The following is a 115343-nucleotide window of genomic DNA, read 5'->3' on the forward strand; positions in this document are numbered from 1 at the left end:
CTGGCGGCAATAGCGAAGTGGAACCACCTGATCCATTCCGAACTCAGTAGTGAAACGCTTCAGCGCCGATGGTAGTGTGGGGCTTCCCCATGTGAGAGTAGGACACCGCCAGGCTTTAATTATCGAAAAGCCCTCAGCAACGCTGGGGGCTTTTTTTTGTGCCCGCCTTTTTATAGCTAATGATGGAGAACCCAGCATTTTAAGAGTTTTGCTAAGTTCTTGATGTTGCATTTACTGTTCGCTCATTCCCTAAAGCTACTCGCTGGTTTAGAATGCCTTTATGACAAAGATTCATAAGTTCGTCTCTTTAAAAGACCTGCATACATTTAAATTACCTTATCAGGCAGATGCTGTGGTTGAATTAACTGCGGCAGAGGATCTGCCGTCGCTTGCTGATGACTACTATGTACTTGGTGAAGGCAGTAATACTATTTTCACGACCGACTTTAGCCGAACGGTATTGAAGGTTGGGATCAAAGGCTACGAATGCTCGGAAACGGAAAACAGTTTCGAGCTTAGGGTTGGCGCAGGCGAAAACTGGCATGATTTAGTGAGAAAAACCTTAGATGCAGACATGCCAGGGCTGGAAAATCTTGCGTTGATACCGGGGAGTGTTGGCGCAGCACCGGTGCAGAATATTGGCGCTTATGGGGTCGAGGTGTCGGAGTTTATCCGCACAGTGGAGGCCTGGGATAGGGAACAACACGAGTTTGTTCTGTTCAGCCAGAAGCAGTGCTGTTTTGCGTATCGTGATAGTTTGTTTAAACAGCATGCGGGACGTTATGTGATTACGCATGTCAACTTTTCGCTTAGTAAAAACTGGCGCGCTCAGCTTAGCTACGGAGCTTTATCCAGCGTGCCTGGTGATGCCTCGGCGAAGACGATCATGAAGGCAGTGGTGGCCATACGGAACAGTAAACTACCAAACCCCAAAGTATTACCAAACGCTGGCAGCTTTTTTAAAAATCCCGTTATCCCCCGGCAGCAGTTACAGGGATTGCTGGAGCGGTTCCCGGACATGCCGTATTACCCAGTAGATGATATGCAGGTTAAAGTCGCAGCTGGCTGGTTGATCGATCAGCTGGGCCTGAAAGGTTTCAGTTGCGGCGGTGTCTCGGTTCACGATAAGCAAGCTTTGGTGTTGGTTAATAAAGGTGAGGCTTCAGGTGAGGAGCTGCTTACCCTGGCAAAGGAAATCACAAGCCGGGTCAAGACGAGGTTTGCCATCGAATTGGAAATTGAGGTCAGGATCATGGGTGAAAAGGAACTTATCAACGCATGAGTAAACGCAATGAACGGGTGATAAAAGTGATCGAATTACTCGCCGACGGCGAGTTCCATTCCGGTCAGACCATTGGCGATGAGATTGGTGTTACCCGTACCGCCATCAGCCAATACATAAAAGATATTCAGGGGTTAGGTGTCGATGTGTTCCGGGTGACCGGCAAAGGCTACCGACTGGCGAAGGCTGTAGAGCTTTTGGATGAAGACATTATCACCCGGGAACTCAAAGCTCCTGTGGCGAACATAGAAGTGGAACGTGTGGTCACGTCCAGCAATGATGTCTTGCGTGAGCGCTTACGGGAAAACAAGGAACTGAATGCGGGTTACGCTGTACTGGCAGAAGCGCAAACGGCTGGTCGGGGACGACGCGGTAAAGCTTGGTACTCGCCCTTTGCTTCTAACCTTTATTTGAGTATGTACTGGCCCCTTGAGCATGGCATGTCCGGTGCAATGGGCCTTAGCGTTGCTATTGGTACCGCTTTAGCTGAAACTCTTGCCGAAGATGGTATGGAAGGGGTGCAACTGAAGTGGCCCAATGACATCCTGGTTGGCGGTAAGAAAATAGCTGGCATCCTGATCGAGCTTGAAGGGCAGGCGACAGATTCAGCGCATGCGATTATTGGTATAGGTATTAATCTGCGCATGCCGGATTGGCTTGATGCCCCGATTGACCAGCCCTGGACGGATGTCGAAACTGAGCTAAATGGCCGGGTGGAGCGTAATCAACTGGTAGCTAAACTGCTGAATAAGCTGCGCACTGCTTTGCAGGCTTATGATGTCGAGGGACTTGCCCCTTTTATCGAACGTTGGAGCAGCTTCGATAAACTACAGGAGCGCGCGGTGCGCATCCAGTTTGGCGAAAAATACATTTCAGGAGTGGCCAAGGGCATCTCAGAAGATGGCGCCTTGCTGGTCGAAGTCGCCGGTGAAGTAAAGCGTTTTCACGCGGGAGAAGTAAGTTTACGCTATGAATCCTAATAAATTACTGATTGATGCAGGGAATACCCGAGTCAAAGCGGCGCAAATGGACGCCGACGGCCATTTAGAGCCGCTTTTTAATCTCTCCTACGAAGAGCTTCGTGAGACCCATCTGCAGGCTCCTGTGGCTTCCGTATGGCTTGCTCTGGTCGGCGGTGCGGCGCAGCAATCGTTGCTGAACGAATGGATGAAGTCACAATGCGGACAGGCGCAAGTTTATCCAGTAACTTCTGAGGCGCATAAGTTTGGTGTTTCTAACGCCTACAGTGAACCTACGCATCTTGGTGTAGATCGCTGGCTCGCTCTGCTGGGAGCGTACAATGAAAATAAAAAGCCGACGTTAATCATCGACGCAGGTACCGCCATTACCGTTGACTGGATTGATGACCAAGGCCAGCACTTAGGCGGCTGGATCGCGCCTGGCGTAGATATGATGCAAAAGGCGGTTACCGACCGAGCGCCCCGTGTATTCACTGATACTCAGAAAATATGGGGCCGAGTGAATCAGCTTGGCACGAGCACCCCTGACGGTTTGCTGGACGGCTGCGTAAATATGTTTGCCGGTATTGTTCGGCAGGCCTTGCACGTAACTGAAACCGAGCTGGACTGGTTTGATTACCGGCTGCTCTTTAGTGGCGGTTCGACACCGTTACTGCCTGTCGAGTTGAAGCGTAAAGGCGAACTGCGCAGTGAATTAGTACTGCAAGGTCTGGCGTTGTACGCGCGGGAGCAGTCAGGAATTTAACGTCAGGGATTGGCGGTAAGCTGAAGGACCTGTGATGCTTGTGCATCACAGGTACTGATGAATAAATTAAAGCCTAAGCCTCAGGACAAGCGTGAGCGAAAGTCCTCGTAGGTGAAGCTGCGCACCAGATCAAAGTTACCATCCCGGCGCAGAATACCTATGTGCGGGTGCTCAACACCGTTGAAGAATGTCGTTTTGACCATGGTGTAATGCATCATATCTTCGAAAATAATGCGGCTACCCGGACGCAGCGGTTCGTCAAAACTGTACAAACCAATGACATCTCCGGCAAGACACGAGTTCCCACCAAGCTTGTAGGTGTGCTTGAGAACACCAGGTTCGCGGGCACCGGTGATTGCCGGGCGATAGGGCATCTCCAGCACGTCAGGCATATGTGCTGTAGCGGAGATATCCAGGATCGCGATTGGACCATCATTCTCTACAATATCAATGACCTCGGCGATAAGAGGACCGGTTTGCCAAGCTACGGCAGAACCAGGTTCAAGAATCACATCAAGGTCATACGTCTCGCGCAAACGCTTAAGTTGTTTGATCAAATGGTCGACATCATAGCCAGCGCGGGTCATCAGATGACCGCCGCCCAGATTCAACCATTTCATCTTATGCAGCAGGTCACCAAACTTTTCTTCAACAGCTTTAAGCGTACGCTCCAGGGCGAAAGAGTCGCACTCGCACAAGTTATGGACGTGCAAGCCCTCGATTCCTTCCAGATCGGCTCCTTGCAGGTCAGCCGCACGGATCCCTAAGCGTGAGCCGGGAGCACTGGGATCGTACAACTCAGTCTCTGCTTCCTGATGTTCCGGATTCACCCGTAATCCCGGGGAAACGCCCGCTTCGAGAACCTGATCTTTAAAGGTTTGCCACTGGTTCAAACTATTAAATGAGATATGGTTGACCAGCGGTAACAAGGCGTCCATTTCAGACGTTTTGTAACCTGGTGCGTAAGCGTGGACTTCGCGGCCAAACTCCTCAGCGGCGAGTTTTGCTTCCCACACTGAACTGGCGGTACATCCCACCAGGTACTTGCGGATCAAAGGGAAGGTACTCCACATTGAAAAACCTTTTAAGGCAAGAATGATGTGTGCACCACTTTCGCGCTGCACCCGCTCCATTAATTGCAGGTTCTGTTCCAGCAGCGCCTCGTTACAGACGTAACAAGGCGATGGGATAGCGTCAGATAAATAGGATTCTGTCATCATATTAGCGCTTAAATGGTGATTCACATTCGACCACCTGCCATGGCAGACCGTACTTGTTCAGACGCTCCATGAACTCATCCGGGTCAAATTGTTCCATGTTCCAGACTCCAGGTTTCATCCAGTGCTCTTGCAGCATCATGGAAGCACCGATCATCGCTGGTACACCAGTGGTGTAGGATACGGCTTGCGCACCTACTTCTGCGTTACAGGCGGCGTGGTCACAGTTATTGAAAATGAAGATAGTTTTCTCTTCACCATCTTTGATGCCAGTGACATAAGTACCGATACAGGTGCGTCCAGTGTAACCTTCGGCTAACGAGCCTGGGTTTGGCAATACTGCTTTCAAAAACTCCAGAGGTACAATTTTCTGTCCCTGAAACTCAACTGGCTCAATCGAGGTCATACCGACATTTTCCAATACCCGTAAATGCGTCAGGTACTGATCACCAAAGGTCATCCAGAATCGCGCGCGTTTGAGACTTGGGAAATGTTTTACCAGTGACTCCAGCTCTTCATGGAACAACAAATAAGAAGCGCGGACACCGACACCCGGATAGTCGAGATCTTCGCGCACACTGATCGGGTCAGTCTCAAGCCACTCCCCGTTTTCCCAGTATTTACCTCGTTGGGTAATCTCGCGAATATTAATTTCCGGATTGAAGTTGGTCGCAAAGGCCTGACCATGGTCTCCGCCATTACAATCGACAATATCCAGATAATGAATTTCATCAAAATAATGTTTTGCAGCGTATGCAGTAAACACGTTGGTCACGCCTGGATCAAAGCCGGCGCCAAGTAGTGCCATGATGCCTTTCTCTTTGAAACGCTCATGGTAGGCCCACTGCCAGGAGTATTCGAATTTGGCTTCGTCTTTAGGTTCGTAGTTGGCCGTATCCAGGTAGTGAACGCCTGTTTCTAAACAAGCATCCATGATTGGCAGGTCCTGATAAGGAAGAGCAACATTAATTACCAGCGCTGGCTCAACCTCACGGATTAGTTTTGCCACCTCACCAGCATTGTCGGCATCAACCTGGTAAACACCGACCACGCGATCTTTACCCACTTCCTGTTGCAAGGCTTCGCATTTCGAAACGGTACGACTGGCCAGGTGAATTTCAGAAAAATACTCTGGTAGCATTGCACATTTTTTGACAACGACTCCGGCTACACCGCCGGCGCCAATAACTAATACTCGTGACATGTAGAGACCCTTTCTTTGGTTCCATTTACGGGTGACTTAAAGGCTGAAAGATAGCATATTTTTGCAAAAACAGCATCCCGACTTAACCTTTGGTGGGGCCGTAGTGCAGATACTGACCAACGATTTCTCGTAGCTGATTCTCAAATTCGGCGCGGCTGTTAGCGTGGTTGATTTGCGTCAACGCCGCATTATCAATAGCCGGGTCAAATAGCGCCCGGGGTTGGGCTGCCAGAACTGAATGTGCAGCTTGCTGCCGCAGTATATACCACCAGGCAAAGCGCGCGTTCGACAGCGGTAAGTATCCTTGCGCAAAACCACGCAGAATGGGCACAACGGTAGTGTCGATATTAAGGTTTAGCGGCACAGTTTGGCCGCGCTGCCAGCCAACTTCAGCTTCCTGTAATTGCTGTAACGCTTTGATCAGCGAACAACTTGCCGTGGTCAGCCCCTGCGCCCAGATTGCACTGACCGCGCCACTGGCCATATTCTTTTTCTGGCCACGGCGGATTTCCACCAGCCCTGATGTTTGCCAAAAAGCTTCAACTGCCGGCGTGATGCCAAAACTGGTGCCCAATGCATCTATGTTCTGTGTCTGTGCATGCTGGTGGAGCGCAGCAAGCATGCGCCGGCCAATCCCCTGGCGGCGCAATTCGGGGTGCGTGGCAATGCGGACAATGCGCAGCCAGCGCCACGCAAGACAGTCGGGTTGTTGTCGGTAAAATCCTATCGCTTGCGGCAGAAGCTGTCCCTTAAGCCGACGCTCACCGCGCAAAACAGGCTGTTGTAGCTCCAATTCGATAGGGCCTTCCTGCGCCACCCAGCAGACACCTATAACCAGCTCATCTGCCAGTAATAAACCGAGGTGCTGAGCGGGGTCATCGAGTAATAACCGCAGATCGTTTGGACTGCTTTGATAATGCGCTTCAAGGAGTAGCGTCATCACCTGTTGTAGGAGTGCATTGCTAAGCTCACTGGCATGAACATAATGCCAGCGGACTTGGCCTGATGTTGCTTGCGGTTTTTTTAAGGGCGCGAGTTTGAGCATCAGCACTTGGTTGAGCCAGGCTTCTACTGCGTCAGCAGTGCTCCAACGGAGCGGCTCGGTGAGCTGGTGTTGCTGACACTCGCAGCTTTGTTTGAGCCAGGTTAGAAACCGCAGGGCAAAGCCTTTACCACAGCCTTCATAACCGTCGACGGTAGTCGCGATGGCCCAGACACGGAAATGCTGCTGCAGTTGCTTGAGAATATGTAACGGAATAGCCGCGGCTTCATCGATAACGAGCTCGGCGCCGAACTCAGAACTATCTTTAAGTAGTCGATCCCATGCCCGAAACCTTGCCCCGCCGGCAGCATGTTTTAAGAGTGTAGCCGCAGCCTGTGGCTGCGGCGCGGTCACCAGAATCGGCTTTGCTGAGCTATAACCCGCTGCTTTAATCGCCAGGCCCAAAGTCGTACTTTTGCCGCGCCCACGGTCGGCGAGCAAGAGATGTGTCGCTAATTTGTATTCGGTCATTTGACTAATGACCTGAGCCTGACTGGCAGAGGGTAAGTCTGGTGCAGCAGACGCAGGCAGGTGCGTCTGAGTAACGGCAGCGAGATGATCAGGCAGGTGTTGCCAGTGGCCGACGTGTCGAACCAGACCGATGTCTTCGGCAGATTGTAACAGCCGCTGTTTAAATGCTGATGAGCCCGCCGGTAAAATCACCCACAAAATACCGCCACCCCTGATGGTGCCGGTGACTGCCGCAAGGGCATCAGCATGAATAAGCTGCTGGTAGTCAAGCAGCACTGCGTCATAAGTCTGACCCAGTACATCGCGGTAACGGTGAATGGCTTTAGTGTCAGCTGTTGTATCACTGAAGTGCAGGGCGTTGGGAGTGAGTTCCAGCAGCTTATCACGAAGCTGTGCACGCTCATGATCATGGTCTGGGCTAAAAATGAAAACAGCACGTTGCCGTGCTGTTTTCAAATGGTGTCTGACGAGTGCTAATGAAGCTTGCAGTGACATGTCGTGATGACGTGTAAGCAGCTTACAACAAAGCCACACCAAAGAACTTCGCTGCTACCGTATTGGCAAATACGAGAGCGAGAATTAACGGGATAAAGGTACCGATCGCAAAGTTGACATATTTGTGCAGAAAGCTGGTTGCGTAGTTACTGTTACCTTCGCCAAGTTCAGCCGCGAAGTTCTCACGCTTCCAGCGGAAGCGGACAAATAGACAAATCAACAGACCGTTTAATGGCAAGATGGTTTCGTAAAAGACGTCGACAATGACATCGAACAGTGACTTGTCTATCCCGGCGTAGGTGATCACGTGGCTCACCCAGGGCACCAGACCAAAGGATGTGGCTGCCAGTAAGGTCAGAATAGTGATGGCAATGCCCATAACCAATAGCGCCGTACTACGTGACACGTTGCGCTTCTCCATAAAGGATGAGGTCGGCACCTCGATAATAGACACTAATGAAGTGATAGCAGCAACAAAGGCGAGCAAAAAGAAGACGGAAGCTGCGACTGTGGCAAAACCGTAACCTATAATGTCTGACAACTGCATGAAAATTTGCGGGAAGAACGAGAAAATCATTGATACCGATGAGTCACTTAAGGACTCTGGGTTAGTATCTGGATAGATGGCAAAAATTGCAGGTAATGTCATTAAGCCGGCGGTAAAAGCTACTGCCGTGTCGGTAATAGCGACCAGCTTACCAGAGGTCACGATATCGTCATTGCGGCGGAAATAGGAGCCATAGGTAATGAGAATCCCCATACCTAACGACAACGAGAAGAATGCTTGGGCGAGGGCACCGTTAATCACACTACCATCAATTTTGCTGAAATCAGGAACCAGATAGAATTCGACCCCTGCCATGGCGTTATCCAATGTCAGTACGAAGATGACCAGTAAGATGAGCATTAAAAACAACGTTGGCATCAGAATTTTGGATGCGCGTTCAATACCCTTACGGACACCACCTACCAGAATAAAGTTGATGATCAGGGTGACGGCGATTAAGTAACCGACAAACGAATAGTCGTTAACGAAATGTCCAAAGTACTCGGGTTGCGCTATGACTTCCAAATTACCCGACAAGGTCTGAAACAGATAACCGAAGATCCACACGGTAATGACCATATAGAAGACTGCAATCATAAACGGCGTTATGGTTGCGAACCACCCGGCGAGACGCCACTGAATAGCATTCTTACCAAGTTCGGCGTAAGCGCTATAAGGGCTATGCTGAGTGCGGCGGCCCAGTCCCATTTCCGCGAGCATGATTGGCAGACAAATAAAAGCGACAAAAAGTGCATAGATGATAAGAAATGCACCGCCGCCGTTTTTCGTTGCTGCAACTGGGAAACCAACGAGGTTGCCAATACCTACGGCAGAACCTGCCGCAGCCAGTATGAAGCCAATTTTCGAGCTAAAATGCTCGCGAGATGTACTCATAGGGGGACCTTTATTTATAGTTATTATAGACATAGCTTAGCGAGGCATAAGGAAACCTCGACGAACATTCGCTCAATCCTAGCGTATGCCGTAGAATGCGGCAAGCACCAGCAACACATAGATACGATGCAACACGATTTATTCTCGACAAACGGAAGCCCTGAGATCATTTCTCTTGGTGAGCAGAGCGCGCTGTTACGCGGCTATGCCTTACCCTGGGAAAGGCATCTGCTTAAGGCAATTGATACTATAACGAGCCAAGCCTTTTGGCGTCGCCTGCAGACGCCTGGTGGACGAGCGATGTCGGTGCAAACCACAAATAGCGGAAGCTGGGGGTGGCATAGTGATAAGCAGGGATACCGTTACGTAGGGACAGATCCTTTGACGGAAAAGCCTTGGCCAGAGTTACCTGCTGAGGTGATTGGATTAGCGAAAAATGCCGCTGCACACGTGGGCTTTTCTGAGTTTATTGCTGACGCTTGCCTGATCAATCGTTACCAGCCAGGCACGCAGATGGGACTTCATCAAGACCGTGATGAATACTCCTTTGAGCATCCCATAGTATCGGTGTCACTTGGTTTACCGGCGCGTTTTTTATGGGGAGGTTTGCAACGTTCGGATCGTCCGTCTCGTATCGAGCTGCGGCATGGTGACGTAGTGGTCTGGGGTGGTGTTGATCGCTTGCGCTATCATGGAATTGCCAAAGTAGCGGATGGCTACCATCCGCAGCTTGGCGCGCAGCGCATAAACCTTACGCTGCGCCGAGCCGGCCCTTAATACATCATGCTATAGAGTAAACGGCGGTAACGGGCGGCCAAAGGATCGCCTTTTGGTAGGCCATTGAGCATATCCAGCGCTTGTTGTCTGGCTTCTGGAAAGTTGAAATCTCGTTTGAGTACGGAAAAGCAAACCTCCAACGCCTCTTCCATACGCTTCGCCTGATATAAGCTGGTCGCTAATTCCAGTGCCAGTTCGAGATTATCCGGTTGTTCCTTTACCTGCTGCTGCAGGGCTCGCAGCTCCGGACTGTCCGCCGCTTGCTTTGCCAGCTGTAATTTACTCTGTACCTGCTGGAAATAGCTGTCCTGATCAGCGAGTCGAATGCCATCTAGCAATGACTCCGTTTGCTCGATTCGGCCAAGGCTGCAGGCTGCATCAGCTAAAGTCAGTTGCGCCTGGGTATCTTCTGGCTGCAGGTCATAGGCCTGTTTGGCAAGCGCATAAGCCTCGTCAAATTGTTCTTGCTCGAGTAACTCCCGGGCATGCTTTAGTAAGTCCTCGCCAGGGCCAGGTATATGTTGTTCAATCCGCGCACGGATAGCACTTTCGGGCTCAACACCGGCAAAGCCATCCACGGGCTGACCCTCTTTGAAAAACGCGACGGTCGGCAAGCTGCGAATGCCAAATTGGGCGGCAAGTTGCTGCTGTTCGTCACAATCGATTTTAACCAAAGTGACACGGTCACTGTATTCGGCGGCAAGTTTTTCCAATACCGGCATGAGCTGCTTACACGGCTCACACCAGTCAGCCCAAAAATCGACAATAATCAGTTTGGATTGAGAGCCCTCCAGAATCACTTGTTGGAAGTTCTCGAGCGTTACCGTGATACCTGTGTTTGCCACACTTATTCCTTCTTACTCATTAAGTTTGTATGTTGAACTAACTAAACCAGCGTAAAAGCTTTTGCTTAAACGAAGTATAGGGAGGATACCGGAAATTCGGATCGAACCAAAATGGCCGTTGCATTACCGATTTCTGATGGCTAAAGGTATCAAATCCAAATTTGCCATGATAGCGACCCATGCCACTAGGACCTACGCCGCCGAAGGGAAGCTTCGGATTCAGCATAAACATCAGCGTGTCATTATTGCATTGGTTCCCCGCGTGGGTTTGCTCCGTTAACTGCTGTAGGCTGCGGGTCGAGCCGCTGAAACCATAAAGTGCCAGTGGCTTATCACGATCACGAATAAATTCGATGGCACTGGCAAGGTTTGGTACCGTCAGCACCGGGAGTAGCGGGCCGAAAATCTCCTCCTGCATGACGGGGCTGTCGGTGGCAACCTCGGTCATTATGGTGGGTTCAATGTAACGCGCCTGACGGTCAAACTCACCGCCATAATAAAGCGTACCCTGGTCAAGGTAATCGACCAGTCGTTGCCAGTGTTGCTCATTGACAATCATTCCATAGTCGTCAGCATCTGCTGCATCGTCCCCAAAAAAGGACTCAATGGCTTCTCGTAGCGCCTCAAGAAAAGGTTCTTTGACGCTTTCATCGACCAGCACATAATCTGGAGCGATACAGGTTTGTCCTGCGTTCAGCCACTTTCCCCAGGCAATACGGCGGGCCGCTGTTTTGATATCAGCATCCGCCAGCACCACCGCCGGGCTCTTTCCTCCCAACTCCAGCGTTACTGGTGTTAAATGTTCGGCGGCGGCTTTCATGACAATACGTCCGACTCGACCACCCCCGGTGTACATGATGTGGTCAAAACGCTGCTGCAAAAGCGCTTGCGCAGTGTCAGCACCGCCATTAACCACCTGAACCGCTTCATTAGCTAAATAGTCGGGCAACAATCGCGCCATGAGTGACGCCGTCGCTGGGGCAAGTTCTGACGGTTTCAGCACGACACAATTACCGGCTGCCAGAGCAGCAATCAATGGGCTTAGCAGCAATTGTAGCGGGTAATTCCAGGCACCTATGATAAGCACCACCCCCAGCGGCTCGGGCTGCAAAAAGCTTTTGCCCGGCCAGGCCATCAGTGGCTGACTTACGCGGGTTGGTTGCATCCACTTCCGTAGCCGCTTGCAGGTATGTTCAATATCACTGGTCAAATAACCCAGCTCCGTCAGCCAGCCTTCTGCCTGGCTTTTACCCAGATCAGAATGTAACGCCTCGAGAAGCTCAGCTCCATGTGTTTCCAGCATTAACGCGAGCTGTTTCAGCTGCGTCATACGCCACGCGTGAGAACGCGTCAGTCCGCTCACATAGGTATGGCGCAGGCGTTGCATTAAGCTGCTAAGCTCCATTTGTTCTGACACAGGTCGTACTCCTTAAGCAAAACCACCTAAAGTAAGGGTTTTGGTTTCTTGGTATTCGGCGAGGCCGTAACGCGAGCCTTCGCGACCAATACCTGACTCTTTAACACCACCGAAGGCGTTATACGCGTGCGAGATGGCGCCGGCATTTATGCCGAGCATGCCACACTCCAGTTCACTACTGACCCGCTCGATACGGCGATAGTCTTCGGCACAAAAGTAGCCCGCCAGACCAAAGGGCGTGGCATTGGCTTTGCGGATGCCTTCTTCTTCGGTGTCGAAGGTCTGAACTGCAACCACGGGGCCAAATATCTCTTCCTGAGCGATGTCCATGGTTGAGGTCACTCCGGTTAACAGGGTAGGGGCGTAGAATAACTCGCCAACCTCGTCCAGAACCTTGCCACCGGTTAAACATTCAGCACCTTGCTCTCTGGCATCGGCAACCAGTCGTTTGACCTTATCGATGGCATCCTGGTCAATCAGCGGGCCATAATCGACTTCATCTGCAGTACCTGGGGCAACTTTGAGCTTTTCCATTTCGGATTTCAGGGTGTTGACGAATTTATCTAAGACTTTCTCCTGTACCAGAATACGGTTGGCACTGATACAGGTCTGGCCTGCGTTACGGAATTTGCAGATTAAAAGTTGCTCGACTGCAAGCTCAATGTCGGCATCGTCAAATACGATAAACGGAGCATTGCCACCGAGCTCAAAAGATACTTTCTTCACGGTGCTGGCGCATTGCTGCATCAGTTTCTTACCGACCGCCGTTGAGCCAGTGAAACTAAACTTACGCACGTCTGGATGTTCGGTGAGAACTCCGCCAATCGATTTGGCGTCAGTGCTAGGTACGATATTGATGACGCCGTCAGGGATCCCCACCTCGCTGGCGAGCTGCGCGATAGCCAGTGCGGAAAGTGGTGTTAATTGTGGTGGTTTTACCACCATAGTGCAGCCAGCTGCCAGCGCTGGCGCGACTTTTCGGGTGATCATGGCGTTTGGAAAGTTCCAGGGAGTTATCGCGGCACAGACGCCTACCCCTTGTTTGGTGATCCAAACGCGCTTATCCGGGCTCTGCAGTGGGAGCACGTCGCCGTAACTGCGCTCAGCTTCAGCCGCAAACCACTCAACAAAGCTGGCGCCGTATTCAATTTCAGCTGCGGCTTCCGCGACGGGCTTGCCTTGCTCGGCGCACATTAACTCGGCCAGGGCTTGTTTGTTACTTAGCATCGAGTTAAACCACCGACGCAATAATTCGGCACGCTCGTGGGGCGTCTTCTTGCGCCAGCCGGGCAGGGCATTTTTGGCTGCCTCAACGGCCCGTTCAGCCAGCGTTGCATCAGCATCAGCAACTTCAGCAACGACTTCACCAGTGGCCGGGTTGGTAACGGCAAAACGTTGTTCCACAGGCACCCAGTGGCCATCGATGAATGCATTGGTCTTCGTAAGTGAACGCATGCTGTGGGATGTCATAACTTTCCCCTTGTTGTTGGCAAGTAGTAAAAACTTATAACTCTCTTATGAGTATGTTGCCTAAGTGGTTCACATGCAATGCTAGTTTAGCTTGTAATTAGGTAGCGATTCACGTATAGTCCGCAGCCTCAGGGTCATTACCGCTAATGATGGGAGCGGCTCAACCCCTGACTACGCTGGGGTTCAGCGCCTAATCTTCCTGCCAGAGTGTTCATCGTGTTCTGTAGCTGGGCGTACCTATACCCCCTTTATGCTTTACAGAAATGATGTGAGATACAAATGTCTGATTTAATGACTGGCCAATCGTTCAGCGATTTTGGCCTACCAAGTGCTGTGCTTAAACAAGTCGAAAGCATGGGCTTTACAACACCAACTCCTATTCAAATTCAAGCCATTCCAGCCTTACTTGAAGGTAAGAATGTTTTAGGCGAAGCGCAGACCGGTACCGGTAAAACTGCGGCCTTTGGCTTGCCTGGCTTGACTTTAGTCGATCCAAAAGTACGTCAAACCCAAATGTTGGTTGTTGCACCAACTCGCGAATTGGCGATTCAGGTAGCAGAAGCTATTACCGAATTTGGCAAACAAATGCGAGGTCTTGAAGTCGCAACTGTCTACGGTGGCGCTGCATTTGGACCACAGATCAAAGCGCTACGTACTGGCGCGCAAGTGATCGTCGGTACTCCGGGTCGTTTGCTCGATATGCTGAAAAAAGGCGTATTGAAATTAGACGCACTGCGTATGGCCGTTTTGGATGAAGCAGACGAAATGCTAAACATGGGCTTCATCGATGATATCGAAGCCATCATGGGTGCTGTGCCAAATACATCGCAACGGACCTTGTTCTCAGCGACGATGCCGAATGCAATCCGTAAGCTTGCAAAAACCTTCCTGGTGACCAGCGAAGGCGAACAACCTGTTTCGATTAAAATTGAAGCTAAAAACGTGGCGAAATCTAAGATTCGTCAACGTGCATGGCAAGTTCGTGGTATCACCAAGATGATGGCACTGACACGCCTGCTTGAAACCATGGATTATCAACGCGTGTTGATTTTCGTCCGCACTCGTAATGATACGATGGAAGTTACTGAGCAGTTGCAGGCTGCCGGCTTCAAAGCATCGCCATTGAGCGGCGATCTTAATCAGGCGCAACGTGAGCAGACTGTGAATCAGTTGCGTAGTGGTCGTATTGAAATTCTCGTCGCTACCGACGTTGTTGCGCGTGGACTAGACGTCCCAGAAATCACCCACGTGGTGAATTATGACTTACCTGGTGACACTGAGTCTTATGTCCACCGCATCGGCCGTACCGGCCGTGCCGGTCGCAGTGGCGAGGCAATCTTGTTTTTCCGCCCGCGCGAGAAACATTTGTTGCGCCATTATGAGCGGTTAACGAGCAGCACCATTGAGTTTTTCGAAGTGCCAAGTGCAAGCGATTTGAGTGCTCATCGCCAAGCTTCTTTGCAGCAGAAAATCGTTGCACAGGTTGAAAAAGGCGGCATGGATGAACTGACTGCGATCATCGAAAAGATGCAAGAACAGACAGAATTAACGGCAAGCCAAATCGCAGTAGCGTTGTTAGCACAGCAACAACAGCAGCGTCCGTTGATTGTCTCAGCTGATCCGGCGCCGAAGAAATTCGCCGAGCGTCCTGAGCGCGCTGACCGCAATGACCGTGGTGACCGTAAGCGTCCAGAGAAACGCGCAAATACTCGTGACCGTCGCGATGCAAACGTTGAATTTGATACTTATCGGATTCAGGTCGGCCGTGATCACGGTGCTCGTCCACAAGATATCGTGGGTGCTATTGCCAACGAAGCGGAAATGGACAGCAAGTATATTGGGCAAATCCAATTATTCGAAAACCACAGTCTGGTTGAGTTACCGAAAGGCTTGCCAACAGGCGTGTTACGCATTCTGCAGCGCGCCCGTGTCCGTCAGCAACAGATGGGTATGGAGTTAGCTGCCGATCAGGCTATCGCGCCTCGTGCGCACAAGCCTGGTGGACGTCCAGCACCGAAAAGTTTTGCCCGCAACGAACGCCAGCCCCGTGGTGAACGTCGCAGCCGTCGCTTTCAATAAGCCGGTATAATAAGCACTAGCCAAAAAGGGAGCTCCAGTAGCTCCCTTTTTTAATCTTGTTGCGGCGAATTTCCCAGGTTTGCCAGAAAGCTCTCCGCCTGCTCTCGAATCTCCTTCTTTTCGCTCTCGTCTCTTTTTCGCCACTGACTTAAAATCAAAGCCATTCGTGAATTATTGGCAAAGCGCTGCTGATGACGGTCAATAAAATGCCAGTACAAGAGATTAAAAGGGCAAGCGCCGTCACCAACCTTGGTCTGCACATCGTAATGACAGGACTTACAATAGTTGGACATCTTATTAATGTAACTGCCACTGGACACATAAGGTTTGGTTGCTAACTTACCCCCGTCTGCAAATTGACTCATCGCCCGCGTATTGGGAAGCTCGACCCACTCAATCGCATCAATGTAGACCCCCAGATACCAGGCATCCACAGCATCTGGAGCGCAACCGGCCAGCAGTGCGAAATTGCCGGTGACCATGAGCCGCTGAATATGGTGCGCGTACGCATAGTCTAGTGACTGAGTGATGCTATGCTGCAGGCAGTTCATTTGGGTTTTCCCAGTCCAGTAGAAGTCAGGCAGGGGACGCTCATGCTCCAGAAAGTTACTGTCTGCATAAGCCGGCATAAAGTGCCAGTAAATTGCGCGCACAAACTCACGCCAACCAATGATTTGCCGGATAAACCCTTCAATCTGATTCAGTGAAATGTCATCGGGGTTCGCTTGCCAGGCAGATAACGCGGCTTCCACAACTTGCTTAGGGCTGAGCATTTTGGTGTTCAGCGCAAAGGAGATGCGGGCATGGTAAAGAGCCCAGTGCCCCTCAAGCATAGCGTCTTGATAATCCCCGAAGCGCGACAGCAGGTGTTCAGTAAAGTAACTCAATAGCTGCTTAGCTTCGCTGCGTTGGACCGGCCAGATGAAGTTGTTAGGGTCAATATGACCAAAGGTATCAACACCTTCTTGCTCAAGTAGCTCAACAAGTGCGCTGACATCGTGCGCGAACAGCAACGGCTCGGGCAGTTCTGCCGATGCTTTGAGGGATTTGCGGTTTTCTTTGTCGTAGTTCCATTTGCCACCGACAGGTTTGCCGTCTTCCATAAGGTAACCGGTTTGCTTGCGGACGCGGCGGTAGAAATGTTCCATGAGATAGTTGTCTTTGTCACCAAACCATTGATTCAGGACGTTCCGCTCAGTAAGGAAGTGCTCACTGTCGTGCCAGGTTAATGAGCACGAGTCTGGCGCTTGCCATTCATCGAACTGCTTATCCAGACGGTATTCATCCGGCTGTTGCAGTAAAATTTCCTTGCTGTTGCAGTGCTTAGCGACCGCGGCAAGATTATCCGTCAGGGATTGTTTGTTATCGCTGTGGTCCAAAGTGAGATAGAGCACGTTGTGACCCGCTTTTGCCAAGGCGCTGGCAAAGTTTCGCATCGCAGCAAAAAAGCCCACCACTTTTTGAATATGGTGGCGACAGTAGTCGGTTTCCTGGCGCATTTCGAACATAACAAACAAGCGTCGTTTAGATTTCTGGTGGTACCAGCTGTGACTGGCATTAAGCTGATCGCCAAGGATTAACGCAATTTCTGCATAGTCATTGGTGGGTAGCTTGGACAAACTGGTGAAGCAATTCGAATGAAGTTGAGTCATGGCGTCCCGGGTGGTTCGATGTGTACTAAGCTTAGCCAAGAACTACGCAGCAGATTCAGGAAAAGATCGGGTTTTATAACGCGAAATATAGCCACCGCATGCAGAATTTGGCATTATGCGCACATTCATAAGCGAGTCTTACAGGCAGGGATAAGAATGCAGCCAGTTAACGTTATTTGTATCAAATGGGGCCAAAAATACGGCGCTGATTACGTCAATACACTTTACTCAATGGTAAGCCGTAATTTATCGCGGCCGTTCCGCTTTGTCTGTTTGACCGACGATGCCGATGGTATTCGTGACGAAGTCGAAGTTAAACCCATCCCTGAGGTAGGTTTTGAAGATTTTGACCAGCGCAAACCCTGGACCTTTGGTCATGGATGGTTGAAGTTAACTTGCTTTGCCAAACCGCTGTATGATCTCGAAGGGCAGACACTATTTCTCGATCTGGATATCGTGATTGTTGGCAGTCTGGACGAATTCTTTGAGCCGGAGGGGGAATTTCTGGTCATCAAAGAATGGGATAAGTCCGATGCAACAGGCAATACCTCGGTGTTTCGCTTCAACATAGGCGCTCATGTCGACGCTCTTGAACATTTAAAGAATGATCCGGTTGGATCGCGTAAGAATGTCCGGAATGAGCAAGAGTTTATTACTCAGTTTGTTGACCGTCAGGGTAAGCTCAAATACTGGCCAGCCGAGTGGTGCCGCAGTTTCAAACGTCATTGCTTGCGGCCCTTCCCGCTAAGTTTCTTCCAACAGCCGCGCATCCCTGAAGGGGCGAAAGTGATTATTTTCCACGGCCGTCCGCATCCGGACGATGCAGTGGCAGGGCGTAGCGGTAAGTGGTACCGCAAGGTTCTTCCAACGACCTGGATTAAAGAATACTGGCGTTAAATGCGATGACGGTTTCTTATCGTCTGCTCATACGCCTCAGTCTGCCACTGATTTTTATTTATCTGTGGCTACGCGGCCGCAAAGCTCCGGCTTATCGTCAACGCTGGAGCGAGCGCCTGGCTTTACAGTCTATTCCCGCGAATGCGCGGCAGGGAATTCTGATCCACTGCGTATCTGTAGGGGAAACGGTGGCAGCTCGCCAGCTGATCGAACAAGTTCTGCATAGCTACCCCCACCTTCCGGTAACTTTATCGTCGATGACGCCAACCGCCGCCGCGCTGGCGCAGTCTGCCTTTGGTGACCGTGTTCACCACCTTTATCTTCCGATCGATACCCCCGGTGCGATGCGCCGCCTGTTTACCAAGTTGGTACCAAGAGCTGTGTTGCTGCTGGAAACGGAAGTCTGGCCGTGCTTTTTACAACGCGCGAAGCAGCACAAGGTTCCGGTGGTTTTACTCAATGCCCGTATGTCGGCAAAATCGCAACGCTCCTACCATAAATACAGTTGGCTGATTGGTCCTGTCTGGCAGCAGTTAAGCTGGATTGCGGCGCAGAACCAAAGTAGCGCGGAGCGCTTCGTAAATCTTGGGGTGGCAGCGGATCGCATTGCGGTGCGCGGAAACCTGAAGTTTGATAGCCAGGTATCGGCTAATTTGTTGGCAGAGGCTACTTTATTAAAGCAACAGCTTGAGCGGCCTGTGTTATTGGCAGCCAGCACGCACAATGGTGAAGACGAGCTGGTGTTGCAGGCATTTAAAAAAGTTTTAGCGAAAATCCCTGCAGCCTTGCTAATTTTGGTCCCGCGCCACCCTGAGCGTTTTGACGCAGTCGCGGAACAGATTGCAGCGGCTGAATTGTCGCTGGTTCGGCGCAGTGCTGGTGACCAACCAGACTCAGCGACACAGGTCTGGCTGGGGGATAGTATGGGTGAGTTGATGCTATGGTACGCAACCGCCGATGTTGCATTTGTCGGAGGAAGTTTGATCACTCGTGGCGGACACAATCCTCTGGAGCCGATTGCCACCCATACGCCCATTGTTTCCGGGCCTCATGTATTTAATTTCCAGGATATATTCGATCGCCTGAACGCGGCTGAAGGCGTGTGCTGGGCCGCCGATGATCTGCAGCTGGCGCGGCAATGGCTGAACTTACTCAATGATGCGAACTTACGCTTTACCATGCAACGAGCTGCTGCTCGGGAGTTTGCTCAGGATCAGGGCGCTACAGCAGCCATGCTCAATGATATTCACGCTATCTTTAAACATCAGTCACCACCTATCAAGCGGCCTTCAGAAACTGATGCTATGGAGTTCACCAGTATGAAAACTATCACTACCTTAAAACCCTCCGACAAGTTGGAGATCTGGTTTGATAACTCTGTTTTTAAAACCTTCTCAGATGAGTTTTTCAGTGCGGAATACTGGCAACAGCAGCATAAGATAAAAGGCGCTGCGACGGGCCGAAGTACAGCCTGGTTTATTGAGTTTGGCGAACCAGGCATGTTACTTCGTCATTATTACCGCGGCGGCTTAGTGGGCAAAGTGAACAAAGACCGTTTTGCTCGCGAGCCCATTGCTAAAAGCCGCGCGATGGCTGAATTTGAACTATTGCAACGCCTGCGGGAAGCTGGTCTGCCGGTGCCAAAACCGCTGGCGGCGCGCTATGAAAGGGCGCCATTGTGGGGATATCGGGCAGACATTTTAGTCGAGATTATTCCCCAGGCACAGGACGTCTTTAAAGTGCTTGGCGAGCGTCCGCTAAACCATGATGAATGGCACAGCATAGGTGCTGTTATTCGCCGCTTTCATGAGGCTGGTGTTTACCACTCTGATCTGAACTGTCACAACATCATGCTCGATGCTGACGACAAAGTATGGCTGGTTGATTTTGATAAGTGTGGTTTTCGTGAGGCAGGGGAATGGCAACAAGCCAATCTGGCGCGATTACTACGCAGTCTGCTGAAAGAGGCAGGTAAAGCAAAAGAGGCCAATCGCGACTTCCATTGGCAGGAAGAACGCGACTGGCCCCTTCTCATTACGGGTTATGAGGCTAAACCCGATACATAAGGTCGCTTTTAGTCACGAATTTGACCGGTACCTGTCACCACAAACTTTTCTGTCGTAAGCGCTTGCAGTCCCATAGGACCGTATGCGTGAAGCTTACTGGTGGAAATACCAATCTCAGCGCCTAAGCCTAACTGACCACCGTCACTGAATCGTGATGACGCATTCCACATGGTTACCGCAGAGTCGACTTCACGAATGAAACGTTGCGCAGTAACTTCGTTTTCGGTCGCGATGACTTCTGTGTGGCCGCTGCCAAAATTCTGAATATGCTCGATGGCGCCATCATAATCGGCGACCGTACGCACTGCGATTTCTAACGCCAGGTACTCTTCACCAAAAGCATCATCAGCGATGACGTCGGCATCAGCAAAGTACTCAGCAGAGGCTTTGTCACTATGGATCTTCACGCCTTTATCTTGCAGCGCCTGCGCTACTTTTGGCAGGAATTCAGCAGCGATGTCGTTATGGACTAACAGACCTTCAAGCGCATTACAGACGCCAGTTCGTTGAGTTTTACCGTTCAATAACAGCGCTAAAGCTTTGTCCAGATCCGCGTCTTTATCGACGTAGAGATGGCAAACACCCTTGTAGTGCTGGATGACCGGAATTTTGCTGTTATCGCTGACAAAGTGAATCAAGCCTTCGCCGCCGCGTGGAATGACGAGATCAATGTAGTCGTCTTGCTGCAACAGCTGCAGCATCAGGTCGCGGTCAGGCGTCGGTACCACAGTGATCACATCTTCTGGCAGGCCATTCGCACGCAGCGCTTCATGCAAGGCGTCAGCAATGGCTTTACTGCTTTCGATTGCTTCGCGTCCACAACGCAGAATGACGGCGTTACCTGACTTGAAGCAAAGAGCTCCAGCGTCAGCGGTAACGTTTGGCCGAGCTTCGTAAATCATACAAATCACGCCAAGCGGGATGCGCATTTTTTCAACAACAATACCATTAGGGCGGGTATTGAACGGCTTGCGTTCGCCTACCGGGTCCTGCAACTGAATAATCTCTTCGATTGCCGTTGCCATCCCCTCGATACGCTCTGGGTTCAATTGCAACCGGTCCAGCATTGAATCAGAAAGCTGCTTGTCGCGGCCGGCCTGCATGTCTTTCTCGTTGACGGCAAGGATCTTGTCCTGATGCTGGCGAATGCTATCAGCCATGCTCTGCAGAACCTTGTTCTTTTCTGCTTCACTTAGCGTTGCGACTGCGCGCGCTGCGACGGCAGCGCGTTTAGAAATATCTCGTGCTACGGAGTTACTCATTCATCCTCCAGAATCATTAAGTCGTTACTTTGGATAACTTCGGTGATGGGGCTGTACCCGTATTGTTTTGCGATGTCGCTGACTTCCTGGCCTTTGATATGGATCAGTTCGTGCGAGCTGTACTGACAAATACCTTTGGCAACAGCTTCGGCATTATCACCGCTACGGATGACTACCGCATCGCCACGGTTGAAATCGCCCTGAATATCAACAATTCCCATGGTGGTAAGGGACTGACCTTCAACCACGCTTTTCGCTGTTTCAGCATCGACCACAATCTCTCCCTGAGAAACCAGGGTGTGACGCAACCAGTGTTTCTTGTTGGTCATTGGATCCTGTTGCCGGCTAAACAAGGTACCTGGATTTTCGCCCTGCAACAGGCGTTCAAAGGTATCCCCTTTGCGGCCGTTGACAATATAGGTATCGATGCCGTGCGAGGTCGCTTTTTCAGCAGCCTCAATCTTAGTGCGCATACCGCCGGTGGCAATCTTATTTGTGGTTCCACCTGCCAGCGCAAAAATTTCTTCGGTGATCGTATCGACCACTGGAATTTTTTTCGCATCAGGCTTAACCCGCGGATCAGCATCGAATAAGCCGTCGATGTCAGAGCAAATAAATAACGCATCCGCATCCACCAATGTTGCCACCATTGCGGCGAGATTGTCGTTGTCACCGACTTTCATTTCATCGGTCGCCAAGGCATCGTTTTCGTTCACAATCGGCAATACATCGTGTTCTAACAATGTGTGCAAGGTGTTGCGGATGCTCACGTAACGCGCTCGATCGCGCAGGTCACCATGGGTCATCAACACCTGAGCACAGGGGAAGTCAAAAAAGCGTGACCAGTTTGCCATCATGTCGGTTTGACCGACGGCTGCCATTGCTTTTTTAACTGTGACGGGAATCGTCTCGCCGTCAAAGGTAATGTGCTTACGTCCAGCAGCAGCACTGCCGGATGATACCAAGACAACTTCTTGCCCGCGTTCATGACATTCAATAATAAAACGGGCAATGGCTAATAAATATTTACTGCTCGTTCCTGTATCGTCTGGCGCAATCAAAGCACTGCCTACTTTCACAACAGCACGCTGCCAGGAAGGCATTTTCATAGTGGCTCCCTCTTGAAAAATTCGTTCGTAGTCTAACAGAATCGTTAGGGTTTCTCTAGCTTCGTACTATAACTGCTGCCTATGTTGATCATAGTTTAGTAAAATTTGAGAAATAGCGCTCAAAAAACGCTCAGAAAGGTGGAGGGCGGGTAAAAAAAAGCCCCAAAAGTATGGGGCTAGCAAGGAATTTATTGGCCGGGCGGGGTATAACCTTCAATTTCGATGTCTTGCCCCTCAAAAAGAAAGGCTTTCATCTGTTCCTCAAGAAAGTTACGTGAGTCCGGATCCATCAGATTCAGGCGTTTCTCATTAATCAGCATAGTTTGCTTTTTCTGCCACTCAGCCCAAGCTTCTTTGGAGATGTTTTCGAAAATTTTCTGCCCCAATTCACCGGGGTACATTTGAAAATCCAAGCCTTCCGCTTCTTTTTTCAAATATTGGCAATATACAGTACGACTCATGATTACCTCGCTCGATTTCAGATAGTACTAATAGTACGCACTATTCTAATTTCTGACAAACTTCTCTGCGATCCAGTTTCTGCAAATAGTTGCGGATGGGGGCGGGTAATCCGAGTTGGTCGATCGCGTCAAGAGCAACTCTTTGTTGGCGCAATTGGTCAGGGGCAGGCTGCCACCAGATGGAGGCCTCAAGCTTGTAATGGCTAAACGTATGTTTAAAGTGCCCAAAGGCGTCGCCGCTTGGCATTGCGGCCAGTTCCGGGAGACACCAGAGATTAGGCCAGACACTGCTGTCGTCACGTTTCTGCAGCAGCACGCCGGCTTCTGTTACATCCAGTACAAAATGTCCGGCGCGTGTCGGGGTGGCTTTCTTTGTTTCGCGCTTAGGGTAATCATCGACCAGGTCTAGGGCCAGACTATGACAGACGGATTGCAGCGGACAGGCGGCACAGAGCGGCTGTTTCGGCTTACAGATGGTGGCTCCGAGGTCGAGCAGCCCCTGCGCGAAGCGCCGGTTCTCCTGCGTTGGCGTATACTCTTCAGCGAGCGCCCAGAAGTAACGGTCGTGGCTGCTCTTGTTCACCAGAAACGGCAGGGCAAACAGTCTGGCGAACAGACGTTTCACGTTGCCATCGACAATTGCTGCAGGGGCATCGTAAGCGAAAGCACGAATCGCGCCAACCGTGTAGGGCCCAATGCCCGGGATCTCACGCAGCTCTGTTGCCGTTGTCGGGATCTCACCGTTGTGATTGTTGACGACGGTCCGGGCTGCAGCCTGCAGGTTTCGCGCGCGCCGGTAATAACCAAGTCCCTGCCACAGTTGCATAACGTCGTCCTCAGATGCTGCAGCAAGGGTTTCAACATCCGGGAAGCGAGCCAGCCACCTGGAAAAGTAGGGAATGACCGTCTTGACCTGAGTCTGCTGTAACATCAGCTCACTGACCAGCACATGGTAGGGGTTGGCTTCACGCTGCCAGGGCAAATCATTGCGGCCATGTGTTTGTTGCCAGTCGATAACCGTCCGGGAAAAGTTAGCCGGCGCAATCGTCTGCTTCGCTGTACGTACATAATAATCAATAGATTGCATGAATCCTCAACGATTTGTTTGACGACAAATCAACACTTAGTAAAGGTTTTGTAAAGCCCAAAGAATTTGCTGAAAAGTGAGCAAAATTTGCTTATTTCGTATATAGTAAAGGGAAATTAAAATCCATTCATTGAGAAATTTAAAGGAGCATCTCGTGAATCGTATCGCCGCAGTTTCATTTGCTGTAATAGCAGGCTTATCAGTGACGGGTACAGCGTTCGCGCAAACCAGTTCTGAAGAAGGCCAATGGTATATCGGTCCGCGTCTTGGACCACTAGGTACTGACTCTGATCGTGTCGCAATTGACAACAATCAGTTACGTACTTTCAAGGGCGGATTCGACAGTGCATTCTACGGCCTGGAGGCCGGTTTCCAATTTACTCCAGAGTGGGGTTATCGGGTGTATTATGACTATCTGCGTGGCGATCTGCATAATGCAGACTCTGCAGATGGTTCTATTTATGGTGTTGACCTGATGTATAACTTCACCGACAGCGTCTACGGTAGCATCGGTATTAACAATACAGACCTGGGTGACGTATCCAATCGTTTCCTGCGTGTTGGTGCCGGTTACCGCGAGCAGCTTAACAATAACTGGCAGCTTTTCGTTGAAGGTGGCGTACAGCAGAGCGACGGCGACTTAACAGAGTTCCTGTTAATGACGGGTCTGCGTTACTACTTCGGTGAGTCGGCAAGCCCTGCACCTGCACCGGCTCCAGCGCCACAGCAAGCCGCACCAGTTGATTCAGATGGTGATGGTGTGATGGACGCCAACGATCGTTGCCCGAACACTCAGCCAACTTACAAAGTGGATCAGTATGGTTGTGTGATGTATAGCAACGAAACAATCACGCATGAGTTAATGATCAACTTTGCCTTTGATTCTGCAGTCATTCCTGCAGGTGAAAAAGTTGAAATCAAGGAAACTGCAGACTTCCTGAAAGAGTTCCCGCAGCTTGATATCCGCATTGAAGGTCATACTGATAGCATTGGTACCGTTGAATACAACCAAGGCTTATCAGAGCGCCGTGCGAAGTCAGTAGGTCAAAGCTTAATTTCTGACTTTGGTATCGAGCAGGAGCGCGTTAGCACTGTAGGTTTCAGTGAGAACCGCCCGTTAGTGCCGAACACTTCGCCTGAGAACCGTGCGAAGAACCGCCGGATCGAAGCGAAAATGTCGATCACTAAAGAAGTGCCGGTAAAAGAAGACAACTAAGTTTTAGTTGCTCTTTAAAAGAGGCGCACCGAGCCCAGCTTGGTTGCGCCTTTTTTGTCTTAAATTGAGATAGTTAACACTACTATGAACGATAAAGAATCCACTCAAAAGAATCTCAGTGAAGCGCAGGAACAAGGGCGTTATATTCGCCGGATCCGCAGTTTTGTAAAGCGTGAAGGTCGTCTGACCAAAGGCCAGGCATCAGCTTTAGAGCGCAGCTGGCCGACGATGGGGCTGAAACATGAAGATGGCCTGCTTGATTTAGGAAAAGTATTTGGCCGTGAAGCAGACACCATAGTTGAAATCGGATTTGGTATGGGCCATTCGTTAGTCGAGATGGCTGCCGCTGCTCCGGAAAAGAATTTCATTGGTATTGAAGTACATCGGCCGGGTGTCGGCGCCTGTCTTATGGAAGCTGAAGAACAGGGCGTGACCAATTTACGCGTTTTTGAGCACGATGCAGTAGAAGTATTGCAGGATTGTATCGCCGATGAAGCTTTGGCCGGGGTGCAAGTCTTTTTCCCTGACCCATGGCATAAAAAGCGCCACCATAAGCGCCGTTTGATCCAGCCTGAGTTTGTCGAACAACTGCGGCGCAAATTACGTATAGGTGGTGTTTTACACCTGGCTACGGACTGGGAAAACTATGCAGAACACATGCTTGAAGTGATGCAGAATGCGTCCAAGTGGCAAAATCTGTCCGCTACCAATGATTATATCCCACGCCCGGAGGAGCGCCCGCTGACGAAATTTGAAAAGCGCGGTGCACGACTTGGTCACGGGGTGTGGGATTTGAAATTTAGCCGTGTGGAATAATTCTCTAGACCATTTCGTCGAGGATTGAATTAAGAAAACGGCGTCCCAGTGACGTCGTTTCCCATTGTTCGTCACTGCCAGTTAGCAGTCCTTGCGCTATGGCTGGGGCAAGCGCCTGTTCGGCAATAGCCACAGATAACCCCGTGCGCGCGCTGAACAACGATTTTGGCATAGGTTCATTGAGTCGCAATAGGTTCATAAAGAACTCAAAAGGTAATTCTTCCTCGCTCACCTGCCATAACTTGTACCGAAGTGGACGAGTAAGATCTAAATAGCCCTGTGGATGTTTTATTTTCTCGCAGCGTAAAATCTTACCCTCTGCAGGTAACGTGATTTTGCTGTGCGCTCCGCAGCCAATCCCCAGGTAATCACCAAATTGCCAGTAATTGCGATTGTGCTGGCTCTGATGCCCAGGCTTGGCATATGCACTGACCTCATAATGCTGATACCCCGCAGCGGCCAGTTTTTCATGCCCACGTTGATAGATCTCCCATAGAACCTCATCATCCGGCAACTTGGGTGGTCGGCTGGCGAAGGATGTATTAGGTTCGATGGTGAGCTGATACCAGGAAATATGGGGTGGATTAAGGGCAATAATTCCGTCAAGGTCCGCCATCGCCTGTGCCAGGCTTTGCTCCGGTAAACCATGCATCAGATCGAGATTGTAGCTGTTTAACTGGAGCTGGCTGGCATGCTCAGCGGCCGCACATGCCTGCTGTGGGTCATGGATCCGGCCAAGGCCTTTGAGCTGCTCGGCATCGAGGCTTTGCACGCCAATTGACAAGCGATTCACACCGGCTTCTACAAACCCCTGAAAACGTTCTTTTTCAAAGGTTCCCGGATTAGCTTCCAGGGTGACCTCGCAGTCTTCCGTCAATTCTACCAGGCTTGCAATGCCGGCGAGCAAGCGCTTTACTGCTGCCGCGGTCAACAAGCTTGGTGTGCCGCCACCAATGAAAATGCTGCTCAATTGACGTCCCTGAACCCATGCCAGATCGGCGCGCAAATCATCGAGTAAACGATTCACATAAGCATCTTCAGGGACGCCGCCTTTTAGTGCGTGGGAGTTAAAGTCGCAATAGGGGCACTTTTGTACACACCAGGGGATGTGCACATATAACGAAAGTGGAGGTAGCCTCATGAGGGTGTCTGCAACTGTTTAAGTAGCTGTTGCAACGCCTGACCTCTGTGGCTTAGTTGTTGTTTTTGACTCTTTTCGAGCTCTGCGGCAGTACAGCCTTCGTTGGCGACATAAAATACCGGGTCATAACCAAAACCTCCTGCACCGCTTGGTTGCAGAGCGATCTCGCCGTGCCAGACGCCGTGACAAACTATTGGAGTTGGGTCAGTGGCATGGCGCATGAAGGCAAGCACACAGTGAAAGCTTGCCTGACGTTGCCCGGCCGGTACATTGGCCAAGTCCGATAATAGCTTATCAACGTTTGCCTGATCCGAAGCCTGAGCGCCGGCATAGCGGGCAGAGTAAATGCCCGGTGCTCCGGCCAGCGCGTCGACGGCCAGACCAGAGTCATCGGCCAGCGCCGGCAGTCCGGTCTGCGCCGCAGCATGGCGGGCTTTTAAAAGCGCGTTTTCAATAAAGCTGAGGCCAGTTTCTTCTACTTCTTCAAACTGCCATTCTCCCTGTGCGCGCACCTGCCAGTCCAGCGCTTGCAGGAGCGCCTGCAGTTCGCGAATTTTTCCTTGGTTACCAGTAGCTAATACGAGTTGTTGCATGACAGATGATTTTGGTTTGGGCACAATAGGAGTAGTATAAAGCATAGGGTGTACTGACCAAAGGGGAAATCATTGGCAGATCTAAACGGTATTATGCTGCTTATGGGCTCGCTGCTATTAGTGAGCATTCTGGCAGCGGTCGTATCCTCCCGGCTGGGAGCGCCATTGCTACTGGTGTTTCTGGTTGTGGGCATGCTGGCAGGCGAAGAAGGCTTGCTGGGCATTGGCTTCGATCAGCCTGAAATTGCGTTCCTCATAGGCTCACTGGCGTTAGTCATCATCATCTTCGACGGCGGCATGCGCACCAAGCGTGAGCGCTTCCGTGTAGCGCTGTGGCCGGCAATAAGCCTGGCCACCCTTGGGGTTGCCTTAACTTCAACATTAACCGCCCTGGGCATCGTTTGGCTGTTTGATTTGTCCTGGCCGATAGCTTTACTGATTGGCGCCATTCTCAGCTCAACGGATGCCGCTGCGGTGTTTGGCATTTTTCAGTCGCAGAACCTAAAGATTAAGCAACGCGTCGCCTCAACGTTGGAAATTGAGTCGGGAACCAACGACCCTATGGCGGTCATTCTCACCATGACCATGACCACGTTAATAGCTTCAGGAGAAGCCTTCTCGTTTACGGTGGTCGGGCTGGAGGTTGCACAGCAGCTGACTATTGGCTTTATTGCTGGCTGGTTCGGCGGCCGGCTGTTTGTCCTGATGGCGGAAAAAATTACTGCACAGTTCGCATTTTTCCCACTATTAGCAGCAGCCAGTGCTGTCGTGGTGTTTGCCTTGACCTCAAGTATTGGCGGTAGTGGCTTCCTCGCGGTTTACCTGATGGGCTACAAGATTGGCAATGCCAGATTACCGCAGCTGATGCATATCTTACAGGTTCAGGATGGGCTGGCCTGGCTAAGCCAAATCATGATGTTTTTGATTTTGGGCTTGTTGGTCACTCCTTCGCACTTGATTGAGAACCTGGGACTGTCTCTTAGTATTGCAGGATTGATGATTTTTATCGTGCGGCCTTTGGCTGTCGTAGTGAGTCTGGCGCCTTTCTCGTTTCCCATACGCGAGCAGTTTTTCATAAGCTGGGTCGGATTAAGAGGCGCGGTACCTATTATTCTTGCTCTGTACCCCTGGCTAAGCGGCTTGCCGGGGCAAGAACTGTTTTTTGATGTCGCCTTTGTCGTGGTCCTGGTTTCGCTGATTTTACAAGGCTGGACTCTTGCACCGCTGGCACGCTGGCTGAAGTTAGAAGTTCCGCTTGAGGCTGAGCCGGATCGGCGCATGGCGCTGGATCAAGTGGGTAGTAATGATCCGTTAGAATTATGGTCTTACGAGATTAGTGAACGCTCACCAGCCTGCGACCATTATTGGTATGAGCTGCGTTGGTCCGTACCCTTAGAGTTTGTCGGCCTGATTCGGGATGGTGAGTGGTTACAACCTTCAGAGCGACCTAAATTACTTGAAGATGATCATGTGCTGGTGGTGGCAAAAGTTCAGCATATTGATGAAATCAGCCGTGTCTTAGCAGCCGGTGGCAAAGCCCGCTCTCTGAACAGCAGCGACTTCTTCGGCGACTTCACCTTGAACGGCGAGTTATCGCTTGCTGATGTCGCCAGCTTTTACCCCCTCGGTCATCTCAATCCGCAAGAGCTGACAATGAGCCTACATGCCTTTTTCTCGCAGAAGTTCCATCGTCGCATGGTGGTGGGGGATCAACTGACGTTGGGTAATGTTCAGCTCACTATTCGTGAGCTGAACGAAGAAAATCGTATTACCAAAGTCGGGGTGAAGCTGCTGGACGGCAGCGATTCGAAGTCGGGTTAATTGCGCCAGAACTCTTCAGAGAATCGTAACTCCTGAACTTCGTCGCCCTTTTGAATAGTGATAAAAAAGCGTAGTCTTTCCAGGTTCGTAAATGAGGTCTGTGCCAGATAGTAAACTGCATCGCCTTCTACTACTTCGCGAAAGTCCAGCGGTTGTTGCATGCTGAGTGCATTCATCGCATAGCCTTCGACCGTCACTTGTTGTGCTGGTTTACCAGGCTTTTCAGCGGCCAGTACCGCGATGTTTAAGGTGGCCAGAGTACTGGAGCGTTCCAGCTGATACTGGCGCGCCATCTCCGGTCGGAGCAAGGTCGAATTGAAAGCGTTGTAGTGGACCTCCCAGGGGCCTAGTCGTTTACTTTGTTCAGCTGCCGCAGGCGCTGTAAATACAGCACCTGCAAGCAAAGCGAGCCCGAACCACCAGTAGCTAAACTTGTGCATGAGGTTAAACTCCAATCAGTATGCGTAGTGCCTGAATACCAATCACTAACACCAGGACGGACAAATCTAACCCACCGATAGGGGGGATAATGCGTCGAATAGGTGCCAGGAAAGGTTCAGTCAGTTGCACCAGTATGGCTTGCATAGGGTTGTAACCTTGGGCAAACCAGCTCAATAGAGCGCGGATGATCACAATCCAAAACAATAACTGCAGGAATTGACTGATCGCGCTAAGCACACCCACCAGCAGAATGTCGGCCCAGATCATCGGATAGCCAAGCACTGCGTAAAGAGCAATAAACTTACCGATACTGACCAGCAAGGCGAGAACTATAGTGGCTAGATCCCAAACACCCACCATGGGGATGACTTTACGTAGTGGTAACACCAAAGGGTTGGTCGCTTTTACCACAAACTGGCTGACCGGGTTATAAAAGTCAGCACGGGCGGCTTGTAACCAAACCCGCAAAATGACCACCATCAAAAACAGCTCGAACAGGATGGTGATGAGAAATTGCATAAGTTCCATAATTGGTCGCCTTTAAAAAAGTTTAGCCATTTCCTGGTTGCGCTTGACCGCAGCTTTGACCGCAGCATCAGAGATTTTATCAATATCGTGCGCTTGATACTGTTCAATTCCCTTCGCTGTAGAGCCACCTTTACTGGTGACTTGCTTGCGTAACTCTTCCAGCTCAAGCTCGCTGGCAATCGCCATTTCAGCTGCGCCCAGCGCGGTTTGCTGAACCATTTTACGGGCTTTATCCCGGTCAAAACCAAGTTCTACTGCAGCTTTTTGTAAACTTGCCATAAACTCGAAAAAGTATGCAGGACCACTGCCTGCGACTGCGCCCAAAATATCGAGCTCATCTTCGTTTGCCACCCATAGCGTTGCACCTACGCCATCGAAAGCTTCGGTAATGTAGTTTTTATCATCGTCACTGACACGATCATCAGCAACCAGCCCGGACATGCCCTTACCGACAAGGGACGGCGTATTGGGCATGACGCGAATCATGCGAATACTCTCTCCCAGGTATTGACGATACTTTTCAATCCGAATGCCAGCAGCGATGGTGACAATAAGTTTATCACTTAAATTACTGACCTGCTTGGTCAGGGCGGCGCAGACATCGGCCATAAGTTGAGGTTTAACCGCAAGAACGATGACATCGGCAGCGTTGGCGACTTCTGCATTATCCTGACTGGTGTGGACATGCAACGAGTTGGCCATTTTTTCAAGTTTGCCGACGCTTGGATTACTGACGTAAATTTTATCGTTGGGGTAGCCACTTGAAACCATACCGCCGACGATACTTTGGGTCATATTTCCAGCGCCGATAAAGGCAATTTTGCGCACTTGCGTTGTCATTCTTTACTCCTTGTTTGTGTCGCGGGCGCCGAATAATGCGGTGCCAATGCGGACCATAGTTGAGCCTGCTGCAATAGCGGTCTCAAGGTCATTACTCATACCCATAGAAAGTGTATCCACAGTTGGATATTGGGACTTTAACTCAGAAAACAACCGCTGCATGGCCGTCAGACTCTGTCGTTGCTGCTCAGCAGTTGGGTTTGCCGCTGGCAAAGTCATTAAGCCACGCAACTTCAGCTGCGGGAACTGTTGCAGTTCAGCGGCAAACTCCGCCAATTGGTCAGGGGCAATGCCAGCTTTACTCTGTTCGTCGTCGATATTGACCTGAATCAGAATATTGAGAGGCGGCATGTGTTGTTCCCGTTGCTCGTTGAGGCGGCGTGCGATTTTCAACCGATCGATACTTTGCACCCAGGTAAAATGAGTTGCAATGTCACGCGTCTTATTGGATTGAATCGGACCTATAAAATGCCAGACAATGTCGCTCAGGTCGGTAAGCTGCAACTGTTTTTGCAGTGCCTCCTGCAGGTAATTTTCTCCAAAGTGACGTTGCCCGGCTTGGTACAGTTGGCGTATCTTATCGGCTGGCTTGGTTTTGCTTACTGCTAACAATTGCACCGATTCTGGACTACGATTGCTCTGTAGACATGCGGATTCAATGCTGCTGCGGACTTCTTTTAAGCGGTCAATTATGCTATTCATCATGTAACGGCTCACCGATAACAATAAGAGAACTGGTATGGACATAACAGAGTTACTAGGCTTCGCCGTCAAACATAACTCTTCAGATTTGCATCTTTCGGCAGATTCGCCCCCTATGATACGGGTTGATGGTGATATTCGTAAAATTAATATACCTGCGCTGACGCACAAGCAAGTGCAGGAATTGGTTTACGACATCATGAATGACCGCCAACGTAAAGAGTACGAGCAAAACCTGGAATGCGACTTCTCTTTCGAAGTTCCTGATCTGGCGCGCTTTCGTGTCAACGTATTTATGCAAAACCGTGGCTGCGGTGCTGTTCTGCGGACCATCCCCAGCGAAGTCCTGACGCTTGAACAATTGGGCTGCCCAGACATTTTTAAAACCATCGCTGATCAACCCAGAGGACTGGTGTTAGTCACCGGCCCGACCGGTTCGGGTAAATCCACCACCCTGGCGGCGATGGTGGATTTCATCAACGAAAGTAAACACCACCATATTCTGACCATCGAAGATCCAATTGAGTTTGTGCACAAAAACAAGCTAAGCCTGGTCAACCAGCGTGAAGTGCATCGTGACACTCATAACTTTAGTGCCGCATTGCGCTCAGCGTTGCGCGAAGATCCCGACGTTATTCTGGTCGGTGAGATGCGCGATCTGGAAACTATTCGGCTGGCGATGACTGCGGCTGAAACCGGTCACCTGGTGTTTGGCACCTTGCATACCACATCAGCTCCGAAGACCATTGACCGGATCATTGATGTGTTCCCTGGGGATGAAAAACCTATGGTGCGCTCGATGCTATCCGAGTCACTGCGTGCGGTTATCTCCCAGACATTGTTGAAGCGGGTGGGCGGTGGCCGTATTGCAGCCCATGAAATTATGATCGCCACATCGGCAATTAAGAACCTGATTCGTGAAGACAAAGTTGCCCAGATGTACTCGTCAATCCAGACGGGAGCATCCCATGGTATGCAGACACTGGACCAAGGCCTGCTTAACCTGCTGAATCAAGGTTTGGTTGCCCGTGTCGAGGCAAGAGCCAAGGCCGCTAATAAAGAGGCGTTTAAATAAGCCATGGCGAGTGAGCAGAAGCGAGGAAGCACTATGTTGCTAGATAAATTACTCAAAGTCATGATCGAAAAAGAGGCTTCGGACCTTTTTATTTCCGCAAACTTGCCGCCGAGTGCGAAGATAAATGGCGAGTTGCGCCATTTAAGTGAGCAAAAGCTTTCCAATGAAGGTGCGCTGGATTTGGTTAAAGAGGCTCTTGGTGAAAAGCATCAGGACGAATTTTTTAAAGAGTTCGAAGCTAACTTTGCTATTTTCCGCGAAGGCATTGGGCGTTTTCGGGTCAGTGCATTCTGGCAACGGCAGCGCGCAGGCATGGTTATTCGCCGCATTGTTACCGAGATCCCAACGGTTGATGAGCTGAAGCTACCTGAAACGCTAACTAAATTGATTATGGCGAAGCGTGGCCTGATGCTGGTAGTCGGTGGAACAGGTACGGGTAAGTCCACCAGCCTGGCGGCCTTAATTGGCTATCGGAATCAACACTCGCGTGGTCATATCCTTACTATTGAAGACCCGGTGGAATTCGTGCATGAACACGGTAAGTCAATGGTTACCCAGCGCGAAGTAGGCACCGATACAGAGAGCTTCGAGTCAGCGCTGAAAAGCTCGCTGCGACAGGCTCCTGATGTCATTCTGGTCGGTGAAATCCGCTCCCAGGAAGTCATGGAGTACGCATTGACCTTTGCTGAAACGGGTCACCTTTGCGTCGCCACCCTACACGCCAACAACGCCAACCAGGCGATTGAACGTATTATGCATATGGTGCCAAAGGAAAAGATTGGTAAACTTATGTTTGATTTGTCGCTCAACCTGCGCGGCATTGTCGCTCAGCAACTTGTGCCCACCAGTGATGGTGGCCGTGTGGCGGCGTTCGAAGTGCTCTTGAACAGTCCTATCGTGGCAGAAAAAATTGCCAAAAATGACATGGGCGAAGTCAAAGAAATCATGGGCAAGTCACGCGAGCTGGGCATGCAAACCTTCGATCAGGCGCTGTTTGATTTGTATAAAGCACGGAAAATATCTTTCGAGGAAGCACTGCGCCATGCTGATGCGCCAAACGATTTGCGCTTACGCATTAAACTAAGTGGTGAGTCTGGTGCTGGCGACGAGGGCGCAATGAAAGGTGTGACTGTCGATCTTGAGTAACTTCGAGTAAACTACCGCTCTCAAGTTGTTAGCGGTAGTAAACGAGGTTAAGCATGCGCGTTTTAGGTATCGAGACATCCTGTGATGAGACAGGAATAGCGATTTACGATACAGAGAAAGGTCTGTTAGCACATCAGCTCTATTCGCAGGTGAAACTTCATGCGGACTATGGCGGTGTGGTGCCGGAACTTGCCTCGCGTGATCATGTCCGTAAAACCCTGCCGTTAATTCAAGCTGCGCTTAAAGAAGCAAAGTTAAACTCCGCTGATATCGATGGCGTCGCCTATACGGCTGGTCCTGGCCTGGTCGGTGCATTATTGGTCGGTGCCTGTATCGGCCGCAGTTTAGCCCTAGGCTGGCAGGTCCCCGCAATAGCAGTGCACCACATGGAAGGCCATCTGCTGGCGCCGATGCTGGAAGATGTGTCGCCGGAATTTCCTTTTATCGCCTTACTGGTCTCCGGTGGACACACTCAGCTCGTCCGCGTTGATGGTATTGGTCGCTATCAGCTACTTGGCGAATCCGTTGACGACGCCGCTGGAGAAGCCTTCGACAAAACGGCTAAACTCATGGGCCTGGACTATCCTGGCGGGCCGCGCTTGGCGGCTTTGGCAGAGCAAGGTGAGACGGGGCACTATCAGTTCCCGCGGCCGATGACGGATCGCCCTGGGCTTGATTTCAGTTTTAGCGGTTTGAAAACCTTTGCTGCGAACACCATCGCCGCAGCTGCCGATGATCAGCAAACCCGGGCAAACATTGCCCGCGCTTTTCAAGAGGCTGTGGTCGACACTCTGGTCATCAAATGTCGTCGTGCTTTAAAGGCAACAGGGCTGAAACGTCTGGTCGTGGCCGGAGGGGTCAGTGCGAACAAAGAGTTGCGACGCCAACTACACGAATTTGCAGAAAAAATTGGCGGTGAGGTGTTCTTTCCCGGGCCGCAGTTCTGTACTGATAACGGAGCCATGATCGCTTACGCTGGGGCGCAACGTCTGGCCGCAGGTGAGTCAGTGGATAATGTCGTAAAAACTTTCCCGCGCTGGCCGCTGGAGCAGCTCGACGCACCCATGGTAAAAGCTTAAGAGCGTCTTCGGGTGCGCTCTTCGTTACCGTGGCGAAGCCGTGAGATGTTGGCTTGATGGCGCCAGATGATCAGAATTGAGATCATGATGGTCGGCACCGTGTACTGGGGCTTGATCCAATAGGCGTAGAAAGGGGCCAGGGTTACCGTAATCAGTGCGGCTATGGAAGAAACCTTGCTGACCCGGAACACCAGCAGCCAGGTGGCAATCAATAGTAGCGCCATTTCCCAGGCGACCGGAAACATCGTACCTAAAGCCGTTGCTACCGCCTTGCCACCGCGAAACTGGAAGTACAGAGGGAAAATGTGGCCCAGGCATGCGGCAACGGCAACGACCCCAAGAAATAGTGGCGGAATACCGAGAAAATATGACCCCCACACAGGTAACATACCTTTAAGAACATCAAAGGTTAAGGTTAGCAATGCTGGGATTTTGCCGCCGATTCGGTAAACATTCGTGGCGCCCGGGTTGTTGGAGCCGTTAAAGCGAGGATCAGGTAAGCGGAACAGCTTGCAGATGATGACTGCACTGCTAAGTGATCCGAATAAGTAGGCCACGATAATGGCCAGTACAATTATTGCACCCATATGGTTTATTTTCCGGCGCGCTTTCCGTTACTATGCGAAGCCTTAAGCATAAGCGCTTCTGGAAAAAAATTCTATGCTGATAATGAGAGTAGTATTCGATGGATAAAGTGTTTGTTAAAGGTCTGCGCACTGATGCCTACATTGGCGTGTACGAATGGGAGCATGAACAGCCACAACCCTTGCTCTTCGATTTGACTATGGCCTGGGATCAGACTGCCGCGGCTGCAAGCGATGATCTGCAGCATGCACTTGATTATGATGCCTTGAGTAAGGCCGTGATTAAGCTGGTTGAAGCGCGCCCCAGACAGCTGATCGAAACCGTTGCTGAAGAAGTGGCAGAACTGATCCTGACAGACTTTAAGGTGTCCAGGGTCACGGTCTGCGTGAGCAAGCCTAACGCGGTGCCTGCCGCCGATACTGTCGGTGTAGAAATTACCCGAGGCAAGAACTGATATGGCGTTGGCGCAGGTGTTTTTAGGGCTTGGCAGTAATCGCCGCCGCTATCATCACATTGCTGCGGGGTTGCGCGCTCTACATCAGGAGTTCGCTAGTGCAGGAAAGCCGCTAAGGGTTGCGCGGGTTTACGAAAGTGAGGCAATAGGATTCGCTGGTAATGACTTTTTAAATACCGTCGTGCAGCTGCAGACGGAGCTTTCTATTGGTGATCTCAGTAAAGCCTGCAAAGCTATCGAACGTGCTCATGGCCATCCCTCAAGTGCAGCCAAGTATAGCCCGCGAACGCTGGATATTGATGTGCTGTTGTACAACCAGGAAGTCTGCGAAACTCCGGTGCAGCTGCCACGCGCTGAAATATTGCATAATGCTTTTGTGCTGCGCCCATTAGCGGAGCTTGCGGCTGAGCTCGAGCACCCTGTAGCAGGGAAATCTTTTGCGCAACTTTGGCAAAATTATCGTAGTGAGCAGCGTCTGCACGCGGTAGACTTTAAATTTGAAGATTTACCTTACTTCATCACCCCCACCGATAACAAGGACAGCTAGTTTGAGCACGTTTGAAGCCATAATCCTGGCGCTTATTCAAGGTCTTACAGAGTTTTTACCCATCTCAAGTTCGGCTCATTTAATTTTACCCTCACAGGTACTCGGCTGGCAGGATCAAGGACTGGCATTCGATGTTGCGGTGCACGTGGGAACCCTCGCTGCGGTGGTATTTTATTATCGTAAAGAAGTAGTTGAGTTGCTCACGGGGTGGTTCCAAAGCCTGCGGGGACACCACTCAAGTCATAGCCGCTTAGCCTGGTTTATTATCTGGGCCACTGTTCCTGCTGGAGTTGCCGGGTTGTTAGGCAACGATTTATTGGAAAACTATGGCCGCTCCGCGTTAGTCATTGCTACCACCACTATCGGCTTTGGTTTGTTGCTTTGGTACGCTGACGCCCGCGCCAGTGAACGTTCTTCGCTACAAGCGCTTACTCTGCGACAAGCTTTGCTGATCGGTGTGGCGCAGGCTGTAGCATTGATCCCGGGGACCTCGCGTTCAGGTATCACGATTACGGCCGGGCTGCTGTTAGGGCTGACACGCACTGATGCCGCCCGTTTCTCATTTTTGCTCTCAATTCCGGTCATTTTGCTGGCTGGAAGCTACAAAGGTCTGCAACTGGCACAACAAACTGAACCGGTGTCCTGGGCCGTAGTTCTGCTTGGTATGAGCGTTGCTTTTGTTGCTGCTTATGTCTGTATCACGCTGTTTTTGAAAGCCATCGAGCGAATCGGTATGCTGCCATTCGTCATCTATCGCCTGGCTCTGGGTGCGCTGCTGCTCGTTTTATTTATTTAACACCGAGCGCAGCTGAGCATTGCGGGCTTGCTGCAATGCTTTGCCTATCTGTGGACCTGCCAGGGTCTCGCCCCGAGCTTCTGCTTGCTGTATTAATGCAGCCGCGGACAGCTTACGGGCGCTATCAAACGCATGCTGCAGCAGGGTCTGATGGTCGGCACTCAGACCTTGTCTGCTCCAAATAGCAAGTAACTTCTCAAATCGTTCCTGACGGCGCCAGACGTCACTCTGCTGCAGACAATCAATAACATTGTCTGCGCTGGTTAGATCGTATCGCTGGGCATGCCATTGGCTGGCAAGTTTACCCAGTTGATGCCATTCGGTCGGCACGCGCAGACGCCTTGCCAGAGCATCTACTTCGCTAACTGGATGTTCCCCCATCCACAGGGCGAAGGTCAGCTCTGCGCTGGCGGAGTTGACCTGTGCCAAACGTTGAACTACATCTGCAAATCTACCGCGCTGCGCAAGCTCGGGGAACCAGGGCAGTAAGGCTTCTACCTGCTCAAGTACCTGAAAATAAACTTCCGGACGGGGCGTGGTAAGCGCTTTAATGGTTTCGTGCCAGACACGCTCATTAGCGAGCGTCGCCAATTCGTCAGCAGCGCTAATTTCACGCATTAGTTGCAAGGTGTCCGGCGCAACAGTAAAACCATCATCGGCAAAGCGGGCAGCAAAGCGGGCGGCTCGCAGAACTCGGAGAGGGTCTTCCACAAAGGCAGGAGAAACATGGCGGATGCGCCGGGCTTCGAGGTCCGGCACGCCACCATAAGGGTCAATCAAGCTGCCGTCAGCGTCCTCAGCGATGGCGTTGATGGTCAAATCACGGCGTTGCAGGTCCTGTTCCAGGGTGACTTCCGGGTCAGCAGCTATAGTAAAGCCGGTATAACCTGGCCCCGATTTTCGCTCAGTGCGCGCCAGCGCGTACTCCTCTCCGGTCGCCGGGTGCAGGAATACCGGAAAGTCTTTGCCGACCTGACGAAAGCCCTGCGCCAGCATCTCTGCCGGGGTCGAACCGACGACGACATAGTCACGTTCATGCACGGGTTTACCCAGTAACTTATCGCGGACAGCGCCACCAACGAGATAGACTTTCACATTGCACTCCTATTTATTTTTTCTGATGATGGCGAATGACTAGCTCTGATGCAAGTCAGTCGTTACACTGAAGATTGTTTAACGTTGGCAAATGAACCCAAACTATGTATCTGAATTACTTTGGCTTACAAGCAGAACCCTTCTCAATTGCGCCGGATCCAAACTTCCTTTACCTGAGTGAACGGCATCAGGAAGCACTCGCGCATCTGAGCTACGGCCTGCAGGGCAGTGGTGGTTTTATACTCCTCACCGGCGAAGTCGGCACGGGTAAAACCACAGTGTCCAGAGCATTACTCGAGCAACTGCCCGAGCAGACCCGTACGGCGTTTATTCTTAATCCTATGCTCAACGAAACAGAATTGCTTGCGACCTTATGCGATGAGTTCGGGATCCGTTACGCCAAGCGTAACATCACCAACAAGCGACTGACCGATAAACTCTCCGAGTTTCTGCTGCAAGCGCACGCCGAAGGCGAGCAATGTGTGGTACTGATTGATGAAGCGCAGCATCTGCGACCCCAAGTGCTGGAACAGTTGCGCTTACTGACCAATCTGGAGACCAACCAAAGTAAGCTGTTGCGGGTGATTTTGATTGGTCAGCCGGAATTACAGGATTTATTGCGCCGCCGCGAGCTGCGCCAGCTCGCGCAGCGGATCACCGCTCGTTACCACTTGTTACCGCTGCAGGAAAGCGACACCGAACGTTACATCAATTACCGTCTGCAAGTTGCTGGCGCCCAACGCGCGCTGTTTGATAAATCCGCTTTGCGGCTTGTTCATCACTACAGTGGAGGTATTCCGCGGCGCTTAAACTTGCTCTGTGACCGAGCGCTGTTAGCTGCCTACAACGATCAGGTACAGGTGGTGGGAAGGGCGCAAATCCGGCATGCGGCAAAGGAACTCGACGCTGATGCAGGCAACCGGCACCCCCGCTTTCATCCATTAGGTGCGGCCGCAGTGGCGTTATTGGTCCTGGTTTTGAGCGCGGCGGCAAGTTTCTGGTATCAACACAGCTCACCTGCGCAGGAAGCCGCCGCAGTGCCGGCGGAAACAAGCAAACAAGCAGGTGTGCGCCAGTTGCTGCGCGCCTGGCAACTGCCGCAGCCGGCGGCCGATCGCGCACTTTGTGATTGGGTTACGGACTATCAGCTCGGTTGCATTAAAGGGCGTTTGCGCTTTGATCGTATTGTGGCGCTGAATTTACCTGTAGTGCTAGAACTGCAAGGGGATGAGTGGCAGTGGGTCGAGGATCCTCAGACTCTCCCGGATGAGCGCTGGACAGGTGAATTCCTGGCTTTCTATCCACATCCGCCCGGTTACACGCTTGCTGATGCAACCACCTATCAGAACTGGCTACAACGCCAGCTTCAGAGTTATGCCGCTGCGCCTGGACAAGAGCTCAGCAGTCTGACGCAGGCGCTACAGCAACAGCATGGTCTGCCAGTGACCGCGGAACTTGACGCCCTGACCTTGGCCTGGCTGGCCAGCCACCACACCGGTATGGGCCCGCGTATGCAGCGTCCCGCCAACGGGGAGGCGAACTAATGTCATCAGTTTTAAAAGCCTTACGCCAGCAACAATCCAAACTAGTGCCGGCGCAACCGGCAATTTATCTTGAGCCAGCGCACAAGCAACAACGCTCATTTATGGGCCTGATCTGGTTGCTAATACCGATAGCGGCGTTAGTCGGGTGGTGGCTGGTGCACTGGTGGACGACCGCACCGGCTGAGCAGCCTGCGGCGCCTGTCGCATCGTCGCCACAGTGGGAGATCGGCGCGCCACAACCGGTGCGGGTGGTTGAGCTCCCCGAAGAAAATGCGGTGGTGACAACGCCCCCTGAGCCAGCTGTTGAAGCCACGCAACCGACCCGTTCCAGCTTTGCTCAACCGGAAGCTCTCGCACAAAACCAGACCGTGGATTTAAATGAGGTTCCAGCTGATCTACTCTCTGCATTTGAGGAAGCGCTGACTGCGACAGGAGGCAGCAGCGGTCAGCAAAACTCGGTGTTGCCCCGTATCAGCGAATTAAATTCTTCGTTACAAGGACGCATTCCTGACTTCAGTTACGATGCCCACCAGTACTCTTCGCGGGTGAGTGATCGGTTTATTGAACTGGCCGGTCAACGCCTCCGGCAGGGTGATAATTGGCAGGGTATTCAGGTCCTTAGTATCGCCCCGAATCATGTCGTGCTGGCCCTGGGGAATGATGCTTTTCAGCAACCCGCCTTAGAAGACTGGACAAGCGCGCGCTAAGTTGATATTAAAACACCTGTTTAAATTCATTGTTTGATTTTATTGAGGTGTCGTATGGCGGATTATCGAGCTCCACGGGATGACATGCAGTTTTTACTGCAAGACGTGTTTCAGGTTGATCAGGACTGGGGCCGTTTTCCAGCTCTGTCCGAAGTTGATATGGAAATGGCGACAGCCATCATTGACGAGGCTGCCAAGCTAGCCGAAACCATCATCGCACCGAACGCGCGCGCGGCCGATGAAGAAGGTGTCGTCTTCGATAACGGAGTCGTCACCACACCTGCCAATTACAAAGAAAATTTCCAGCAACTTGCTGCAGGAGGCTGGGTAGGCGTTACCGCTAATCCGGACTTTGGCGGTATGGGACTGCCTAAAGTTGTTTCCGCACAGTACGAAGAAATCCTCTGTGCTGCAGATATTTCATTCTCACTCTATCCGGGCTTAACTGCCGGCGCCATCATCACCATCGATGCTTATGCCAGCGATGAATTGAAGAATCTTTACTTACCACGTATGACCGCCGGTGAATGGACCGGCACCATGTGTCTGACAGAACCTCACGCTGGAACAGATTTGGGGATTATCCGGACCAAAGCTGAACCATTGGATGACGGTAGCTTTGCGGTCACTGGTACGAAGATATTTATTACCGGTGGTGAGCACGATTTAACTGAAAATATCGTCCACCTGGTTTTAGCTAAATTGCCTGACGCTCCAGCTGGCAGCAAAGGTATTAGTCTGTTTATCGTACCTAAATATCTGCCGGATACAGACGGTAATGTGGGTGAGCGTAACACTGTGCAGTGCGGTTCGATTGAGCACAAAATGGGCATCCATGCATCCGCAACCTGTGTAATGAACTTTGATGGCGCCAAGGGCTGGCTGGTTGGAGCTCCGCATCAAGGACTGCCAGCGATGTTTACGATGATGAATTACGAGCGTCTGGGGGTTGGTATTCAGGGGCTTGGTGCTGCAGCACGTTCCTATCAGAATGCGCTGGAATACGCTCAGGAGCGCATTCAAGGGCGAGGCGCTCAGGCCAACCGTAATTTTGATAAAGAAGCCGATCCGCTGATTGTCCACGGTGACGTCCGTCGTATGTTACTTACCATGAAAGCTTTTGTTGAAGGCGGGCGCGCGTTTTCGACCTATGTTGGACAGCAACTGGACACCGCCAAATTTAGTGCCGATGCGGCAGAAAAAGCGCGTGCAGATAAACTTGTCGCTTTACTGACTCCGATTGCCAAAGCCTTTATTACCGATACCGGTTTTGAAACCACGGTGGTGGGACAGCAGGTTTTCGGTGGGCACGGTTATGTCCGCGAATGGGGACAGGAGCAACTGGTGCGGGACTGCCGCATTGCGCAAATTTACGAGGGTACCAATGGTATTCAGGCGCTGGATTTGCTGGGTCGCAAAGTCGCCGGCTCACGAGGTGAACTATTACAGCCGTTGGTTGAGGATATTCAGGCGTTGCTGGCAGATCCTGTAGCAGAATTAGAAGCTGAATATGAGCAGCTGGCGCAAGCGCTCAAACGTGCTGATGCAGTAACAAAAAGGGTACTGGCGCAGGTAGGTGATGACGAAAACATTATCAACAGTGTGGCGGTTGAGTATCTGCATCTTCTGGGGTATCTGATCTACGGCTATTTATGGCTACGTATGGCCAAAGCTGCGTTACCACTTGTCGCTGAGCGCCCCTACCTGTCGAGCAAAGTGAAAACGGCGAAGTTCTTTATGGCGCGATTGTTGCCTCGCTTTGAAAGTCTGGCTGCCGCCGTCGATGACGGCAGCCAGTCATTGTACCTGCATGAACTGGGCGAGTTTTAATCGCCCAGTGATAGCAAGGTCGCGTTGCCACCAACAGCAGTAATGTTGTTGCTGCGCGTTTTTTCGGTGATAAAGCGGGTGAGGTAATGGGGTCCACCTGCTTTTGGACCTGTACCTGACATACCCCGCCCACCGAACGGTTGCACCCCAACTACTGCGCCGACCTGGTTACGGTTGATGTAAACGTTACCGACGTCAATACGACGGGCGACATCAGCGGCAAAAGTTTCGTTACGGCTATGAATGCCGAAGGTTAAACCGAAACCTGTGGCATTGATACTCTTGATTACCTCGTCGAGGTTATCGGTCGAGTAGCGAATCACGTGCAGAATCGGACCAAAGTTTTCTTTAACCAACTGATTGATACTGTCAATTTCAATGGCTGTAGGAGCCATGAAGGTTCCGCCATTGGTATAATCAGGCATCGGTGCACGAGCAATCAGACGGCCGGCCTGAGAAATATCACTGACATGCTGCTCCAGGTTACTCTTGGCAACGCCATCAATAACCGGACCCACATCAGTTTCATGCAGCATGGGATCGCCTACTTCCAGTTCGGCCATCGCACCTTTTAATAGCTCAATCACACGGTCGGCAATATCATCCTGAACGAACAGCACGCGTAATGCTGAGCAGCGCTGTCCCGCACTCGTAAAGGCGCTGTCAACGATGTCGGTGACCGCTTGCTCAGGTAACGCGGTCGAATCGATGAGCATCGCGTTCTGACCACCTGTTTCAGCGATGAGCGGCACAATGGGGCCGGTGCGTGCGGCAAGCGCACGATTAATAGACTGGGCGGTGTAGGTTGAACCAGTGAAGCATACCCCACCGATATCTTCCTGGCTGACCAGGAATGAGCCGACTTCAGCACCACTGCCAGGCATGAAATGCACCACATCGCCAGGGATGCCAGCTTCAAGTAGCAGCTGCACGGCTCGGAATGCGATTAAGCCGGTTTGTTCCGCTGGTTTAGCTATGACACAGTTGCCAGCAACCAGCGCTGCCACCACTTGGCCGGTGAAAATAGCTAAGGGGAAATTCCAGGGGCTGATACAGACAAAGGTACCACGGCCTTCAACAATGAGTTCGTTGGATTCGCCTGTGGGACCTGGTAAGGTTTTCGGCTCGCCCATCAGTTTACGGCCTTCAACGGCGTAATAGCGACAAAAATCAACGGCTTCACGGACTTCATCGATACCGTCCTGTAAGCTTTTGCCCCCTTCAAGAGAGCATAAGGCAATCAGTTCGTCACGATTGGCTTCCATCAGGTCGGCAAACTTTTCTAAAGCGCTCGCCCGCACTTCAACATCGGTATCGCGCCAGCGACGGTAAGCGGCATTGGCGCTGTTCAGGGCTTTCTCGGCAAGCGCTTTGTCGCCCCAACAGATACTGCCGATTTGCCGCTGAGTTTCCTGCGGACTGGTGATACTGACACGGTGGTGCGCATCGATGACATCGCCATTAACGATCGGGCCACCTTGCCATTGCTTGTCACGGTATTGCTGCACCGCAGCAATAAAATCATCTGCTTGCGAATGAATATTCATGTTCAATCCTAACGAGTTTTTGCGATCGCTGAAAATCTGCGTCGGTAATGGAATTTTGGTGTTTGCCAGGCGCTCGTACTTGTTGATAGTGCGCATCGGGTGCTTAATCAGCTCATCCACAGGCGTTGCCGGATCGACCAGCTTATGGACAAATGAGGTGTTGGCACCATTTTCTAACAGACGCCTTACCAGGTAGGGTAAAAGATCTTTGTGGGCACCTACCGGGGCATAAATACGTACGGTTATTTCCGGGTCATCCTGCAGTAGCGTATCGTACAGGTCATCACCCATACCATGCAGGCGTTGGAACTCAATACGTCGTTTATAGGTCTCATTCATCTGCCGGATGGCTACCACACTCTGGGCATTATGCGTCGCGAACTGCGGATAAATCGCACCATCCGTCGCTTCACTCAGTAAGTAACGCGAGCAGGCCAGATAGCTGACATCGGTATTGGCCTTGCGCGTGAACACCGGGTAGCCGGTGAGACCATTCATCTGACAGAGTTTGATCTCAGTATCCCAGTAAGCCCCTTTTACCAGGCGCACCGGTATTTCATCACCACACTCTTTCGCCAGTGCAGTCAACCAGCACAGGGTCGGTAATGCGCGCTTCGAATAGGCTTGCACCACCAGACCAAACCGCGGCCAGCCTTTACAGACGCCGCTACGATAGACTTTCTCGAAAAGTTCGAGGGAAAGCTCGTGACGATCCGCTTCTTCGGCATCAATGGTAACCCCAACGTCAGCTTCTTTTGCGAGCTTGACCAGCTCGGTCAGACTCTGGGCCAACTCCGTCAGTACCCGACCCTGATTGCCAGCTTCGTAACGTGGGTGTAACGCTGACAATTTAATTGAGATGGTAGGGCGTGGCGCCTTCGGATTGTTAAAGTTCTCCTTCGCCACAACCTCTATCGAATTCACGTATTCGGCATGGTAACGGCGAGCATCGGCCATGGTTAGAGCGGCCTCACCGAGCATGTCATAGGCGTGGGTATAGCCGATTTCACGATTGGCCCGGCTATTTTTTAAGGCTTCTTCGATGTCGCGACCCAGGACAAACTGTTTGCCCATAATTCGCATCGCGGTGTAAGTCGCCTTACGCACGATAGGCATACCTAACCGGCGAGTGAGCCGGCGAAATACCCCGCGAGGGGTTTCCATCGGTTGGCCGGTCGGATTGATGACCGCATTGGTCAGTGCCAACCCCCAACTCCCGGAGTTCACCAACCAGGATGCGCTTGCGCCCATATGCTTCTGCCAGTCACCGCCAGACAGGCGGTCCTGAATCAGAGCATCTGCGGTGCGCGCATCCGGAACCCGCAACAAGGCCTCGGCCAGGCACATCAAAATAATGCCTTCTTTGGTATCAAGACTGTATTCCTGAAGAAAGGCATCAATGCCACCGCCTTGCGCACGATCGCGCACGGTGTTTACTAATTTAGCCGAACTGTCAGTCACTGTATCAAGGGTTGCCTCGTCACTCGGAACCAGTTGCATAAGTTCCTGCATGTACGCGTCTTCATCGATTAAATAGCTGTCGGTGATGGCGCGCTGCAAACTGCCGAGGTCGGCGCTTGTATACTGAGCCTGAAGTACTTCACTGGCTTTGAACATAGCATCTCCTGTAAGACTCAGCCAAAGGCTTGAGAGGGCATATTTTGCGCGCAAGTATATGTCTTTTTCTGCGCGCGTAAAGCCCATACAATCAGTTTTTTACAACTTTTATTCGCTGTCCACGGTGCAATTTTTGTACTGCGCTGTCAAGCCCATTTCAGTTGACCCGCTTGCGGCCTGCGAGTACCGTAGATAACTAAGTTTAGCCGAGGCACGTGAGAGTTTTTGTGAGTCAGGAAATTGAAATCAAACTATTAGTCGATGGTGCTACCCGCGAGCAGGTGCTGGCGTTATGCCAAAACCTGGCAAAAGACGCAGAAATGGCCGAGTTAGAGTTAAGTAACCGCTATTTTGACACCGAAGATCTGCGTTTACGGCAGCATGATATCGGTTTGCGTATTCGCCAGCGCGGTGATGAGCTTGAGCAAACTGTGAAACTTGCCGGAGAAGTTCTGGGCGGCGTACATAGCCGGCCAGAGTACAATACCGTCATTACCTCTGAGGTACCGGACCTGACCTTATTTGAGGAAGATATCTGGCCCGATGATTTTGCGCTGTTCGATATCAACCGTGAACTTGAAGAAATTTTCCGGACGGATTTCACCCGTTACCGTTGGCGCTTGCCAAGTGGCGATGGTCGCATTGAGCTGGTTTACGATGAGGGCTCGATTAAAGTTGGCGATGACGAGCGGCCGCTGGCGGAAATTGAAATTGAAGTTCAACAAGGCGATATCGCCGACGCCTATCGTTTGGCGCGCCGTTTCATTACCCGTCTGAATGCGCGACTGGGAAGCCTCAGCAAGGCAGCTCGCGGCTACATGCTGGCGGGCAAGACCGTGCTTGAACCTTTTACCCATGCGCATTTCGTACCGCAGCAACCCAATGATGACGTAGGCGCCGGACTCTACCGTGCGCTCACCTATGCGCTGCAGTACTGGCAACATAACGATGCCTGTCTGACGGAAGTCCCCAGTGTGCGGGCTGTGGCAGGTATCACAGATGGTATCCGTCTAAGTAAGGTTGTGTTGCAACAGTTGGCCACCCTGGAGGTGGATGTCGGCGATCATATTTTACGTCTGGAACAGATGCTGGGTCATCTGGGCTGGTTAAGTCGTTACGACGGGCTCACTGAGCTGACCGCGGAGGACGGTGCCTACCATCGCGCACTGAAACAACATCCGAAACTCTTTGAGATCATCCAGGAGCAACAGCAACATTCGGTGCAGCTGGAGCTGGTGCAAAGTCTGAGTGTTCGTGATGACTATCAACTCACCTTGCTCGAGTTAGGGGCCCTGTGCCATGAGCAACCTCGACATGAGCAGATTTCTCAATTACCGCTGCGGCAGTGGGCAAGCCAGCGCTTGCGGGAAGACTGGCAAAGCGTCATTGATGCGTTTGCCAAAGAGGGCGATCTCAAACCCGAGTATTACCTGAAACAACTGCCGCTGCTGCTAAGCTCTTTGCAGCTGGGCTATTGTGTTGGCTACCTGTTTGACGAAGAAGATCGTGAGCAGTTTCGGGCGCCCTGGCAGGACATGGTCCGCGGCATTCGCGAAATTATGGCATTGAAGCTGCTCCGGGATGCTATTAAAGATAATGACGACAGTCAGCCTGAGCGCCTGCTCAACTGGCAAACCGTGCAACTGGAGTCGCTGCTGTACGCGCTGGAACACTCGCGCAAAGCTGCATTGAAGCAAGAACCCTACTGGCTGGGCTAAAGCATGAGTAAAGACAGACAACAGCGGGAATACTGGTGTTCGATTAGTGAGTTTATTGCCAGAGTCTGGCACAACGATGCTGATGCAATAACCATCGATGCTGCCGGCAAAGTCACTTTACCTGCTACTGACGATTATCTGCCGCAATTGCAGCGCGCGCTGACTGAGGCCAATGATGAGAGCGACGCGCAGCAGGTGCTGCGTCGCTATCGGCAACGCTGGTTTGCCAGTATTGCCGCTGCAGATCTTGACCAGCAACTTGAGCTAAGAGAAACCCTGAATCATATTTCTGCGGCCGCCGACGCATTTATTATTGCTGCGCGTGACTGGGCTTATGTTCAATTGTGTGAGCGTCATGGCACGCCCCGTGATGAGCAAGGTCAGGCGCAGCCCTTGCTGATCATCGGCATGGGCAAGCTTGGCGGTAAAGAGCTGAACTTCTCATCGGATATTGATCTGATTTTTTGCTATCCAGAACAAAGTGAGACGGACCATCCAAAGAAGCCAATTGAGACCAATGTTTTCTTTACCAAACTGGTGCAGGCGCTGGTGGGTTTGCTGGATACGATGACCGGCGACGGTCGGGTTTTTCGTGTCGATCTGCGCTTACGCCCCTTTGGCCAGTCGGGTCCTGTGGTTACCAGCCTGGCTGCACTGGAATACTACTACCAGGAGCAGGGGCGCGACTGGGAACGTTACGCCATGGTGAAAGCACGCTTGATTGGCGCTTCTGCAGATTACGAACAGCAGTTACGGCAGTTGCTGCGGCCTTTTGTTTATCGTCGTTACATTGATTTTTCAGCCATCGATGCGCTGCGCAAGATGAAAACCCTGATCACTCAGGAAACGCGGCGCCAGGGTGTGCAGAATAATATAAAGCTGGGTCCTGGTGGTATTCGTGAGGTGGAGTTTATCGCCCAGACGTTCCAGTTGATCCGGGGTGGGCAGCAGCGACAATTGCAGACCCAGTCGCTCTACGCGGCTTACCACGCCATTGACGAGCTTGGCCTGATGTCTTCGACGGCGGTCAGGGAGTTACTCGAGTGCTATGAATTTCTGCGTAAAGTTGAGCATGTTTTGCAGCAGCTCAATGACGAGCAAACGCAAAGCTTACCGGCAGAGCCCGAGCGTCAGCAGCGGGTGGCGAAAGCTTTTTCCTGCAGCTGGGAAGAGCTCTCTGAACAGATCCGTGCAACTATGGCAAAGGTGCACGCGCACTTTCAGCATGTCATCGGCGATAACGAAGCGGATGATGAGGATGCCGGCGCATTGCAATTGCTCTGGCAGGATATGATCGAAGACGACACCGCGCTCGATGTGCTGCATGATGCAGGCCTGAATAAGCAACGTGCACAGCAGGTGTGGGCGGCGGTCAGCGATTTACGTCTGGAAGTCCGTAAACGCGGTAGCGGCCCCCGCGGGCGCAAGGCGATGGCCAGACTGGTACCCTTATTATTGCAGCGAAGTTTGCAGTTGGCGGACGCCGAGATCGTGCTGGAGCGGGTGTTTACGGTACTTCGGCGAATTATGAGTCGGACCGCTTATGTCGAGTTACTGGTAGAAAACGCTGGCGCCCGTGAGCAGTTGATCAAACTTTGCCGGGCCAGCTCCTGGATTACCCAGCATCTGGCTAACTTTCCGATTCTGCTCGATGAACTGATTGATCCACAGCATCTGTATGAGCTGCCAGAACTCAGCGAATACCCTGCCATAATCAACGACTACATGGTACGCATTCCTGAGCAGGAAGACGATCTTGAAGCGCAGATGAACGCGCTGCGTCAGGCGCGGCAATCATGTCAGTTGAAAATCGCGGCAGCGGACATCAGTGGCGCATTGCCGTTGATGAAAGTAAGTGACCACTTAAGTTACCTGGCCGAGGCGATTATCGGGCATGTGGTCGGTCTGGCCTGGCAGCATCTGGTCGCACGCCATGGTTGTCCACCCGGACGTTCGATTGAGGATACCGGATTCGCTGTTATTGCCTACGGTAAACTCGGTGGGCTTGAGCTTAGCTACAGTTCTGATCTCGATTTAGTGTTTGTCACAGACAGTGACTATCAGGGTGAGACAGATGGTGTAAAACCTCTCGAAACCCAACAGTTTTATTTACGTTTAGCGCAGCGGATCCTGCACCTGTTTACCACACGCACTATGATTGGAACTCTTTATGAGGTGGATATGCGGCTGCGGCCTTCAGGCAAATCCGGTCTGTTGGTAAGCCGGCTGGATACCTATGCTGGCTATTTAGCCGAGGATGCCTGGACCTGGGAGCTGCAGGCTTTGGTGCGGGCGCGCCCGGTGTTTGGCAGTTCGCAATTGCGCGATGCCTTTAACCAGCTGCGCCGGCAGCAGCTCGCACAGCAACGAGACGGTCAGGAACTGGCTGAAACTGTGGTTAACATGCGCGAAAAGATGCGCGCGCATAAAGAACTTCGTGACTCCAGTTCCAAGGCTAGTTTTGCCTTTGATCTCAAGCAAGGCGTCGGTGGCATTACCGACATCGAATTCCTGGTGCAGTATCTGGTGTTGCGTTACAGCCATGAGTACCCGGAACTGACCCGTCATTCGGACAATGTACGTATCATCGAAGCGGCGGGAGAATTGGGGATTTTAGAAGCGGAGCGGGCGCAGGCGCTGATCGAGGTGTATATACGTGAGCGCGAATGGCTGCACCAACTGGCTTTAGATGAGCATGGCTCGCTGACACACCTACCCGTAGATAAAGAACGGGAAGTGGTGCAGCAAGCCTGGCAACATTGGTTTAAAGAGGTTATTGATAAAGACTAGGATCGTCTTCGTTGGGTCGGGTTTTAAAGCGGCGGTGAACCCAGAGGTACTGTTCCGGACACTGAGATACCGCAAACTCGACCATTTTGTTGACGCGCGTCACGTCCGCCACAGGGTCGTCCGTAGGGAAGTTGGCAAACTCCGGGTAAAAGGTCACATCATAGCCGCTGCCATCCGCGCGGCGAAAGCACGTGGTGCTGAGCACAGCACACTTTTTACTGGCGGCAAATAATAAAGTGCCGGTGGTGGTACTGGTCTTCTCAACCGCAAAGAAAGGAGCGAAAACCGTACGTCTGCGACCATAATCCTGGTCTGGCAGGTAGCCCGCGATCTCACCCTGGTCAATCGCCTGTTTCATACTACGAACGTCAGTGCGGGGGATCATGTATTTATTCGAGCGGCCGCGGCCCCGGGTTTGCAAAAACTCCATCAAAGCATTGTTGTGCGGCCGGTAAAGACCTACCGCCGGCTGAATAAAGCCATGCAATCGGGCATGCACTTCCAGGCTTAAAAAGTGGAACAGTAGCAAGAGTACGCCTTTGCCTTCGCGAAGGGGGGCGTGAAGATGCTCGACACCATGGACATGGAGCTTGCGACGAATGCGCCAATCCGGCCACCACCAGGCCATGCCCGTTTCAAAAAAAGCAATGCCGGTATTTTCCATATTGGTACGCACCAGCTGCTCTATTTCATCTGCTGACTTATCAGGAAAGCACAGCTCAAGGTTGCGCCGGGCAACGGCTGCACGTTTTGGAACAAATCGATAGAAAAGCCGGCCCAGACCACGGCCCATGGCGAGTTGCCACTTGTAAGGAAGCCAGGAAATAAAATAAAGAAGGCCGACCCCTAACCAGGTCAGCCAATACTTAGGAAGTAAAAACCGTGCTTCAAATTTAGGTTTTTCAATTATTTTCATTAATGAGACTTGCGTTAATTGCCATCAGATCTTGTTCACTGATCTTACCTGAAGCCTGTTGTAGTGTCAGTGATTGCCGGATGTAATTATAACGCGCAGTCGACAAGTTGCGACGAGCATTAAACAGATTACGGGTACTGTCGAGCACGTCAACAATGGTGCGCGTGCCTACTTCGAAGCCGGTCTGAGTTGCTTTCAGCGCGCTTTCAGCAGAGATAACAGCTTGTTCCAGTGCACGAATGGTGGCGATAGCTGCGACCACATCGTAGTAAGAGCTGCGCACTTCACGTTCAACATTACGACGAGTAAATTCAAGCTGTTGGCTGCTGGCCACATAGTTCGCCCGAGCCTGGTCGGCCTGCGAGGAAGTACGGAAACCACTGAACAGGGGCACATTCAGGCTAACGCCAATTGATGAACTGTCCATGCGCGGCGGGTTTGAGGTACGGCCTAAAACTTCACTCTCACTGTCTTGCGTTGAAAAGCTGCCTGACAAGGAGACTCGGGGGTAGTGACCGGCGAGCGCTAAATCGATACGTTGATCTGAGATCTCAACAGCTACGCGCTGCACCAGCAACTGCAGGTTTTTATCTTCAGCAGTCGTGACCCAGTTGTCGGCGTTTTCTGGATTAGGTGCACTCGGAGAGAAGTTTTCTGTGTCGAGTTCAGCGATGTCCTGATGGTAACGGCCGGTGATCTCCCGCAGACCTTCCTGAGCGATCTCGACAGCGTTTTGTGCCTGAATTTCCCGCGCTACAGCGTTATCAAACTGAGCTTGGGCTTCATGTACGTCGGTGATGGCGGTCAACCCCACAGAAAAACGTTGTTTGGTTTGTTCCAACTGACGCTCAATGGCACGTTTCTCTGCTTGGGCAAACTCCAGGTCGTCTTTCCGCTCAAGCACAGTAAAGTAAGCGTTGACCACGCGGATCATGAGTTGCTGGCGTTCGCTGAGGTAACTGACTTCAGCTTGATAGGCTTGTTTTTCGGCAATCGCGGTTTGTTCCCAAACGCTCTTACTGAAGAGTGTTTGACTTAGGTTGACGCCAGCGCTCCAGCCAGAGGAGGTAATGTCATACATGAAAATATTACCAGAGCTATCGAAGTTCTGGGTTTCACGGGTACTGCGCGAGTAACCGGCTTCAAAGCCAACCTGTGGCCACCAGTCCGCCTGAGCAATATCAACGCCTTGACGCGCGGCGTCACGCTGCGCCTGAGCTTGCTTTAGGGTTGGGTCGTTTTGTAAAGCGAGTTGAAAAATTTGTGCGAGGTCGTCAGCATAAGTGGCTGAACTTCCCGTGGCAAAAGTAAGTCCGATTAGAGCTGAAAGAATCTTTTTATTCATGAGTTCAGTTGTCCTGATAGGTTTATCTGGCTCAGATGACCGTTGCTAATTGTTCGGTATTTTACATACACATTTGAATGATTACTAGCATACACCCGATAGTTCGTCGGTTTCATGCTTTCAGTTGCAACAGGACGTGCTTAAATGTAACTAATTATGAGATGTGTGCACGAAAACATACACTTTTTCGTAGTCACCAGTTGAATCAATTCAATCCATTACAGACGTACTCCCAAGGTAAAAGGTTTACTGTGCAAAAATTTAATCACGATGATTATGAAGTTATCGAGAAAAAGTCGATTCGCGAGGGGTTTCTGAGCCTCTTTAATTACCGTATCCGACATAAGCTTTTCAGCGGGGGCTGGTCTAAGGTCTTCGATCGGGAAATTATGGATCGAGGCCACGCAGTGGTGGTGTTGCCCTACGATGCCGAGCGCGACACGCTGGTGTTGCTCGAGCAGTTTCGAATTGGCGCGTTGGAGCAGGAAGACTCACCCTGGTTGCTCGAGTTTGTCGCGGGCATGATCGATGATCCGGATGAGAACCCTGAACAAGTCGCGCACCGTGAACTCGAAGAAGAGGCCGGCTTGCAAACGGAACAACTGGATTATGCTCTGACTTATTTATCAACACCCGGGGGCTGCACCGAGAAGATCTCCGTCTATGTGGCCCGGGTCGATAGCAGTCAAGCTTCGAAACAAGGCGGCGTAGCCAGTGAGAATGAAGATATCCGGGTGCACGTTTTGCCACGTACCGAAGTCGTGCAACTGCTGGAACAGGGAAAAATTAACAATGCCGCCAGTGTGATTGGGCTACAATGGTTACAACTTCACTTGCAACATGTGCGGGATAATTAAACAGAAACTATGATTAGCGACGTCAAACGAAAGCGTTACCAGTTTGATCTGGCTGCATTGCAACGGCTTGCTGCAGTCAATTACGCCACCTTGATGAAACTGGTGGCACACATCAAGCAGGGCCGCGAGCAGCTCATCAAGGTGGGGTCTCACCTGCATTTTCGGGTGGCCGTTACTCAGCGTGCGCCTTATACCACCGATGTTCGTATCAAGCAGCATGCCTTGCAGGCCAAGCTACCGGGTCTGATTGAAACGGAGCTTGAAGTTCGGCTCTATCATGATGCGCAGCTGGCTGAAGTCACCCGCAGCCAAAATGTTACGCGCCTGCAGGCCGTCTATGAACAACCCAATCGCGCCATGCACCAGAGCAACGAAAAATTCCAGGTAAACCGATTTTTGCAGGAATGGCTGGAACTTATTCGTGAACAGGGGCTGGCGACCGAATACTAGCTTGAGTTTCCGCTCATCCTGTAACAGTATATGAGCATCCTATAACAACAATTCTTGTCACCAAAAAGAAGAGCGCATGTCAGATTACAAAGCAGATGCGATTGAGGTCCTCAATGGCCTTGAACCCGTGCGTCGCCGCCCGGGCATGTATACCGATACCACTCGCCCTAATCATCTTGGCCAAGAAGTCATCGATAATAGTGTGGATGAAGCTCTGGCCGGCCATGCTCGCGAAATGGTGGTCATTCTGCACCCCGACCAGTCCCTCGAAGTTCAGGATGATGGTCGTGGGATGCCAGTGGATGTGCATCCGGAAGAGGGTGTGCCTGGCGTAGAGCTGATCATGACCAAGCTGCACGCGGGCGGTAAGTTTTCGAATAAAAGCTACAACTTTTCCGGCGGTCTGCATGGCGTCGGCATTTCCGTGGTGAACGCACTCTCGACACGAGTCGATGTGACCGTAAAACGTGACGGCCAGGTTTTCGAAATGGCCTTTGAAAACGGTGATAAAGTCAGTGAACTTACAGTCACGGGAACCGTCGGCAAACGCAATACGGGCACCCATTTACGCTTTTGGCCAGATCCGAAATATTTCGATTCCGCGAAATTTTCCGTACTGAAGATGACCCACCTGTTGCGGGCCAAAGCTGTACTTTGTCCGGGGCTGAAAATCACCTTTCGTAACCTGCTTGATGATAATGAACAGACCTGGCAATACGAAGATGGTCTCAGGGACTATCTGGTTGAAGCCGTAGAAGAGTTACCCACACTGCCGGAAGAACCTTTTATCGGCAGTTTCAGCAGTAACCAGGAAGCCGTCGACTGGGCGGTGACATGGTTGCCGGAAGGCGGCGAGGGCGTGGCCGAGAGTTATGTGAACCTGATCCCGACTCCGCAAGGTGGTACCCATGTGAATGGCTTACGCCAGGGCTTACTTGAAGCCATGCGTGAGTTCTGTGAGTTCCGTAATCTGATGCCGCGCGGGGTGCGCTTAACCCCGGAAGATATCTGGGAGCGTTGCACTTATATCCTTTCGGTCAAGATGCAGGATCCGCAGTTTGCCGGACAAACCAAAGAGCGTTTGTCGTCACGGCAGTGTTCGGCATTTGTTTCGGGGGTCGTCAAAGATGCCTTCAGCTTGTGGCTAAACGAGCATACCGAACAAGCGGAACTGCTTGCTGATCTTTGTATCAACAATGCCCAACGGCGCATGCGTGCCAGTAAGAAAGTGGTGCGCAAAAAGGTCACTCAGGGACCGCCGTTACCGGGCAAACTGACGGATTGTGCCACTCAGGACCCAGCGCGCGGAGAACTCTTTTTAGTCGAGGGTGACTCTGCCGGCGGCTCAGCTAAACAAGCCCGGGATCGTGACTTCCAGGCGGTGATGCCGTTACGCGGTAAAATTCTGAATACCTGGGAAGTTGAGTCGGATCAAATTCTGGGCTCTCAGGAAATTCATGATATTTCCGTCGCTCTGGGGGTGGATCCGGACTCAGTCGATTTAGAGAAATTAAGGTACGGTAAAATCTGCATCCTGGCCGATGCGGATTCCGATGGTCTGCACATTGCTACCTTGTTGTGCGCGCTCTTTGTGCGTCATTTCCGGGCACTTGTTGACAATGGCCATGTGTACGTGGCCATGCCGCCATTGTACCGGGTCGATGTCGGCAAAGAGGTCTTTTACGCCCTCGATGAAGATGAGAAACAAGGCATCCTGGATCGCATTGATGCGGAAAAGCGCAAGGGAAAGGTGAACGTTCAGCGGTTTAAAGGCCTGGGTGAGATGAATCCGTTACAACTGCGGGAAACCACCATGGATCCCAACACCCGACGTTTAGTGCAGTTAACTGTTGACGATGACAGCGCCACTGAAGAAATGATGGATATGTTGTTGGCGAAAAAGCGTGCCAGTGACCGTCGTGACTGGTTGGAAAGCAAGGGCAACCTGGTCGATCTGGCTGAGCTTTAAGGAGAACAAAAAGAATGTCGATGGACACAGTAGAACAAATTCCGTTACGCCGATTTACCGAAGACGCTTATTTGAATTACTCCATGTACGTCATCATGGATCGCGCCTTGCCGCATATTGGCGATGGCCTCAAACCGGTACAGCGACGCATCGTTTATGCCATGTCAGAACTTGGCTTGTCGGCGCTGGCCAAATATAAGAAATCCGCGCGTACCGTCGGTGATGTTCTCGGTAAGTTTCATCCGCATGGCGACAGTGCCTGTTACGAAGCTATGGTCCTTATGGCGCAACCCTTCTCCTATCGTTATCCACTGGTGGATGGGCAGGGCAACTGGGGCTCGCAGGATGATCCAAAATCTTTCGCGGCGATGCGTTACACAGAAGCGAAACTTTCCCGCTTTAGCGAGCTGCTACTAAGTGAGTTAGGGCAAGGCACCGTTGACTGGACGCCAAACTTTGATGGCACCATGAAAGAGCCACGGATGCTGCCGGCACGGTTACCGCATATTCTGCTCAATGGTGTCACCGGTATTGCCGTCGGTATGGCAACAGATATCCCGCCGCACAATGCCCGTGAAGTTGCCCATGCCTGCGCTTTGCTGTTAGAAAAACCATCGGCAGATTTAGCTGAGGTCATGGAACATTTACGTGGTCCTGATTATCCCACCGACGCGGAGATCATCACCCCAGCGGACGAGATTGTAAAACTCTATGAGTCTGGACGTGGCAGCATCAGAATGCGCGCTAAATACCAACTTGAAGATGGCGAAGTAGTTATCCACGCGCTCCCGCATCAGGCGTCAGGCTCTAAAGTTTTGGAGCAAATCGCCGGACAGATGCAGGCGAAGAAGTTGCCGATGGTTTCCGATCTGCGCGATGAGTCGGATCACGAAAATCCGACGCGTCTGGTGATTGTGCCGCGCTCCAACCGCGTTGACGTTGAGCAGATGATGCAACATCTGTTTGCGACGACGGACCTGGAAAAGCAATATCGGGTCAATCTTAATATGTTGGGCTTAGACGGACGTCCGCAGGTTAAGCCGATACTGACGGTACTAAAGGAATGGCTGACGTTCCGGCAAACCACAGTAACCCGCCGCTTGCAGCATCGTCTGGACAAGGTGATGGCGCGCCTGCATATCCTTGAAGGCTTGTTGGTCGCTTACCTGAACCTGGATGAAGTCATTGCCATTATCCGCTACGAAGACGAACCGAAAGCGGAACTGATCAAGCGCTTTAAGCTCACTGAAACACAGGCTGAAGCTATCCTTGAGTTGAAACTCCGTCATTTAGCCAAGCTTGAGGAAATGAAGCTGAAGGGTGAGCAGGATGAACTTGAGAAAGAACGTAAGCAACTTGAATTACTGCTCAGTTCTGACCGTCGCTTAAAAACCCTTATCCGCAAGGAAATATTGGCAGACGCTGAAAAGTATGGCGACGACCGCCGTTCGCCATTAGTGGAACGCCAAGAAGCCAAAGCACTGAGTGAACGTGACCTGACGCCGGCCGAAGCCGTGACCGTGGTGCTGTCTAAGAAAGGCTGGGTACGTGCGGCCAAAGGCCATGACGTCGATGGTAGCAGCTTGGCGTACAAGTCGGGAGATAGCTTCCTGGCGCGAGCTCAGGGTAAGAGTAATCAGCAAGTTGTCTTCCTTGACAGCTCTGGACGCAGCTTCTCCTGTGAAGCACATTTATTGCCCTCTGCGAGAACTCAGGGTGAACCTTTAACCGGACGTTTCAGCATGGTGGCCGGCGAAATTGTAGAACAGGTGCTGATGGCCAAGGATGAACAGCGTTATCTGTTAGCTTCTGATGCCGGTTATGGTTTTGTTTGCAAGTTTGCAGATCTGGTGAGCCGCAATAAGAACGGTAAGGCTGTTCTGAACCTTCCTGCAGGGGCGAAAATACTCCCGCCAAACCCTGTCAGTGAGGTCGAAACTGATCAGGTGGTGGTCGTCTCTAACGAAGGACGCATGCTGATCTTCCCGGTATCTGAGCTACCTGAACTGTCAAAAGGGAAGGGCAATAAGATGATCAGTATTCCGACGTTGCGGGCACAATCGCGGGAAGAGTATGTAGTTGCTACCAATGTGGTGCCACAAGATGCGGCAATCACGCTGCTGGCCGGCAAGCGAAAACTGACACTGAAGCCTGCTGATCTTGAACATTATCGCGGTGAGCGGGGCCGTCGAGGCAATAAGCTGCCCCGCGGTTTGCAACGCGTCGATGCGATAACTGTCGATAGTCAGGGCTGATGGGACGTTTTTTTTCGCTGAAACAGGTATACTAGCGGGCAGCAAAAAGAGGAGATGGCATGCTCGCTGTTGTACGACTTATTTTACTTGGCTTTTTTGTAGTCCTGTCTGGGGTGTTTGGCCTGCTGTTTTGTCTGGCCCGGCCGTTTCACCCCAACAATACTCCTATCTTCGCTCATTTATATGGCAGCATGCATCGGTTGCTGGGAGTGAAGCTGGAGATACGTGTTCCTGATGGGCTGACTGAAGGCGGGCCTTATGTGTACATTGCCAACCATCAGAATACCTATGATATCTTCACCCTGAGTCGCGCGATGCCACCGCGGTCAGTGAGTATCGGCAAAAAGAGCCTAAAGTGGATACCGTTTTTTGGACAGTTATATTGGCTGGCCGGAAATATTTTGATTGATCGCAAAAATACGGGCCGTGCCCGTGGCACCATCGATCAGGCCGCGCAGGCGATAACAGAACGGCAGATCTCTGTGCTGCTCTTTCCAGAAGGTACACGCAGCTATGGCCGCGGTTTACTGCCCTTCAAGACCGGTGCGTTTCGCACCGCACTGCAGGCCAACGTGCCGATCGTGCCTATTTGCGTCTCAAACCTGCATGGCCGGATTAAACTGAATCGTTGGAACAACGGTAAGGTGTTGATTGAAATGTTGCCTCCTATCAAGGTTAGCGACTACTCAGCCGATAATGTTCGGGCGCTGGTCGCTCATTGTCATCAGCAAATGCAATTAAAAATCAGTGCGCTCGATCATGAGCTTGCCGAACAAGCGAACCGCTAAGAGGAATTCTTATGAGCGTAGATAAACAGGCTATCCGCGAACAAACCGGCGAAACAATAGCAGCCTTATTAGCCGATGGTGCACCAGAAGATGAGATCTATACCATTGAGCATCATCTGGCGAGCCCGGATTTCACCAAGCTGGAAAAGGCTGCTGTGGAATTGGTTAAGGTCGGCTATCACGTTGACGATGCCGATGAGTTTGAGCTGGATGATGGCAGCCGCTGGTACGCGTTTGCGGCGGTCAGCGAGCTACCGCTGCAACAGGAAAAAATTGAAGCTCAGGCCATCGAAGTGGCTGAACTGGCTGCTCAAACAGGGGTCGAGTATGACGGCTGGGGCACCTACTTTGGCGATGACGAAGAAGAGTAATAGCGCTGGCGGCATCAGCCGCCAGCTCCACGCCGCCTTATAGGGCGGCGATTTTTTCTCGTTGATAGCGTAATTGTTGCAAGGTCTCTTCGGCGTTTAGCAGCTTTTCACGTTCCTTCGTAATGACCTCAGCAGGGGCTTTACTGACAAAGTTGTCATTGCTGAGTTTACGCGAGAACATAGCCACTTCTTTCTCGGCTTTCTCGATGGCTTTATCCAGCCGCGCCAACTCTGCCGCGGTGTCGATAAGTCCAGCCATCGGAATATGCAGTTCCATCCGGCCTACCAATGCCGTTGCGCTTGCTGGCGCCTCGTCAGCAGAATCGATAAACTCAACTGTCTCCAGTTTCGCCAGCGCGCTCAGGAAGCTGGCATTATGCTTCAAGCGTGCGCGCGCCTGCGTATCCGCGTTGGCGATTAACACTGGCAAAGGTGTGTTAGGTGACAGGTTCATTTCGCCACGAATATTGCGGATGGCGACAATCACTTGCTTGAGCCATTCCATGTCATCGCGGGCACTGGCAAAGCGCTCTGCCTGAACTTGCGGGTAGGCTTGCAACATAATGGTATCGCCTCGCTCACCGGCCAGTGGCGCTGCACGAAGCCAAATCTCTTCGGTGATAAATGGCAACAGTGGATGTAACAAGCGCAACAATTGCTCGAGTACCGTCACCAGCGTGTTGCGGGTGCCACGCAGTTCAGCTTCGTTGCCATTGAATAACACCGGTTTGGTTAATTCCAGGTACCAGTCACAGAACTGGTTCCAGGTAAATTCGTAAGCAATGGCGGCAGCCTGGTCAAAGCGGTAATTGTCGAGCGCGCTACGGAACTGCTTAACCGTGTCATTGAAGCACTCAATAATCCACTGATCGGCAAGGGACAAGGTCAGTTCGCCACCTTTGAGACCGCAATCATGTTCTTCGGTATTCATCAGCACATAACGGCTGGCGTTCCATAACTTGTTGCAGAAGTTACGGTAACCTTCCAGGCGTTTCATGTCCCAGTTGATATCCCGACCTGTTGACGCCAAAGCTGCCAAAGTGAAGCGCAGAGCATCGGTGCCATGGGCGCTAATACCTTCTGGAAATTGTTTTTCCGTACGCTTTTTGATCTTTGCTTCAAGCTGCGGCTGCATCATATTTGCAGTACGCTTTGCGACCAACTTCTCGCGCTCAATACCATCGATCATGTCCAGAGGGTCAAGTACATTACCTTTTGACTTTGACATTTTCTGGCCTTCCTCATCGCGAATAAGGCCAGTGACGTAAACGGTTTTAAAGGGCACTTGTGGTTTGCCATGCTCATCTTTCAGGAAGTGCATGGTCATCATAATCATGCGTGCCACCCAGAAGAAAATGATGTCAAAGCCAGTCACCAGTACATCCGTAGGATGGAAGGTCTTCAGGTCTTCCGTTGATTCAGGCCAACCGAGCGTAGAGAAACTCCAAAGCGCTGAAGAGAACCAGGTATCCAGCACGTCTTCATCCTGTTGTAAGCGCACATCGTCGCTCAGGTTGTGCTCCTGACGCACTTCTGCTTCGTCACGACCCACGTACACGTTACCTTGCTCGTCATACCAGGCTGGAATGCGGTGTCCCCACCAAAGCTGACGGGAAATACACCAATCCTGAATATCGCGCATCCAGGCAAAGTACATATTCTCGTACTGTTTAGGAACGAATTGAATTTCGCCGTCTTCAACCGCGCGCGTAGCGACTTCCGCCATAGGCGCAACGCGCACATACCATTGGTCGGTCAGGTGCGGTTCTATTGGCACGCCACCACGATCGCCATAAGGAACTTTGTTGGTATGTTGCTCGACTTTATCGAGCAGACCTGCGGCATCAAAATCGGCAATAATCTGTTTCCGTGCAGCAAAGCGCTCCATGCCCTGGTAGGCGCTTGGCAAAGTGCCATCAAAGCCATCGATAGTGTCGATTGCCTCGCCGGTTGCTGTGTATAAACCTGCACGCTCGCGCACATGGGCGTGGTCATCGAGTACTGCAATCATCGCCAGCTTGTTGCGCTTGCCAATGTCATAGTCATTGAAGTCGTGGGCGGGGGTGATTTTCACACAACCGGTACCGAAGTCCTGATCCACATAGCTGTCGGCAATAATAGGAATACGGCGCTGCACCAGCGGTAAATCAATAAACTTGCCTACCAGTGCCTGATAGCGTTCATCGTCTGGGTGCACAGCAACACAGACGTCGCCGAGCATAGTTTCGGGACGGGTTGTGGCCACCACCAGGTGATCTTTGCCGTCTGCTGTTTTAGCGCCATCCGCCAGTGGATAGCGCAAGTGCCAGATGTGGCCTTGTTGTTCTTTATTTTCCACCTCCAGATCAGAGATGGCCGTTTGCAACTTAGGATCCCAGTTCACCAGGCGCTTGCCACGGTAAATCAGGTTTTCCTTATGCAGGCGTACGAAGACCTCTTTGACAGCGTTGGACAGACCTTCGTCCATGGTGAAACGCTCACGGTCCCAGTCAACCGAGTCGCCAAGGCGACGCATTTGCTGAGTGATGGTGCCACCGGATTGCTCTTTCCATTCCCAGATCTTGTCAATAAAGGCATCGCGGCCAAGCTCCTGACGACTGGTGCCTTGCGCAGCTAACTGCCGTTCAACTACCATCTGCGTGGCAATGCCGGCATGGTCGGAGCCAACCTGCCAGAGGGTGTTGAAACCGTCCATGCGCTTATAACGCGTCAGCGTATCCATAATGGTGTGCTGGAATGCGTGGCCCATGTGCAGACTACCCGTCACATTGGGGGGCGGGATCATAATGCAGTAACTACTGCCCTGGCCGGAGGGTTTGAAATAACCTGCCTGCTCCCATTTTTGGTAGAGCGCTTGCTCGATAGCATTGGGCGAATACGTTTTATCCATGAGTAACCTTCACGACAATAATTTAATTTGAATGTGTTGCGGTCTCAGCGACATTAACGGTGCTGAGATTCACGCCTTGTTGGCGATACCATTTAAACCGCTCGCGCGCTTCCTGGCGTTGCTCAGGCGCGCTCGGCACCTGGTCAACAATCAGTTGAGCGCCGGCGAACTGCGGTGCTGTTGGCATAAAATTGACACTGACTTTGCAGCGGCGCTGACTGACCGCCGCTGTTGGCCAGCAAAGCTCGACTGGCGCACCATAGGGCGGGCCCTCGCCAACCAGATTATGTGGTACGAAGGCGTCAGCGGGCTGCTGCCATAGGGCTTCATCCAGCATTTCTGCGTGCTGTTGATCACGACACCAGACGCGAACGCTACCAAACTCACGCCAGCGTTCACAGATGGTTTGACAGAAGAACTGCAACTGCTGCTCTTCGCTCAATCCATCGAGTACGTAGAAAATGCCCTGCACCATACTAATCCTGTTGTCCTGCAGCTGTTCGGTTCAAAAGGAACTGGGTCAGCAACGGCACAGGTCGTCCGGTTGCGCCCTTTTTGGCGCCACTGCGCCAGGCTGTACCGGCAATATCCAGATGCGCCCAGTGATACTTCTTGGTAAAGCGGGATAAGAAGCAACCGGCGCCAATGGAGCCTGCATCGCGACCACCAAGATTCGCCATATCAGCGAAGGGGCTATCCAGGGCGTCCTGATATTCATCCCATAAAGGCAGTCGCCAAGCTCGATCACCACTTTGTTCAGAGGCATTCAGCAACTCGTGCGCAAGTGGATTATGGGTGCTCATCAGGCCACTGGCATGATGACCCAAGGCAATGATACAGGCACCGGTCAGAGTGGCCACATCAATGACCGTATCTGGCGAGAAGCGTTCGACATAGGTCAGCGTATCGCATAGCACCAGGCGGCCCTCAGCATCAGTGTTCAAGACTTCAACGGTCTGCCCACTCATGGTGGTTAACACATCACCGGGACGGTAAGCTTTACCATCGGGCATATTCTCACAGCCGGCCACAGCGCCGATCACATTGATCGGCAGTTGCAGTTCTGCCAGAGCTTGCATAGCACCTAGCACCGACGCTGCGCCGCCCATGTCGTATTTCATTTCGTCCATATTGGCGGACGGCTTGATAGAAATACCACCCGCGTCAAAGGTAAGACCTTTGCCAACCAGAACGATAGGTGGGACATCGTCAGCTGCACCTTTGTAATGAAGTAGTGACAGCACCGACTCATTTTCAGAGCCACGGCCAACCGCCAGATAGGCATTCATGCCCAGCTCGGCCATTTCTGCTTCTTCAACAGTGCTGAAACTGAGGTTGTCGTAATTACCGGCCATTGCTTCGGCCTGCTCAGCAAGGTAGCGTGGTGTGCAAATGTTCGGGGGCATATTGGCCACGTCACGACAGATGAGCATGCCTTTACTCACGGCCAGGCCATGCTGAATGGCGCGCTCACCTAAAGGTAGCTCACGTCGCGTGGGCACATTAAAAACCAGTTTCCGCAAGGGGCGGCGCGGCTCTTCTTTACGGGTTTTGAGCTGGTTAAAAGTATACAAACCGGCTTGCGCGGCTTCGACAGCCTGACGGACTTTCCAATAGGTGTCGCGACCTTTAACATGGAGCTCACTGAGGAAGCAGACAGCTTCCATTGAACCTGTTTCATTCAAAGTATGAATGGTTTTTTCGATAATTTGTTTATACTGACGTTCATCAAGCTCTCGTTCTTTCCCGCAACCAACGAGAAGAACGCGTTCACTTAAAATATTTGGCACATGGTGCAATAGCAACACTTGACCGGCTTTACCTTCGAGGTCACCGCGGCGAAGCAAGTTACTGAGGTAGCCTTCGCTGACCTGGTCCAGCTGCTCAGCAACGCCTGATAAACGGCGAGGTTCGAAGACTCCGACCACGATACAGGCTGAACGTTGCTTCTCCGGACTGCCACTTTTGACGCTAAACTCCATACTAACTCCCGTTTTCGGCGGTTGACAGGGTAGGGCTGTCATAGAATAATTCTTGTTAAAACGACAAGTTTACTGAAAAATTGCGTATTTTCCAGCAAAAAGCAAAGTTAAGAGTGGTCACCAGTGCGTATATTCCGCTATTTAATGCGAGAAACATTTAAATCTCAGATCGCCGTTTTAACGGTGTTGATGACCATTTTTATCAGCCAAAAGTTCGTTCGGGTGCTTGCGGACGCTTCTGCGGGTGAAATCCCCGGCGATCTCGTCATAAAACTGCTCGGTTTGAACCTTCCTGCACTTGCTGCCTTAATTCTACCACTAAGTTTGTTCCTGGGTATCCTTCTCGCTCATGGTCGCATTTATGCCGACAACGAGATGACGGTTTTGCATGCCTGTGGCGTGAGTGAATGGTACGTTACCCGCGTGACTCTGGTGTTGGCAACTTTGCTGGCCCTGGCGACGGCTTCGTTGACGTTATGGCTGGTGCCCTGGTCGCTGGAGCAAGAGCGTCAGGTGGAAGAGCGTGCACGCAGCGATACCGGATTGTCGGTGATTATGCCAGGTCGTTTCCAACAGGCCAGTAACCAAAAAGCGGTGATTTTCGTGCAGGGGCTGACCGAAACTGGCGAACTGGACGAGGTTTTCGTGGCCCAGTCGCTGCGTGATGAAGAAAACCAGGTGATCGGCGGTAGTGTGGTGATGGCTGACACGGGCAATGTTATTGCCAATGAGAGTGGCTCTCAGCAACTGGTGCTGAAAGATGGTACCAGGTACGCCCGCAACTCAGGAGAGGGCGACTATCAGGTGATGGAATTCGGCAGTTACCAGTTACAAATTAAAGAACAGGAAGCGACCGAATATATCCGTAAGCTGGAAGCCTATAAAACCACCGAGCTCTGGGGCGAAAATAACCCTGAAGCGGCGGCTGAATGGCAGTGGCGCGTAGCTATTCCTTTGGCGATGCCATTATTAACCCTCATTGCGGTCCCTTTGAGTCGGGTCAATCCTCGGCAAGGCAAGTTTGCGCGTATGGCGCCGGCATTGCTGATTTATCTTGGCTACTTCCTGTTATTGATGGCCGCCCGTTCCGCTGTCGCAGATGGGGTGATCCCGGCTGTTATCGGGCTATGGTGGATTCATGTACTGCTATTGATTTTTGGCGTAATACTAGTAGGTAAAGGACGCCCGTTTGGCTTGCGTGTGTTGGCGCGGCTGCGGAGGAATCCAGCATGATGCAGTTTAGTATTCTCGATCGCTACATTGCGCGCTCGGTACTGATGACATCCTTACTAAGCCTGGCCGTACTCAGCGGCTTGTCCTCGCTGATCCGTTTTGTCGAACAGTTAAAATCGGTGGGCAAAGGCACTTATTCGGTCGCAGATGCCGGACTTTTTGTGTTGTACAGCCTGCCGCGCGATATTGAAGTGTTCTTCCCCATGGCGGCATTACTCGGCGGTCTGATCGGGATGGGCATGCTCGCCAGCAACTCCGAATTAGTGGTCATGCTTGCTGCCGGGCGCTCAAGGCTGAACATTGTTGGCTCAGTCATGAAAGCTGCAATCATCATGATGCTTGCGGTAATGGCTATGGGCGAGTGGGTGGCTCCGCAACTGGAAGCGCAGGGACGTGAATTGCGCGCTTCAGCGATTTCTGGTGGTAGTTTGATTTCCGCCCAGCAAGGCGTATGGGCAAAAGACGGGGCCCACTTTGTTAATATTTCCGAAGTGGAAGATACCGGTCGGCTGCGCGATCTGACGGTCTATCGTTTTAGTCAAAACCGCCAGCTGGAATCCGTCGTACAAGGTGGTAGTGCGACCTATCAGGGTGACCAATGGGTACTGAATAACGTTACCATTACTGAGCATGAAGTTGAGCAAATCACCGAGCGAAAGTTACCGCGCTGGGTCTGGGAGTCTTCTCTGACCCCCGATAAACTGGGTGTTGTGACAGTGAAGCCAGAGGCGCTGTCGATTAGTGGGCTACTTGATTATCTGGATTACCTGAGTGCTAACCAACAAGCAACGGAGCGCTACGAATTAGCCCTTTGGCGGAAAATCTTTGCGCCTGTTACCGTTGCGGTAATGTTGTTGGTTGCGCTGTCCTTTATCTTCGGTCCGTTGCGTTCGACCACCATGGGAGCGAGGATTTTACTCGGGGTGATCACAGGTTTTGGTTTTCATGTCAGTAATGAAATCTTCGGGCCCCTGGCCCAGGTGTATCAATTACCACCATTACTGGGCGCTTTGTTACCAAGTCTGCTGTTTGCCGGCACGGCACTGTGGTTAATGCAGCGGCGCAGCGGTTAATGCAGCGCCGCAGTGGCTAAAGCGCTGCAGGGCATTTAGAGGTCGCGCCAGTAGTACAACTGATTCGCTTCTTTTGAAAGGGTAACCAATTCAGTTCCAGCAGCGTAATCATGCCAGGCTCTGCGGTTTTTAAAATCAACCAGAACCCACAAATTACCCAGTCCGAAACAGCAGGTAATCACTCTAATCAGAGCCTGTTTTTTAGTAAGCAGAGAGCCATCGCGCTGCTGTACTTTCAGACGCCATGCACGCATGCCCAGGGTTTGTCCGCTGCGGCGCCAGAACCAGCCAAAGAAAAAACCGAGTACGCTTAGCAGGTAGATAGCATAGAGTGGCGAGCTGTTGAGCCAGCCCGCATGGTCCATGCCTTCGGGCAGCTGCAACCAACCGGAACTGGTAAGAATTGCCGCAAAGGCCAGCGCTAGTGCCGAAGACAACATAATCACAGCAACCGCAACCAGCACATCATAAATCCAGGCTGCGAGACGGCGCCCAAATCCGGCGCTGGGAAACGACGCATGCAGGGTATGGGAGGGGCTGGCTGCTGACATTTGGGATCCTTTCATCTAAAGCTCATGACGATAGTGGTGATCCGGGCAGGCATCACCGAAATGGAGATTATCATGTCCTGGCAGCGGATTAGCAAGGCAGCTGATGAAAAAGCCGGTGTTGCTCATGTTTTAGGCGAACGCTTCGTTTCTGTAATAATTTTCTTGATTGCAAAATTGCCTTGCGTATAATGCCTCGCACTACCGACAATCAAGTCAAATCTTCTATGCCGAAGTGGCGGAATTGGTAGACGCAGCGGATTCAAAATCCGCCGCTGGTAACAGCGTGGGGGTTCAAGTCCCCCCTTCGGCACCATCTTATTTATCTGCAGTTCGAATCCTTGAACCTTGTCTGCTGTCGCAGCCGAAAATCCAGCTGATGTTTGGCTCTTTAGGGTTGTCCTTGTCGCTTATGTTCGACCGTAACTGGTGGCAGTGATCGCAGATAAGCAATCAGCGCGCTCATATCCGCAGGACTCATTTCCGCATAAAAGGCTGCTGGCATCATCTCATGCAGCTTGCTGCCATCAGGCAGTTCTCCCGTGCGAAGGACATGCTCCAGTTGCTGATCAGAATAGCCACCGACGGGACCTGCCGGCGTGATATTCTTCGAATAGATGTAGATATTTTCTGCTACGGGCAATGGATTTCCGCCGGCGCCTATAAGTTCCTGCGCGTGCCACGGCGTATGACAGGCAAAACAGTGGGCCTGGGTGGCAACATAGTCACCTCGTACCATAGGATCTGAATAGTCAATAGCTGCAACAGTAGTCACCATTGGCTGGCGCGACTTGTCCACTCGTTGTAAAAAACCATCAGGATAGTCGGACGCTGGCGTCGCTCGCTCAATAGGCGGGCGGCTTAGCAGGTAGGCGGCAATCGCCTTGGCGTCGTCATCTGATAGATTTTTGTACATTTCAATCGGCATAGGTATTCCGATGACACTACCATCAGGTCGCCGGCCGTTACGCAGAGCATGGATAATGTCATCATGGGACCAATGGCCAATTCCGGTGGCTTTGTGTGGCGTGATATTGGGCACATAGACGTTGCCGAAATCTTCAGGGATGACCGTGCCGCCCGCCAGGTCTTTGCCGTGGCAATGGCCACAGGCCATGACGTGATTGACGAGGTAATCGCCATGTTTAATGAGTTCTTTGCTCTCATCAGCGGCAACGGGCATTGAAAACAAAGTGGTGAGACTACAAATAAAAATGGCCTTGATAGCGTGAAGTTTGCCCATGACCAGAGCTCCTTAAATAGGTTGAAATTTAACGGACTAGTGGTCTCTGTCATGGACCTGGAAGGTTAAATATGGTTATTTTTTGTCCACAGCAGGCAGAGTGAAAAGCCTAGCAGAGGACTGGGAAACTGCAAAAATGTGCTCGTGCTGGCGTCGATTCACGGGCGATGACCTTGTGCGTAGGCGCGTACACTATTTACGACGTTGTGTCTGAAATCTGCTATAGTAAGAGCAACTTAGACAAGCGTCCGATTCACAAAATTTTGAGGTGATATGAGTCACAAGAACGAACAAAATTCGTCCTCAGCTCCAGAGTATGAAGTAGAAATTCCGTCGCGCGAGGACCTGCTCGAGGCCATTGAAGCTCGCCTGAAGCCCACGACGTTTGAAGAGATCGTTGAGCGTTTTAAGCTGGACGATGAGCGTCAGCATATCGGCCTGAAACGACGGTTACGCGCGATGGAGCGCGATGGGCAACTCATTTACACCAAAGCCAATGCTTATGGTCTGCCGTCCCGGATGAACCTGATTAAAGGTCGCATTATCGGCCACCGCGATGGGTTTGGCTTCTGCCACCCTGACGACGGTGGCGGTGATTTATTCATTCCGCCAAGCCAGATGTACAGTGTGCTGCATGGTGATCGGGTGTTGGTGCAAGAGCAGGGGAGCGATAGTAAAGGCCGCCGCGAAGGCCGTATCGTCCGGGTTATCGAGCCGCGCCAGGGCGGTATCGTGGGTCGCTTCTTTGTCGATCACGACTTAGGTATTGTGGTGCCCGATGACAGCCGGCTGAATCAGGATATTCTGATCCCGGATGACGCTCGCAATGGTGCCCGGCATGGCCAGATTGTGGTGGTTGAAATTACCCGGCGGCCGAACCGCCGCACCAGCCCCATTGGGGAAATTACCGAAATTCTTGGTGAACATATGGCACCAGGAATGGAGATCGAAGTTGCCATCCGCGAACACGATATTCCCACGGAGTGGAGTGCGGCAACGCTAAAAGAAATTGAACAGTTTGGCGAAACCGTGCCGCAGGACGCTTATGAAGATCGGGTGGATCTGCGTGAATTACCTCTGGTCACCATTGATGGTGAAGACTCCCGCGACTTTGATGATGCTGTCTGTGCCGAACCTGATGGGGACGGTTGGCGCCTGTGGGTAGCGATTGCAGATGTCAGTTACTATGTGCGCCCAAACACAGCGTTAGACAAAGATGCCCTGGAACGTGGTAACTCCGTCTACTTTCCAAATTTTGTCGTGCCGATGTTACCGGAAAAACTTTCGAACGGGCTATGTTCACTCAATCCGGACGTTGACCGTTTGTGTATGGTCGCCGAGATGCGCATCAATGCTAAAGGAAAACTACGCGACTCGAAGTTTTACCCGGCAGTGATGAAGTCGCACGCGCGCCTGACCTACAATAAAGTCGCCGATATTCTTGATGGCGATCCTAAATTACGTCAGGATTATCAACACGTACTGGCGCAAATTGATCACCTGAATGAATTGTTTAAGGTGTTAAAGTCGGCTCGTCAGCAACGCTCAGCAATTGAGTTTGAAACCCTTGAAACGCGCTTTATTTTCAATGCTCAGCGCAAGATTGAAAGCATTGAGCCAGTGCGGCGTAATGTTGCCCATACCATTATCGAAGAATGCATGATTATGGCGAACGTGGCGACTGCCCGGTTAATTGAGGGACATGATGAAGCTGGTGCTTTATTCCGGGTGCATGAGCCTCCCTCCTCCGAGCGCTTAACCAACTTCCGCAGTTTTTTAGCTGAGCTTGGCTTAACCATGAAGGGTGGCGATGAGCCCAACCCGGCGGATTACGCCGCAGTGCTGGAACAGGTGCGTGAGCGTGCCGATGCCGAGCTCATTCAGACCATGCTGCTGCGATCGATGCAGCAAGCAGTGTATAGCCCTGACAATGCCGGCCACTTTGGCCTGGCGCTGGACGAGTATGCACACTTTACATCGCCCATCCGGCGCTATCCGGATCTGGTGTTGCACCGGGCAATTAAAGCCTTACTGAAAAAGCAACAAGGTCCGAATAAAGCCCTGGCTGGCGCATGGATGTACCCAGATGAGCAACTCGACGAGCTGGGTGAACAATGTTCCATGACCGAGCGCCGCGCAGATGACGCGACGCGGCAGGTGGCCGATTGGCTGAAGTGCGAATACATGCAGGATCATGTTGGTGGCGAGTTCACTGGTGTGATTGCTTCAGTAACCAACTTTGGTTTGTTTATTCGCATAGATGACCTTTCTATTGATGGCCTGGTGCATGTCAGCAACCTGGATAATGACTACTATCGTTTCGATAACGAACGTCATCTCCTGATTGGTGAAAACAGTCGCCGCGTTTATCGGCTTGGCGATAAAGTTAAGGTCAAAGTCCGCAGTGTGAATCTCGATGAACGTAAAATCGATCTCACCTTGCTGGCCGCGGAAAGTCCGACGGGCAAAGATCGCATGCCGGGAGCTGATGCTGCCGCGGGCGATGAAAAACCTGCACGCAAGCCGCGAAAAAAATCATCGAATAAAGGTAAGCGCGGCAAAAGCGGCGCCAAAAGCAGCTCAAAAACTAAGGGTAGCCGCAAAAAATGAGTAAGAAAGTTTCCGTCTTTGGTTTGCATGCTGTACGAGCATTGCTTGAACGTCACCCGGAACGGGTTATCGAAATTTTTGCATTGCGCGAGCGACAGGATCAGGCGTTACAGAGTTTGGTGCAAAGCGCTCAGAAAATGGGGATTCGACCACAGTTTGTGCCTAAGCATACGCTGGAAAAAAAAGCTGAGGGCGGCAATCATCAGGGCGTAGTGGTGACGGCTCAGGAAGCACCGCTATTAAGTGATAACGATCTGCCTGACCTGGTAGAGAAAAGTGCCGGTAAGGCTTTATTTCTGGTGCTTGACGGTATCACTGACCCGCATAATCTGGGGGCCTGTTTACGCACCGCCGATGCCGCAGGCGTCACCGCTGTGATTGTGCCAAAAGACAAGTCAGCTTCACTCAATCCGACCGTCCGCAAAGTTGCCAGCGGCGCAGCAGAAACTGTGCCGTTAGTGCAAGTTACCAATCTTGCCCGCGCGCTCAAACAATTGCAGGACTTGCAAGTCTGGGTAATGGGCACCGCAGGCGAGGCCGAACAATCGGTCTATGCTGTCGATCTGAAAAATTCGGTCGCCGTGGTGATGGGGGCAGAGGGTGATGGCATGCGTCGTTTGACCCGTGAAACCTGTGATGAACTGATTAAAATTCCACTGCAGGGAACCGTCTCCAGTCTTAACGTATCCGTCGCGACTGGCGTTTGTTTGTTCGAAGCCGTGCGCCAGCGGCAGGGTAACTGAGATGCCTAAGGTACCTTTTTTACGCATGCGCCCGGTGGTGCTTTCAATCGTGGTGATGGTGCTGCTGGCCCTGGCTTGGTTGCCTACCGGCAATTTCCTGCCGGGCGAACGTACCAATAAACCGCAGTTGCACGTCAGCTACCGTGCTCAGGACGATGTCCCGAGGGCGGAGGATATTATCTATGACTTGCAGCAACGCATTGGCCAACGTCATGAGTGGCTGCTCACCGAAACAAGCGAAGCTTATGCGTGGGATCTTGATATAGAGGTCAGTCAATCCTCCGGACAGGTGGTGATTCACGGTGTACTGACACAACCGGGTCCTGATGCCAGCTCAGCGCAAGAGCAACGCTTTAAAATTCAGGGGCCTGTTGATGCTGTCGGTGCGCTGCCTGAGCAATTCGTGAAAGTCTTGATTGATTTAGTCGAAAACGCAGAAAACTACGGCTCGAGCTTGTGATCTGGGTGAAATTCGGCTACACTCCCGCCGCTTAAATCAGTCTGAAGTATTACCAAAACTATCAAAAGCGTTCCTTGCTGCTGAGGTGTGACTGAGCCTAACAGTGGCTATGAACCATAAGGAGCAGAAATGCGTCATTATGAAATCGTATTCATGGTCCATCCGGACCAGAGCGAGCAAGTATCTGGTATGATCGAGCGCTACAGCGACACGATCACACAAGGTAACGGCACCATCCATCGTTTGGAAGACTGGGGCCGTCGTCAACTGGCTTACCCAATCAACAAGTTGCACAAAGCGCACTACGTATTGATGAACATCGAAGCATCGAACGAAGTTATCGAAGAGTTGGAAACAGCTTTCCGTTACAACGACGCGGTGTTACGCAACATGATCATGCGTAAGAAAGAAGCCGTCACTGAACCTTCTCCTTTGACTAAAAAGGAAGAGCGTAAAGGTGATAGCCGCAACGAAGAACAAGGCGACAGCGAAGCAGCGTAAGCTGATTTGTGACGTCTAACCATTGTGGAACTAAGCAATCAATTGAATTTAGGTGGCAGCGTAAGCAAACCACCAAAATTAACCACCAGTCCAGCAGGCATTAAGCACTTACGCTTCGTATTTGATCATCAATCGGAGCAGCAGGAAGCAGGACTACCACGACGCAGTTTCGTCAGAATCTTAGTCGTGTTAAGTGGCAGTGAAGCACCACAGTGGGCAAATGAATTGACCGTTGGGACGCAATTGCAAGTAACTGGTTTTTTGAATCGTATTGAAGATAAAAACGGAGTTGGAAAACTTGTACTGCATGCCCGGCAACTTGTGAAGATTTGAGGAGACCATCATGGCTCGTTTTTTCCGTCGCCGTAAATTCTGCCGTTTTAAGGCTGAAGGCGTTAAAGAAATTGATTATAAAGATATCGCTACTCTGAAAAACTACATCACTGAGAGTGGCAAAATCGTTCCTAGCCGCATCACTGGCACTTCAGCGAAGTACCAGCGTCAGTTGGCGCGTGCCATCAAACGTGCACGTTATTTGTCGTTGCTGCCTTATACTGATTCACATCAGTAAGCCGGCATCGCGAACGATCTCAGAAACTCAGAGGTAGCGAACAATGGAAATCATTCTATTAGACAAAATTGCCAACTTAGGTGGCTTGGGTGACCAAGTATCTGTTAAGTCTGGCTATGCACGTAACTTTTTGTTCCCGCAAGGTAAAGCAGTTCCTGCAACTCAGGCGAACGTTAAAGTATTTGAAGAGCGCCGCGCTGAATTAGAAGCTAAAATTGCTTCTGAGCTGGCTGCTGCTGAAGAACGTGCAGCAAAAATTAATGCTCTTGATCCAATCGTAATCAGTTCAAAAGCTGGAGACGAAGGTAAATTGTTTGGCTCGATCGGTACTAAAGACATCGCTGACGCAGTTACTGCGGCCGGTGTTGAAGTGCAGAAGAGCGAAGTATTGTTGCCAAACGGCACTTTACGTGAAACTGGCGAGTACGACATCGAGCTGCACTTGCACGCCGACGTATTTGCTAACATCAAGCTGCAAGTTGTTGCGACAGATTAATCTGCGTCAGTAACTTTAGCTACTAAGCAATTTAGCTTTCAAAAACCGCATCCTGCTGAGCAGGGTGCGGTTTTTTTTTGCTTTTTTTCCAAGCCGTGTAAACCTTTACTTCGGTCGTTGCGACCAAGTTAGTAAGCAAATTCACCCAAGCTGTATCTGTAGGATGAAAAGGGATAACCAGTGACAGTACAACTTAACCGCGAGAGCGCCATAGAAGATCCCGATCGTGGGCTGGTGCGGCAGGCAACGCAAGGCAGCATACAGGCTTTTCAGCAGCTTTTTGAAAGGCACCACCGGCGCGTCTATGGACTTGTCTGGCGGCTGGCTGGTAATAGCGAGATGGCCCAGGATCTGACTCAGGAAGTGTTTATCAAGCTATGGGGTAATCTTGCCAGCTTTCGTGGTGAAAGTAAGTTTAGTACCTGGTTACACACTGTAGCGACACGGGTTGCCCTTACCGAGCTACGCAAGAATAAGCGCTGGCAACAGGTGCGGCTAACGGGCGAGGCCGGTTATGCAGATACCCTGGAGTATCAGGAGAGTGCGGATCTGAGTGAGTTGGATCAATTGATCCGGCGCTTACCTGCGCAGACGCGGTGGGCTTTTGTCTTGCATTGTATTGAAGGTTTACGCCACGAAGAAGTTGCCGCGGAAATGGGGATTGCCGTGGGGACGAGTAAAGCGCAAGTGCATCGGGCACGCATGATGTTAGAGGAGTGGTTGAGCGATGACGACAGCGAATGAAAAACTAGCACGCCTGATAAGTGAAGCTGCTGACGGTAAAGATACGCCGCAGCCAGGTCATGACTTGTGGCGCGGCATTGAGCATAGCATCTCACGTTCGGGCCGACGCCGTGGGCGTTGGTTGAACTGGGCTTGGGCGAGTGCCGCTTGCGCGGTGCTGGCTGTTGGCCTGGTGACCTTTAATAGTATGCAGTCTTCACCAGGTACCGCTACACCGCAGAGCGAACTGCTGCTGACAGTTTTGAATCAGCAACATGAGCAACAGCGACAGATGTTGCTCAGTCATTATCAGACAGTGGGTTGGGACGGCAAAAGTGGGTATGTACAGCAGGAATTGGAACAAATTCGCGCCAGTATTCATGAAGTCAGCGAACAGCTGATCGAAGAACCGAATAACCGCCAGTTGTGGCAATTGTTGCAATGGCTGTACAGCAAGGAACTTGAGCTGCTGGAGTCGCAATTTAAAGTGAATGAACAATTACAACAGGTCTAATCAAAAGAGGGAAAAATGATGAAAAAGCTAATGAATCTGCTCTTCAGTGTCTCTGTGGCCGCTGTTCTGTACGCGGCCCCTACCGCGGCCTTTGCTGCCCAGGAGAGCGTCGACAAACGCCTGGATGTGCCGGCGAATGTTGTGGTAACCATTGAAAATATGCGTGGCGAGGTCGAGATTATCGGTACCGAGGAAACCTATGCACAGGTCAGAGGTAAACTCGATGAGTATGCCACTGGAATGACGTTTGAACTCGCTGACAATAATCTGACGATTCGGGTGGAAATGCCAGCACGCGGTAATTTCTCGGGCAACCATGGTTCAGAGTTAGAAATTCATCTGCCCTCGAGTGCTGAACTGAATATCAGCGGTGTTTCCAGCGATTTTGTGGTCAGGGATTTTAGCAGTGATGTGCAGCTGAACACTGTCAGTGGCGATATTCATGCTCATAGCTTGCGCGGTAAGCTCAACCTCACCAGCGTCAGTGGAGACATTCAGAGCGAGAAACTGACCGGCCGGGTGACGCTTAAATCCGTAAGCGGTGACATTGACGACCGGGACGGCGCGGGTTCCAATGCCAGCTATTCGTCCACCAGTGGTGACATCGACGTGAGGACGTCCGTCAGTGATATTTCTGCCGAGAGCGTTTCAGGCGATGTAATGCTGGATTTGCAGTCGGTTTCAAATTTGCGTTTGAAATCAGTTAGTGGTGATGTAAAAGCGACTCTGGCCCTGACCAGGAACGGACGTATCTCAGCGAACTCAGTAAGCGGCGATGTCGAACTGTTGTTCTCAGGCGCCGTCGATGCCAACCTTGAAGCGAACGTCAGTGGCGGTGGCAGTATTGTCAACGACGTCAATGACGCCCAGGTTGAGGAGTCAAAATGGGGTGTAGGTGCCAATCTGGAAACTCGTCTGGGCAGTGGCTCAGGTACTATCGAGTTGACCACCATGAGCGGTGATATCATCCTTCGTAAAAAATAACCGATAAGAGGCGGATCCGAGCGGATCCGCTTCCCTCCATCCTCAGGTTTTTGTATAGTCGTACCCATTGTTCTGATTCACCTGAGAGAGATATGGCAAACCGCCCCGATAAACACCGCAACGACGCTAAACTCGCCGCAATTAAAACGCCACCGCATTCAATTGAAGCAGAGCAGTCGGTATTGGGCGGGCTCATGCTTGATAATCAGGCGTGGGACGCGATTTCCGGTGACATCATCAGTGATGACTTCTATCACCGCGGACATCGCCTTATTTTCCGTGCGATGCATCGCTTATCTGAACAAAACCAACCGATAGATTTGATTACTGTCTCTGAAACTCTTGAGGCCGCCGGTGAGCTTAAGGATGTGGGTGGTTTTGCTTATCTTGGCGAGATTGCCAAAAACACTCCGAGTGCAGCCAACATCCGGGCTTATGCGCAAATTGTCCGTGAACGCGCGATCCTGCGGGAAATGATTGCCGCATCAAATGAAATTGCCGAGTCCTGTTTCGATACTCAGAATCGTAGCAGTGCTGAGCTGCTGGACATTGCGGAGAGTAAGGTATTTCATATTGCGGAAAAGCGCACGACGGCAAACGAAGGACCGCAGGCCATTGCCCCTATTCTGCAGCGCACCGTGGATCGTATTGATGAACTCAGTCGCAGTAAGAACCCTAATGGTGTCACTGGCCGTTCCACCGGCTTTACGGATCTGGATCGTATGACTGCGGGGCTACAGTCCTCGGACTTAATCATTGTCGCCGCACGACCCTCCATGGGTAAAACCACGTTCGCCATGAACTTATGTGAAAATATTGCCCTTAAAGAAGACAAACCGGTATTGGTTTTTAGCCTGGAGATGCCGTCCGAGCAGATCATGATGCGGATGATGGCGTCACTTAGTCATGTCGACCAAACCCGCATCCGCAACGGTCAGTTAAAAGAAGAGGACTGGAGCCGGGTCGCTTCGACGATTTCTATTTTGAAAGACCGTAACAATATCTATATCGACGATTCCTCAGGACTGACACCTACCGAGGTGCGGTCGCGCGCGCGCCGCGTATTCCGTGAGCATGGCGGGCTGTCGGTGATTATGGTCGATTACCTGCAATTAATGACGGTTCCGGGCATGTCAGAAAACCGGACACTCGAAATCGCTGAAATTTCCCGCTCACTGAAAGCCCTGGCGAAAGAGCTGGAAGTTCCTGTCGTGGCGTTGTCACAGTTGAACCGGTCACTTGAGCAGCGCTCTAATCGTCGCCCGGTGAACTCAGATTTACGTGAATCCGGCTCGATTGAGCAGGATGCCGACGTCATCATGTTCATCTACCGTGATGAAGTTTATCATCCGGAAAGTGAAGAAAAGGGGATTGCTGAAGTGATTTTGGGGAAACAGCGGAACGGACCTATCGGCACCATAAAACTCAAATTCCAGGGGCAGTACTCACGCTTTGATAATCTTGCCCAGCATGAGATCCCTGACGGGCCTGGTTACTAAGCGCAGTCGCGGCAGAGCCCGTGGGCTTCAATAGATTGGCTGACGACCTGAAAGCCCTGGTCTTCGGCCTGCTTACGCAGCGCGTTATAAACCCCTTCTGACTGGATTTCCTGCACTGAACCACAGCTTTCGCAAATCAGCATCTGCACCGGGTGCTGATGATCGAAATGACTGCACAGGACATAGCTGTTTGACGAAGTGATTTTATGCACAAAGCCTTGTTCCTGGAGAAAGTCCAGGGCGCGGTAGATGGTCGGCGGCTTGGCATTGGGTACTGCTGAGCGCAGCTTATCCAACAAGTCATAGGCGCCAATCGCACCGGTTTCAGCAGCGAGGATCTCGAACACTTCACGGCGCGCAGGGGTTAACCGCGCTCCACGTTGTTCGCATAATTTTTCCGCTTTAGTGATCAGTCGAGCAGTTTCTTTTGTCATCATGTCGCAAAGTTTACCACGCCCGCATACGATGGGATAGACTGAGCTTATCGATTAACCCGAACGAGGAAACCGCAATGACAACAGGCATAAATCAAGCAGGGAGCCGGCGCTGGCAGTACCTTTTATTCAGTGTGGCGAGCCTTGCTCTGCTGTGGCAAAGCCAGACACTGGGGGCAACGGAGTTTGACTACCAGGAAGCACAGGTCGACGAACTGCAGGAGGCCATGACGGTCGGCACCTTGAGTGCGGAAGATGTGGTGCGTCATTATTATCAGCAAATCGCACGGCACAACCGCCGAGGTGCTGATTTGCGCGCAGTCAATCAGTTGTTACCGCTGGCGGATGCCCTTGCGCTGGCGCGCACACTCGACGCTGAGCGCGAGCAGGGCGCACTGCGGGGACCATTGCATGGTATCCCGGTGCTGTTGAAAGACAATATTGATACCGCTGATGGCTTAGCCAATACCGGCGGCTCGTTATTATTAAAAGAGCACTACCCGGCGGCAGATGCGTTTCTGGTGCAACGCTTACGCGATGCCGGTGCAATTATTATCGGTAAAGCCAACCTGAGTGAATGGGCAAATTTCCGCTCCACTGCGTCAAGTTCCGGCTGGAGCAGTGTTGGCGGTCAAACCAAGAACCCCTTTGATACGTCGCGCAGCACCTGTGGCTCCAGCGCCGGTTCGGCGGCGGCCGTCAGTGCCAACCTTATTCCTTTAGCGGTGGGCACCGAAACCGATGGCTCGCTGGTCTGTCCGGCAGCCATAACCGGCATTGTCACGATCAAACCGACGCTGGGTCTGGTCAGCCGTGGCGGGATTATTCCAATCTCCCACAGTCAGGACACTGCCGGGCCCTTGGCACGCTCTGTCCGTGATGCCGTTTATTTGCTCAGCGCCATGCTCGGTGAAGATACCGCCGACAGCGCCAGTTATGCAGCAAAGGTGGACTTCACCCAGCACTTGAACGCGGATGGATTGCGCGGCAAACGCATTGGCGTAATGCGTGATTTGATGGGGTATCACAGCGGCCTGGATGCGGTCCTTGAAACGCAGTTACAGGTATTACGCGACGCCGGCGCGATCATTGTCGATGATGTGGAGTTCGTGAATGGCCGCGGTTGGGGACAAGACGAATTTACCGTTCTGCTGCATGAATTCAAGGCCGATTTGGCGCATTATTTTGCCCAGCACCCCGAATCGCCTTATCGTAATTTAGCCGACTTGATCGCTGCTAACCAAGCCCAGGCAGACGCCATTATGCCGTTTTTCGGTCAGGAGTTGTTTACCCTCGCACAGGGCCGCAGCGAAGCTGATCAGGAAGCTTACGAAGCCGCTCTTAAACGCGCCAAGCAGGCAGCTGGACCCGATGGTATCGATGCCACCCTCGCAAGTCAGGATCTGGACATCCTCATTGCGCCAACTACGGCACCTGCGTGGAAGATTGATTTAATTAACGGTGATAACTACATGGGCTCTGCCAGCTCGCCAGCGGCGGTGGCAGGCTACCCGCATATCACTGTACCTATGGGCTTTGTGCATCATCTGCCAGTCGGGCTCAGTTTCTTTGCTGGCGCGAATAGCGAAGCCAAGCTGATTGAAGCCGCCTATGGCTTTGAGCAGCATACCAAGGCGCGTCGCGCTCCAGCATTGCTGCCTCGTCACCATTGACAGCGCACGACTAGCCAACCCGAAAACTTGCAAAGCGGGGCCAAAACTTTAGAATACGGCCTCCGCTTTGCCCGATAGAGGTCACTATGGTCCAACAACTCGCATCTCCAACACTTGCTGTCGCACCGATGCTGGACTGGACTGATCGCCATTGCCGTTATTTTCATCGGTTATTGAGCACAAAAACAGTGCTTTTCACTGAAATGGTGACTACTGGCGCCATTATCCACGGCAAGCATGATTTTCTGGCGTTTAATCCCACCGAGCAACCTGTGGTGCTGCAGCTTGGCGGTAGTGACCCTGCGGCCATGGCAGAGTGCGCTGCCAGGGCCTACGAGCGCGGCTATACTGCGGTCGATATCAATGTGGGCTGCCCTTCTGATCGGGTGAAGAACGGCAGTTTCGGTGCCTGTCTTATGGCGGCTCCGGACAGGGTGGCAGCCTGTGTACAGGCGATGCAACAGGCGGCGCCTGAGCTGCGGGTGTCTGTGAAAACACGACTGGGGATAGATGAGCAGGATAGTGATGAGTTTCTCTATCGTTTTATCGATGACATTACTGCTGCTGGCTGTCGTCATCTGACCTTGCATGCCCGAAAAGCCTGGTTACAAGGGTTAAGCCCGAAACAGAATCGTGAAATTCCGCCCTTGCAGTACGAGCGCGTGTACCGGGCCAAACAGCGTTACCCTGAACTGCATGTGATGATAAACGGGGGCATTGCTCAGGCGGCTGATGTGGTTGCCCATTTACAGCATGTGGACGGTGTCATGGTAGGCCGCGAAGCCTACCAGAATCCAGCCTTTCTCGGCTGCTTTGATAGCATACTTACTGCTCCGACCCAGGTTCCTGCAGCGACGGCAGCTTCGTTTGAAGAGCAGGTTAGGGTCGTCGAGCAGATGATCCCCTATATAGAAGCGCATCTGGCTCAAGGCGGACGTTGCTGGCATGTGGTCCGGCATATGCTGGGGCTGTTCCAGGGCCAGCCAGGGGCAAGACGCTGGCGGCAATGGCTCAGTCAGCAGGGACCAGCTGCCGATTCCGCTGAGCAACTGGTGCGCGGGGGACTGCAGCTGGTACTCGATGCTCGTGCGTTATTTGACCAAAAATTGGCAGAATCCCCACAATAGAAGCCACAGGCTAGTGGCTCCTTCTTCTCTTATTTAAAAATAAAAACAATATAAAACAAGTGCTTGTGTATTTAGTTTGAGAGTTGGCACAACCTTTGTATTACTTCTAGCGACTTTACTTAACCCGTTGTGACGACGGGAATCAACATAGCTAGGAGAACAAAATGAAAAAGTTAGTTTTAAGTTTAGCTCTTGTCGCAAGCACCATGACCGCGCCAGTATGGGCGAAGCAACCCACACTGAATGAAGCATTAAGTCATTCGTTGGCTGCGCAAACCCAGATGGTCAAGCAACAACTGGCCAACGAAACCCGCCGTTCAAGCTTTGAGAACTTAGCAGAAATGCGCAAAGATATTCCTTACCGGGTGGTGGTCTATGCGTCGCTTACTACTGACAAGCAAAACCAGAACGACGATAATCAAGTACGTGTCCAACCGGAGTAATCACTATGTTCGCAACGACATCTACATGGCTGATTATTCTGACCTTTGCGCCGGTGCTAAGCATCATCGCCGGCGCTGCGGTCGTTGCCACTAACCATGCGCTTAACGGGGTGAAGACAGGGTGATTTCCGTTAAATAAGTGTGCTAATCTGCTGACCATACCTATTAGAATAACTAAGTAATCTTAAATTACAGAGGGATGTGCAGTGAACACTAACGCATGGTTTGGCAAGGTCAGCGCCCTGAGTCTGGCAACTACGCTTGCGCTTTCGGCTTCATCTATCGCGCCGGCAATGGCACAGGATGCAGCGGCAGCAAGCTACACCGCAAGCGAGCGGGCAATGGTGCTGGCAAAGGAAAACCTCCTGATTGATACCCATATTGACGTTCCGTATCGTCTTAACAATAAGTGGGACGATGTCAGTGAAGCGACCGTAGGTGGCGACTTTGATTATCCGCGCGCAGTGGCCGGCGGCCTGAACGTACCTTTTATGTCGATTTACATACCTGCGCAGCTGGAACAGACCCCCGGTGCAAGTAAGCAACTGGCACATCAGCTGATCGATAGTATGGAAGCGCTAGCCTGGCGGGCTCCTGAAAAATTTGCCATGGCCTACACCGTTGACGACGTACTTAAGCAGTACGATCAAGGTCAGATTTCACTTGCCCTGGGCATGGAAAATGGCTCGCCGATAGAAGGCGATATGGCCAATCTGAAAGAATTCTATGAGCGGGGTATCCGTTACATTACCCTGTCGCATTCCCTCTCCAACCACATTGCTGACTCCTCTTATGATATTCGTCGCCAATGGAACGGCTTAAGCCCTTTTGGCAAAGAGTTGGTGGTAGAAATGAACAACATCGGCATCATGGTGGATATTTCGCATGTCTCTGATGAAGCCTTCTGGCAAACGATTGAAATCAGTAAAGCCCCTGTGATTGCCTCCCACTCGTCACTGCGCCGGTACACTCCGGGTTTTGAGCGCAATATGAGCGACGATATGATTAAAGCCTTAGGCGAGAATGGCGGCGTGATCATGATCAACTTTGGCTCCAGCTTTGTCACTCAGTCCGCGAACCGCTGGCGCGATATGCTCAACCAGCAAATTGAAAAAGTGAATGAGAAATACGGTGAAGAGAGCGAAGAGGCCAAGCAACGCGTGGCTGCGCTACGTGCCGATAACCCGTTCCCTTATGCCACCCTGGAGCAAGTGCTGGACCACATTGATTATGTCGTAGACCTGGTCGGCATCGACCACGTGGGTATCGGCTCGGATTATGATGGTGTTGGTGATTCCCTGCCGGTCGGTCTGAAAGACGTGTCCAGCTATCCAAACCTGATCCAGGGTCTGCTTGATCGCGGCTACTCTGAAGCGGACATCAAACAGATCCTGAACGAGAATATTTTACGCGTTTGGCGTGAAGTGGAAGCCTACGCAAAGAACAACTGATCGGTTTGCACCGAGCTGTCAGTGCTGCGCTTTTTACTGAGTGATTGAAAAGCGCAGCACGCTACAGAGAATAAGCTCACCAGCCTGTATTACCCCTTGCTTTTCTGTCTCACTCTTGTATAATCCGTCGCCACGGTTGTTGCTCCCTCGGGTACTTTTAGTGTCCTGTGGGGTGAAGAATTCAACCGGTAGTTGGTTGCCACAGCAATCCCGATAGGGGATTGAATGGAATTTTCGTTGAAAATACCTCGCCCGGTATGCTGCCAGGGTGCAGGTTTTTTTCTGTGCTCTTTTTTAAATGCTCTTTATTATTTGAGGCTTTGATTTTTTATGGCTAATCAAAGAATTCGGATTCGACTGAAAGCGTTCGATCACCGTCTGATTGACCAGTCGACTGCAGAGATTGTCGAAACTGCAAAACGCACTGGTGCTCAGGTACGTGGTCCAATCCCTCTGCCTACGCGCAAAGAACGTTTCACCGTGTTGATTTCACCACACGTGAACAAAGATGCGCGTGACCAGTACGAGATCCGTACCCACAAACGTCTGATTGATATCATGGATCCAACTGACAAGACTGTTGATGCGCTGATGCGTCTTGACCTTGCAGCTGGCGTTGATGTTCAGATCAGCCTGGGTTAAGCGGGCAGTAATAGGATTACACACGAGAGGTTTTAACAATGGCTATTGGTCTAGTCGGTCGTAAAGTAGGAATGACACGTGTCTTCCAAGAAGACGGCGCTTCTGTACCTGTTACTGTGATTGAAGTGACTGCAAACCGTGTGACTCAGGTTAAAACTGAGGAAACGGACGGCTATCGTGCGCTTCAGGTTACAGCAGGTGACAAAAAAGCGAACCGCGTAAACAAACCAGCTGCAGGCCACTTCGCGAAAGCGGGTGTCGAAGCAGGTCGTGGTCTCTGGGAATTCCGCCTGGAAGACGGCGAAGGTGATGATTTCGCAGTAGGTTCTGAAATCACCGTAGAAATTTTTGCGGACACCAAAAAAGTAGACGTTACCGGCACTTCGAAAGGTAAAGGTTTCCAAGGTGCTGTCAAGCGCTGGAATTTCCGTACTCAGGACGCTACCCATGGTAACTCGTTGTCACATCGTGCACCGGGTTCTATCGGGCAAAACCAGTCTCCTGGTCGGGTATTCAAAGGCAAGAAAATGGCAGGCCAAATGGGTAACAAACAAATTACCGTGCAGACACTTGATGTTGTACGTGTAGACGCTGAGCGTGGTTTGTTACTAATTCGTGGCGCTGTCCCTGGTGCTACTGGCGGTGATGTCATCATCAAGCCAGCAGTCAAGGCTAAGGCGTAACGTCTGAGGAGAATGGTGATGGAATTAACATTTAAAGACGCAAAAGGCGCTCTTGAGGTTTCCGAAGCTACCTTTGGACGTGAGTTCAACGAAGCTCTGATTCATCAGGTAGTCGTCGCTTATGCTGCTGGTGCTCGTCAGGGCTCGAAAGCACAAAAGACGCGTTCTGAAGTTTCTGGCGGCGGCAAAAAGCCGTGGCGTCAAAAGGGTACTGGTCGTGCTCGTGCGGGTACTGCTAGCAGCCCAATCTGGCGTAGTGGTGGTGTAACTTTCGCAGCGAAACCACAAAACCACACCCAGAAAGTGAATAAGAAAATGTACCGCGGTGCAATGAAAAGCATCTTGTCTGAACTGGTTCGTCAGGACCGTTTGGTCGTGGTAGAAAGCTTTGGTGTTGAAGCACCAAAGACTAAGCAATTGTCTGCAAAGCTGAAAGAAATGGGCTTGAACGACGTGTTAATCGTGACTAAAGAACTTGATGAAAACTTGTTCTTAGCGTCACGCAACCTGCACAAGGTTGATGCACGTGATGTTCAGGGCGTTGACCCAGTTAGCTTGATTGCTTTCGAAAAAGTTCTGATGACTGCGGACGCAGTGAAGCAACTTGAGGAGGTGTTATCATGATGCGTGAAGAACGTTTACTCAAAGTGATTCTTGCACCTCACGTTTCTGAGAAATCAACTGTTGCAGCTGAAACCAGCAACACGGTTGTTTTCAAAGTTGCTAAAGACGCCAACAAAGCGGAAATCAAAGCGGCAGTTGAAAAACTGTTCGAGGTTGAAGTTGAAGGCGTTCGCACAGTCAACGTGAAAGGCAAAACCAAACGTTCAGGCATGCGCTTCGGTAAGCGTAGTGACTGGAAAAAAGCGTATGTCACCCTTAAAGAAGGTGCTGACATCGACTTCGTCGGCGGCGCTGAGTAATAGGAGGAATTCACATGGCATTAGTTAAGTGTAAGCCTACATCTCCAGGTCGTCGCCACGTCGTTAAAGTGGTTAACGAAGACCTGTATAAAGGTAAACCTTACGCGCCTTTGTTGGATAAAAACAACAAGAAAGGTGGTCGTAATAATAACGGTCGTATTACAGTTCGTCACATCGGCGGTGGTCACAAGCATCACTACCGTATGATCGACTTTAAACGCGACAAAGACGGTATCCCTGCGAAAGTTGAGCGTTTGGAATATGATCCAAACCGTTCAGCAAACATCGCATTGGTTCTGTATGCAGACGGTGAGCGTCGTTACATTCTTGCTCCAAAAGGCATGAAAGCTGGCGATAAAGTACAGTCTGGATCAGATGCACCGATCAAAGCGGGTAACGCATTACCACTGCGTAATATTCCAGTAGGTTCTGTAGTACACGCAATCGAAATGAAGCCTGGTAAAGGTGCTCAGTTGGCTCGTTCAGCTGGTGCTTATGTACAGGTTTTGGCTCGCGATGGCGGTTACGTAACTATACGTCTGCGTTCTGGCGAAATGCGCCGAATTCAGTCGGATTGTCGTGCAACCATCGGTGAAGTCGGCAACGCAGAACACATGCTGCGTCAATTGGGTAAAGCTGGTGCAACGCGCTGGCGTGGTGTTCGTCCTACCGTCCGCGGTGTGGCGATGAACCCAGTTGATCACCCACACGGTGGTGGTGAAGGTCGTACTTCAGGTGGTCGTCATCCGGTTACCCCATGGGGTACTCCGACTAAGGGTTATAAGACCCGTAAGAACAAGCGTACTGATAAATTTATCGTACGTCGTCGCAACAAATAAGAGTTGAGGATTAAACATGCCACGTTCTCTTAAAAAAGGTCCATTTATTGACCTTCACCTGCTAAATAAGGTGGAGAAAGCGTTGGAAGCCGGGGACAAGAAGCCAATTAAAACTTGGTCCCGTCGTTCAATGATTATCCCTGATATGATCGGCCTTACAATTGCTGTTCATAACGGTCGCCAGCACGTGCCAGTTTTCGTTTCTGACGAAATGATTGGTCACAAGCTTGGTGAATTTGCACCAACCCGTACTTATCGCGGCCATGCTGCTGATAAGAAAGCGAAGAAACGGTAAGGGAGACACAAGATGGAAGCTATTGCTATTCACAAGTTCGCCCGCCTATCTGCGCAGAAAGGCCGGTTGGTTGCTGACCAAATTCGCGGTTTACCAGTAGCGAAAGCTCTGGATGTGCTTAACTACAGCCCTAAAGACGCAGCTGGTCTGCTGAAAAAGGTGCTGGAGTCAGCTATCGCGAATGCTGAACACAACGAAGGTGCGGACATCGACGAGCTTAAAGTTGCAAAAGTAATGGTTGACGAAGGTCCTACCATGAAACGCATCAAGCCTCGTGCGAAAGGTCGCGCTGATCGTATCTTTAAGCGTACCAGCCACATTACTGTGGTTGTATCAGATAGCTAGGAGATAAGTTATGGGTCAGAAAGTTCATCCTAATGGTATTCGCCTAGGTATCACTAAGCCATGGAATGCAACCTGGTTCGCGAATACAAAAGATTTTGCCGATAACCTGCACAGTGATCACCAGGTTCGTGAATTACTTCGCAAGAAGCTGAGCAATGCATCAGTTTCTCGCATCGTAATCGAGCGTCCTGCGAAGAGCATCCGTGTCACCATTCATACTGCACGCCCAGGCGTGGTCATCGGTAAGAAAGGTGAAGATGTTGAGAAGCTGCGTCAAGCAGTTTCAAAATTGACTGGCGTGCCAGCTCAAATCAACATCTCAGAAGTGCGTAAGCCTGAATTGGACGCACAACTGGTTGCGGAAAACATTGCTGGTCAGCTGGAACGTCGTGTTATGTTCCGTCGCGCGATGAAGCGTGCGGTACAGAACGCAATGCGTCTTGGCGCCAAAGGTATCAAAGTGGAAGTTAGCGGTCGTTTAGGCGGTGCAGAGATTGCCCGTACTGAATGGTACCGTGAAGGTCGCGTACCACTGCACACATTGCGTGCAGACATTGATTACGCAACTGCTGAAGCAAATACCACTTACGGCATCATCGGTGTGAAAGTTTGGGTCTTCCGTGGTGAAGTACTGGGCGGTATGCCAGTCGAAGAAAAGCCACAAGCTCCAGCCAAACGCCCTAAAGGCCGTAAGTAAGGAGATACTAAATGTTACAACCAAAGCGTACTAAATTCCGTAAGGTCCATAAGGGCCGCAACCGTGGTATGGCGCAAGCAGGTAACAAAGTTAGCTTCGGTACTTTCGGATTGAAAGCTGTTGACCGTGGTCGTATGACTGCGCGTCAAATCGAAGCGGCTCGTCGTGCCATGACGCGTCACGTTAAACGTCAGGGTAAAATTTGGATCCGCGTTTTCCCTGATAAGCCAATTACTCAAAAGCCTCTTGAAGTGCGGATGGGTAAAGGTAAAGGTAACGTGGAATACTGGGTAGCTCAAATTCAGCCAGGTCGTGTCCTGTATGAAATCGACGGTGTCTCGGAAGAGCTGGCGCGTGAAGCGTTCACTCTTGCGGCACGTAAGCTGCCATTCAAAACCATCTTTGTATCTCGGACGGTGATGTAATGAAAGCGAACGAACTTAATGATAAAACCGTTGAGCAGCTGCAAGAAGAATTGCTGGGTTTGCGTCGTGAGCAGTTTAACCTGCGCATGCAAGCAGCGACTGGTCAGCTGAATCAAACTCACATGTTGAAGCAAGTGCGTCGTGATATCGCACGTGTGAAAACTATTCTGAATCAGAAGGCAGGTGCGTAATGGCTGATGAAAAACGTGTTCGTACTCTGCAAGGTCGTGTTATTAGCGATAAGATGGACAAGTCTATCACTGTTGCTATTGAGCGTCGGGTTAAACACCCTGTATATGGTAAGTACATTTCTCGTACGACCAAATTACACGCACACGACGAAGACAACTCGTGCAAGACTGGCGATACCGTGATTATTCGCGAAACTCGTCCAGTATCTAAGACTAAGTCTTGGGCACTTGTTGAAATTGTAGAGCGCGCAGAAGTTATCTAAACACTAGATAGCAAGATGTGATCATAAAAGGCTTCCGTTCTGGAGGCCTTTTTTTTGATCTAAACTCGCATCTTATGCATAAGTTTCTATAATTAATGGAAATAAAAAAACCAACAGGAGTAAGACGCATGGAATCTTCCGATAAAGCACGTCTGAATCCACCCGTTTTTTATAGTGCGGCTGGTCTTATCTTTATCATTCTTTTATTAACTTCTTTTTTCCCTGAAGGTGCCAATGAAACTCTAGACGCCATTCAGTCAGCGATCATCACAAATGGTAGCTGGTTTTACGTAGCAGCTGTAGCTCTTATACTGCTCTCCGTCTTATACCTTGGCTTCTCCCGTTTCGGTACCATTAAATTAGGACCGGACCATTCTGCTCCCGATTACTCGAACCTAACCTGGTTCTCAATGCTGTTTTCTGCCGGTATGGGTATCGGTTTAATGTTTTTCGGTGTAGCAGAGCCGGTGATGCACTTTCTTTCGCCGCCCGTTGTTGAATCAGGAACCACGGAAGCTGCGCGCGAGGCAATGAAAGTGACCTTTTTCCACTGGGGTCTTCATGCTTGGGCTATTTATGCAATTGTGGCGCTTATTTTGGCATTCTTCGCCTACCGTCATGGTTTGCCTCTAACCTTGCGCTCAGCTTTGTATCCAATGATAGGCGAGCGTATCTATGGTCCCATCGGTCATGTGGTCGATGTTTTTGCGGTAATAGGTACCGTGTTTGGTGTTGCAACGTCACTTGGTTTTGGTGTGGCGCAGGTGAATTCAGGGTTAGGCTACTTATTCGGTGTCCCGGTATCCACCACGGTTCAGGTCATGCTAATTATCGGGGTAACCCTGTTAGCGATTATTTCGGTGACCACGGGCCTGGATAAAGGCATCCGCCGATTATCTGAGTTAAACATGGGATTAGCGGTACTATTGTTAATCTTTGTGCTGGTTGCTGGTCCTACCGTATTCTTACTCCAAGCGTTGGTGCAAAATACGGGGTCTTACATTTCAGAAATAGTCAGCAATACATTTAATCTGTTCGCTTATGAAAAAAGTGACTGGATTGGTGGTTGGACAGTTTTCTACTGGGGTTGGTGGTTAAGCTGGGCTCCTTTTGTTGGCTTATTTATTGCCCGCGTATCTCGAGGTCGTACGATTCGCCAATTTGTTCTTGGCGTATTACTCGTGCCTTCAGGCTTTACCATGATGTGGATGACGTTCTTTGGTAATTCAGCCATTGAGTTGATTTTGAACCAAGGAATGACCTCGCTTGCTGAGCAAGTTCAAAATGATGTTCCTGTGGCACTGTTTGCCTTCTTAGAGAGCTTTCCATTTAGTGATTTCCTGGCCGGCCTGGCTACGCTGATGGTCATTGTTTTCTTTGTAACCTCCTCGGATTCCGGGTCGATGGTCGTCGATATGCTTTGTTCGAATGGGCGTGATGATACGCCAATTTGGCAACGTATCTTTTGGGCCGGTGGTGAGGGTGTTGTCGCCATCGTGTTGTTACTTGCGGGCGGCTTGGCTGCCTTGCAAACCATGACGATTGCGAGTGCGTTACCGTTCACCATAATATTATTGTTCGCAACCTACGGTCTTATTAAAGCTCTAAGGATTGACGTGCACAAAAAGGATGCGCTGCAGAATAACTATCTGACAGGCACCGCCACTAGCACGAAGAATTGGCGTGAACGTTTGCACAATATTATCGATTTCCCAAGCCAGCAGGTCGCACAGCGCTTTTTAACGCAAGTGGTCAAACCCGCACTAAATGAAGTGGCTGAGGAAATGCGTGAGAGCGATATGGTTGTAAAAATCGAAGAGGACGACGGCGAGCAAATGATTTTCCGCGTGGTCCATGGTGATGAGATAGACTTTGTTTATCAGGTTCATTTAGTGAGCCACATCCGGCCTGCGTTTATTCATGCTGAGGAAGAGCAACCGCAACACCCACGTGATGTCTCGGAAGAAGAGAAGTACTACCGTGCCGAAGTACACTTGCGCGAGGGTGGTCAGGATTACGATATCCTTGGTTGGTCACGTGAAGCCGTGATTGGCGATGTTATCGACCACTATCACAAACACATGCATTTCTTGCACGTGTTGCGTTAAGAGAGGGAGGTCAATGATGAAGAAGCAACTACTCGCAATCTGTATAGGTGCGGTTCTGAGTACTCCCGCACTGGCGCAGCAACAAGGTGACAGCGAAGTGACCGCGACACAGCTGCAGGAAGTCATGCAGCAAATGCAGCGTTTGCAAAAACGTGTCGAGGAACTGGAAGCGCAACTGGCGGCTAAGCAAGAACAGGACGTGGAAGTTACTGAAGAAATCGCTCTTGAGCGCTCTCCTCGAGCCGAAGAGGTTGCGCCGCGTAAGCGGATCAACGCGAATACCGCTCTCCAGGCCCGGGTTGAACGTCTCGAAGAAGATATTCAGGCTGCCGAAAATGCACCCATCACCATTGGTGGTGCGGTGCGCACTCAGTTTGTCTGGGAAGATTATAATGAAGGTAACAAAGACCGCGGTGGCGACATCGATTTTGACCTGCTGCGTCTTGATTACAGCGGCACCATTGGTGACGTGATCCTGTCGGCGCAGTATCGCTGGTTCCAGTATATGGAGTCGGTACAACACGCGTGGGTCGGCTATAACTTCAATGACAACTGGCAGGGGCAAGTGGGGATCACCAAAGTCCCCTTTGGTAACACCCCATATAACTCGAATAACTATTTCTTCAGTTCCAATTTCTATGTTGGTCTGGAGGATGACCATGACGCCGGCATTAAGCTCCGTTATCGTGATTCGGAATGGGATTTCGATATCGCTTTCTTCAAAAATGATGAGCAAGGCGGAGTTGATGGCTATGTCAGCAACCGTGAAGATCGTTATGCCTATGATCCACTAGGGGTGCGACTAAGCGGCGAAGGTATCTATGACACGCCCGACTTAGCGGTCGGGGAAAGCAATAGTTTCGCTGCCCGCGTGGCGCGCAAGTATGCGCTAAGTGATGGTCGTAGCTTTGAATGGGGTTTGTCCGGACAAATGGGCAAGATGAACGACGGTTCCGATGATGTTGGCGACCGCAGTGCATTCGCGGTGCATGGTGTTTATAACGTCGATCGCTGGACCTTTATGGGACAGGTGAGTCAGTACGATTACGACATGGACATGGCGAACGAGGGGATTGTTGTCGGTGCTTATGCGTTTTACGATACCATTCCGAGCAAAGCCACCTTGTATACTGCCAATATTGCATACAGCCTGCCAGTCAAGATCGGTCCGATTTCAAACCTGACCTTCTACAACGATTACAGTCTGATGACGGATAAACGCGGTGGCGGTGAAGATACGGTGATGAACGTACTTGGCATGGCCGTGTCAGCGGGTGGCTTGTACACCTATTTCGACTTAGTCACGGCGAAGAATCAGCCCTTCGTTGGCGGTTCAATGGCTGGTAACGCAACAGATACCAACACCCGCTTTAACATTAATATAGGCTACTACTTCTAACCCCCCTTGATTTCACTGTCTGGTGCGCGTGACACTTGCCGCCAGACAGTGAAATCAGTACAGTGGACTAATTCAAACACCCGTTTAAGTTGAGGTCACTGTGGCAAGCGCTTATCCCCACCTGTTAAAACCTCTGGATTTAGGTTTTACGCAAATTAAAAACAGAGTCCTGATGGGCTCCATGCATACCGGTCTGGAAGAAGAAAAAAACGGTTTCGAGAAGCTGGCTGCATTTTATGAGGCGCGCGCAAAAGGTGGTGTCGGGTTAATTGTCACGGGAGGCATCAGCCCCAACTTCCGTGGTCGTGTACAGCCCTTTGGCTCAGAGTTAAGCCGGCCATGGCATGTCGCCAAACATCGGCAAATCACTGCAGCCGTGCAGCGCCACGGTAGCAAAATCTGTCTGCAAATTTTACACACCGGACGCTACGCGTATCATCCGTTTGCGGTAGCGCCGAGCAAACTCAAGGCGCCGATTTCTCCCTTTACGCCTAAAGCCATGTCCGATCGGCAAATTCGAAAGACCATCAAACATTTCGCACGTTGTGCCAGGCTCGCACAAAAAGCCGGCTACGACGGCGTTGAAGTCATGGGCTCTGAGGGTTACCTGATTAATCAGTTTTTATGTCCCCGCACCAACAAGCGCACGGACAAGTGGGGCGGCTCATTTGCCAACCGCTCGCGCTTTGCTTTGGCAATCATGAAAGCTGTGCGTGAAGCAGTTGGCCCGGATTTTATTATTATCTATCGCTTGTCGATGCTCGACCTGGTGCCCGGAGGGCATGAATACGACGAAGTTATCGAACTGGCCAAAGCCATCGAGGCTGAAGGCGCGACCCTAATTAACAGCGGTATTGGCTGGCATGAAGCGCGCGTGCCCACCATAGTGACGTCGGTACCGCGTGGCGCCTTTAGCTGGATTACCGCGCGTGTCCGCGAACAGGTATCGATTCCAGTGGTGGCGGTCAATCGTATTAATACGCCTGAGATCGGAGAGGAGATTCTGGCGAAAGGCGAGGCTGATATGGTCTCTATGGCACGACCTTTGCTCGCCGATGCGAATTTTGTGGCTAAGGCAGAAGCGCAGCAGAGCGACCGCATCAATACTTGTATCGCCTGTAACCAGGCATGCCTGGATCATGTCTTTGAAAACAAACGCGCCAGCTGTCTGGTGAATCCTCAGGCCTGCTATGAAACAGAGCTGATGATGCCCCCGGCAACGCAGAAGAAGCGCATAGCGGTGGTGGGTGCAGGTCCTGCAGGACTGGCTTTCTCCTGCTACGCGGCAGAACGTGGCCACGAGGTGCATTTGTTTGAGTCCAATAATGAGATTGGTGGCCAGTTTAATTACGCGAAGCAGATCCCGGGCAAGGAAGAGTTCCATGAGACCCTCCGTTACTTCGGGAACCGACTTATGGATACCGGTGTCAACCTACATCTGGGCTCTTCGCAAAGTGCTGAGTCACTGTTAGCGGGCCGCTTTGACGACGTCGTATTAGCCACTGGAGTAGTGCCCCGGGCGGTGTCACTGGAAGGCATCGAGAGCGATAAGGTGATGAGTTATGTCGAAGTACTTCGCGATCATAAACCCGTGGGTAAGAAAGTGGCGCTGATTGGTGCCGGCGGCATCGGCTTTGATGTGGCAGAGTATTTAACCACCAGTGTCTCGCCGACCTTAAACCCTGATGAGTGGTCAGCAATCTGGGGCGTTGATAAGACATATCAGGAACGTGGCGCATTGAGCCAGCCGCAGCCTGAATCCTCGGACCGTGAGGTGTGGCTGTTACAACGTAAAACCAGCAAAGTTGGTAAGGGTCTTGGTAAAACATCCGGCTGGGTGCATCGGGCGACACTGAAGAAAAAAGGCGTCCACATGATTCCGGGGGTGACCTATCAGCGTATTACTGACGAAGGACTTTGGATCGAAGTGGACGGCGAGCAACAATTACTTGAAGTCGATAACATTATCACTTGTGCGGGACAGTTACCGCTACGTGATTTGCAGCATGACCTTGAAGTTGCCGGGCAGTCGGCGCATTTGATCGGTGGCGCTGATGTCGCCGCCGAGCTCGATGCGAAGCGCGCCATTCGACAGGGTGCAGAACTGGCGGCAGCATTATGAATCAGGCGTCCAAACACCTCTATGATCTGCATTGTCACAGCCATTTTTCTGATGGTGAACTGGCGCCCGCTGATCTAGTGCAGCGGGCAGCAGCTCATGGTGTCACCCATCTCGCGCTCACCGATCATGATACGGTTGCCGGTCTCGAGCAGGCTGCCGAGGCAATTGCAGCCCATGAGCTTGAACTTGAATTGATCAGCGGTGTTGAGATCACCTGTCGCTGGCAAGGTTTTGAAATCCATTTGGTCGGCTTGCAGGTCGATGCGGAGCATCCGGCACTGCTGGACTTACTGCAGCGGCAACAGCAGTTGCGACATCAGCGTTATCAAACCATGCTTGAGAAACTGCACAAGGCTGGGATTGATGTGACACCACCTATGGCTGCAGAATTGACCATGCCCACGCGCAAGCATTTAGCCGAGGCGCTGGTTGAGCAAGGTTGGGTCAAAGATTTTGAGAGTGCCTTCCAACGTTATCTTGGCAAAGGGCAACAGGCTTACGTGGCGACCGACTGGAGCGATCTGGAAAGTGCCATAGCTGCGGTGCATGCTGCTGGCGGTAAAGCTGTGCTTGCTCACCCGCACGCCTATCAGTTAAGTAACAAGTGGTTAAGAAAATTGCTGCGGGAAGCGAAAAACTATGGCTTAGACGGTCTTGAAGTGGCCATCAGTCAACAAAGTCCGGGGCAGCGCCTGGCATTAGCGACAATGGCGAAGGAACTTGGTCTGGCAGCTTCTGCGGGCTCGGATTTTCATGGGCCGCGGCCATGGCGCGAGCTAGGCAAAAATCTTTGTCTACCGCCAGACACTGTGCCAATATGGAGTCAATGGAGTCCATCAACAGTTTAACCTGAGGTTGATCAGTAAACATGAGTCAGTATTTCACGATCCATCCGGAAAATCCGCAACCGCGTTTAATTCAGCAGGCCGTAGAAAAGGTCATGCAAGGGGGCGTCATGGTGTATCCGACGGATTCCGGTTATGCCATTGGTTGTCGTATTGGCGACAAAAATGCTATGGAACGGATCTGTCGCATCCGGGAGATAGAAAAAGAGCATCATTTTACCTTGATGTGTCGCGATCTGTCCGAGCTGTCCATCTATGCTCGTGTCGATAATGTGGCCTTTCGGTTGTTGAAAAATAATACGCCAGGCCATTACACCTTCATTTTAAAAGCCACGAAGGAAGTGCCTAAGCGCTTGCTCAATCCGAAGCGCAAAACGATCGGTATCCGGGTGTCGGACGACCCTATTACCATGGCATTGCTGGAGACCCTTGGCGAACCTTTGATGTCGACCAGCTTGATCCTTGGCAACAATGATTTCGCAGAGTCTGATCCCCATGAAATCAGAGAGCGGCTGGAGCGACAGGTGGATGTTATCGTTGATGGTGATCATCGCGGTGAAGCGCCGACCACAGTGGTAGATTTGGCTGACGATGTGGTGAAAGTAACACGGGTTGGCTCCGGTGACCCTGCTCCTTTTGATAAGCTTGGCTAATCATGGCCGGGTCGACAGCATCACCGCAACAGCACTCCTTGCCGCTCGGTTTTGTTCGTGGTGAACCTTTATTAGATAAACCTGAAGATCTTTACATCCCGCCAGATGCCCTTGAATTGATTCTGGAGAGCTTCTCCGGGCCTATGGATCTGTTGTTGTATCTGATCCGGCGGCAGAAACTTGATATCGTCGACCTGCCTATCTTACCCATTACCCGACAGTACATGGAATATGTCGAAATGATGAAAGAGCTCAAACTTGAGCTCGCAGCGGATTATCTGGTCATGGCAGCCATGCTCGCTGAAATCAAAAGCCGTATGTTGTTGCCGCGGCCACCCGCTGAAGATGAAGAAGAGACTGATCCGCGCGCTGAGTTGGTGCGCCGTTTGCAAGAGTACGAAGCGATTCGGACCGGCGCAGGTTATCTGGATGAAATGCCGCAGACCGAGCGCGACTTATTCGTGGTGCAGGCTGAGACGGACGCTAAAGACCTGGTAAAACAACATCTGCCCGATATCGCTCTGGCAGAGTTGGCAGTGGCGTTCAGTCGCGCCATGGCGCAGGCAGAATTGCAGAATCATCACCAGATCCACCGCGAAAAACTATCAACCAGGGAGCGAATGAGCAGAATTCTGGATTTATTGCAGACCAAGCAGCGCCTGCGCTTTGCCGATTTATTCGAGCCCAGTGAGGGGAAGCAGGGTGTTGTGGTAAGCTTTTTAGCGATACTGGAGCTGAGCAAAGAAGCTCTAGTCGATGTGGTTCAGGTTGATGCGTTCTCTGAAATTCATATCACGACCCGCGAGCAGGTTTATGCAGAATCAACAGATTAAACAAATCATTGAAGCGGTGCTATTTGTTGCTGATACGCCCTTATCCGTAGCGCAGCTGAATGATTATCTTCTTGAGCATGGTATGGACGCAACCCGCAAGACTGTGCGTGAAACCCTGGAGGAATTGCAGCGCGATTATCAAGAGCGTGGCGTGCAACTTTATGAGGTAGCTTCAGGGTACAGATTTCAGACGCGGGCAGAATTAGGTGGTATAATCGCTGGTCTATGGCAAGAGAAGCCCCCGCGCTATTCGCAGGCGCTGCTGGAAACTTTAGCCTTGATTGCGTACCGACAGCCGATCACCCGTGGCGATATCGAAGAGATCCGCGGTGTTAGTGTCAGTTCGCAAATCATGAAGACATTACAAGAGCGTGGTTGGGTAAAAGTCGTAGGTCATCGGGAAGTTCCTGGCAGACCACAGCTGTATGCGACCACCAGTGAGTTCTTGGATTATTTTAACCTGAAAGATCTATCTGAGTTACCTGCTATTCCAGAGCCCCCGGCAAAGGCATCGAATACAGGGCCCATTACTCAAGAGAGACCCGCTGAGACAGCGACCGAAGAGAGTGAAAGTGCCCCATGAGTGAAAAGTTACAAAAAGTTTTAGCCCGTTCAGGGCATGGTTCGCGGCGTGAATTAGAGGCTAAGATCGCTGCGGGTCGAGTGAGTGTCAATGGCCAGGTTGCGACTTTGGGTGAGCGTATCGATACTGACGCTAAGGTTCGCATTGATGGCCACGAAGTAGCGATTAAACCGCCCGAAGATGTGGTTTGCCGCGTGCTCATGTACCATAAGCCAGAAGGTGAATTGTGCACCCGTAAAGATCCCGAGGGTCGTCCTACGGTGTACGACAGTCTGCCACGAGTGCAGGGCTCACGCTGGGTTGCTGTTGGTCGTCTCGACGTGAATACGTCGGGGTTATTACTGTTCACGACGGACGGCGAACTGGCGAATCGGTTAATGCATCCCGGGCACCAGATTGAACGTGAATATGCGGTACGCGTATTTGGTGAAGTCGATGATGCTATGCTGCGCAAGCTTAAAAAGGGCGTTCAGCTTGAAGATGGGCCTGCCTCGTTTAAAGAAATCAAACGTGGTGGTGGCGAAGGAATGAATCAGTGGTATCGCGTCGTCTTAACCGAAGGACGTAACCGTGAAGTTCGCCGTTTGTGGGAGTCCCAGGGCGCTACGGTAAGCCGCCTGATGCGGGTTCGCTACGGTAATATCAAGCTTGAACAAGGTCTGCCACAAAGTGGCTGGGGCGAACTCTCCTTAGAGCAAATTAATTATTTGCGCGAGATGGTTGGTCTGTCTCCTGAAGATCGCAGCTTTGTTGATCCACGCCGCAAGGAAACTCGGCAAAAACGTTATGCGCGTGCTCGCCGTAGTCAGGCCAAACGCCTGCAAGAATCGAAGCAACGCACCCGTAAGTAAATGAAACTGCTCGCCGATTGGCAATCTGCTGGGCCACTGCTAATGCTGTGGCCTTATCGCGATGATGTCTGGCGGGGCCAGGCAGCGCCGGTGCAGCGCCAGCTGCTGCAAGCACTGACAGCTATCGCGCAACACCATCCCGTTTGTCTCGGCGTTCATCCGCCGCAACTCCACAGTGCTTTAAGTCTGGTCCCTGCCGGTATTCCCTGCTTCCCGATTGCCTACGATGATATCTGGGTGCGAGATATCGCGCCCTTGTACCTGTCCTATGCGCAGCAGGTGACTGCCATCGCTGGCGCATTTAACGGCTGGCAGGGCATTAACGCCCAACACCAACGTGATCGACGCTTTGCCCGCCGTCTGACAGCGCGCCATGGCCTGCGGCTGAACGCTTTGCCACTGGTTTTTGAGCCTGGCATGCTCAGCCATGACGGCAACGGGACTGCGGTGGTGCATGGCCGCAGTTTGCAGGCTCGCAATCCTGCGAAAAGGCGCAGCGAGCTTAGTCAGCTGCTGAGCAAAAGCTTTGGCTTTTCGCGTATGATCTGGTTAGAGAATGCGTTAGCCGCCGATGAAACCGGCGGACATACTGATAATCAGCTGCAATTTATAGCTGAGGACACTATCGCGTTCGTCAAAAGCAGCACGGACGAGTGCTGGAATCGTGAACTGCGGCGGCTCAGGCAAAGCGATTGGGCAAAAGAGTACCGCTGGCTTGAGTTACCAGCGGCGCGGCCGGTATCCGATCCTGCATTGAACTATGCAGATGTACGTCGCCGGCCTGGGGTGTTACAACGTGGAGCCGCTCCACTGCTATGCAGCTACGCCAACCTGGTTCGTTTGCCCACCGCGTTGGTGGTGCCGCAGTTTGGCCTTACTGACGACAGCAAAGCTGTTGACGTGCTGCAAAGGGCATTTCCAAAGCTTGCTATTGTGGCTGTCGATGCCATGGAGTTTGTAAGGGGAGGCGGCGGACCACATTGTCTCACCGCAACCCTACCTGACTCCTGCCGGATGGCATCTTATAACGCCTGACTGAGACGATAAACGACTTCAATACGAGCTTCGACGGCTTGCTGCCCAGGTAAGCTGACGTCGGCTTGCATTTCCGCTGCAGGAACACGATAGCGTGTCACCGGCGCCTGATTAGAGCTTTCGCGGATATCCTGTACACCCATAATCGTGACTCCCGCTGTCAGTGCCAGTTGCTCGGCTTTCGTACGAGCTAATTCCAGTGCTTGGGTCAACGCCTGCTGGTAGAGCTCATCAGCGTTACTGATCGTTAACTGTGGCTCACTGACGCGCTGCACTCCGTTGTTCAGGGCGTACTCAAGAAAAGGGCTGTGCTGTTCAGGATCGTGAAAATCAATCACCATACGCCGCGAGACCTGATAACCAGTTAAATGCTGCTGACCGTCGTCATAACGGTACTGAGGTGTGATACGGATCGCAAACGACTGGATGGCAGTGTCGCTGATGCCTTGCTCACGAAGGTAGCTCAGTAAGTTGGCAGTAATCTTATCGACTTCGGTTTTCAGCGCCGGGATATCCTGACCCAGGCGCTCGACGGAAAGGCTAAGCTGCAATCGATCAGGTACGGCTGCAACGGAAGCCGAGGCGCTGACAGCTACGGTGGGTGCTGCGGTACTGTGCGTCGCTGCGGGAACTTGTGGCTGACAACCGGCCAGGGCTAAAGTAGTGGCAATGATGAGGAGTATGAATACACGTTGCATGATTAAGTCCTTTTTTCTAAACAGGTATGAGTTGAGAGTGTAAACTGCAAAAATAATTCCATTGCAGGAGTGGTTTATGAGTAATGAAGAACAGCAGCAAGCAGACGAAACTGTGGTCAGGCTACTGGGACGTCGCGAGCACAGTGCCCATGAGTTGCGGCAAAAGTTACGTCAGCGAGGCTATGCTGACAGTATCATTAAACAGTCATTGGCGACTGCTCAGGAGCATGGCTGGCAGTCCGATGAACGCTATGCCGAAATATGGTTACGGCAAATGTTAAGTAGCGGCAATGGCTGGATGAAAATTAAGGCTGCTGCCGGCGCAAAAGGAATTACTGAAGAGCTGTTGCAAAGGTTGACCGATGAGGCGGCACCAGACTGGACGGAGCTATGCTATGAGCGGCTTAATCGCAAATTTGGCGAGCAGCCTCCGGAAACCCGCCAACAACGCGATAAAATTATGCGTCATCTGCAAAGCCGCGGCTTCCGTTTCGATGAAATCAAGGCTGCGCTGGAACGCCAGCAGCAGCCCGAGTAACAAATTAGGTAAAGATCTAGCTTTAAGGGGCGTGGATATGACCCCGACCGTTTTTATAATCTATGGTTAACACGAAATGCTTAAGTACATCATAGCCGAGAAGACCATCGATCTTTACTCCACGTACGCGCGAGTTCAGCTCTGAGCGGTTTTTACCAAAGTCTGCCCGTACACCCTCTTTTGGCACAGTGACGCGCACATCGGCTAAGTCAAAGGGACCAAAACCCAGTAGCGGTAACGGGAATGATTCAACTTCGGCGATCTGATTAACGCCTTTTGAGAGATGCTTTGTGGTCGGATAATTCTCAAGCCAACCGTGTTTCTCAGCGATTTCACGCTGCAGATAAATCCCGGTTGAAGCGCCCGTATCAAGTATCAGCCAGGCTTCTACTTCGTTATTCAGATTGATCTGGACAATAGGCTGGTCGTAATCACGACGCGATCGCATTGGCAGATTTTTAACATTAATCATGTCGATGGAGTCATGGTCAATCAGGCGCAAGCGACTATTAGGATAATCAAACTGGAACACATACTTGTCCATCACAGGAGCACCTATAATCAGCGCGACATCGCTACCGGCAAAATCGCCCGCAACATAATCCAACGCAAGGCTCTGGCCGAACATCTCCGTGGGGACGTCACGAAAGACATCACGTTCGCTTTTGCCATGCACGCCCTGGATCATTATTTTTCCGCGTAGCTTTTGCAGTTCAAGCTGGTGATGGTCAACGAAACTTTGATTGATAAGATTGATAGATGCACCGGAGTCCATGATCGCATAGGTGTCAATTCCAGCGACCTGGACTTGCATCATTACTTGTCCGTTACGATGTTCGAAAGGTATCCATTGGGAAACCCCCGCTGTGGCCGTTGCGGAGAGAATGAGAAAAGTTAGCAAAAGTAGTAAGCGCACAAAAAGTCCTTTTTATTTTAGTTTAAATTGGATTGCCTTATGGGCCAGGTCAAGCGCTTAAAGTTACCTTGTTTTAATTATTTTGCAACAATTAAATACTATAAATTACGGCAGGCGGGGCAGACTAGTCGAAACTCTGCTTTCGTGGTAGTCTTTCGCGCTAAATCGACCCTAAATTTTACCCTGATAAGCAGCAGTAGGAAGTGTTCATGAGTATGACCAGCGCAGAAGTCCGTGAAGCGTTTTTGTCCTATTTTGCCGACCGTGGTCACCAGCGCGTGGCATCGGCATCATTGATTCCCGGTAACGACCCGACCTTGTTATTTACTAACGCAGGTATGGTGCCGTTCAAAGATGTGTTTCTTGGCGATGAACAACGTGATTACAGCCGCGCGACTTCCTCGCAGCGCTGCTTACGTGCTGGGGGCAAGCACAACGACCTTGAAAATGTGGGCTATACCGCACGCCACCATACATTTTTTGAGATGCTGGGTAACTTTAGCTTCGGTGATTACTTTAAACGCGAAGCGATCCAATACGCCTGGGATTTTCTGACCAACGTGCTGCAGCTTCCGCAAGAAAAACTTTGGGTGACAGTATTTACCGAGGACGATGAAGCCTACGCTATCTGGGCCAACGAAATTGGTGTACCTGAAGATCGCATTTCAAGAATCGGTGAGAAGGATAATTTCTGGGCCATGGGCGACACGGGGCCCTGTGGGCCATGCTCGGAGATCTTTTACGATCACGGCGCTGATGTTTGGGGTGGTCCTCCGGGAACTCCAGAAGAAGACGGTGATCGTTACATTGAGATCTGGAACCTGGTTTTTATGCAATACAACCGCCAGGCGGACGGAACTTTGCAACCTTTACCGAAGCCTTCGGTCGATACGGGCATGGGGCTCGAGCGCATTGCTGCGGTGCTGCAGGATGTCCATAGTAACTATGAGATTGATCTGTTCCAGGCGCTGATCAAAGCAGCGGCCGAAATCATCGGTACTGAGGATCTCGATAGCAAATCCTTGCGGGTCATCGCTGATCATATTCGCTCCTGCAGCTTCCTGATTGCAGATGGCGTTCAGCCTTCCAATGAAGGGCGTGGTTACGTGCTGCGTCGTATCATCCGCCGTGCAGTTCGTCACGGCAACATGCTTGGGGCTCAGGGTGCTTTTTTCCACAAGTTAGTACCAGAGCTGCTGCGCCAGATGGGCGCTGCTTATCCAGAGTTGCAGACCAAAGAAAAAGTGATTACTGACGCCTTGCTGCGAGAAGAAGAACAGTTCGGTAAGACGCTTGAGCGTGGTCTGGCCATTTTAAATGACGCATTGGCAGACCTGCAGGGGTCAGTGATTCCGGGAGATGTGGTGTTCAAGCTTTACGACACTTATGGCTTCCCAGTTGATTTAACCGCCGATATTGCACGCGAAAAAGAGCTCAGCATCGATGTTGAAGGCTTTGAGCAGGCGATGGAAGCACAACGTAAACGTGCACAACAGGCTTCTCAGTTCGGCGTCGATTACAACGAACGCCTGAAATCCTCTCACCGTAGCGAGTTTACTGGTTACGATGCTACTGAAGGCGCCAGTGAGGTGGTTGAACTATTTGCTGAAGGTAAACAGGTCGAGAGTTTAAAGCCTGGACAGCAAGGGGTGGTGGTGCTCTCTGCCACGCCGTTTTATGCTGAAAGCGGTGGTCAGGTCGGTGATATCGGACGCTTCACTGCCAACGGCACAGTCTTTACCGTTGAAGATACGCAATACATTGGTAAGGCTATTGCCCACCATGGCAAAGCCGCGGCAGAACTGCGGGTTGGTGATAAAGTTGAGGTCGAGATTGATAGCCAGCGGCGCGCAGCGATTAAACGCAATCATAGTTCAACGCACCTGCTGCACGCTGCACTGCGTAACATCCTGGGCGAGCACGTGACGCAAAAAGGCAGCTTGGTGAATGCTGAGCGATTACGTTTCGACTTTTCTCATTTTGCCGCCCTGACGGCGGAAGAAATCGATGCCATTGAGCTGCAGGTCAATGAGCAAATTTTTGCCAATCATGAATTGAAGACCGCTCTAATGCCGATTGAAGAAGCCAAGCAAGCTGGCGCAATGGCTTTATTTGGCGAGAAGTATGACGACGATGTCCGGGTGGTACGGATGGGCGATTACTCTATGGAGCTTTGTGGCGGAACCCACGTTTCCCGCACAGGTGACATTGGTATGTTCCGCATCATCAGTGAAGCAGGGATCGCCTCTGGCGTTCGTCGTATCGAAGCCGTAAGTGGTTTACCTGCAATGCGCCATACCCAGCATCAACAACAGCTGCTACGTCGCAGTGCTGGCTTGTTAAAAGCCGACCCAGCGCAATTACCTGAGCGTCTGCAGCAACAACTGGACCGCACTAAAGGGCTCGAGCGTTCACTGGCCGATTTGCAACAGCAACTGGCTGCGCAGGCGGGGGGCAGCCTGCTGGATAATGCGTTAGAGATTGGCGGTGAAAAAGTGATCCTGGCAGAAATCGATAACGTAGAACCCAAAGCATTACGCGGAATGGTCGATGACCTGAAAAACCAGATGGGTCGTGGCATCGTTGTACTGGCGCTGGCGAACGACAACAAGGTGAGTCTGATTGTTGGCGTGACCAAAGATTTAACGAGCAAGGTAAAAGCGGGTGATATTGTCAATGTCGCTGCTGCTGAAGTCGGTGGTAAGGGCGGAGGTCGCCCGGACATGGCGCAGGCAGGTGGCACTGACAGTAGTAAGATCAAGGACGCTCTGGCAGCCGCACAGACACGCATCGAGGAGTCGTTACGATAAACGGTCGTTTTGTTACCACCAAGGTGCGCAATCTAACTGTCATGGTTCAGATTTCCTTGCTAGAATGAAAGTTGCATGACATCCGGTGAGGATTCATGCAATCTGATGAGAATAATTCAGGCTGGTCGTGTGGTGTTTTCTCATGGATGCCCACACAAACAAATAGTAGGGAAGGAGCAGGTATAATGTTGATCTTAACCCGTCGCGTGGGTGAGACCTTAATGATTGGTGATGAGGTCACAGTCACAGTATTGGGTGTCAAAGGGAATCAAGTGCGCATTGGTGTAAATGCGCCCAAGGATGTCTCAGTGCACCGTGAAGAAATCTATATGCGGATTCAGGCCGAGAACGAAGATAAGCCTGAGTCGTCAGACTAGTTTACCCCTGCACAAAAGCTGATGACTGTTCATCAGCTTTTTTGATCTATAACCTGTCAAAATGACGAGTTCTGTGGGAATTTTGCTCGAGATGTTTAAAAATCCCACAAACACACCGCAAAACTAAAAAAATCGTTTGACATTATTGTCAGTGCCGCTAGAATTCATCGCCACAAGTAAGCGGTGAGGTGGCCGAGTGGCTGAAGGCGCTCCCCTGCTAAGGGAGTATAGGGTTTGTAGCCCTATCGAGGGTTCGAATCCCTCCCTCACCGCCATTTGTATCTTGCAACGCGCTCGTAGCTCAACTGGATAGAGTACCTGGCTACGAACCAGGCGGTTGGAGGTTCGAGTCCTCCCGAGCGCGCCACTTGCAAGCCATATCAGATTTAACGACGCGCTCGTAGCTCAACTGGATAGAGTACCTGGCTACGAACCAGGCGGTTGGAGGTTCGAGTCCTCCCGAGCGCGCCATTTCCTAGATGTCTACCTGCTGTATTTCCTTGATTTATACCTTCTATATAGTCAACTAAGGCTTACGCATCAGAAAGTTGTGTTATTCTGCTTTTAAGTTACGCTTATTTAAATGGCTCAAAAAGCAGGTTAATCACGATGCAGCAGCAACTCTCAGAAGCACTCACTATTATGCTCACGGGCATGATCACCGTGTTTGTTTTCCTTACGCTCCTCTTACTCGCAATGCACGGCTTACGCCGCTTTGTCGGTTCTGAAGAGCAGCCCACTGCAGCTCGTACAACCACCACTAAGCATAGGGATGCAGGTCATTCAGGCCAACGAATTGCCGCTATCACAGCTGCCGTACATGCCTATCGGCGCGAGCACGAGTAAATCCCCTAAAGAGGAGTCCAAGGATGACAAAACCATTAAAGTTAACCGAATTAGTTCTGCGTGATGCGCATCAATCGCTACTGGCGACCCGGATGCGTCTGGACGACATGCTGCCGATTGCTGAGCAGCTGGATAACGTAGGTTATTGGTCAATGGAGTCTTGGGGTGGAGCAACTTTTGATGCCTGTATCAGATATCTGGGGGAAGATCCCTGGGAACGCATTCGTGAGTTAAAAAAGGCCATGCCGAAGACGCCACAGCAAATGCTGTTGCGCGGTCAAAACTTGCTCGGATACCGGCATTATGCCGACGATGTTGTGCGTCGCTTCGTTGAGCGGGCAAAAGAAAATGGCGTTGATGTGTTTCGTATCTTTGATGCGATGAACGACGTTCGCAATCTGGAAACCGCAATTAAAGCCGCCAAGGACGTCGATGGCCATGCGCAGGGCACGATGGCTTATACGGTCAGCCCAGTCCACACCCTGGAGAAATGGGTTGAGATGGGTAACGAACTTGCGGATTTAGGCTGTGATTCACTGTGTATTAAAGACATGGCGGGATTATTACGCCCCCAGGCAGCTTATGACCTGATTACGGCCTTAAAAGAGGCCACAGGCTTGCCCATTGCCATGCAGTGTCACGCGACCACCGGTTTGAGCACCGCAACCTACCAGAAGTCTATCGACGCCGGTGTCGACATGCTGGATACCGCGATCTCTTCAATGAGTATGACCTATGGCCATTCTGCTACAGAAACCATAGTGGCAATGACTGAAAATACCGATCGTGATACCGGACTTGATTTGGAAAAGCTGGAAAATATTGCCAGTTATTTCCGCGAGGTGAGAAAGAAATACGCACAATTTGAGGGCTCACTGAAAGGCGTCGATGCGCGAATTCTGTTGGCGCAGGTCCCCGGGGGCATGCTGACTAACATGGAAAGCCAGCTGCGTGAGCAAGGTGCCGCGGACAAGTTCGATGAAGTATTAGCAGAGATCCCGCGGGTTCGTGAAGACCTGGGTTTCATTCCCCTGGTGACGCCAACCTCACAGATCGTAGGTACCCAGGCGGTATTAAACGTACTGACCGGCGAACGCTATAAGTCGATTTCGAAAGAGACCAAAGGTGTGCTTCGGGGTGAGTACGGCGCAACAGCGGCGCCTGTCAATAAAGAACTGCAGGCCAAAGTGCTGGACGGGGATGAGCCGATTACGGTAAGACCTGCGGATTTAATCGATGACGAAATGGATAAACTGACCGAGGAATTGCGGCGGCATAAAAAAGAAAAGTCTTTGCGCATTGCCGACAATGAAGTGGATGACGTGTTGACCTACGCACTTTTCCCACAGATTGGTCTGAAGTTCCTCGCCAATCGCGATAACCCTGATGCATTTGAACCTGAACCGCAGGCGGACACAAGTCCTTCAACGGCGCCAAAGGCTGACAAACCTGCACCGGCCAGCAAAGGTGAAAAAGCAACTTACAAAGTTAAAGTGGATGGCAAGAGCTTCACTGTGGAAGTGGGGCCTGCCGGAGAGGTAAGTACGACAGAAACCGTCACCGAGGAAAGTGATAGCAGCACCAGCGACGCTGCCGTGATTAGTGCTCCGCTTGCTGGAAATGTATTTAAAGTGCTGGTGAAGCCGGGTCAGGAAGTCGAGGAGGGTGAGGTACTGATTATTCTCGAAGCCATGAAGATGGAAACTGACATCAAAGCTGACCGAGCTGGGGTTGTAGCAGAGGTTAGCGCGCGCGAGGGCGACAGTGTTGCCGTCGGCGACAGTCTGCTAAGCCTGGAGTAACAGCAGCATGGATCGTTTATTAACTCTGTGGGATAGCACCGCACTCTCTGCCTTTACCTGGGGCCAGGCGGCGATGATGTTCGTCGGGGCATTATTGCTTTATTTAGCGATCAGTCGCAAATTTGAGCCTTTGCTCTTGTTGCCTATCGGTTTTGGTGCAATTTTAGCCAATATTCCACTGGCGGGCTTTACCGAGCCAGGTGGTATTTTGTACTACATCTATGTGGTCGGGATTGATACTGGGGTGTTCCCATTGTTGATTTTTATGGGGGTTGGCGCCATGACCGATTTCGGCCCCTTGCTTGCGAACCCGCGTACACTCCTGCTTGGTGCGGCAGCGCAGTTCGGTATTTTTGCAACCCTGTTTGGTGCTATCGCGCTAAATGCGGTTCCGGGTTTTGATTTTTCATTGCAAGACGCCTCAGCCATTGCGATCATCGGCGGCGCAGACGGACCCACGGCAATTTTTCTGGCGTCCAAATTAAGTCCGGACTTGCTTGGTGCAATTGCCGTTGCAGCCTATTCCTATATGGCGCTGGTGCCTATCATCCAGCCGCCGATAATGCGCTTGCTGACGACCAAGGAAGAGCGTGCCGTCAAGATGGAGCAGCTGCGTCAGATTGGGCGACGAGAGAAGATTCTATTCCCACTTGCTGTACTGTTTTTAACTTTACTGTTTCTTCCTACAGCGACGCCGCTGGTGGGAATGTTCTGTCTGGGTAACCTGATGCGTGAGGCTGGGGTAGTGGAACGCTTAAGCAAGACAGCGCAAAACGAGCTCATTAATATCGTCACTATCTTCCTTGGTTTGGCGGTGGGCTCGAAGTTATCCGCCAGTGAGTTTCTTACCCTGGAAACTTTGGGGATTCTGGGTTTAGGGGCAGTTGCATTTAGTATCGGCACCGCCTCAGGAGTATTGATGGCGAAGCTCATGGCGAAACTAAGTACAGCTCCGATTAACCCGTTGATCGGTGCGGCAGGAGTCTCTGCGGTGCCCATGGCGGCTCGAGTGGTGAATAAAGTGGGGCTGGAAGCGAATCAGAATAACTTTCTGCTGATGCACGCCATGGGACCTAATGTTGCTGGTGTATTAGGTTCTGCCGTAGCCGCAGGTATCCTGCTGGCTCTGGTGGGGTAATCAGCCCGAACCCGGCGGCAGTGTTAAAACTGCCGTCCGGTGATCCACATCAGCAATGTGTAGACCAGCGCGATGAAGGCGCTGACGATAAGAATATAGATGAAGCCTTTACGTCCCTGTGAAAAGGTATGCCCATTTGCCCGTAAATACATCCACCAGATCAGGCATAACACGACCGGAATTAAAAACAAAAAACGAATCATAATGACCTACTTGGTTTGTGGTTGACGTTTAACCCAAAGTTCCAAATCAGAAGCAGCTAATGCAGCCTGCTCCAACATCGGCCCTAGCCGGGTGATATGGTCAGCGACTTGGTCAAGCTCAGCGTTTTTCATTGCCTGCTCCAGTTGGGTGGCAAGCCGCTCAACACCAAGTAAGCCGAGGTTTGCAGCTGACCCTTTTAAAGTATGAAAGTAACGGCGCGCCTCTTCATGCTGGCCTTTACTGATAAAATCAACGACCTTGAGCGGCGCCTGATCATAGCTTTCATGCAAACGCCTGACTAATTCAGTATACAGCGTGACATTATGATTTAGACGCTCCATAGAAGCCTGGAAGTCGATATCATGATGTGTTGGATAACGCCGTTTGGTTTGCTCCGCAGTGCCGTCTGAACTCTCGTACAGAGCATCTGAAGATTTTAAACAATCGCGGCGGCACCACTTCTCAACCGCTTGTCTTAATTTTTTCTCATCAATGGGCTTGGCTAAGTGATCTTGCATACCGGCGGCCAGAGACTGTTCGACATCTTCGGTGGCACTGTTCGCCGTCATGGCGATAATTGGCACTCGCTCATAGGAGTACTGCGCGCGAATAGCTCTGGCCGCTGTATAGCCGTCCATGACCGGCATCTGGATATCCATCAGCACCAGGCCATATTCATGGCGCTCAACATTTTCTAATGCTTCAGCACCATTATTGGCCACTTCAACTTGTAAACCAAGGTGCTCAAGCATTTCTTTCGCGATGTGCTGATTAATATCATTATCTTCGACCAGTAACACTCGGGTTCCGGTCAGCTCTGCAAGTTTTGCTTGCTGACAATTCTCCTGCTGCTTGGGCCGGATCGCGAATACTGAGGCCAGCGCCCGAATCACGCTATTACTGGTATAAGGTTTCAGAAGCTGCTCTTTTACACCCAGCTCACGAGCGCGCTCGATCAGTTCACTGGCATGGTAACTGGTGGCCAGAATGCACGCTGGCGCAGCCGGCTGTTGCACTATCTCTTCACACAGGTCAATGCCGTTCATCCCTGGCAGCTGCCAGTCGATAATACAGACATCATAGGTCTCTGAGTTCATCGCTGCACGCGCTTCTTCGGCGGTTCTAAAACTGCTGACTTGCATCTGTATGCTGCGCAGCATATCGCTGAGCATTTCCCGGGTGGTCAGGTTATCCTCGACAATCAGCACCCGCTTACGTGCGAGGGCAGTGAGAATATCCTGCGGAATGCGCTGCTGTTTTGGCTGCTGTAATGGTAACTGGAGCTCAATAAAGAAGGTTGTTCCTTGTCCTTTGCTGCTGATGACCCCGATACCGTGCTCATTCATTAGCTTGACGATTCTCTGGCTGATGGCAAGCCCCAGACCTGTGCCGCCATATTTCCGTGTGGTCGAGGTATCGGCCTGGGTAAAAGCCTGAAACAGGCGAGCCCGTTGCTCTTCGTCCATGCCAATACCGGTGTCGGTGACGGACAAGCGCAGAAATAAATGCTGATCCGTTTCATCAAGTTTCGTGACCGACACGACCACTTCGCCATGCTCGGTAAACTTGATTGCGTTGCTGACCAGATTGACCAACACCTGATTCAGGCGTAACGCATCGCCGATTAACCGAGTCGGCAGATTGGGCGGAAGTTGGATAATAAACTCAAGGTTTTTATCATGGGCCCGGTAGGCAAATAGATCAGCCAGATTACCCAGCACTTCCTCGAGATCGAACGGAATCTGTTCGATGGTAAGTTTGTCAGCCTCGAGCTTAGAGAAGTCGAGTAGGTCGTTAATAATACCGAGCAGAATTTTCGACGAGCCTTCGATTGACTTCAGGTAACCCTGCTGTTTTTCGGTAAGCTCAGTTTTCAGGCAGAGCTGAGTCATGCCCAGAATGGCATTGATTGGGGTGCGGATCTCATGGCTCATGTTGGCGAGAAATTCACTTTTCGCCTGATTGGTCGCTTTGGCAGCTGCAATCGCTTGCTCCATGTCAGCAAGTTCGCGGAGGTGCTCGTTATCAGCTTGTTTCTTGTCCGACGCCATGTGGTGTGCAGCCATTGTGTTTAGGAAACTGTTGTCATGATGCCACGCAATGATAAATTCGCCAAGTCATGAAACTGACTCAAATTATGCATAGATCATGGACGTAGCGGCTTATAAACAGTAAGCTTTGCATCATCTAACGCGGAAGTAGTGATGGGCAGGAATCAGTTTGCAGACAACTCTGTTGAATACACTTAAGCACTTAAAATCACAATCGAATCAGGCGGATTTGCGGCGCTTCCAGCGCGGCATTGAGCGTGAGTGTTTGCGTATTACACCGGCAGGGAAACTTGCTGCGACAACGCATCCTATCGAACTGGGCAAGACGTTGACACACCCGCATATCACCACTGACTATGCTGAGATGTTGCTTGAGTTTATTACCCCCGTGGCGACAGATATCCAGGTGACACTTGATCAGCTGACGGACATTCACAGTTACACCTACCGTTATATGGGTGAAGAACTGATGTGGCCACTGAGCATGCCGTGCTTTGTCGGAGATGCCACAGATATACATATAGCGCGCTATGGTGACTCCCATAGCGGCCACATGAAAAATCTGTATCGGCAAGGGCTGACCTATAGATACGGTGGCGGCATGCAGATCATCGCTGGCGTACATTTTAATTTCTCGATTCCGCAGGCGATGTGGGAAGCGCTCGCCGCACAAGATGGTGAAACGCTGACGGCAGACTATATCTCTGCTCGCTACTTTGGTCTGATCCGTAATTACAAACGCCTGTGCTGGATGATCCCTTATCTGTTTGGTGCTTCTCCGGCAATTTGTCAGTCATTTTTAGAGCACACAGATGGCGCCATGGAGCTGAAAAAGCTTGGCAAAGGCACTGTGTACCGTGAGTTTGGCACGGCGCTGCGAATGAGTGATCTTGGCTACACCAATAAAGAACAAGCTGACTTACAGATCACCTACAATTCTTTAAACGACTATGTCACGCGTTTGCGCCGGGCAATTACTACGCCCTCACAGCGATTCGCTAAAATTGGCGTGAAAGAAGTGAATGCCGATGGCACTCCGGACTACCGCCAGCTGAATGCAAATATTTTGCAGATTGAAAATGAATTCTATTCCCCCATCCGGCCCAAGCGCGTGACCCTAAACGGGGAAACCCCGACTCAGGCACTAGAGCGTGGTGGCGTTGAATACATTGAAGTCAGAGCCCTGGATGTTAATCCATTTAGTCCCATAGGTATTACCGAAGGGCAAATACGCATGTTGGATATGCTGTTACTGCACTGCCTGTTGAGCGATAGTCCAGAACTTAACTGGGACGAGCAGCAAGCGACGGAGCGTAACTTTAATAAAGTTGTGCTGGACGGGCGCGATCCGCGCTTAAGCCTGAACGACCGCGGCTATGACCGTGCTATTGCCGACTGGTTGGAAGAGATTTTCGCTGACTTGCAAAGCATCGCAAAATTCCTTGATGGCGAGCAGGGGCAAAGCTATCAGGAAACCGTGGCAGAGCATTATCAAATGGTGCTGAATCCAGAGCTGACCTTATCTGGTCAGATGTTACGTATTCTGCGCGATGAAGATCTGGATAATAGTTATTTCGGTTTGCGTCTGGCGAAACAGTATCGACAGGAACTGCAACAACCGTTGCGTTATTTTTCTGAAGACGAATTTTCCAGCTGGCGCGATGCTTCAATTGCCGAGCAGCAGGCACGTGAGGATGAGGATAGCGGCACCTCGTTTGATGACTATCTGAAAACTTATTTTGAGAAAGCCCGCTGTACCGCCGCGGAGTGCGGCTCATCATGACGGCGAAAGTCAAAGCCATCGTCAGCGGCTGTCTGCTGGCTGTATTGGCTGGCTGTGCTTCAGCTCCGCCTGAACAACCGGAAGATTTGTGCGAAATCTTCTATGAGAAACGTGACTGGTATGATGCAGCTGCTGACATGCAGGAGCGTTGGGGCGTACCTATCCAGGTGCCGATGGCAATGATGTATCAGGAAAGCTCATTCAAGCACGATGCAGTGCCACCGCGGGATTATTTATTGTGGATTATTCCCTGGGGCCGGGTCAGTAGTGCCTACGGTTACTCCCAGGCAAAAACCCCCACCTGGGATGATTACGAACGCGAAACCGGCAATAGCTGGGCCTCGCGGGACTCCTTTGCCGACGCCATCGACTTTATGGGCTGGTTTATCGACAAAAGTCAGCGTATTAATGGCGTCTCAAAATGGGACGCATACGGGCAATACCTGAATTATCATGAAGGTTGGGGCGGCTATAAGCGTCAAACCTACCGTTCTAAGGCGTGGCTGATGCGCACCGCCGAAAAGGTCAAGCAACGCGCCGGGACCTATGGCGCGCAACTGCGTAGCTGCGAAGATGATTTGCAGAAAGGCTGGTTTTGGCGAATGTTTTTTAGCTAACAGCAGAACGCTCTGAGTTAACTGAAGAGGTTCTGCTGTTCCAGATGTCGCGATTCATTCGGAATGAATCGAATTTGTTTTACCATACTCTCACTGCATTCCAGGACTTCCAACGCGTAACCATCAATGCGCAGGCACAGCGGATGTTGCGGAATATCACCCAGTAATTCAACGATCAGACCGCTTACGGTTTTCGGACCGCTGGTGGGGAGCTCCCAGTTCATCTCTTTATTGAGTTCGCGGATGTTGGCAGTGCCTTCAACAATAAGCGACCCATCTTCCTGCGGACTCACCGACTCACTTGGAGTGGGGGCGATGTTCGTCGTAAAGTCTCCGACAATTTCTTCCAGAATATCTTCTAAAGTGACCAGCCCCTGAATGTCGCCGTATTCATCGACGACCAGGCCAATGCGCTCTTTGTTATGCTGAAATTTGAGCAACTGTACGTTCAGCGGGGTACCTTCAGGAATGTAATAGATCTCCCGCGCCGCACGTATCAATTCAGCTTTATCTGCATCGCCGCTGGTTTTGGTGACAATCTGCATAATATCCCGGGCATGCAGGAACCCAATAGCGTCATCGATCTCGCTGCGATAGAGCAACAAGCGGGTGTACTGTGCCTGAGATAACTGTTTAATGATGAGCTTAATATCATCCTGGACGTCGATGCCGCTAATCTCCGCCCGGGGAATCATAACGTCTTCGACGGTGACTTTTTCCAGATCAAGAATACTGAGCAGCATGTCCTGGTGGCTGCTCGGAATCATGGACTGAGCTTCATTGACCACGGTACGCAATTCTTCGGAGCTTAGAGCATCATGGCCCAAAGTGGTATTCGGATTGATCCCCAGCAGGCGCATAAAGCCATTGGTGATAAAGTTCACGGCGGCCACAATAGGGTACATGAGGGTCAGCAGAGGCTTCAGGATCAGCGAGCTTGGAAAGGCCACCCGTTCCGGATGTAGTGCTGCGATGGTTTTAGGCGTGACTTCAGCGAAAATCAGCACCACCAGGGTCAGTGCAAAGGTCGCAACAACGATTCCTGCATCACCAAACCAACGAATACACAGTACTGTCGCTATCGCCGATGCGGCAATGTTGACCAGGTTGTTACCGATCAGAATAAGGCCGATGAGTCGATCAGGACGGTCGAGCAGATACTGAACACGTTTCGCGCCGGCATGGTCTTGTTGCGAGAGGTGGCGCAAACGATAGCGGTTGACTGACATCATGCCAGTTTCCGAACCTGAAAAATACGCCGAGAGAAACAGTAAGAGACCCAGAATCATAAGCAGGGTCGACGTGGCTATTTCGTCCAAGAAATTTACCTATATTGGATACTTGAATGCCTAATTTAATGAGCTGCGCTGACAAGTCAAGTTTGGCATTGAGTTTTCTTACCCGGGAAGACCTTTAGTTCAGCAAAACATCGCGCACGAAACGACTGCCGAAATAGCCCAGACTTAAGATGATACTGGCAACCACACTTGCCACTACCAGGCTGCGTCCGCGCACTTGCTGTACACCATGGAGGATGACGACCGTCAAGTAAATAGCTGCGGCAATTAAGCTCAAAACAGTTTTGTGGCTCTGCCCCTGAGCGAACATATCATTGAGGAAAACAAAGCCGCTGCCAATGGCAATAAAAAGTAACAGGGTGCCGGTACTCAGTAAACGAAAAAAGTAGCTCTCCACCACCATGAGTGGTGGCAGGTAACCTGACAGCGCATTCATCCGGTGGTTTTTTAACAGGTAGGTCAGGTAAAGCAACTGTACCGCATACAAGGTCGCTAACATGAGGATGGCATAGGCAAGCAGGCTCAGGACGATATGTATGACCAGACCATGGCTCTCGGCGATATTTGCCCCCCAGCTGGCTGGGCTCAGCCACAAGATAATGCAGCTTACCGCGGCAAACAAATAGATGACCGGACGTAGAACCAGACCACTGTTGCGGTGCGCACGAAAAAGCGCAAACAACGCTAATAAAAACGCCACCGCACTTAAGCTACTGGCAACGTTTAAATGGTCAAAGTCGTCGCTGGCGAGGTAACTCCATAACAAGATGCCGTGACTCAACACCGCAGCTACTGCCACGCCCCAGGTCAGGGTGTTTGGCGCTTTAGCAGTTGCTAGCTGACGCCACATAACGCCGGCACTGGCACAGTAGAGGAGCAGAGTTAAAAGGAGAAGGATCAGCATCAAGGTTCCCACAAATTAAGTTTTAACTTCTTGAGATTGTTCATCAAGTATATGCATTGTCGTGACGAAACCCAATAGGATGGCGAAACTTTGCTTGAATTACGATATACTCAGCGCAATATCATTGTCAGCTAGCAGTAGATGGACAGTATCCCATGTTTGAGAATTTAAGCGACCGCCTGTCGCAGTCATTAAAAAACATTACCGGCCGTGGCCGACTTACCGATGACAACATCAAAGACACGCTGCGCGAGGTCCGTATGGCCTTGCTGGAGGCCGATGTTGCCTTGCCGGTGGTGCGTGAGTTTATTAAGCGGGTAAAAGAGCGCGCGGTAGGCACCGAAGTGAATAAAAGCCTGACGCCTGGCCAGGTGTTCCTGAAAATTGTTCAGCAGGAACTCGAGCATGCCATGGGCGAGGGCAATGTACCACTTAACCTGGCAACTCAGCCGCCAGCAGTTATTTTAATGGCGGGCTTGCAGGGTGCCGGTAAGACGACCAGCGTCGGTAAACTTGCTCGATATTTGCGGGAACGCGAGAAGAAAAAAGTATTAGTGGTGTCGGCTGACGTTTATCGTCCGGCAGCGATTAAGCAATTGGAGACGTTGGCGCAAGAAGTTGAGGTGGAATTTTTCCCATCGTCAACTGAGCAGAAGCCTGTGGCGATTGCTGAAGCTGCCATTAGCCACGCGCGCAAGAAGTTTATCGATGTGGTTTTGGTCGATACCGCGGGTCGTACGGCGATTGACGAAGCCATGATGACCGAGATCAAAGACTTACATAGTGCCATCAAACCGATCGAAACCTTGTTTGTGGTCGATGCGATGACGGGTCAGGATGCCGCGAATACGGC

Annotated in this window: 107 protein-coding genes, 4 tRNA genes, 1 rRNA gene and 1 pseudogene (1 of these 113 running past the window's edge); 78 read left to right on the top strand and 35 right to left on the bottom strand. The window is 51.4% G+C overall.

The window, feature by feature from the left end; all coding sequences use genetic code 11:
• The 4 genes from rrf (at nt 1) to J6J28_RS10650 (ending at nt 3007) form a co-directional block, all read left to right on the top strand.
• A 5S ribosomal RNA gene (gene rrf, locus J6J28_RS10635) occupies nt 1-114 on the top strand.
• A 166-nt stretch (nt 115-280) separates the two neighbouring features.
• On the top strand, nt 281-1282 hold the full coding sequence (murB, locus tag J6J28_RS10640) for a UDP-N-acetylmuramate dehydrogenase (protein WP_301721642.1): 1002 nt from the start codon (nt 281-283) through the stop codon (nt 1280-1282).
• Nucleotides 1279-2262, top strand: a complete 984-nt coding sequence (birA, locus tag J6J28_RS10645) for a bifunctional biotin--[acetyl-CoA-carboxylase] ligase/biotin operon repressor BirA (protein WP_301721644.1) — start codon at nt 1279-1281, stop codon at nt 2260-2262. The genes murB and birA overlap by 4 nt, the downstream gene beginning before the upstream one ends.
• Nucleotides 2252-3007, top strand: coding sequence for a type III pantothenate kinase (locus tag J6J28_RS10650; protein WP_301721645.1), 756 nt, complete (start codon nt 2252-2254; stop codon nt 3005-3007). The genes birA and J6J28_RS10650 overlap by 11 nt, the downstream gene beginning before the upstream one ends.
• An 80-nt stretch (nt 3008-3087) precedes the next feature.
• On the opposite strand, the gene nspC is transcribed toward J6J28_RS10650, so the two are convergent.
• The 4 genes from nspC to J6J28_RS10670 form a co-directional block, all read right to left on the bottom strand.
• Nucleotides 3088-4224: a carboxynorspermidine decarboxylase gene (gene nspC, locus J6J28_RS10655; protein ID WP_301721951.1), complete on the bottom strand. Its 1137-nt coding sequence runs from the start codon at nt 4222-4224 to the stop codon at nt 3088-3090.
• A 4-nt stretch (nt 4225-4228) separates the two neighbouring features.
• Nucleotides 4229-5428 (bottom strand): saccharopine dehydrogenase family protein, encoded by a 1200-nt coding sequence (locus J6J28_RS10660; protein ID WP_301721647.1) that lies wholly within the window; start codon nt 5426-5428, stop codon nt 4229-4231.
• 82 nt (nt 5429-5510) lie between these two features.
• A complete protein-coding gene (locus J6J28_RS10665) occupies nt 5511-7436 on the bottom strand; it encodes a GNAT family N-acetyltransferase (protein ID WP_301721648.1) in 1926 nt (641 codons plus the stop codon).
• Nucleotides 7437-7458: 22 nt separating this feature from the next.
• A complete protein-coding gene (locus J6J28_RS10670) occupies nt 7459-8877 on the bottom strand; it encodes a sodium-dependent transporter (protein WP_301721650.1) in 1419 nt (472 codons plus the stop codon).
• Between the two features lie 126 nt (nt 8878-9003).
• Here J6J28_RS10670 and alkB point away from each other — a divergent pair, with 126 nt between their 5' ends.
• A complete protein-coding gene (gene alkB, locus J6J28_RS10675; protein WP_301721651.1) occupies nt 9004-9654 on the top strand; it encodes a DNA oxidative demethylase AlkB in 651 nt (216 codons plus the stop codon).
• On the opposite strand, the gene trxA is transcribed toward alkB, so the two are convergent.
• Genes trxA through J6J28_RS10690 form a run of 3 tightly spaced genes read right to left on the bottom strand, consistent with a single transcriptional unit; the run spans nt 9651 to nt 13386 of the window.
• Nucleotides 9651-10499 carry a thioredoxin gene (trxA, locus tag J6J28_RS10680; protein ID WP_301721653.1) on the bottom strand — a complete coding sequence of 283 codons (849 nt, stop codon included), beginning with the start codon at nt 10497-10499 and terminating at the stop codon, nt 9651-9653. The two genes, alkB and trxA, sit on opposite strands and share 4 nt — an antisense overlap.
• Before the next feature lie 37 nt (nt 10500-10536).
• Nucleotides 10537-11904, bottom strand: coding sequence for an aldehyde dehydrogenase family protein (locus J6J28_RS10685; RefSeq protein WP_301721952.1), 1368 nt, complete (start codon nt 11902-11904; stop codon nt 10537-10539).
• A gap of 24 nt (nt 11905-11928) precedes the next feature.
• Nucleotides 11929-13386, bottom strand: a complete 1458-nt coding sequence (locus J6J28_RS10690) for an NAD-dependent succinate-semialdehyde dehydrogenase (RefSeq protein ID WP_301721655.1) — start codon at nt 13384-13386, stop codon at nt 11929-11931.
• A gap of 279 nt (nt 13387-13665) precedes the next feature.
• Here J6J28_RS10690 and J6J28_RS10695 point away from each other — a divergent pair, with 279 nt between their 5' ends.
• Complete coding sequence (locus J6J28_RS10695; protein WP_301721657.1) at nt 13666-15465, top strand: DEAD/DEAH box helicase; 1800 nt, start codon at nt 13666-13668, stop codon at nt 15463-15465.
• A 50-nt stretch (nt 15466-15515) separates the two neighbouring features.
• On the opposite strand, the gene J6J28_RS10700 is transcribed toward J6J28_RS10695, so the two are convergent.
• A complete protein-coding gene (locus tag J6J28_RS10700; RefSeq protein WP_301721658.1) occupies nt 15516-17117 on the bottom strand; it encodes a cryptochrome/photolyase family protein in 1602 nt (533 codons plus the stop codon).
• A gap of 156 nt (nt 17118-17273) precedes the next feature.
• Between J6J28_RS10700 and J6J28_RS10705 the strand changes: the two genes are divergently transcribed.
• Together J6J28_RS10705 and waaA are read left to right on the top strand one after the other, a co-directional pair.
• Nucleotides 17274-18014: a glycosyltransferase family protein gene (locus J6J28_RS10705; RefSeq protein WP_301721659.1), complete on the top strand. Its 741-nt coding sequence runs from the start codon at nt 17274-17276 to the stop codon at nt 18012-18014.
• Between the two features lie 5 nt (nt 18015-18019).
• Nucleotides 18020-20080, top strand: coding sequence for a lipid IV(A) 3-deoxy-D-manno-octulosonic acid transferase (gene waaA, locus J6J28_RS10710; protein WP_301721660.1), 2061 nt, complete (start codon nt 18020-18022; stop codon nt 20078-20080).
• A gap of 8 nt (nt 20081-20088) precedes the next feature.
• On the opposite strand, the gene J6J28_RS10715 is transcribed toward waaA, so the two are convergent.
• From J6J28_RS10715 to mutY, 4 genes are all read right to left on the bottom strand, one after another.
• Entirely contained in the window at nt 20089-21342 is a 1254-nt protein-coding gene (locus J6J28_RS10715; protein WP_301721661.1) for a glutamate-5-semialdehyde dehydrogenase, read from the bottom strand.
• Nucleotides 21339-22451, bottom strand: coding sequence for a glutamate 5-kinase (gene proB / locus J6J28_RS10720; protein WP_301721665.1), 1113 nt, complete (start codon nt 22449-22451; stop codon nt 21339-21341). Before proB ends, J6J28_RS10715 begins: the two co-directional genes overlap by 4 nt.
• A 188-nt stretch (nt 22452-22639) precedes the next feature.
• Nucleotides 22640-22912 carry an oxidative damage protection protein gene (locus J6J28_RS10725; protein ID WP_301721666.1) on the bottom strand — a complete coding sequence of 91 codons (273 nt, stop codon included), beginning with the start codon at nt 22910-22912 and terminating at the stop codon, nt 22640-22642.
• A 40-nt stretch (nt 22913-22952) separates the two neighbouring features.
• Nucleotides 22953-23999 carry an A/G-specific adenine glycosylase gene (gene mutY, locus J6J28_RS10730; RefSeq protein WP_301721667.1) on the bottom strand — a complete coding sequence of 349 codons (1047 nt, stop codon included), beginning with the start codon at nt 23997-23999 and terminating at the stop codon, nt 22953-22955.
• Nucleotides 24000-24153: 154 nt separating this feature from the next.
• Between mutY and J6J28_RS10735 the strand changes: the two genes are divergently transcribed.
• Both J6J28_RS10735 and trmB read left to right on the top strand, forming a co-directional pair.
• Entirely contained in the window at nt 24154-25215 is a 1062-nt protein-coding gene (locus J6J28_RS10735) for an OmpA family protein (RefSeq protein ID WP_301721668.1), read from the top strand.
• Nucleotides 25216-25299: 84 nt separating this feature from the next.
• Complete coding sequence (gene trmB, locus J6J28_RS10740; RefSeq protein ID WP_301721669.1) at nt 25300-26031, top strand: tRNA (guanosine(46)-N7)-methyltransferase TrmB; 732 nt, start codon at nt 25300-25302, stop codon at nt 26029-26031.
• Nucleotides 26032-26035: 4 nt separating this feature from the next.
• Here trmB and hemW read toward each other — a convergent pair whose 3' ends face one another.
• Nucleotides 26036-27172, bottom strand: a complete 1137-nt coding sequence (hemW, locus tag J6J28_RS10745; RefSeq protein WP_301721670.1) for a radical SAM family heme chaperone HemW — start codon at nt 27170-27172, stop codon at nt 26036-26038.
• Nucleotides 27169-27765 carry an XTP/dITP diphosphatase gene (locus tag J6J28_RS10750; protein ID WP_301721671.1) on the bottom strand — a complete coding sequence of 199 codons (597 nt, stop codon included), beginning with the start codon at nt 27763-27765 and terminating at the stop codon, nt 27169-27171. The genes hemW and J6J28_RS10750 overlap by 4 nt, the downstream gene beginning before the upstream one ends.
• A gap of 72 nt (nt 27766-27837) precedes the next feature.
• Here J6J28_RS10750 and J6J28_RS10755 point away from each other — a divergent pair, with 72 nt between their 5' ends.
• Nucleotides 27838-29586, top strand: coding sequence for a potassium/proton antiporter (locus J6J28_RS10755; RefSeq protein ID WP_301721673.1), 1749 nt, complete (start codon nt 27838-27840; stop codon nt 29584-29586).
• Here J6J28_RS10755 and J6J28_RS10760 read toward each other — a convergent pair.
• The 4 genes from J6J28_RS10760 to J6J28_RS10775 are packed head-to-tail and all read right to left on the bottom strand — an operon-like array spanning nt 29583 to nt 32097.
• Nucleotides 29583-30026, bottom strand: coding sequence for a DUF4426 domain-containing protein (locus J6J28_RS10760; RefSeq protein WP_301721674.1), 444 nt, complete (start codon nt 30024-30026; stop codon nt 29583-29585). The two genes, J6J28_RS10755 and J6J28_RS10760, sit on opposite strands and share 4 nt — an antisense overlap.
• Nucleotides 30027-30030: 4 nt before the next feature.
• Entirely contained in the window at nt 30031-30555 is a 525-nt protein-coding gene (locus J6J28_RS10765) for a YggT family protein (protein ID WP_301721676.1), read from the bottom strand.
• A gap of 12 nt (nt 30556-30567) precedes the next feature.
• Nucleotides 30568-31395 (bottom strand): pyrroline-5-carboxylate reductase, encoded by an 828-nt coding sequence (gene proC / locus J6J28_RS10770; protein ID WP_301721677.1) that lies wholly within the window; start codon nt 31393-31395, stop codon nt 30568-30570.
• A gap of 3 nt (nt 31396-31398) precedes the next feature.
• Nucleotides 31399-32097 carry a YggS family pyridoxal phosphate-dependent enzyme gene (locus J6J28_RS10775; RefSeq protein WP_301721953.1) on the bottom strand — a complete coding sequence of 233 codons (699 nt, stop codon included), beginning with the start codon at nt 32095-32097 and terminating at the stop codon, nt 31399-31401.
• Nucleotides 32098-32134: 37 nt separating this feature from the next.
• On the opposite strand from J6J28_RS10775, the gene J6J28_RS10780 reads away from it, so the two are divergent.
• The 3 genes from J6J28_RS10780 to tsaD are packed head-to-tail and all read left to right on the top strand — an operon-like array spanning nt 32135 to nt 35397.
• Nucleotides 32135-33172: a type IV pilus twitching motility protein PilT gene (locus J6J28_RS10780; protein ID WP_301721678.1), complete on the top strand. Its 1038-nt coding sequence runs from the start codon at nt 32135-32137 to the stop codon at nt 33170-33172.
• Between the two features lie 33 nt (nt 33173-33205).
• Nucleotides 33206-34318, top strand: a complete 1113-nt coding sequence (locus tag J6J28_RS10785) for a PilT/PilU family type 4a pilus ATPase (RefSeq protein ID WP_301721679.1) — start codon at nt 33206-33208, stop codon at nt 34316-34318.
• Nucleotides 34319-34371: 53 nt separating this feature from the next.
• Nucleotides 34372-35397 (top strand): tRNA (adenosine(37)-N6)-threonylcarbamoyltransferase complex transferase subunit TsaD, encoded by a 1026-nt coding sequence (gene tsaD, locus J6J28_RS10790; protein WP_301721681.1) that lies wholly within the window; start codon nt 34372-34374, stop codon nt 35395-35397.
• On the opposite strand, the gene plsY is transcribed toward tsaD, so the two are convergent.
• Nucleotides 35394-35984 carry a glycerol-3-phosphate 1-O-acyltransferase PlsY gene (gene plsY / locus J6J28_RS10795; RefSeq protein ID WP_301721682.1) on the bottom strand — a complete coding sequence of 197 codons (591 nt, stop codon included), beginning with the start codon at nt 35982-35984 and terminating at the stop codon, nt 35394-35396. The genes tsaD and plsY overlap by 4 nt on opposite strands.
• 98 nt (nt 35985-36082) lie before the next feature.
• Here plsY and folB point away from each other — a divergent pair, with 98 nt between their 5' ends.
• From folB to J6J28_RS10810, 3 genes are read left to right on the top strand one after another with little or no spacing between them, the layout of a single operon-like run.
• A complete protein-coding gene (gene folB / locus J6J28_RS10800; RefSeq protein ID WP_301721683.1) occupies nt 36083-36436 on the top strand; it encodes a dihydroneopterin aldolase in 354 nt (117 codons plus the stop codon).
• Nucleotide 36437: 1 nt separating this feature from the next.
• Nucleotides 36438-36983 (top strand): 2-amino-4-hydroxy-6-hydroxymethyldihydropteridine diphosphokinase, encoded by a 546-nt coding sequence (folK, locus tag J6J28_RS10805; protein WP_301721684.1) that lies wholly within the window; start codon nt 36438-36440, stop codon nt 36981-36983.
• Nucleotide 36984: 1 nt separating this feature from the next.
• A complete protein-coding gene (locus J6J28_RS10810; protein ID WP_301721685.1) occupies nt 36985-37779 on the top strand; it encodes an undecaprenyl-diphosphate phosphatase in 795 nt (264 codons plus the stop codon).
• Here J6J28_RS10810 and J6J28_RS10815 read toward each other — a convergent pair.
• Nucleotides 37768-38874: a tRNA nucleotidyltransferase/poly(A) polymerase-related protein gene (locus tag J6J28_RS10815; protein WP_301721686.1), complete on the bottom strand. Its 1107-nt coding sequence runs from the start codon at nt 38872-38874 to the stop codon at nt 37768-37770. The genes J6J28_RS10810 and J6J28_RS10815 overlap by 12 nt on opposite strands.
• 104 nt (nt 38875-38978) lie before the next feature.
• Between J6J28_RS10815 and J6J28_RS10820 the strand changes: the two genes are divergently transcribed.
• The 3 genes from J6J28_RS10820 to J6J28_RS10830 are packed head-to-tail and all read left to right on the top strand — an operon-like array spanning nt 38979 to nt 42955.
• Complete coding sequence (locus J6J28_RS10820) at nt 38979-40418, top strand: ExeA family protein (RefSeq protein ID WP_301721687.1); 1440 nt, start codon at nt 38979-38981, stop codon at nt 40416-40418.
• Nucleotides 40418-41125: a general secretion pathway protein GspB gene (locus J6J28_RS10825; RefSeq protein ID WP_301721688.1), complete on the top strand. Its 708-nt coding sequence runs from the start codon at nt 40418-40420 to the stop codon at nt 41123-41125. Before J6J28_RS10820 ends, J6J28_RS10825 begins: the two co-directional genes overlap by 1 nt.
• A 54-nt stretch (nt 41126-41179) precedes the next feature.
• Nucleotides 41180-42955 (top strand): acyl-CoA dehydrogenase C-terminal domain-containing protein, encoded by a 1776-nt coding sequence (locus J6J28_RS10830; RefSeq protein ID WP_301721689.1) that lies wholly within the window; start codon nt 41180-41182, stop codon nt 42953-42955.
• Here the strand turns inward: J6J28_RS10830 and putA are convergent.
• Entirely contained in the window at nt 42952-46119 is a 3168-nt protein-coding gene (putA, locus tag J6J28_RS10835; RefSeq protein WP_301721690.1) for a bifunctional proline dehydrogenase/L-glutamate gamma-semialdehyde dehydrogenase PutA, read from the bottom strand. The two genes, J6J28_RS10830 and putA, sit on opposite strands and share 4 nt — an antisense overlap.
• A gap of 227 nt (nt 46120-46346) precedes the next feature.
• Between putA and J6J28_RS10840 the strand changes: the two genes are divergently transcribed.
• Nucleotides 46347-47837 (top strand): CYTH domain-containing protein, encoded by a 1491-nt coding sequence (locus J6J28_RS10840; protein WP_301721691.1) that lies wholly within the window; start codon nt 46347-46349, stop codon nt 47835-47837.
• Between the two features lie 15 nt (nt 47838-47852).
• Nucleotides 47853-50627: pseudogene (gene glnE / locus J6J28_RS10845) on the top strand (bifunctional [glutamate--ammonia ligase]-adenylyl-L-tyrosine phosphorylase/[glutamate--ammonia-ligase] adenylyltransferase); the annotation flags it as partial.
• On the opposite strand, the gene lpxL reads toward glnE, so the two are convergent.
• Nucleotides 50611-51537: an LpxL/LpxP family Kdo(2)-lipid IV(A) lauroyl/palmitoleoyl acyltransferase gene (gene lpxL / locus J6J28_RS10850; RefSeq protein WP_301721955.1), complete on the bottom strand. Its 927-nt coding sequence runs from the start codon at nt 51535-51537 to the stop codon at nt 50611-50613. The pseudogene glnE and the gene lpxL sit on opposite strands and share 17 nt — an antisense overlap.
• Nucleotides 51530-52888, bottom strand: a complete 1359-nt coding sequence (tolC, locus tag J6J28_RS10855) for an outer membrane channel protein TolC (RefSeq protein ID WP_301721693.1) — start codon at nt 52886-52888, stop codon at nt 51530-51532. Before tolC ends, lpxL begins: the two co-directional genes overlap by 8 nt.
• Nucleotides 52889-53139: 251 nt before the next feature.
• Here tolC and J6J28_RS10860 point away from each other — a divergent pair, with 251 nt between their 5' ends.
• From J6J28_RS10860 to rraB, 6 genes are all read left to right on the top strand, one after another.
• A complete protein-coding gene (locus J6J28_RS10860; RefSeq protein WP_301721694.1) occupies nt 53140-53745 on the top strand; it encodes an NUDIX domain-containing protein in 606 nt (201 codons plus the stop codon).
• A 9-nt stretch (nt 53746-53754) separates the two neighbouring features.
• The gene (locus J6J28_RS10865; protein WP_301721695.1) at nt 53755-54195 is read left to right on the top strand and encodes a DUF1249 domain-containing protein; all 441 of its coding nucleotides are present in this window, start codon (nt 53755-53757) and stop codon (nt 54193-54195) included.
• 76 nt (nt 54196-54271) lie between these two features.
• Nucleotides 54272-56164 carry a DNA topoisomerase IV subunit B gene (gene parE, locus J6J28_RS10870; RefSeq protein ID WP_301721696.1) on the top strand — a complete coding sequence of 631 codons (1893 nt, stop codon included), beginning with the start codon at nt 54272-54274 and terminating at the stop codon, nt 56162-56164.
• Between the two features lie 14 nt (nt 56165-56178).
• Nucleotides 56179-58419: a DNA topoisomerase IV subunit A gene (gene parC, locus J6J28_RS10875; RefSeq protein ID WP_301721697.1), complete on the top strand. Its 2241-nt coding sequence runs from the start codon at nt 56179-56181 to the stop codon at nt 58417-58419.
• 59 nt (nt 58420-58478) lie between these two features.
• Entirely contained in the window at nt 58479-59207 is a 729-nt protein-coding gene (locus J6J28_RS10880) for a 1-acylglycerol-3-phosphate O-acyltransferase (protein WP_301721698.1), read from the top strand.
• Between the two features lie 11 nt (nt 59208-59218).
• On the top strand, nt 59219-59578 hold the full coding sequence (rraB, locus tag J6J28_RS10885; protein ID WP_301721699.1) for a ribonuclease E inhibitor RraB: 360 nt from the start codon (nt 59219-59221) through the stop codon (nt 59576-59578).
• A gap of 37 nt (nt 59579-59615) precedes the next feature.
• Here rraB and J6J28_RS10890 read toward each other — a convergent pair whose 3' ends face one another.
• The 3 genes from J6J28_RS10890 to pepA are packed head-to-tail and all read right to left on the bottom strand — an operon-like array spanning nt 59616 to nt 64450.
• Complete coding sequence (locus tag J6J28_RS10890) at nt 59616-62468, bottom strand: valine--tRNA ligase (protein ID WP_301721701.1); 2853 nt, start codon at nt 62466-62468, stop codon at nt 59616-59618.
• A gap of 22 nt (nt 62469-62490) precedes the next feature.
• On the bottom strand, nt 62491-62943 hold the full coding sequence (locus J6J28_RS10895) for a DNA polymerase III subunit chi (protein ID WP_301721703.1): 453 nt from the start codon (nt 62941-62943) through the stop codon (nt 62491-62493).
• Between the two features lies 1 nt (nt 62944).
• Nucleotides 62945-64450 carry a leucyl aminopeptidase gene (gene pepA / locus J6J28_RS10900; RefSeq protein WP_301721704.1) on the bottom strand — a complete coding sequence of 502 codons (1506 nt, stop codon included), beginning with the start codon at nt 64448-64450 and terminating at the stop codon, nt 62945-62947.
• A gap of 123 nt (nt 64451-64573) precedes the next feature.
• On the opposite strand from pepA, the gene lptF reads away from it, so the two are divergent.
• Together lptF and lptG are read left to right on the top strand one after the other, a co-directional pair.
• Entirely contained in the window at nt 64574-65683 is a 1110-nt protein-coding gene (gene lptF / locus J6J28_RS10905; protein ID WP_301721705.1) for an LPS export ABC transporter permease LptF, read from the top strand.
• Nucleotides 65680-66756: an LPS export ABC transporter permease LptG gene (lptG, locus tag J6J28_RS10910; RefSeq protein ID WP_301721706.1), complete on the top strand. Its 1077-nt coding sequence runs from the start codon at nt 65680-65682 to the stop codon at nt 66754-66756. Before lptF ends, lptG begins: the two co-directional genes overlap by 4 nt.
• Before the next feature lie 35 nt (nt 66757-66791).
• On the opposite strand, the gene J6J28_RS10915 is transcribed toward lptG, so the two are convergent.
• On the bottom strand, nt 66792-67307 hold the full coding sequence (locus tag J6J28_RS10915) for an RDD family protein (protein ID WP_301721707.1): 516 nt from the start codon (nt 67305-67307) through the stop codon (nt 66792-66794).
• A gap of 226 nt (nt 67308-67533) precedes the next feature.
• Here J6J28_RS10915 and J6J28_RS10920 point away from each other — a divergent pair.
• A tRNA-Leu gene (locus tag J6J28_RS10920) sits at nt 67534-67620 on the top strand.
• Between the two features lie 75 nt (nt 67621-67695).
• Here J6J28_RS10920 and J6J28_RS10925 read toward each other — a convergent pair.
• Entirely contained in the window at nt 67696-68547 is an 852-nt protein-coding gene (locus tag J6J28_RS10925; RefSeq protein WP_301721709.1) for a c-type cytochrome, read from the bottom strand.
• Nucleotides 68548-68820: 273 nt separating this feature from the next.
• Here J6J28_RS10925 and rnr point away from each other — a divergent pair, with 273 nt between their 5' ends.
• The 11 genes from rnr to dnaB all read left to right on the top strand — a co-directional run bounded on the left by rnr (nt 68821) and on the right by dnaB (nt 77648).
• Entirely contained in the window at nt 68821-71157 is a 2337-nt protein-coding gene (gene rnr, locus J6J28_RS10930) for a ribonuclease R (protein WP_301721711.1), read from the top strand.
• Complete coding sequence (rlmB, locus tag J6J28_RS10935) at nt 71154-71900, top strand: 23S rRNA (guanosine(2251)-2'-O)-methyltransferase RlmB (protein ID WP_301721712.1); 747 nt, start codon at nt 71154-71156, stop codon at nt 71898-71900. Before rnr ends, rlmB begins: the two co-directional genes overlap by 4 nt.
• A 1-nt stretch (nt 71901) precedes the next feature.
• A complete protein-coding gene (locus tag J6J28_RS10940; RefSeq protein WP_301721714.1) occupies nt 71902-72360 on the top strand; it encodes a hypothetical protein in 459 nt (152 codons plus the stop codon).
• Between the two features lie 129 nt (nt 72361-72489).
• Entirely contained in the window at nt 72490-72861 is a 372-nt protein-coding gene (rpsF, locus tag J6J28_RS10945; RefSeq protein WP_301721715.1) for a 30S ribosomal protein S6, read from the top strand.
• Nucleotides 72862-72885: 24 nt separating this feature from the next.
• Complete coding sequence (gene priB / locus J6J28_RS10950; RefSeq protein ID WP_301721716.1) at nt 72886-73194, top strand: primosomal replication protein N; 309 nt, start codon at nt 72886-72888, stop codon at nt 73192-73194.
• A gap of 10 nt (nt 73195-73204) precedes the next feature.
• Nucleotides 73205-73432 carry a 30S ribosomal protein S18 gene (gene rpsR, locus J6J28_RS10955; RefSeq protein ID WP_006956988.1) on the top strand — a complete coding sequence of 76 codons (228 nt, stop codon included), beginning with the start codon at nt 73205-73207 and terminating at the stop codon, nt 73430-73432.
• A 43-nt stretch (nt 73433-73475) separates the two neighbouring features.
• The gene (gene rplI / locus J6J28_RS10960; protein ID WP_301721722.1) at nt 73476-73928 is read left to right on the top strand and encodes a 50S ribosomal protein L9; all 453 of its coding nucleotides are present in this window, start codon (nt 73476-73478) and stop codon (nt 73926-73928) included.
• A gap of 180 nt (nt 73929-74108) precedes the next feature.
• Nucleotides 74109-74672, top strand: a complete 564-nt coding sequence (locus J6J28_RS10965; protein WP_301721723.1) for an RNA polymerase sigma factor — start codon at nt 74109-74111, stop codon at nt 74670-74672.
• Nucleotides 74656-75165: a hypothetical protein gene (locus tag J6J28_RS10970; protein ID WP_301721725.1), complete on the top strand. Its 510-nt coding sequence runs from the start codon at nt 74656-74658 to the stop codon at nt 75163-75165. The genes J6J28_RS10965 and J6J28_RS10970 overlap by 17 nt, the downstream gene beginning before the upstream one ends.
• Before the next feature lie 15 nt (nt 75166-75180).
• Entirely contained in the window at nt 75181-76149 is a 969-nt protein-coding gene (locus J6J28_RS10975; RefSeq protein ID WP_301721727.1) for a DUF4097 family beta strand repeat-containing protein, read from the top strand.
• A gap of 92 nt (nt 76150-76241) precedes the next feature.
• Nucleotides 76242-77648 carry a replicative DNA helicase gene (gene dnaB, locus J6J28_RS10980; protein WP_301721729.1) on the top strand — a complete coding sequence of 469 codons (1407 nt, stop codon included), beginning with the start codon at nt 76242-76244 and terminating at the stop codon, nt 77646-77648.
• Here the strand turns inward: dnaB and zur are convergent.
• Nucleotides 77645-78085 carry a zinc uptake transcriptional repressor Zur gene (gene zur, locus J6J28_RS10985; protein ID WP_301721730.1) on the bottom strand — a complete coding sequence of 147 codons (441 nt, stop codon included), beginning with the start codon at nt 78083-78085 and terminating at the stop codon, nt 77645-77647. The genes dnaB and zur overlap by 4 nt on opposite strands.
• 74 nt (nt 78086-78159) lie before the next feature.
• Here zur and J6J28_RS10990 point away from each other — a divergent pair, with 74 nt between their 5' ends.
• The 24 genes from J6J28_RS10990 (at nt 78160) to J6J28_RS11105 (ending at nt 98508) form a co-directional block, all read left to right on the top strand.
• Nucleotides 78160-79755 carry an amidase gene (locus J6J28_RS10990; protein WP_301721732.1) on the top strand — a complete coding sequence of 532 codons (1596 nt, stop codon included), beginning with the start codon at nt 78160-78162 and terminating at the stop codon, nt 79753-79755.
• Between the two features lie 86 nt (nt 79756-79841).
• Complete coding sequence (dusA, locus tag J6J28_RS10995; RefSeq protein ID WP_301721733.1) at nt 79842-80882, top strand: tRNA dihydrouridine(20/20a) synthase DusA; 1041 nt, start codon at nt 79842-79844, stop codon at nt 80880-80882.
• Nucleotides 80883-81046: 164 nt separating this feature from the next.
• Nucleotides 81047-81325, top strand: coding sequence for a hypothetical protein (locus tag J6J28_RS11000; protein ID WP_301721734.1), 279 nt, complete (start codon nt 81047-81049; stop codon nt 81323-81325).
• A 293-nt stretch (nt 81326-81618) separates the two neighbouring features.
• On the top strand, nt 81619-82776 hold the full coding sequence (locus J6J28_RS11005) for a dipeptidase (protein ID WP_301721956.1): 1158 nt from the start codon (nt 81619-81621) through the stop codon (nt 82774-82776).
• Nucleotides 82777-83106: 330 nt separating this feature from the next.
• On the top strand, nt 83107-83418 hold the full coding sequence (gene rpsJ, locus J6J28_RS11010; protein ID WP_008488677.1) for a 30S ribosomal protein S10: 312 nt from the start codon (nt 83107-83109) through the stop codon (nt 83416-83418).
• Between the two features lie 38 nt (nt 83419-83456).
• Nucleotides 83457-84101, top strand: coding sequence for a 50S ribosomal protein L3 (gene rplC, locus J6J28_RS11015; RefSeq protein ID WP_301721742.1), 645 nt, complete (start codon nt 83457-83459; stop codon nt 84099-84101).
• Between the two features lie 18 nt (nt 84102-84119).
• Nucleotides 84120-84725: a 50S ribosomal protein L4 gene (gene rplD, locus J6J28_RS11020; RefSeq protein WP_301721743.1), complete on the top strand. Its 606-nt coding sequence runs from the start codon at nt 84120-84122 to the stop codon at nt 84723-84725.
• A complete protein-coding gene (gene rplW / locus J6J28_RS11025) occupies nt 84722-85024 on the top strand; it encodes a 50S ribosomal protein L23 (RefSeq protein WP_301721744.1) in 303 nt (100 codons plus the stop codon). Before rplD ends, rplW begins: the two co-directional genes overlap by 4 nt.
• A gap of 14 nt (nt 85025-85038) precedes the next feature.
• On the top strand, nt 85039-85863 hold the full coding sequence (gene rplB / locus J6J28_RS11030) for a 50S ribosomal protein L2 (RefSeq protein ID WP_301721746.1): 825 nt from the start codon (nt 85039-85041) through the stop codon (nt 85861-85863).
• A gap of 16 nt (nt 85864-85879) precedes the next feature.
• The gene (rpsS, locus tag J6J28_RS11035) at nt 85880-86158 is read left to right on the top strand and encodes a 30S ribosomal protein S19 (protein ID WP_026860408.1); all 279 of its coding nucleotides are present in this window, start codon (nt 85880-85882) and stop codon (nt 86156-86158) included.
• A gap of 12 nt (nt 86159-86170) precedes the next feature.
• Nucleotides 86171-86503, top strand: a complete 333-nt coding sequence (rplV, locus tag J6J28_RS11040) for a 50S ribosomal protein L22 (protein ID WP_126769551.1) — start codon at nt 86171-86173, stop codon at nt 86501-86503.
• A gap of 10 nt (nt 86504-86513) precedes the next feature.
• Nucleotides 86514-87200 carry a 30S ribosomal protein S3 gene (gene rpsC, locus J6J28_RS11045; protein ID WP_301721751.1) on the top strand — a complete coding sequence of 229 codons (687 nt, stop codon included), beginning with the start codon at nt 86514-86516 and terminating at the stop codon, nt 87198-87200.
• An 11-nt stretch (nt 87201-87211) separates the two neighbouring features.
• Entirely contained in the window at nt 87212-87625 is a 414-nt protein-coding gene (gene rplP / locus J6J28_RS11050) for a 50S ribosomal protein L16 (RefSeq protein WP_126762622.1), read from the top strand.
• Nucleotides 87625-87816, top strand: a complete 192-nt coding sequence (gene rpmC, locus J6J28_RS11055; protein ID WP_126754486.1) for a 50S ribosomal protein L29 — start codon at nt 87625-87627, stop codon at nt 87814-87816. The genes rplP and rpmC overlap by 1 nt, the downstream gene beginning before the upstream one ends.
• Entirely contained in the window at nt 87816-88079 is a 264-nt protein-coding gene (rpsQ, locus tag J6J28_RS11060) for a 30S ribosomal protein S17 (RefSeq protein ID WP_301721754.1), read from the top strand. Before rpmC ends, rpsQ begins: the two co-directional genes overlap by 1 nt.
• 128 nt (nt 88080-88207) lie before the next feature.
• Nucleotides 88208-90187 (top strand): BCCT family transporter, encoded by a 1980-nt coding sequence (locus tag J6J28_RS11065; RefSeq protein ID WP_301721755.1) that lies wholly within the window; start codon nt 88208-88210, stop codon nt 90185-90187.
• Nucleotides 90188-90200: 13 nt separating this feature from the next.
• A complete protein-coding gene (locus tag J6J28_RS11070; RefSeq protein WP_301721756.1) occupies nt 90201-91586 on the top strand; it encodes a carbohydrate porin in 1386 nt (461 codons plus the stop codon).
• A 100-nt stretch (nt 91587-91686) separates the two neighbouring features.
• The gene (locus tag J6J28_RS11075) at nt 91687-93708 is read left to right on the top strand and encodes an oxidoreductase (RefSeq protein WP_301721760.1); all 2022 of its coding nucleotides are present in this window, start codon (nt 91687-91689) and stop codon (nt 93706-93708) included.
• Nucleotides 93705-94556: a PHP domain-containing protein gene (locus J6J28_RS11080; RefSeq protein WP_301721761.1), complete on the top strand. Its 852-nt coding sequence runs from the start codon at nt 93705-93707 to the stop codon at nt 94554-94556. Before J6J28_RS11075 ends, J6J28_RS11080 begins: the two co-directional genes overlap by 4 nt.
• 20 nt (nt 94557-94576) lie before the next feature.
• Nucleotides 94577-95206 carry an L-threonylcarbamoyladenylate synthase gene (locus J6J28_RS11085; protein ID WP_301721762.1) on the top strand — a complete coding sequence of 210 codons (630 nt, stop codon included), beginning with the start codon at nt 94577-94579 and terminating at the stop codon, nt 95204-95206.
• A 2-nt stretch (nt 95207-95208) separates the two neighbouring features.
• On the top strand, nt 95209-96039 hold the full coding sequence (locus J6J28_RS11090; RefSeq protein WP_301721764.1) for a segregation and condensation protein A: 831 nt from the start codon (nt 95209-95211) through the stop codon (nt 96037-96039).
• Nucleotides 96020-96622 carry an SMC-Scp complex subunit ScpB gene (gene scpB / locus J6J28_RS11095; RefSeq protein WP_301721765.1) on the top strand — a complete coding sequence of 201 codons (603 nt, stop codon included), beginning with the start codon at nt 96020-96022 and terminating at the stop codon, nt 96620-96622. The genes J6J28_RS11090 and scpB overlap by 20 nt, the downstream gene beginning before the upstream one ends.
• Nucleotides 96619-97473 (top strand): 23S rRNA pseudouridine(2605) synthase RluB, encoded by an 855-nt coding sequence (gene rluB, locus J6J28_RS11100; protein ID WP_301721766.1) that lies wholly within the window; start codon nt 96619-96621, stop codon nt 97471-97473. Before scpB ends, rluB begins: the two co-directional genes overlap by 4 nt.
• The gene (locus J6J28_RS11105; RefSeq protein ID WP_301721768.1) at nt 97474-98508 is read left to right on the top strand and encodes an agmatine deiminase family protein; all 1035 of its coding nucleotides are present in this window, start codon (nt 97474-97476) and stop codon (nt 98506-98508) included.
• On the opposite strand, the gene J6J28_RS11110 is transcribed toward J6J28_RS11105, so the two are convergent.
• The gene (locus J6J28_RS11110; protein WP_301721769.1) at nt 98496-99206 is read right to left on the bottom strand and encodes an SIMPL domain-containing protein; all 711 of its coding nucleotides are present in this window, start codon (nt 99204-99206) and stop codon (nt 98496-98498) included. The genes J6J28_RS11105 and J6J28_RS11110 overlap by 13 nt on opposite strands.
• Nucleotides 99207-99282: 76 nt before the next feature.
• Here J6J28_RS11110 and J6J28_RS11115 point away from each other — a divergent pair, with 76 nt between their 5' ends.
• A complete protein-coding gene (locus J6J28_RS11115; protein ID WP_301721770.1) occupies nt 99283-99744 on the top strand; it encodes a regulatory protein RecX in 462 nt (153 codons plus the stop codon).
• Between the two features lie 22 nt (nt 99745-99766).
• On the opposite strand, the gene J6J28_RS11120 is transcribed toward J6J28_RS11115, so the two are convergent.
• Entirely contained in the window at nt 99767-100561 is a 795-nt protein-coding gene (locus J6J28_RS11120; protein ID WP_301721771.1) for an aspartyl protease family protein, read from the bottom strand.
• 308 nt (nt 100562-100869) lie between these two features.
• Between J6J28_RS11120 and alaS the strand changes: the two genes are divergently transcribed.
• The 8 genes from alaS to J6J28_RS11160 all read left to right on the top strand — a co-directional run bounded on the left by alaS (nt 100870) and on the right by J6J28_RS11160 (nt 107633).
• Nucleotides 100870-103470 (top strand): alanine--tRNA ligase, encoded by a 2601-nt coding sequence (gene alaS / locus J6J28_RS11125; RefSeq protein ID WP_301721773.1) that lies wholly within the window; start codon nt 100870-100872, stop codon nt 103468-103470.
• Nucleotides 103471-103655: 185 nt separating this feature from the next.
• Entirely contained in the window at nt 103656-103847 is a 192-nt protein-coding gene (gene csrA / locus J6J28_RS11130; protein ID WP_301721775.1) for a carbon storage regulator CsrA, read from the top strand.
• Between the two features lie 182 nt (nt 103848-104029).
• Nucleotides 104030-104122: transfer RNA gene (locus J6J28_RS11135), tRNA-Ser, on the top strand.
• Nucleotides 104123-104137: 15 nt separating this feature from the next.
• Nucleotides 104138-104214: transfer RNA gene (locus J6J28_RS11140), tRNA-Arg, on the top strand.
• Between the two features lie 27 nt (nt 104215-104241).
• Nucleotides 104242-104318 (top strand) — tRNA-Arg (locus J6J28_RS11145).
• 138 nt (nt 104319-104456) lie between these two features.
• Nucleotides 104457-104693: an OadG family transporter subunit gene (locus J6J28_RS11150; RefSeq protein WP_301721777.1), complete on the top strand. Its 237-nt coding sequence runs from the start codon at nt 104457-104459 to the stop codon at nt 104691-104693.
• A gap of 23 nt (nt 104694-104716) precedes the next feature.
• Complete coding sequence (gene oadA / locus J6J28_RS11155; protein WP_301721778.1) at nt 104717-106495, top strand: sodium-extruding oxaloacetate decarboxylase subunit alpha; 1779 nt, start codon at nt 104717-104719, stop codon at nt 106493-106495.
• A gap of 7 nt (nt 106496-106502) precedes the next feature.
• Nucleotides 106503-107633, top strand: coding sequence for a sodium ion-translocating decarboxylase subunit beta (locus J6J28_RS11160; protein WP_301721779.1), 1131 nt, complete (start codon nt 106503-106505; stop codon nt 107631-107633).
• Nucleotides 107634-107656: 23 nt separating this feature from the next.
• On the opposite strand, the gene J6J28_RS11165 is transcribed toward J6J28_RS11160, so the two are convergent.
• Both J6J28_RS11165 and J6J28_RS11170 read right to left on the bottom strand, forming a co-directional pair.
• Complete coding sequence (locus J6J28_RS11165; protein WP_301721780.1) at nt 107657-107836, bottom strand: hypothetical protein; 180 nt, start codon at nt 107834-107836, stop codon at nt 107657-107659.
• A 6-nt stretch (nt 107837-107842) separates the two neighbouring features.
• Nucleotides 107843-109888: a response regulator gene (locus tag J6J28_RS11170; protein ID WP_301721783.1), complete on the bottom strand. Its 2046-nt coding sequence runs from the start codon at nt 109886-109888 to the stop codon at nt 107843-107845.
• Between the two features lie 169 nt (nt 109889-110057).
• Between J6J28_RS11170 and gshA the strand changes: the two genes are divergently transcribed.
• Both gshA and J6J28_RS11180 read left to right on the top strand, forming a co-directional pair.
• Nucleotides 110058-111671 (top strand): glutamate--cysteine ligase, encoded by a 1614-nt coding sequence (gene gshA / locus J6J28_RS11175; RefSeq protein ID WP_301721785.1) that lies wholly within the window; start codon nt 110058-110060, stop codon nt 111669-111671.
• The gene (locus tag J6J28_RS11180; protein WP_301721786.1) at nt 111668-112288 is read left to right on the top strand and encodes a transglycosylase SLT domain-containing protein; all 621 of its coding nucleotides are present in this window, start codon (nt 111668-111670) and stop codon (nt 112286-112288) included. Before gshA ends, J6J28_RS11180 begins: the two co-directional genes overlap by 4 nt.
• A gap of 17 nt (nt 112289-112305) precedes the next feature.
• On the opposite strand, the gene J6J28_RS11185 is transcribed toward J6J28_RS11180, so the two are convergent.
• Complete coding sequence (locus J6J28_RS11185) at nt 112306-113607, bottom strand: HlyC/CorC family transporter (RefSeq protein ID WP_301721787.1); 1302 nt, start codon at nt 113605-113607, stop codon at nt 112306-112308.
• 94 nt (nt 113608-113701) lie between these two features.
• A complete protein-coding gene (locus J6J28_RS11190; protein WP_301721788.1) occupies nt 113702-114490 on the bottom strand; it encodes a cytochrome C assembly family protein in 789 nt (262 codons plus the stop codon).
• Nucleotides 114491-114645: 155 nt separating this feature from the next.
• Here J6J28_RS11190 and ffh point away from each other — a divergent pair, with 155 nt between their 5' ends.
• On the top strand, nt 114646-115343 hold the 5' portion of the coding sequence (gene ffh / locus J6J28_RS11195) for a signal recognition particle protein (protein ID WP_301721792.1). Its footprint extends 676 nt past the window's final position; the window shows 698 of its 1374 coding nt (coding positions 1-698); its start codon is at nt 114646-114648; its stop codon lies off the right edge, out of view.

This window comes from Pseudidiomarina terrestris, assembly GCF_030466375.1.
GTDB classification, from domain to species: Bacteria; Pseudomonadota; Gammaproteobacteria; order Enterobacterales; family Alteromonadaceae; genus Pseudidiomarina; species Pseudidiomarina terrestris.

Coding starts and splice junctions, on each gene's coding strand:
- rplV (WP_126769551.1), top strand. CDS start 86,171: ATGGAAGCTATTGCTATTCACAAGTTCGCCCGCCTATCTGCGCAGAAA.
- J6J28_RS10695 (WP_301721657.1), top strand. CDS start 13,666: ATGTCTGATTTAATGACTGGCCAATCGTTCAGCGATTTTGGCCTACCA.
- murB (WP_301721642.1), top strand. CDS start 281: ATGACAAAGATTCATAAGTTCGTCTCTTTAAAAGACCTGCATACATTT.
- scpB (WP_301721765.1), top strand. CDS start 96,020: ATGCAGAATCAACAGATTAAACAAATCATTGAAGCGGTGCTATTTGTT.
- dusA (WP_301721733.1), top strand. CDS start 79,842: ATGGTCCAACAACTCGCATCTCCAACACTTGCTGTCGCACCGATGCTG.
- rluB (WP_301721766.1), top strand. CDS start 96,619: ATGAGTGAAAAGTTACAAAAAGTTTTAGCCCGTTCAGGGCATGGTTCG.
- J6J28_RS10940 (WP_301721714.1), top strand. CDS start 71,902: ATGCCTAAGGTACCTTTTTTACGCATGCGCCCGGTGGTGCTTTCAATC.
- lptG (WP_301721706.1), top strand. CDS start 65,680: ATGATGCAGTTTAGTATTCTCGATCGCTACATTGCGCGCTCGGTACTG.
- J6J28_RS11180 (WP_301721786.1), top strand. CDS start 111,668: ATGACGGCGAAAGTCAAAGCCATCGTCAGCGGCTGTCTGCTGGCTGTA.
- rplD (WP_301721743.1), top strand. CDS start 84,120: ATGGAATTAACATTTAAAGACGCAAAAGGCGCTCTTGAGGTTTCCGAA.
- J6J28_RS11005 (WP_301721956.1), top strand. CDS start 81,619: ATGGCACAGGATGCAGCGGCAGCAAGCTACACCGCAAGCGAGCGGGCA.
- J6J28_RS10665 (WP_301721648.1), bottom strand. CDS start 7,436: ATGTCACTGCAAGCTTCATTAGCACTCGTCAGACACCATTTGAAAACA.
- folB (WP_301721683.1), top strand. CDS start 36,083: ATGGATAAAGTGTTTGTTAAAGGTCTGCGCACTGATGCCTACATTGGC.
- rpmC (WP_126754486.1), top strand. CDS start 87,625: ATGAAAGCGAACGAACTTAATGATAAAACCGTTGAGCAGCTGCAAGAA.
- J6J28_RS11120 (WP_301721771.1), bottom strand. CDS start 100,561: ATGATGCAAGTCCAGGTCGCTGGAATTGACACCTATGCGATCATGGAC.
- J6J28_RS10865 (WP_301721695.1), top strand. CDS start 53,755: ATGATTAGCGACGTCAAACGAAAGCGTTACCAGTTTGATCTGGCTGCA.
- J6J28_RS11065 (WP_301721755.1), top strand. CDS start 88,208: ATGGAATCTTCCGATAAAGCACGTCTGAATCCACCCGTTTTTTATAGT.
- rpsQ (WP_301721754.1), top strand. CDS start 87,816: ATGGCTGATGAAAAACGTGTTCGTACTCTGCAAGGTCGTGTTATTAGC.
- J6J28_RS11090 (WP_301721764.1), top strand. CDS start 95,209: ATGGCCGGGTCGACAGCATCACCGCAACAGCACTCCTTGCCGCTCGGT.
- proC (WP_301721677.1), bottom strand. CDS start 31,395: ATGACAACGCAAGTGCGCAAAATTGCCTTTATCGGCGCTGGAAATATG.
- rpsC (WP_301721751.1), top strand. CDS start 86,514: ATGGGTCAGAAAGTTCATCCTAATGGTATTCGCCTAGGTATCACTAAG.
- J6J28_RS10660 (WP_301721647.1), bottom strand. CDS start 5,428: ATGTCACGAGTATTAGTTATTGGCGCCGGCGGTGTAGCCGGAGTCGTT.
- J6J28_RS11165 (WP_301721780.1), bottom strand. CDS start 107,836: ATGATTCGTTTTTTGTTTTTAATTCCGGTCGTGTTATGCCTGATCTGG.
- dnaB (WP_301721729.1), top strand. CDS start 76,242: ATGGCAAACCGCCCCGATAAACACCGCAACGACGCTAAACTCGCCGCA.
- parE (WP_301721696.1), top strand. CDS start 54,272: ATGTCAGATTACAAAGCAGATGCGATTGAGGTCCTCAATGGCCTTGAA.
- J6J28_RS10830 (WP_301721689.1), top strand. CDS start 41,180: ATGGCGGATTATCGAGCTCCACGGGATGACATGCAGTTTTTACTGCAA.
- J6J28_RS10750 (WP_301721671.1), bottom strand. CDS start 27,765: ATGCAACAACTCGTATTAGCTACTGGTAACCAAGGAAAAATTCGCGAA.
- J6J28_RS10990 (WP_301721732.1), top strand. CDS start 78,160: ATGACAACAGGCATAAATCAAGCAGGGAGCCGGCGCTGGCAGTACCTT.
- J6J28_RS10700 (WP_301721658.1), bottom strand. CDS start 17,117: ATGACTCAACTTCATTCGAATTGCTTCACCAGTTTGTCCAAGCTACCC.
- J6J28_RS11105 (WP_301721768.1), top strand. CDS start 97,474: ATGAAACTGCTCGCCGATTGGCAATCTGCTGGGCCACTGCTAATGCTG.
- alkB (WP_301721651.1), top strand. CDS start 9,004: ATGCAACACGATTTATTCTCGACAAACGGAAGCCCTGAGATCATTTCT.
- pepA (WP_301721704.1), bottom strand. CDS start 64,450: ATGGAGTTTAGCGTCAAAAGTGGCAGTCCGGAGAAGCAACGTTCAGCC.
- rplI (WP_301721722.1), top strand. CDS start 73,476: ATGGAAATCATTCTATTAGACAAAATTGCCAACTTAGGTGGCTTGGGT.
- J6J28_RS10970 (WP_301721725.1), top strand. CDS start 74,656: ATGACGACAGCGAATGAAAAACTAGCACGCCTGATAAGTGAAGCTGCT.
- J6J28_RS10925 (WP_301721709.1), bottom strand. CDS start 68,547: ATGGGCAAACTTCACGCTATCAAGGCCATTTTTATTTGTAGTCTCACC.
- nspC (WP_301721951.1), bottom strand. CDS start 4,224: ATGACAGAATCCTATTTATCTGACGCTATCCCATCGCCTTGTTACGTC.
- tolC (WP_301721693.1), bottom strand. CDS start 52,888: ATGAATAAAAAGATTCTTTCAGCTCTAATCGGACTTACTTTTGCCACG.
- csrA (WP_301721775.1), top strand. CDS start 103,656: ATGTTGATCTTAACCCGTCGCGTGGGTGAGACCTTAATGATTGGTGAT.
- J6J28_RS10785 (WP_301721679.1), top strand. CDS start 33,206: ATGTTGCTAGATAAATTACTCAAAGTCATGATCGAAAAAGAGGCTTCG.
- J6J28_RS10915 (WP_301721707.1), bottom strand. CDS start 67,307: ATGTCAGCAGCCAGCCCCTCCCATACCCTGCATGCGTCGTTTCCCAGC.
- J6J28_RS11085 (WP_301721762.1), top strand. CDS start 94,577: ATGAGTCAGTATTTCACGATCCATCCGGAAAATCCGCAACCGCGTTTA.
- J6J28_RS11000 (WP_301721734.1), top strand. CDS start 81,047: ATGAAAAAGTTAGTTTTAAGTTTAGCTCTTGTCGCAAGCACCATGACC.
- J6J28_RS10670 (WP_301721650.1), bottom strand. CDS start 8,877: ATGAGTACATCTCGCGAGCATTTTAGCTCGAAAATTGGCTTCATACTG.
- J6J28_RS10825 (WP_301721688.1), top strand. CDS start 40,418: ATGTCATCAGTTTTAAAAGCCTTACGCCAGCAACAATCCAAACTAGTG.
- waaA (WP_301721660.1), top strand. CDS start 18,020: ATGACGGTTTCTTATCGTCTGCTCATACGCCTCAGTCTGCCACTGATT.
- rpsJ (WP_008488677.1), top strand. CDS start 83,107: ATGGCTAATCAAAGAATTCGGATTCGACTGAAAGCGTTCGATCACCGT.
- oadA (WP_301721778.1), top strand. CDS start 104,717: ATGACAAAACCATTAAAGTTAACCGAATTAGTTCTGCGTGATGCGCAT.
- plsY (WP_301721682.1), bottom strand. CDS start 35,984: ATGGGTGCAATAATTGTACTGGCCATTATCGTGGCCTACTTATTCGGA.
- folK (WP_301721684.1), top strand. CDS start 36,438: ATGGCGTTGGCGCAGGTGTTTTTAGGGCTTGGCAGTAATCGCCGCCGC.
- rplP (WP_126762622.1), top strand. CDS start 87,212: ATGTTACAACCAAAGCGTACTAAATTCCGTAAGGTCCATAAGGGCCGC.
- putA (WP_301721690.1), bottom strand. CDS start 46,119: ATGTTCAAAGCCAGTGAAGTACTTCAGGCTCAGTATACAAGCGCCGAC.
- rnr (WP_301721711.1), top strand. CDS start 68,821: ATGAGTCACAAGAACGAACAAAATTCGTCCTCAGCTCCAGAGTATGAA.
- J6J28_RS10880 (WP_301721698.1), top strand. CDS start 58,479: ATGCTCGCTGTTGTACGACTTATTTTACTTGGCTTTTTTGTAGTCCTG.
- parC (WP_301721697.1), top strand. CDS start 56,179: ATGTCGATGGACACAGTAGAACAAATTCCGTTACGCCGATTTACCGAA.
- J6J28_RS11190 (WP_301721788.1), bottom strand. CDS start 114,490: ATGCTGATCCTTCTCCTTTTAACTCTGCTCCTCTACTGTGCCAGTGCC.
- J6J28_RS10775 (WP_301721953.1), bottom strand. CDS start 32,097: ATGAATAGCATAATTGACCGCTTAAAAGAAGTCCGCAGCAGCATTGAA.
- alaS (WP_301721773.1), top strand. CDS start 100,870: ATGAGTATGACCAGCGCAGAAGTCCGTGAAGCGTTTTTGTCCTATTTT.
- trmB (WP_301721669.1), top strand. CDS start 25,300: ATGAACGATAAAGAATCCACTCAAAAGAATCTCAGTGAAGCGCAGGAA.
- zur (WP_301721730.1), bottom strand. CDS start 78,085: ATGATGACAAAAGAAACTGCTCGACTGATCACTAAAGCGGAAAAATTA.
- J6J28_RS10690 (WP_301721655.1), bottom strand. CDS start 13,386: ATGACATCCCACAGCATGCGTTCACTTACGAAGACCAATGCATTCATC.
- J6J28_RS10890 (WP_301721701.1), bottom strand. CDS start 62,468: ATGGATAAAACGTATTCGCCCAATGCTATCGAGCAAGCGCTCTACCAA.
- J6J28_RS10765 (WP_301721676.1), bottom strand. CDS start 30,555: ATGGAACTTATGCAATTTCTCATCACCATCCTGTTCGAGCTGTTTTTG.
- J6J28_RS11160 (WP_301721779.1), top strand. CDS start 106,503: ATGGATCGTTTATTAACTCTGTGGGATAGCACCGCACTCTCTGCCTTT.
- J6J28_RS10725 (WP_301721666.1), bottom strand. CDS start 22,912: ATGAGTCGTACTGTATATTGCCAATATTTGAAAAAAGAAGCGGAAGGC.
- J6J28_RS10975 (WP_301721727.1), top strand. CDS start 75,181: ATGATGAAAAAGCTAATGAATCTGCTCTTCAGTGTCTCTGTGGCCGCT.
- J6J28_RS11070 (WP_301721756.1), top strand. CDS start 90,201: ATGATGAAGAAGCAACTACTCGCAATCTGTATAGGTGCGGTTCTGAGT.
- J6J28_RS10685 (WP_301721952.1), bottom strand. CDS start 11,904: ATGGAGCTTAGCAGCTTAATGCAACGCCTGCGCCATACCTATGTGAGC.
- J6J28_RS11115 (WP_301721770.1), top strand. CDS start 99,283: ATGAGTAATGAAGAACAGCAGCAAGCAGACGAAACTGTGGTCAGGCTA.
- proB (WP_301721665.1), bottom strand. CDS start 22,451: ATGAAAATGCCTTCCTGGCAGCGTGCTGTTGTGAAAGTAGGCAGTGCT.
- rraB (WP_301721699.1), top strand. CDS start 59,219: ATGAGCGTAGATAAACAGGCTATCCGCGAACAAACCGGCGAAACAATA.
- J6J28_RS11170 (WP_301721783.1), bottom strand. CDS start 109,888: ATGGCGTCGGACAAGAAACAAGCTGATAACGAGCACCTCCGCGAACTT.
- J6J28_RS10895 (WP_301721703.1), bottom strand. CDS start 62,943: ATGGTGCAGGGCATTTTCTACGTACTCGATGGATTGAGCGAAGAGCAG.
- J6J28_RS10650 (WP_301721645.1), top strand. CDS start 2,252: ATGAATCCTAATAAATTACTGATTGATGCAGGGAATACCCGAGTCAAA.
- rlmB (WP_301721712.1), top strand. CDS start 71,154: ATGAGTAAGAAAGTTTCCGTCTTTGGTTTGCATGCTGTACGAGCATTG.
- tsaD (WP_301721681.1), top strand. CDS start 34,372: ATGCGCGTTTTAGGTATCGAGACATCCTGTGATGAGACAGGAATAGCG.
- J6J28_RS10760 (WP_301721674.1), bottom strand. CDS start 30,026: ATGCACAAGTTTAGCTACTGGTGGTTCGGGCTCGCTTTGCTTGCAGGT.
- J6J28_RS11080 (WP_301721761.1), top strand. CDS start 93,705: ATGAATCAGGCGTCCAAACACCTCTATGATCTGCATTGTCACAGCCAT.
- J6J28_RS11110 (WP_301721769.1), bottom strand. CDS start 99,206: ATGCAACGTGTATTCATACTCCTCATCATTGCCACTACTTTAGCCCTG.
- J6J28_RS10780 (WP_301721678.1), top strand. CDS start 32,135: ATGGACATAACAGAGTTACTAGGCTTCGCCGTCAAACATAACTCTTCA.
- J6J28_RS10820 (WP_301721687.1), top strand. CDS start 38,979: ATGTATCTGAATTACTTTGGCTTACAAGCAGAACCCTTCTCAATTGCG.
- rpsS (WP_026860408.1), top strand. CDS start 85,880: ATGCCACGTTCTCTTAAAAAAGGTCCATTTATTGACCTTCACCTGCTA.
- J6J28_RS10705 (WP_301721659.1), top strand. CDS start 17,274: ATGCAGCCAGTTAACGTTATTTGTATCAAATGGGGCCAAAAATACGGC.
- rplW (WP_301721744.1), top strand. CDS start 84,722: ATGATGCGTGAAGAACGTTTACTCAAAGTGATTCTTGCACCTCACGTT.
- rplB (WP_301721746.1), top strand. CDS start 85,039: ATGGCATTAGTTAAGTGTAAGCCTACATCTCCAGGTCGTCGCCACGTC.
- rpsR (WP_006956988.1), top strand. CDS start 73,205: ATGGCTCGTTTTTTCCGTCGCCGTAAATTCTGCCGTTTTAAGGCTGAA.
- mutY (WP_301721667.1), bottom strand. CDS start 23,999: ATGCAATCTATTGATTATTATGTACGTACAGCGAAGCAGACGATTGCG.
- rpsF (WP_301721715.1), top strand. CDS start 72,490: ATGCGTCATTATGAAATCGTATTCATGGTCCATCCGGACCAGAGCGAG.
- rplC (WP_301721742.1), top strand. CDS start 83,457: ATGGCTATTGGTCTAGTCGGTCGTAAAGTAGGAATGACACGTGTCTTC.
- J6J28_RS11150 (WP_301721777.1), top strand. CDS start 104,457: ATGCAGCAGCAACTCTCAGAAGCACTCACTATTATGCTCACGGGCATG.
- J6J28_RS10715 (WP_301721661.1), bottom strand. CDS start 21,342: ATGAGTAACTCCGTAGCACGAGATATTTCTAAACGCGCTGCCGTCGCA.
- birA (WP_301721644.1), top strand. CDS start 1,279: ATGAGTAAACGCAATGAACGGGTGATAAAAGTGATCGAATTACTCGCC.
- hemW (WP_301721670.1), bottom strand. CDS start 27,172: ATGAGGCTACCTCCACTTTCGTTATATGTGCACATCCCCTGGTGTGTA.